The organism is Paenibacillus sp. Negev47 (genome assembly GCF_058313655.1).
The window spans coordinates 3,286,057-3,401,399 of sequence record NZ_CM177754.1; the positions used below are offsets into that span (position 1 = coordinate 3,286,057).

The following is a 115,343-nucleotide window of genomic DNA, read 5'->3' on the forward strand; positions in this document are numbered from 1 at the left end:
TGATATTAAAAAATTGACCTGCAAAGAATGTTGCTGCGGCCCAACCCAGAGAGCCCCACATACGAGATTTTCCATATTCAAAGTCATATTTGCGGCTTACTTTCTCGACATAAGATTCGATGGCTCCGATCCCCGCCAAGAAAGAAATACCCAAGTATAATCCACCTACAATGGCTCCAAGAAATACATTGTATTGAAGTAACGGGCCATAGATAAAGATATAGAAGGGTCCAACAAATAGCAGTAAAACACTAATCAAAAATAGAATATGTTTCTTTAGTCCGATTTTATCTGAGATATAGCCATAAAGCGGTTGCATACATAAAGCGAAGATAGCGTTTACAGTAAAGATAACACCTGTTTCAGCACCATTCAGACTGATTTCTTGCCCCAGCCAAATAGAGAATAATGAATAACTTGCTGACCATGTAAAGAAGAAAAAGAAGAAATAGGCACTTAATTTCCAGTACATGCTCTTTGAATATCTCATTTCGAACGCTCCTCTAAGTTAAACATTTAATGTGAATGAAAGCACTTCCGTACTTGCAAAATTGATTATATGTCAACCGCTTTCATATGTCAACCGGTTGACATGTTGCTAAAAGAAAAAGAGCTCTTCTTTTAATTTAAGAGTAGCTCCGTCGTGTATCCCAGTGATAATAATTGTATTAAGTTGTACTCGCTTCAATAAGTTTTACGGGTAGATACGTTTCTCGCGGGACATCACTGAAACCACTTTCAATCTCTTGGATAAGCAACTCTATCGCAGATTTCGCAATCTCCTGTATGGGTTGCTGAATTGTCGTCAGTTCAGGGAGTAGGTTGCGGGTTGTTTCTGTACCGTCATAACCAATTACGCGAATATCTTCAGGAACACGTTTCCCGCGGTTTCTTGCTTTAGCAATAAAAGATGCAGCCACCATATCGTTACTTGCAAACATTCCATCCACTTCAGGATGTTCATCAAGCAAGCGTTGAATCGGTTCATCGTGATTCTGTTGATGGAAGGGATCATGTACTTCATAAGTAATTGCCTCACGACCATACTTCTCCATCACATCTTCATATGCTTTTCTTCTTAAGCTAGCCGGTGTTTCCAGTTCTACAGGGCCATTGATGTGCAAGATATGCTTACAGCCCTTTTTAATAAGTAGTTCTGACGCCAGCTTTCCACCTAAGTAATTATCCGATCCAACAACGGGGATTGAGTCGGATAGAAAGCGATCGATGGCGATGACAGCAATATTCTTCTGTTCATAGTTTACGATTCCCCGGTTGTGTGTACCAACGATAATTCCATCTACTTGATTTCGCATAAGCATGTCCACATAAGATTCTTCCTTATCGAGCTGATTCAAACTATTACAAAGTAACAGCTTATAGCCTAATGATGCGCAAATATTCTCTATATGAAAAGTTAGTTCTCCAAAGAAAGGGTTGCTTGTTGTTGGAATGATTAAACCTATCAAATTTGTTCGTTTGCTAAATAATGATCTGGCTACATCATTTGGGAAATAATTCAAATGCTGCATTGCTTCATGGACTCGATCCTTTGTTTCTTGACTGATATAGCCACGATTATTAAGTACGCGAGAAACTGTAGTCGGTGAAACTCCAGCTAATTGTGCAACATCGTTAAGTTTAGGTTTCATTGTCTCCTGCCTTCTTTCCATACCATATCTCCGCTTATTAATCATTTTAACACGGTTAATCGTGAAAAAACATGTGTACTGATTCATGGTAAAAGCAGATAATCAATACATAATCTAAATCTATTTAAAACCATGATAAAATGTATTTAATAACAAGTCAGCTGCCGAATTTTTAGCAATATTCCCCTCTACAACCTGTTGCCACGTCAGGAATAAAAGTGAATACAAGACATTAACAATCCAACCTTTGTCTACGTCTTCACGCAAATGTCCCTTTTGCTGCAGCAAACCAATTGCGTTCAATAATGGTTCCCTTAAAATTTGGTCCTCTTCCTCAATTTCTTTGTTGTTATTGACATTAGCATCATGTTTTAGAAAGTATATTTTATCCCCTAACGGGATTAACGCCCCAATTAACTCGGGGATATAAGATTCGTAATTTTGCTCATCCAATCTTATATCTTGCATCGTCTCCGCAACAACTTCAATTGCACGAAATCCTAAGTGAATCATCAGTAGCTCTCTATTCTCAACATAGCGATGCAAAGTCGCAATCCCAATCCCCGCTGATTCGGCAATTTCATGCATCGACGCACTTGGATTCTCAATCAAACATTTTGTTGCTTCATCCAAAATTGTTTTTAAACGCATCTGTTTAATTGAGGAAAGTTCTTTTCTTTTCATTTTTACACCTCGTAGTTAGAATGAAATTTTATTATGTCTCACACGATAATATATGGAGTAAGGTATCCGTCTCTTCCTAATTAAGACTCATGAAAATCAGCTAAATGAAAAACGCCCCTAGAATTTCATCGGATAAACCATGGGTTTATTCCAAAGTCCATTCTAAGGGGGCACTTTATCGAGAAATTTCTCGTTAAAAGATGGCTAAAATTCGTTAAACACTAGATCCAAATCAATGTATTAATTTTCCCAATGAATTTTGTAATTTGGATCAATAGTAGATCCGCTAAACAAACCAATATCAAAACCATTGCTGAAATCGAACCCTTTACTTACATCAAATATTTCCAAGCTATTCTGTATTGCATTTATACGATCTTTGCGATCAGCCTCTAAATAATATAACGCGTCGGTATAATGGTGTTTTTGTAACATTTTAGCTAAGTACATTGCGTCCTCTAAGGCCACGGAGCTTCCATACCCCGTGTTGGGGTTTATGGTATGTGCAGAATCTCCAATAACTACAGCTCGGCCTTTAGACCAACTAGGAATAGGATCAACACAATAAATTTGTTTAGGAATAATATTAAACGATTTCTTGATAATCTCTGACAATGCTCCATGTTCACCATAACGTTTTACCAAATCTGATTTAAGTTCATCAAGATTCCTAAGTTCAAATTCCTCCTTTGGAATTTTCCTCTCTTGATATCCAGATGCTTGCCAAGATAGGTTTAATTCATCCGTTGGATGACTTTTAGAAATTAAGAAATTGGCATTCTCCGAAAAATAAAATAATTCATCCCCACTCATTAGGTTCTGTACCTGTGTACTATCAATATCCTTAAATGATGCAATTCCATATAATGCCCATGATTTAGCATAATGTAATAGATGATTAGGAAACATCTGGTTTCTTACTGTTGAATGTAAACCATCTGCTCCAACTAACAAACTTCCAATTTCCTGTTGACCGTCTTCAAAATAAGCAGTCACACTCGAAGCGTCCTCTGAGAAATGGGTGAGTTTTTTATTATAATGTACTTCAACACCATTAGATTGAGCATGTCTCATCAAAATTTCAACAAGATCGGAACGCTGCATGTAAATGGATCTTCTACTGAAAGTCGAATCCTGCATTAAATTTATTGAGGCTATTTCCGTATTGTCCGTCGTTAAGAGTCTCATCCGATCAGCGGAGTGACTACTGTTTTTGATTTGTTCTTCTATCCCTAATTCTTTCATCACGTGCACGCCACTTTTGTTAATTCGGAAACTAGATCCTTCAATTCGCTTGTAAGGATAGTTTTCGTAAACTGCGCAGTCAATTCCCGCCTTTTTCAAAAAAATGGATAACGAAAGTCCGCTAATTCCAGCGCCCACAATAATGATTTTTTCTTTCATAATCTGTCCTCCTGATATTCATTATTTTTACTTACATGAACTAAACGTCAATTTTTTTTAATGAATAAACTATAGTTTTGTCTGGTTACTCATTCTCTTCAAACTCACATATAGTGGACATCACCTCTTAAATAATATCATTTTATATCTTTTGATAGTATCTTATATCAAATAATATATAAAATCAAATGTACCTATATTTCTTTCAGGAGTTAGGACTCATGGGACACAACGCTCAGCTAAATGAACTGTAGACTGGATATTGTCAGCCACGTTAGTATCATCAGATTTAATTCTTAGTTTTATTATTGATGCACAAAAAACCAAGTACTTGTCTCACAAAGTGATAAGTACTTGGTCTATTTGATAGAATTTTAAAGGTTATGAACCCATCTGTCTGTCAATTAAATAAAGGCAGCCGATTTCAAATTATGTTTCCAAATTCAATCTTTCCCCGTTGGATTCAATCACCTTTTTATACCAGTGGAAACTGTCCTTTTTACTTCTTTTCAGGGTACCACTGCCCTCGTTATCCTTATCTACATATATGAATCCGTAGCGTTTCTCCATTTCGCCAGTTGAGGCACTAACGATGTCGATGCAACCCCAAGCCGTGTAGCCGATAAGATTAACGCCATCGAGGATAGCTTCTCTCATTTGTTCGATATGATCTCGCAGGAAATTGATCCTATACGTATCATGGATAGAGCCATCCTCTTCGATGACATCAACCGCTCCCAGACCATTTTCAACGATCATTATAGGGATTTTATACCGATCGTACACATGATTGAGTACGTAACGAAGTCCAACTGGATCGATTTGCCATCCCCAATCATTTGCCTTCAAATAAGGATTTTTGAATCCACCAAAGACATTCCCTTGGGTCTCATCACCCTCTGGGCGGGTACCCACTACATGAGATTTGTAGTAGCTGAAGCTATAGAAATCAACACAGCCTTGTTTTAGCACCTCTTCGTCTTCTTCTGCCATCTCAATCTGAATATTGTTCTCATTAAAATATCTCTTGGCAAAGTCAGGGTATTCCCCTCTAACTTGCACGTCACTGCTCAGCATATTGTTAATCTGATCCATTCTCAGAGCCTTCAACATATCTTCCGGTTTACATGTACTTCCGTAGCCATGACTATAATTAATCATGCAACCGATTTGGAACGTAGGATTAATCTCATGAGCAAGCTTGACAGCTTTTGCACTTGCTATAAATTGATGATGTAAAGCCTGAAATCTTAATTGCGTACTATCTACAACCGTATTGTTAAATACACCACTATCATCAACTAATAATGCCCCTGCTATATATGCTCCTGCTGGAACGATTAAACTATTGATCTCATTAAATGTAATCCAGTACTTCACGACATCCTTGTAACGGGTGAAAATGGTCTCACAATACCGTACGTAGCAGTCGATCATCTCTCTGGAAGCCCAAGCATTGAACTTCTCAGTTAGCGCAAACGGAGCTTCGTAATGTGAGATCGTAACGATGGGTTCAATATTATACTTTTTCAGTTCACTGAACACCTTGTCGTAAAATTGAAGTCCTGCTTCATTTGGCGTTACATCGTCCCCGTTAGGGAATATTCTGGACCAAGCAATGGACATTCTGAAGCTTCGAAAGCCCATCTCTGCAAACAGACGGATATCTTCTTTGTAATGATGATAAAAGTCTACTGCCTCATGGGAAGGATAGTTTACGCCCTCCTCAATGTGTTTAGTGATTCGTCTTGGAGTAGTATGCGTTCCACCCGTCATCATATCTGCTGTACTTGCCTTTTTACCATCCATGTTCCAGGCACCCTCGTATTGATTCGCCGCTGTTGCGCCGCCCCACATAAAAGAGTCTGGGAATACGGTTGTGTTCTTCATCGGCAATTCCTCCTTATATGATCTTCATTAGTTTTTCACCGATCGTAATCGATGGTTTGTCTATACCAATTACATCTGTAAAGTCATCTGAATTCGTAACAATAATTGGTGTAGTCAGGTCATAACCTTTGGAGGCTATTGCCTCTGTATCGAATTCGATAAGTAAATCCCCAGCTTTTACTTCATCGCCTTCTTGTACATAGACCTTGAAATGTTCACCTTTCAGCTTCACCGTGTTCATGCCGATATGAACGAGGAGCTCAGCGCCATTATTCGAGCTAATACCAATTGCGTGGAAAGTAGGGAATACCGCGGATATTACACCATCGGCTGGTGAAACAAGCTTTCCAACTGTAGGTTCAATGGCGATCCCTTTTCCCATAGCTCCAGTTGCAAAAGCTTCGTCCTTTATTCTCGATAACTCTAGAACTCGACCAGTCATTGGTGCTATGAGCACATGCTCAGAGACGCCAACAACAGGCACATGGTTTGTTGAAGAAGACTTCGCTGTTGCTTGTTGATTCGTTCCATCCTCAGGCACATCTTCAAATCCTAAAATAAGGGTCATTAAGAAGGTGACAACAAAGCTAATGACGAGACCAATTGCTGCATGCATTAGGTTCCATGGATTATCTGTAATAAATGCTGGTAACGTAGCCAAGCCGGCAATGCCTAGAGCAGATCGAGCTACACCGAACAAGCCAACATATATTCCGCCTACAATACCACCAATGACAACAGCGATCAGCGGTTTTTTCAACCGTAGATTTACACCAAACAATGCAGGTTCGCTAATACCTAACAGCGCAGTTACACTTGTAGAGTATGCAACTTGTTTAAATGCCTTATTTTTGGTTCTTAATGCGACCGCGAGCGCAGCTGCACCTTGAGCAATATTGTGTACGAGCATACCTGGGCCAACAATGCCATCGGTTTTTGTCTGAGCATAAGCAGTGAGGACAACGGGTCCCAAACTATAGTGCATTCCCGTCAGAATCAGGAATGGGAATGCCCCGCCAATAATACCAGACACTAACCATCCTGCGTGTGTATTGACATAGGATACAGCAGAAGCAAGGTAGTTACCGGCAATTGCACCCAATGGGCCTAGAACAATTAATGTTAGAGGTGCCATAACAAGTATTACAACTAACGGTTTCAAAATGGATTTGATCACGGAAGGAGAATACTTTTCAGCAAATCGTTCCACATATGACAGGATCCATACAGCTAAAATGATTGGAATAACGGAAGAAGAATACGTTGCTTGTGTAACAGGTAGACCGAAGAACGTAACAGGCTCACCCGCAGACATCAACGCCGAAAAGCTAGGATGTAACAAGATACCCGCAATGGTTAACGCAAAGCCTACATTAGCTTTAAGTTTAACAGCAGCACTCCAGGCGAGTAGCATTGGCAAGAAGTAATAAGCTGCATCTCCGACAAAAGTCATAATTGTATTAAATTGACCGTCAAGGTCAACCAGATTAAAGGTTTTCAAAATGAGAAGAACTGCCTTAATCATGGCGCAACCGATCATTGCGGGTAGAATCGGTGTGAAGATTCCGGCAATCGTGTCCAGAACCGTAGAGACTTTTCCTTTTTTCACAGTTGGAGCATCATTCTTGCTTGTAAAGTTCCCTAGTTGCGCAAGGGCTTTATAGACGTTGTTGACCTCATTACCGATAATGACCTGATACTGGCCTCCACTACTGGCAACGCCCACAACTCCTTGTACGTTTTTCAGTGCTTCGTTGTTTGCAATCGACTCGTCTTTCAAATTAAAGCGCAGCCTGGTAGCACAGTGTGTAACACTTTCAATGTTTTTTTCACCACCAACAAGTTTTAGAATGTCGGTAGCCGTTTGTTCATGTTTCATTTTTTGTTCCCCCTTCAATGTATTTTTTCACAAAAAAAGACCTAGAGTTCTATCGAATATAGATATGCTCTATACACGATGGAACTCTAGGTCTTGCCTGCATCACCAGTAACAATCCTAGTATAGTCATTATGGAGCGATGATGGGTCAATCCCTTTCTTCATCAGTCACCCTTTTGATATGAACAGTTAAATATACCAATTCGTCTTCGGTTAATTCTTTCCCATAGTCTACCCGAATCAACTGCGCAATTCTTAGACTACATTGGTACTCTAACTTATATTTTTCTTTAATAATATGGAGGAAATCGCTATCATTACTTTTCATCACCGTATTGTTAAACAGACGATAGGCAAAAAACTTTAGATGCGTGATCAGTCTGGAGTAGTGAAGGGAGCTTTCATTAAAATGAATTTTGAACTGATAACGAATTATATTTAAGACCTTCTGAATCAATTGCGTGATCTTCATGGTATCTTCCATTTCAGATCCGAGTTCTGCATTGACGATATGAAGCGCAATAAAGCCGGCCTCATCTTCAGGCAACGCAATGTTGAATTCTTGATTAATCATATCCAAAGCCTTCAAAGCCACTCGATACTCATTGGCGTAGAATGCTTTAATTTCAGACAATAACGCATTGTTGAAGTTCATTCCCTGTTTATAGCGTGATACGGCGAAGTTAATATGGTCTGTTAGCGTCAAATATATATTTTCATTCAGCTCTTTATCCAAGGACTGCTTGGCATATTGAATAATACTATCGGACACACGGATGTACTCCATCGGAATCTGCGCGAGCAGGGCATATAATTTGCCAGTTACATTTTTGGACTTCAGGAAAAATTCTTTCTCAATCTTCTCTGTGTCCACATCGTCTCCTTTTTTCTTCTGAAAACCAATACCACTTCCTAGAAGCATCATCTCCTGGCGTCTTTCATTTACAGCGCAGACGACATTATTATTAATAATTCGCGTGATTTTCATACGAATCTCCTTTTAAAATGAAACGTTAACAGAATTTAGCAAATAAAAAAGACCATTAATAGTGCACACATGGTAATTATACTCTACATGTTTGCATATTAATCGGTCTTGCCTGCTGATCAGTAACAATCCTGATTATATTCATTATTTACTTGTACGATTATCTTAGTGGAAGGCGTTAAATTTGTCAATATAGTCATTTGGAGTACTTTCTATAACTGAAAACGATCAATTAAAATTATACGTTAAGCGTGCCGTTAAAATAGCGACTTCCATGGGAATATGTTCTTAACTCTCGACATTTTATTGTTGGATGCTACTCCATCCGCTTACATCACATTGTCCATAATCATTATCACCCACAGCAACCATCGTACCATCCGATTTCAATCCAATCGTGTGGGCACACCCCGCCGAAACAGCTCTAATTTCGTGCCAGCCACTTACATCGCATTGGTGATGTTTATTCGAACCCACAGCAACCATTGTACCGTCAGACTTAAGACCAACGGTATGATAACTCCCCGCTGAAACTGCCACAATATCGCGCCAACTGCTTACATCGCATTCACCATCATTATTTCTTCCCACAGCCACTACCGTGCCATCCGATTTAAGTCCAACCGTATGAAGATACCCCGCCGAAACAGCCAATATGTCGCTCCAGTCGTTTACGCTACATTGGTTATACTTATTGTTACCAACGGCTGTTACCGTTCCGTCTAATTTTAGACCAACTGTATGCCAGTCACCCGTCGTGACCGATACAATATTATGCCAGCTGCTCACGTTACATTCCCCTTCATTATTTCGCCCCACCGCAACCACAGTGCCATCTGATTTAACCCCAACCGTACGGCACCAACCTGCCGAAATGGTTACAATATCGCGCCATTCGCTTACATTACATTGGTCATGCTTATTCCAACCTATAGCAGTTACCGTACCATCAGATTTAAGACCAACGGTATGTGCATTACCGGTGTTCGCAGCCATATGAACATTACCAGCAGCAACTGCGACAATATGGCACCAATCGCTTACCTTACATTGACCGTATTTATGATCACCCACAGCTATTACTGTTCCGTCAGATTTAAGAGCAACGGTATGACGACGACCTGCCGCTATGGTACAGCTACGGAACCGTTTCGTCTCAAACACTGTTTCCTTCGGTGAATTGTAGTCCATATCTTCCTCCTCTCCACAAATTGAAGGCAAATTCACATTTCCTCTACGTTGTTAGATCGCACTGCTACAAAAGAAAGGCGGTATTATTACTTCCCTGCCCAATACGAGCGTCTACGTCATATTGCACTCAAACGGTTGATCCAGGTGTGTACTTTTAGCAATCGTTTCATTTCATGTCGCGATAGTCTAATAGATCCTTCAAATTTGAGATTTTCTGCAGCAGCTTTTCTCCGACATTGGTTTCCCTCACCAGCTTCCGCGCCAGTTCTTTGTCCACCAATCTTTTTAGAGATAACACGTCCGTTCCGCTACATAACACATCTTCTTTTGATTTAAATTTCTTATGGGCGACGAGCTGCATGCCAAAGGAATTATACAACAAGGTATATCCGGCAATGCCCGTTGTGGATTGATAGGCTTTGGAAAAACCGCCGTCAATCACGATCATTTTTCCGTTTGCTTTTACAGGGTTCTCTCCACTAATTTCTTTGACTGGCGTGTGGCCGTTAATGACATGTCCATGATCTGGATTCAAATCAAACTCCTGCAAGATTTTTCGACAGATCTCTTCATTTTCACGTAAATGGTAGTAAGGATTCTTTCTCTCCTTATGTGCTTCTTTATCTTGGATAAAATACCGTTCAAAAGTGGTCATTTCTCTCTTTCCAAAGAGCGAGGAACATTCCCCTGTCCAGATGTACCATACCATATCCGTCGCCAGATCTTCTGTCTCTTCCGGATGCGCAAAGGCGTAACGTAAATAATCTTCAAAAACATCAAGCAATTGACGGCCCGCATATGTCTTGTCTTCAATCTGCATTTCTTCCATTTTTCCTTCTTCATCCAAAGGAATACAGCCGTGGATTAACAAATTCCCGTTGTATTTTAAATAAAGGCTACCCTTTTTCATGAGAAAATTCATATGTCTGGCCATCTTTTCGGAATGCTGAACGGAAAACAACAGCTTTTCCATCACCTGGCGTTCTTCCTCCAGCAATTGTTCAGGCTTCTGCGGATTTACGGTTGCGAAACAGGTGTTTTCCAGCAGGTACGTTTTACCGCAGATGTTGATTTCATTGTTGTCGTAATCAATCTGCTCCAGCAAAAGTCTTTCAGACATATTAAAGTATGGGCGTCTCTTGATAATCGGGATTTCAAGTTTAAACTGGATCATGGCAATGGCTTGGTGAATTTTGGTGATCTGCAGAATTTCCTGCTCCGATACATTATGGCCAGCCTGTAGCTTAGGTCTGAAGGGCGGATTGTCTTCATAATATTTCTCCGCCAGGTTTAGCAGTGGGCGCAGATTGATTCCGTATACATCTTCAATGATGTCCAGATTGTCGTATCTGGCGCAGATCCGGATAATATTCGCAAGGCAGACCAGAGACCCCGCGTAGGCTCCGATCCAGAGGACATCATGGTTACCCCACTGAATGTCTACAGAATGGTAGTTGATTAGCGTATCCATAATTTTATCGGGGTACGGCCCCCGGTCATAGATATCTCCAACCACATGAAGATGGTCAACCACCAAGCGCTGGGTCGTATAAGCCAGGCCGATAATGAGATTGTCCGCCTGGCCCAAGGATATAATTTGCCGATATATTTCCTCGTAATAAGGATCCTTATTGTTGGTCGAATCCGTCTTGTATAGAAGCTCTTCTACAATATATACATATTGCTCCGGCAGAGCTTTACGCAATTTTGAGCGTGTATACTTGGAAGAGGCATAAGAAATAAGCTTAAGCATGTGTTCAATCGTTAGTCTATACCACTGGTTCAAAGCCTGTTTATTGCTCAGTTCCCCTATAACCAACTGTATTTTTTCTTCCGGGTAATAAACCAACGCCGCAAAATCATTGATTTCTTGTTCCGTCCATACCTCCCGGAATAATTCTTTGATTTTCTCTTTGACGGTACCCGAACCGTTTCGTAGTACATGCTGAAAAGCCTGGAACTCCCCATGCAAATCACTGACAAAATGCTCGGTTCCCTTCGGGAGATTGGAGATCGCTTCAAGGTTGATGATCTCTGTTATGATTTTTTCTTCCGTATCATATTTCTCGGCCAATAAATCTAGAAACTGCTCATCCAAAACAGATGTCCCCCTTCAAGGAAGTATGGTGTTGTATAGCCGGGTCCAAAAGCTTTAGACCTATATAAAATTACACTCTATACTTGGCATTGATTATATGGTGATTATCAGCATCGCCTTCCCCCATCATACTCCAGTTCATCTTATATGAACAAATTTCATTGAATGGATTTGAATGAACAATGTCTGTAGTTATTTTAGGAATAAAAAAGCCGCTAATATAGCGACTTTCAATGAGAACATGTTCTTGTTTCTCGACATTTTTTTACTAACTGCTATTTTACACAATGAAAAATAAACGATCTATTCTCAGAATTTGCTTGTTTAAATTCCCAATCACCATATGTTTTAATTTTTGAAAAACCGATTTGTTTCAGCGACTCATCAAGTTCTTCTTGATTTCGAAACCTCAGCTGCATTTTTTCATGAACTAACACTTTTTCTGTTTTGGTATTTTTTACTATTTCATAGAAAGTGTAAATATCTCCCTCAAACCCTTCATATTCTGTATAAATTTCTAAAGGATCTCCGCTTAGTCTATCTTTAGCGAAGTCAGGAGTTTTGTCCTTCTCCCATTCTTCCCATACTTTTACCAAAGGGTTTCTTGTATCAAAAATAAAGTGACCCCCGATTTTTAGGGATCGGAATACGTCTGAGATTACTCGCTTCCAACTGTCATCTGTAAGAAATACCTGTGCAACATTCGCTGTCATAATTACCGCATCATAGGTATTGGTTTGTAAATCCGCACTACCACCTATAATCCAATCTACATTTCCAGAATTATCTTTACTTCGCGCCATTTCAATCGCTTCTTCATTGGGATCTATAGCGGTAATTTTATAACCGCACGGAACAAGATGAGTAGTCCATCTTCCTGTTCCACAGCCCAGGTCAGCTATAGATTCTACTTGTAATCTCTTTAACAATGCAAGGAAAAATTCATCGTCTTTTCCCCAATGGTTAATCTGGTCGTATACTAATGGAATCATAAATAATGTCTCCCCACTTTCGCAGCGTTTTACTGTGCTCAACAGTCAGTTTGATGTCTCATACATAACCTATATGGTTTTATTCTCATTCTTTGATCCAAAAACTTCCCTGGTTGCTTCTATAAAAGATAACATGATTGGTGAAAGCCACTTGTCTTTATGCCACAACATCTGTGTATATACCTGCAAGTCCGGAATTTGCCATGGGAGGACAACAAGTTCTCCGCGTTCAACTTCAGATTCCGCGACGATCTCAGGAAGAAAGGCAATACCGATGCCTGAAATTGCACATTGTTTAATGGCTTCCGCACTTTGAAACTCTAAATATGTAATGCTATCAATTCCCTCTTTCTCAAATGACCGATCAAACATCGTTCGATAGGGACAACCCTTCTCATTTGTCAGGAACACTTCATCATGAAAATCTTCCAATTGCAGCACAGTTCGTTTGGCGAGTGGGTGATCTGGAGCAGCTAACAATCGGAAATGTTCTTCCAGTAAAGGTTCCACGGAAAGTCCACTCGAGCGAATGGGTTCATCCAACATATAAACAATATCCGTAGTTCCCTCAAAGAGCGTTTGCTTGAGCTCTTGATTCGGAACTGAGCGGAAGATTAGACGAACTCCCGGATGCTGCGAACGAAACCGTTGGAAGACAGGTGGGAGCCGGTAGGAGCAAATAACCTCATTTGCACTTATCGTTAAGGTACCACTTAGTTTTTCATTATCATGGACAGCACTACGAGCTTCGTCCATTTTTTCAAGAACGCCTTGGGCGTGTGTTAAAAAGCGTTTACCCGCAGTTGTGAGCGCGAGTTGCTTGCCCAACCGATCAAAGAGGCAAACCCCTAGCTCATCTTCCAATGCTTTAATTTGCATCGTGACGTTGGAAGGAACGTAGCTCAGCGCTTCTGCTGCCCGCGTGAAATTCAATGTTTTTGCAACCGTACAAAACGTATTCAGTTGACGCAATTCCATCCGATGATCCCTCCTTCATCTTTCAATTTTATTGAATACTATCTTGAATTATATTCACTTTTATTGAGAGTATCACAGCTCTATACTGAGTACAAGAGATCACAGTGAACATGTGGTTTTTCATTTTGAAGGGAGCAATTATACGATGGATTATGAAATTTTTAATTTGGGTGATGTACTCTTACAATCAGGAGTGACGTTACCAAACGCTTATCTCGCTTATCAAACTTACGGAAAATTAAATGAACAGAAAGACAATGTTATTGTCTATCCAACGGCTTTTGGAGATCAGCATATTCAGAATGAATGGCTCATTGGCAGCGGGATGGCACTGGATCCAGAGAAATATTTTATTATCGTTCCCAATTTGCTGGGCAATGGACTCTCTTCCTCACCCAGTAACACGCCTCCTCCATTTGATCGGGCTAACTTTCCACAGGTAACCATCTACGACAACGTTCGATTCCAACACCAACTGCTAACCGAAAAATTCGGTATTCAAAAGATTGCTCTCGTCGTCGGGTGGTCGATGGGCGGCATTCAGGCATTTCAATGGGGGACAAGTTACCCGGAGATGGTTGAACGAATCGCACCTTTCGGAGGCATCGCCAAACCTTGGCCACACACATTTGTAGTCCTGGAAGGCGTGAAAGCTTCACTGCTATCTGCAGTCGGCTTCGACTCAAGTAAATTAAACCAACTAAGTTCTACAGACATGCGTGCCGTTGGTCGGGTGTATGCGGGATGGGGACTATCACATGCGTTTTATAGAGAAGAGCTTTACCGTAAGATGGGATTTGACACATTGGAGGATTTTGTAGCTGGTGTCTGGGAAAATAGCTTTATGAATATGGATCCGCATAATGTTCTGGCCATGTTATGGACAGGTCAACATGCTGATATCAGTGCAAACCCCTCCTATAACGGAGACTTTGATAAAGCACTTCAGAGCATAAAAGCACTTGCCTGTATCATGCCGGGAAGCACGGATCTCTTCTGCACAGCGGACGATAATGAATATGAAGCTAAGCGTATACCTAATGCTGTCTTGAAACCAATTCAATCGATCTGGGGCCATTTTGCCGGTCGTGGAATCAACAGTGCCGATAATCAATTGATTGATGACAATCTAAAACACTTGTTGTCACTTAGCACTAATGAATAGATCGTCACTTGCATTGGATGTCTGTCAGGCCTAGCAAGTCCCTGTTCTGCTCTAAGCAGTGCAATTTTCCATTACGATACCGGTACTCTGTCAGTCTCATTTCTATGTCTTTCATCTTTAATTCCACCGGATAACTCACTCTGGTTGCCATTACAAACACACCTCCAAGATGATCTTGAAGGTGTGTTTGATTAATACATATTCCTAATGATTATAACTGCAATTAAGTAAGTACAGTCATCGCCTCTCTTGTGAATGGAACCAGATCATCAGTACGACCTTCTTGAATTTTCTTAACCCATTCAGGGTCGACTAGAAGAGCACGGCCTACAGCAACCAGATCAAACTCATCATTCTGAAGTCGTTGTACCAATCCCTCGATACCGACGTTACTTGCACCTTTACCTTCTGTGAACAGACTTGTAAAGTCACCATCAAGACCAATCGATCCAACAGTGATTGTCGGTTTACCAGTCAGTTTTTTTGTCCAACCAGCAAAATTCAGATCAGATCCTTCGAATTCCGGCTCCCAGAAACGGCGTGTGGAACAGTGGAAGATATCGACTCCAGCTTGAACCAACGGTGTGAGAAGCTGCTCCAGTAATTCCGGTGTTTCAGCCAATTTAGCCTGATAATCATCTGTCTTCCACTGAGATAAACGCAGTACAATAGGGAATTCCGATCCCACTACTTTACGGCAAGCCTCAATTACTTCAACTGCAAAACGTGTGCGAGCCATCATATCTCCACCGTAACGATCCGTACGAGAGTTGGTTTTCTCATACAGGAATTGGTCGATCAGATAGCCGTGTGCTCCATGGATTTCAATACCATCGAACCCAACGCGTTTCGCTTCTGAGGCTGCTTGTGCGAATTCCTGAACGATTGTAGCAATCTCAGCTTCCGAATAATCATTAACATGACCTTTGGCTCCCATATGCCAGATCTGTGGAATAATTCGACCGCCAGCTTCATGTACTTCAGATACAACATGTGCCCAACCATTCATTGCAGCTTCGCCATAAAAGTGCGGCACATTGGCTTGATTGGATGCATCCGGATGATTAATTATTGTCCCTTCTGTCACAATAAGCCCCACTGCGTTCTCTGCTCTGCGGCGATAATAGCCCGCAACATTTGAACCCGGAATACCGTCCGGAGAGAATTGACGCGTCATCGGCGCCATTACGATCCGATTGGATAACTTCAAGTGACCTAACTCTATAGGTTGGAACAATGCTTCTACGGATTGAGAATAATTCATAATAACCTCCACATATTTCGTTTTATATAAATTGACCTAGGAGATGTTAAACAGCAACCAGCCTGGTTAACAGCTAGACGTTATTTCCAAATGAATCAATACACGATTTTTATCGAAAAGCTCCACCTCCTTCAAGGTTTCGTGGTGTATTAATCCGCCTTCAATTATTTTTGACTTCGTAGTCAAGAATTTCACAAAAAAAGATCAAGACATGATCATGCCAAATGAAGTACGCAGAACCGTCTCGATCTGTTCACGGGATGAACCTGATTTCTCCATAACTCTCACACCAAGAATGGTGTTATTTAGATAAGATGCAAGCTCTATACTCGTATACCGGTTGGAAATTAACTGTTGTTTCTGGCCACTACGTATGATCTTCTCTAATACCAGTTGAATCTCTTCTGCCATGAGCTCAGCTTCTCGTGTGACCTGCTCGTCATCTGTTCCGAATTCAAGTGATGCATTCACAATTAGACACCCTTGGCTGCTAGTTTCATCGTCTAAAAGGGAATATCGTAAGGTATCCAGTTTATCAACGGGAGACGAATCCAGGGCTTCAATCTCTTTCAGTTTCGCTATAACCTGTTCACGGTAAAGTGCCAGCGCCTTCAGGAACAACGATCGCTTGTCTTTAAAAACACAGTACAAACTTTGCTTTTTGACTCCTGTAGTACGCGTAAGGTCCTCATAAGAAGTTGCTTTGAAGCCTTGATTCCAGAACACTTCCATAGACTGGTGTAATACACGATCGACATCAAATTCTCTTGGTCTGCTCATGGGATTAATGTATCAGTTATTGACCATGCAGTCAAGAACTGATCATTTTACATCCTGTTTGAAAAATGTTTATGTTTTTATCGTTCGCATACCTGAAGTATACTCACAAAATTCCTCTATCCTGCCCGTTAACGTAATGAAGAAGCCGGTCTAACACAGGCAGCTTCATTTTCGTCGTTTATTCAATTATAATTTCTACGTTAGCGCAATAAAGCATTAACTTTTAATATCTTCTTTAGCCTTTTGTCTATATCTTGTATTCATGTCTTGAACTCTGTTTATATTATAACGTTATCTAAAACGGGAAATTACACTAACCTGCTCCTTAGTTTAACAAAAATTTTTCTCCTTTAAGATATTTCCTAAAATAGTTTTCAATAACTGATGGAAAATTTGCCGCTAAGGATTGTTGTTCATTTGGATTTAGAGAATGGAATGCGAAAGTCCTAATGATTGACCAAATAAAAAATGCTTCTAATAACTCGACATAATTCTCTTCCAGTTGATTTACTTTGCTATACGATGAAATAAATACTTTCCTATTATCAGATGAAAGATGCAAAAATGTTTCAGCCATATCAAATAAATAAAAGCCATAGCCACAATTCGAAAAATCTATAGGTTGAGGAGTATCGTCATAAAATACATAGTTACTCTCATGAAGGTCAGAATGAATAACTCCCCAGTTACTTGGCAAACGTTTATAATTTTGTATCACATTTGCTATTTTATGTGCTGACTCTTCCACATGAACAAACACTTCGCTTGAGATAAGCTCTAAATTTACTAACCGTTTTAATTGATTAAGTGATGAATATAAATGATCAGAATTGTATATTGGTCTATTAAAGCCTTCAGGTGCATTCCACTGCATAGAATGTTTATGTAGAGCCGCCATTAAGAGAGCTAAATTTTCAGTTTCATTACTTGTTGGCTCTCTTTGAAGTACGCTTCCATGAATCCAATGATGGATAGTCACCATGATTGTATTTTCGCTAAGATCAGTTGAGATTTCTGTTACCAGATCATCTTGAAGATTTCTAACAGGTGCAGGTACGACGAGATTTGTATCTTTAACCAAAGCTTCAAGCCAAATAAGCTCTGATGCGATATTCTTTTTTGATTGAATGGAAATTGTTGAGATATGGATTTTGATAAGAAACTTTTGATGATCATCGTTCTGAACTTGAAATGTAACATTATCACTCTTTCCGAGATACACAAGTTTTTCCCAATAGATTGGGTATTGATGTAAAGCTTCTTTCGCCACCTTCGCATAATCTTCTTCAGAAAGCATAGTATCCACTCCAGTTAATGTGATTTTTACTTCACAATTTTACCAAGTGAACTTTATTTTATGGTGATAAAAGTTGATTATAACTAAACTTTACTGACCTGTAGTCGAATAAAGCCACCGATCCTGTTGATCGGCGGTCTCCTTTGGTTTCATGGAACTATTGTTTCCCTTTAGTTCAATCGACCTTCTTCGTTTATGATACTGTCCTCCGTGTTGTCTGTAACAGCAAGTTTTAGAGCCATCCTATGAGGGATGACCCTTTCGCTTTGTTATACAATCGTATACTTAGGACAATCGTTACGTTTTCTTTACTGGTATCAGATCCTACCCTGTGTATGCCATGGCATCCCATTGTACCGATCAAAGCAAAAAAGCCGCTAAATTAGCGACTTCAATAGGACTACGTTCTTGTCTATCGACTAAATATTAATCCAGAAGGCTGTAGATCTGAATGCTCTCCACCTTGGCTTCTTTGATATGAAACGACATCACATCCACATAATTGGATGGCTCGTAACGGAAGTCATCCTCCTCATTAGGGGCTCCATCACCAAGCAGTTTCCCCTCCGGGTAGGCGTCTTTGAGTGTATCCAGACTATCTCCTGCTTTAATGTTTCGCACTGTCGTGTACTTAGGATCTGTGATTTCGATATGAAAGATGGAGTCTTGTTTTCCTTCCGGTATACTGATTGTTTTAATCTCCAGACCAGGATACGTATAGACCTTTTCTGTAAAACCGATTAACGTATCCATGTTGGTTCCATCGTCGGCACTGTACGTATGAGATTTCAGGTTATCCGGTTTGCCCAGCATCTGTTCCATCTGATCTTCGTTCGCTGTATCCGAAATAGCGATGGTGTGCTCATTATAGACAAAAGCAAGCTCCTTCAGAACCACATTGCCTTCCTTCTCCATCGAACCTTCTTTAATAGCTTCAGTACCCTTTTCTTCCGAACTTTCGGAAGCAGGCGTAGGAGAATTGGTTGCTCCTTCGCCTTTGCTTTGTTCATTCGCTGTGTTCTGTCCGGTTGCTGGAGATGTAGCATCACTGGACTGACAGCCTGTTAATGCCACCGTTAGTAGAGCACCTAGTATGATAAAACCTGCAGCTTTCTTGGTTAACTTCATCATGATCCCTCCATAAATGTGTGATTTGTTCTTATGAAGTGATTATAAATAAAACATTTGTTAGTCTTATAACAGAAATGTACCAATCTTGTAACGTTACCTATTTAGGCTTGGGTTTAGATGTAGGTCTACGCACGAGGCAAAACAATCGTAACGGTCGTTCCTTCCCCGATTTGACTTTCCATGTCGATATATCCATTAAACCGCTCTACAATCTCTTTGCATATAGAAAGTCCAAGACCTGAACCGTTCGCTGTACTTGCATTTTTCGCCCGGTAAAAGCGTTCCTGCACTTTCTCCAGCTCATCGCCCGCGATACCGATCCCTTGATCATGTATCCGTATAACTACCTCGCTAGGCGTATGTTCCAACTTCAATTCGATTAGCGATGGACTGCCTGAATATTTGATGGCATTGTCCACAAGGTTGGCGATCGCATGGGACATCAGCATTGGATTCACGTTAGCGTGGATTCTCGTCTGAAGCTTATCCTCCGGTTCCGCTTCCGCCTCCCTGAACCTAATCTCGATTTCTTTATCTTTGGCCTTGGCACCCATACTCATTGCGACTTGCTGAATCAGTTCGTTCATTTCCGTCTTCCGGGCTTCCAGTTCGTTAGAACCAGCCTTGTCGAATCGGGATAGCAACAACAGTTCATTAATCAAGCGCGTCAGCCGATCCGATTCCTGCAGCAGATGAGCATAGATTTTTTGCAGCTCCTTGTTCTCAGTCTCCCCTTCAACCAAGTATTGAGAGAAACCACGAATGGCTGCCAAGGGTGTTTTTAACTCGTGAGATACGTTGGAGACAAATTGTTTCTGGTACTGAATGTAATCATGAAGCTGCCGCCCCATGGAATCCAGCCCATCTGCCAGCATGCCCAGCTCATCCTTCCGGTTTAGATGAACTCTCCGAAACTCCTGTCTAGAGAAACTTTGCGCAGCGCCAAGCAACAGCTTAATCGGCTTGGTTGTGTTGCGGGCAATCCACAGACTGGATAACGTAATCAGCACAATAAATCCGCCTGCACCCGCAAACAGGATATAACGGATTTGATCCATAATCGCATAAAAATAGGAAATGTCCTCCACGAACTCATACACATAAGCGTTTTGGTAGTATTGATCCTGAATGGGAGTGGCAAAATAAAGCAAATGATCTTCCGTTACGGTGTAGGCATAACTGCCGCTCAGGGCTTTCTCAATATTCTTTTCAAAAATAAGAGGTTTGCCATCATTAATGATGATGCCATCCACAGCCAAGCCCAGCAACTGCTTGGAGCTGTCATAGATACGTACTTCCTTGCCTGAAGCTTTCAGCTTCTCTAGAGCAAGTCTGACAATTTCCTTGGTCTGGGGCTCTCCTGAAGATGACCTATGCTGTGCCAACACCTCACGGAAGGACAACTCGGACAGATCCGCCTTCTCCATCATCTGTTTTTCAATGGTAATGAAGCTATAGTAATCGATGGCTTTATTCACCGCAAAAATGATGATACCAAAGGAAAGTATGGAGAAAAATAAATAATTCAGCAGTAACCGGGTTGCATACTTCAGGCCTCGCCACCTCCAAGTTGATAGCCAAATCCATAGATCGTCCTGACATACTTCGGTTCGTCCGCGTTATCCTCCAGTTTCTTCCGTAATCGCATGATGGTCATGTCCACACTGCGACTGTCTCCCATAAAGTCATATCCCCATCCGATCTCCAGCAGCTCATCCCGGGTAAAGATTTTGTCTGGCCTTTTGAGTAACGTTTCCAGAATTTTAAACTCTTTGGCCGTTAAAGACACGGGTACACCGTTTTTCAGCACCCTGCGGCTTTCCAGATCAAATGTCAGCTCTTCATGAATGATGCGTGTAGATTTCACTTCTGTTCCTTCACTTGATTCCTGCTTGCTCTCGTTTCTTCTCAGAATCACCTTGATCCGAGCGAGCAATTCACGATTGTCAAAGGGTTTGGTCATGTAATCTTCCGCCCCTAGCTCTAGTCCCAATACCTTGTCGATCACCTCATTTTTGGCAGAGAGCATGATCACTGGAATGGCACGATTTCCAGTAATCTCCTTACACAAGTCATATCCGGAGCAGTCTGGCAGCATCAGATCAAGTACCACTATATCGGGTTGAAAAGAGTCGAGCAGCTGCAAGCCCGTTTTGCCGTCCTCTGCGGTCTGCACATCGTAGTTTTCTCGCCTTAGCACCAGCTCAATTAAATCTCGAATTGCGATTTCATCATCAATGACTAGGATTTTCTTCAACGGTACACCCCTATCTAGCCTTGTTTTCACCAGCTTCAAACAACTATTAACCCATCTTAGCACAGGCGATTTAGATTCCTCCACCAGCAGGAAGATGAGGTATATTCAAACGAACCCAACATAACTTGTAATAACCCCGAAGAAAGGAGAACAATCCATGGATTTGCTCTGGGTACTCATTGTTGGTGGACTTATTGGCTGGTTAAGCGGCAACTTGATTGGGCGGGACGTACCGGGCGGTGTACTTGGGAACATTATTGCGGGTTTTATCGGTTCCTGGTTAGGAACGGAATTGCTGGGACCAAGGGGTCCGGTGATTGGCGGATTTCATATTATTCCAGCCATTGTTGGCTCGATTATTGCCCTGCTTATCTTCTTCGCGCTGGCACGCGGGGGAGCCTTCCGAAGACGTTAACCAAGAGAGGCGGAAACCGATATCGTCGTTCATTAGGACCGAAAGCATTCATCGATGGAAGATGAACACTTACGGTCCTTTTCTAAAATGTAATGACAATTTTACTTACAGCGTGGTGGGTTTCACTCAAAGCATGTGCATCATAAATACCCTGTCTACTAAACGGGAATGTTGCTCCTTTTTGTAATCATGAACAAAAGCAGCCGGTCCTCTTGACCGACTGCCTCCTTAGTCCACCACTTGATTTTGGATTTTACCTTCTTTCTTTCCATACAACATGTAATATAGAAAAAATGTAGCTAAAACAATTAATCCGAGTATTACATACAAACCACTATATCCTGTAGCTGGAATTATCAAACCGATAATAGATGGGCCAAATCCGTTCCCTAGATCATAAAATATAAAGAACGTCGCAGTTGCTAAGCCAACTCGGTGAGGTTCAGCTAAATTGATGGCTATAGCTTGAGTTACGGAAGAAATATTACCAAATCCCAATGCAACTAATGCTCCTACCAATAACAATGTAAAGCTATTGTTAACTGAGCTTAAAAGAAGCATCCCTACTCCATATATAATAAGAGCCGGATATATGATAATGTTAGCTCCTCTTTTGTCCATTATTCGTCCAGTAAAAGGTCGTGATATTAAGACAAAAAAAGTATATACCATAAAGAAGAAACTTGCTGTGTCTATTAACCCTAACTCCAAAGCATAAATATTTAAATATGAAACTATACCGGAAAAACAAAAAGTCATGAAAAAAATAATAATTGCGATCGGCATTGCTTTTGGCTCAATAAAGTCAGAGATTTTTATTCCCTTTTTATTGTGCTTCTTAATCTTGTATGTTGCGGGAAACTTCAGAAAAAGTGCGATTACTAAACTAAAAATTCCAAGCAATAGACTTAAAGAAAAAATCATATCAAAGTTTGAATTTCGACTCAAAACTAAACCAATAAATGGACCGATTCCTGTGGCCAAGGCCGTACTAATTGCAAAATAACTTATCCCTTCACCTTTTCGTGATGCAGGAAGGCTAAATACAACAACCGTACTCACAATTGTAGATATAATACCCACTGTGATCCCGTTTAAAAGCCGATTTAAGATGAGAAAGTTAACATTGAGATTAACGAAATAAAGCAATGTTGTTAAAATTAATAAAAACAAGCTGGTCATCAAGATTTTTTTGGAAGGTATACGACGTCCTGTAAACAAACGCCCTAATAAAGAACCGATAATAAAAATACCTGCGACGATACCAGCTTGGCCGGTTGATGCATCAAATTCATTAATGGCATAAAGAGTGATCGTCGCGTTTAATAAAAAGAAAATTAATGTCATGATGAAATTGACAGACGAAAGAATAATAAAGTTTTTCGTCCACAGTTTAGGATTCGTGTGGTTCATAACATCCTCCTAAAGAGTGTACGATTCGCCGTCTTCGGGAACTAATAAGCTAGAGGTGAATCCCTTTTCTTCTCCAAAGCTTTTTAGTTCTTTTCTAGATAATGTCCAATGATTAACGGCTTCCATATGGACTGATATAATTTTGGCGTTGGGAGCCGCCTTATGCACCTCGTAAACATCTTCTTTGCCCATTATAAGGGAGCCCCAATCATGGAAACTATTATTTCCAGCGTTCAACACGATAATCTCAGGCGTGTGGGAACTGATTTCATTTTTGACAACTTCATACCATACTGTATCTCCGGCAAGGTACAACGTCTTCTCATTGGCATGTTTGAAGACAACACCACATACCTGTCCCATCATTTTTAATAAATCTTTCCCTCTGCCGTGCTCGCCTTTTGTTTTAATTAACTGAATCCCTTCAAAAAGCGTATCTTCAGTAAGTACTTCTACTTGTTGAAAACCGTCACTTTCAACTTGTTTGGCATCTTCTTCGTTTTGTACAAAAACTTTGATGCCTTTTGGAAGCACTGCTTTGGCTATATCATCGTAGTGATCCAGATGCAAATGAGTCAGAATAACAGCATCGACATCTTTAATGATATCGTAAACGGACATGGGCAAGTTAATTATAGGATTTCTCAAATCCTCTCCGATCCCCGCCGAGAATGGATCATATAGACCCTTGTCCGCGAGAAATGGATCGATTAGGAACTTTTTACCTGCATAATGAACAATGATTGTTGCATTTCGAACGAGTTGGATGTGCATATTTATATATAATTCTCCTTCTGTTTTTTAATTTTGTTTGTTGACAATGATAAGTTTATACTAGATGCAAACTTCAAATACACAGATTAAATAAAGTGTATTGGTCTTTTTACTTTATTTTTTAAAGGAGATGCTTTTGATTTGGATCAAACAGATAAACGAATTATTGAAGAGCTGAGCCAAAATAGTCGAATTACGATGAAAGAATTAGGGGAAAGAGTTCATCTAACTGGACCTGCAGCAGCAGCCCGGGTAGAAAAACTTGAGGATACTGGAGTTATAGAGGGATACAGCATTAAAGTTAATCACGCAAAATTAGGATGTTTTACGTATGCATTTCTAAATATCTATATTAAAGATACACACCATCAACCATTTCTTTCATTTATTCATTCTAAAGAAGATCACATCCTAAATAATTACAAAATAAGCGGTGATGGATGCTATCTGCTTGAATGTAGGTTTCCAAGTAATGAAGCGTTAAACCAATTTTTATTAGAGTTAAACAATTATGCTAACTACAAATTATCCATTGTAATCGATAAAACCTAAACAATAACGACAAAGAAACTGTATTTCTGAGAAGCAAAAAAGGCAGCCGATCATGTTGATCCGCTGCCTCCTTTGGTTTTATTGAGCTATCGTTTCCCGATAGTTAAATTCACATATCATGTGTATGGCCCGATCCACATCAGACGGGTCTCTGCCTTCATATGAATCTAATTAAAGTACAGTCGATAAATGTAGCATTCTCCAATGTCATCCCTATCACCCTATCTCCTTCCTTATCTCAGATTAACAAGAGAATATAGGCAATATATATTATGCTGGCAAGATCAAAACAAACCGACCGGTGTTTCATTACACGACGGTTTGTTTTATTTTATCAACAGCTGGCTTTCCGAAATATAACAAGCTGGACTAGCACATACTAAGGAACAGTTGGCTGAAGCTTACATAATGGAGGTCTCATCATGGTATTTACAATCACAATTATCATCGTTGCACTGTTTGCAATATGGGGAGCCGTCGCTCCTGATCAGCTGGCGGATGTGGCTAATGTTGCCTACAACTTCTCTATTCAGAATTTTGGCTGGTTTTATTTGCTAGCGACACTGTTCTTCCTGATCTTTGCTTTCTATCTGGCGTTCAGCCGATTTGGCGGTATTAGGCTGGGGGATGACGATGATGAGCCGGAATATTCTACGGTTTCCTGGCTGTCCATGCTGTTTAGCGCTGGTATGGGCATTGGGCTGGTTTTCTGGGGAGTTGCTGAACCGCTGTCCCACTATTTATCTGCACCGGAGGGCGCGGTACCCGAAACAACGCAAGCAGCAAGACTTTCAATGCGTTATTCCTTTTTCCACTGGGGGCTGCATCCTTGGGCTATCTATACCGTCATCGGTTTGGCGCTCGCTTACTTCCAGTTCCGGAAAGGGTACAAAGGGCTGATCAGTTCCACCTTTATTCCGCTGATAGGTGAACGTCTTGCTGTAGGCTGGCTTGGTAAGATCATTGATATTCTCGCAGTCATTGCAACGATCTTCGGTGTTGCAACCTCTCTTGGATTGGGTGCGCTTCAGATCGGTGGGGGTCTGAATTACTTATTCGGTATTCCAAACTCGACGATGTCCCAGATTGTCATTATCTCAATTGTAACCGTACTGTTTTTGATCTCTGCAACCTCCGGTCTGGATAAAGGTATTAAGATTCTGAGCAACACCAACCTGGTTATAGCTGTGCTATTGATGGTATTTGTATTGGTGACTGGACCGACTTCTTTTATATTTGACACATTCACGACAACCTTGGGCAGTTACATGCAGAATATTATTAACATGAGTTTGAGACTGACACCGTTCTCAAGAGAAACCTGGATTGGAGCATGGACGTTATTTTACTGGGCATGGTGGATCGCATGGGCTCCCTTTGTTGGCACGTTTATCGCAAGGGTATCCAGAGGAAGAACCATAAAGGAGTTTGTAATTTACGTCATGGTTTTTCCAAGCTTGTTCGGATTTATCTGGTTCTCCGTCTTCGGCGGAACAGGACTTCACCTCGAATTGTTTAATGCCGCCCATTTGGCGGAGGCCGTCAAAGAAGATACAACAACCGCTTTATTCCTTACACTGGAGCAGCTTCCTTTGGGTACGATCATAGCATTCATCGCTACACTCCTGATCATGACCTTCTTTATTACGTCGGCTGATTCGGCTACCTTTGTGCTGGGTATGCTGTCTTCAGATGGCGAGCTGGATCCGAGTACGAGAGTGAAATTAACCTGGGGAATCATGCAGTCCGCCATCGCGGTAGTACTACTGATCAGCGGGGGGCTGAACGGTCTCCAGACGGCCTCCATTGTGGCCGCACTGCCGTTCGCTGTTGTTCTTATTGGTATGTGTTTCTCCCTGCTCAAGGCTCTGCAAGCTGAGGACAGAGAGCGCCGTCAGAAAGAAAAACGGCAGCGCCAAAAACTGAAACGACTGCTGGAGGAACAAGAACACTCGCTGAATGAAATTCCCGGCAGGTAATGTATACTTGATTTCTATAGAGATGGTATCTGTCTTAAGGCAGGTACCTTTTTATATCTTGTTCCTCGGAATAATACCTTAAAACAAACAAAAGCCCGCGTCGTTGCGGGCTTTTGTTTGTTTTAAGGTATTGAGTTTCACAGTCTAAGGATCGAATTAATGATCTGTAGGTGCCTGAGTCATCATATCGTTAACCTGGATTACAAAGGCTCCTTCATACGGGCCCAATGCTTCAAGATGCATCGTATGCGGATTGTCTTTGAGATCTGTCATGAGTTCTGTTTGAACCCCAGGCGGAATGATTTCTAACACTTATTTATACTATGAACGTTCCCCAGTTCCCGGAGGAGTTAATGTACAATGAGGACTGGGCAACTTGATAGCTGTGAAACCTTGTGACTGACACTTCCAAGCATCATTTCTTTTATGCCCCTTAGCCCACGGCTTCCGATAATAATAAGTTGCTGCTCGGTATCCCTTGCATAATTCAATATTTCATGCCCAGGATCTCCCTTAAGCTGAACAGTTTCCGGGTTAATCCCCGCAGACTTTAATTTAGATTTGGCTTGGTGCAACTGTTCCAAACTCGCTTTTTCCATTTCGTTCAGTATGTCTTCCAAAAAATTCTCTGGTACATATGTCATGCCGCTCAACACATAATCCTGACTGACATTAACCAAGGTAACTTGAGTTTGTTTATATTGGGCTATTTCAACGGTTGCATCAAGGAGTTTGTTCGTTATTTCAGATTTATCAATGGCCACCATAATTTTGTCAAACATCGTTATCATCCTTTCCGTGGCAGTTCGTAACCATTTCGACTACCTACAACACGATTACTTGCTGCTCCCATACCAACTAAAAAGAGTAAGACCGAAGCCCCAAGAAGAATGAAAAGTGGCAGGTTCCAACTATTTGTTGCATCATGCAGATATCCTATAAGGGCTGGACCTATTGCGGCAAGAAGATATCCGATCGATTGGGCCATGCCAGATAGTTCCGCTGCTTGATGCGCATTTTCAGTGCGTAACCCGAAAAACATCATGGCTAAACTAAAGGCGAAGCCTCCACCAATTCCGAGTATGACGATCCACAACAGAATGACATTAGAACTTCCGTAAAGAAGTCCGAGCGTCCCAGTCAAAAGCAAAGTGGTTGTGATGACCACTAACAAACGTTGGCTAGACATGCGCCCGGCAATAACAGGGACAATAAAGGTAAATGGAAGCATCGCTAACTGCATGATCGAGAGGTACCATCCAGATTGGTTGGAGTCAATGCCTTGCTGCTTTAAAATTTCAGGCAACCATGCGATCAACACATAGAAAACCATAGACTGTATACCCATAAACAAGGTTACTTGCCAAGCAAGCGGGGATCGCCAAACATTCACATCGTTGCTTGCCATTTGTTGACTCGTCGTGGCTGTTTGTTTCGTTTGATTTCTTAATTGGGGTAACCAACCGAGGATCGATACAAAGCTTAGAATCCCCCATATTCCCAATGCTCCCTGCCATTTTAGCCCTGCGTTCATGGCTAGCGGTACACTGATTCCCGATGCGATTGCTCCACATAAATTCATCGAAATGGAGTAAACTCCTGTCATGGAGCCAATTTTAGTTGGGAAATCCCTTTTGATTATACTTGGCAATAATACATTACATATGGCAATGGCGAATCCAAGAACTGCTGTTCCAATAAACAGATTAACTGCGCCAGATAAAGATCGTATTACAATACCAACTGTCAGAAAGATTAGGGCAATCAAAATGATACGCTCAACCCCATACCTCCGTCCTAATTTTGGTACAAGAGGCGATAATAAAGCAAAGGCAAGCAAGGGTACCGTTGTGATCAGGCCTGCTAATGTATTTGAAATATGAACGTCATCCCTTATAAGACTCACTAAAGGACCGACTGAGGTTAAGGGAGTACGTAAATTAGCTGCAATAATAATAATGCCGAGAATGATCAGCCCTATAGAGGGCGGTACGTTTGTTTGTTTATTCGGCATTCTTCATTTCTCCTTCCTGAATTCTTAAGTAATTATATTTTGCTTCCTGCTGAATAAAAAACTTTGCTTTAACATCCGCGCGAATAATAAAAGTATATTATAATATACTAAAATAAACAATAAATATTTTAAGATATACTAAAACTAATCTAAAAACAAAAATACAACTCTGAATTCCCATCATGGAATTCGGAGTTGTATTTAATAAGTGGACTTTCGACTTTTAGAAACCATATTTTAAAGATATATGGAGCACTGTTTCGCTATTCATATGATTGGTATAAGAGTGAGGATAATCTGCACGAAAACTGATCGTATCATATTGGTTCAATGTGTAAATCTCACCATTGACTTGTATCTCAATGGAACCAGTCATTACTGTCGCAATTTCAGTTGTATTCACATGATGACCTTCAGGGTAATACGAGCTATTTGGCTGTAAGTATGCCCGACACATTTCAATATCGTCGCTTTTAAAGACTGGTTCAATGATCCAGTTTTTTTCATCATTAGAAAACCGCAATCCCTCGCCTGCTCGATACAAACTAACAGGTTTCTCAGATTTGAACAAAGCCAAAAGCGGTAAAGATATTCCTTTTGAAATTTTCCATATCATTGCCAAAGTTGGATTTGTCTCGCCACGTTCGATATTTCCCAGAGTAAGTTTGCTTACGCCCGTTAATTCCGATAAGTCGTCTAAGGTCATGTTTTTTTCTTTTCTGTACTTTTTCAATGCACCGCCGATTTGTAATACAATTTGTTTTGATTCATCGATTTCATTCATTTGATATTCACCTCACCAAGAAACTATATAGCTAGTATATTGTTTATCTAGATTCTTTTCCATACTTCCCTAACGTACTATATTGTCATCAACACCCGTGGGTTCAAAGCAACAACGATGAACCGCGTGCGATGCCACTTTCGTCATTCATTGATGCTACGATAAAGGTACTTGGTACGGATACAGATAAAGTTCTGGTCGAAAAAGCGAAAATGTTTCGAAATAACCCTGGCCCGAACCCGAACGAAGGTGTTTTTGTGACCCACCTTAACGATACGATGAAGTCTGAACCTCCAAAGATTCATTAAATGTGTTGAACCCTTCCTTTACTCTGATTGGTGAGAGCCTCAATCGTTATGCCATAACGTTGAGACTGTAGATTTATTAATTTCCAGGAGCATTGGCGGATCATTCCGTTGTAGCACCCAACCGTTGTTACGTAAATATTAATTGAGTTTAAATTCTGACAGTATCTTTATATAGAATGCAGTTAAGTCATATGAGCATCGAAGCATGTTTTTTGATCCTAATGCAGCAATTAATTCCCAGTACTCCTACAACAATCATTTTCCAAACCTTCCCCTAACAAAATAAGCTGCCCGTTAAGGCAGCCGCTTTTTAGTTCAGCAGAATTGACGTTAGCAATCCACCCACTAACTTCAAAATCAAAATTGCCCTGTAACAAGCATGCGTTCTCTGGTTATAGGAATGAGGGATAACACAACCTCTTGAGCTGCCTCATAATCATTACTGGATAATGCGTGTAGGGTATCCCGATTAATTCCGATCGCACTGTAGTGTTTGATATGCGGAGTTCGCTTGAAGCGGACGATGGAGTACATGTAAAGTTTATCCCGAAACGAGTCAAATGTGTTCAGCATTACGCCATTGTTCAAGGATTCAACGATCTCCCGCATGAAAAGAAAATGATGTTCGGTGTATAAGGCATAGTCATTCCTTTTCTCAGCGGTTCGCTGGACCTCAACATGAGCTGCAAGTGATTCAAGATTTAAGTAGATCTCTCGGTTCGGGTTTTTCATCATTTCGAAACAGTAAAAAAGCATGGATTGAATCTGTTCAATCAGATCAAGAAATTCCTTACCGCCTACATCCTTGACCAATACACCACGATTTTTGAGAGAAGTCACATAACCTTCTGATTCAAGGCGAGCAATGGCATGACGGATTGGTGTACGGCTCATTTGATACTCCTCCGCCAATTCGTTCTCTGAAAGCAGGGTTTCGGGCATTAATTCACCGCAAACCATTCGCTTACGAAGCATCATATATGCTGTATCGACAAGCGATATTTTGTTCATATTATATTCCCTTTCTCTCATTGATGAGGACTTCATTTGAATTTTAACGCGATCTACACATTTCATCCTATATTACCAGTCTTAGGAGAAGTTATGCAACCAGACTGAGGCAAGAAGGAGTCCAACACTGTATCCCAGTGTCTGGACTCCTTTTTTTAAACCAGATATTTGTTTTGAAGAGCTGTCCTTTGCTCGGCACTAATGCCTAGTCCCTCTTTAAGATACTGATCAAAAGAACCGTAGTTTTCGTCGACTGCTTCAAGTGCCGCTTGTATAAAGGCCGCTTTCATCATTTCCGGAATCACTCCCTTAAGTTCAGGCATTTGATCCATGTATTTTTGATAATCCTTGTTGCTTCCGGAGAGGAAGCGCTGCATGAGTCCATCCACCGCGAGATTCGTCAGTTCATAGTCTTCAATAACTACATCTTGCGGCACACCCAAGGTAAGAAGGATCACTGCACATACGACTCCGGTCCGATCTTTGCCGGCTGCACAGTGGAACAAGGAGGTATCCCGCTCTTCTTTTAATAGTTCATTTAGGATAAGTGCACATTTGTCCGTATTTAAGATCATGGCTTTGTAGCCTGCATGCAGATCATGTCCGATCTTCTGCATTTCCTCAGGACTTGCTTCCGCCATAAAGGGAATATTCGTGTTGATCGCATGGCCAATGGCTGGGCTTGGACGGCTAGCTACTTCAAAATCACTGCGCAGATCACAAATCCAGTCAATACCGAGCGCAGTGGCCGTATGCAGGTCCTGCTCACTAAGCTCATGCAGATCAGAAGACCGCAGCAGCATTCCCCATCGAGTTGTACGACCATCTTCTGTGAGATAACCGCCCATATCACGGAAATTAATTACTCCATCGGTGTAAATCATGCGATCGTTAATGGTTGATATCGACCCATTCGTGAACTTCACATGATAATAGTTTCGGCCAGGAGACACCGTTCTCGTAAATACGGTTCCTGCCGGGTCGATCTGTATATCAAGCTGCGTGCTGCTGGATTCAATCAATTCCGGTAGAACAGAATGGTAAACTGCCTCCACCTCCATGTTCTCTTCCATATTCCAGGCTAACGTAATCCCGTTATTATCGCTATACCTGGCCTGAACCTGAGGGCCTTGTTTCAAAAGGGAATTAGATATTGACATTGATATTCCTCCTCAAAGTGATATTCATCGTTATGAATTAGATGAATTAGTTTTGACGTGTTTTTAGCTTCATTTTGTATCGGTTAGCCACAAACTCCACGCTGAATACCATGACGAAAACGACCAATCCGACAAACAAAGCAGCAGCAAAGTTATAGGATTTCATGGCATGAGTCATCTCATATCCAATACCTCCCGCGCCAACCGCGCCGAGAATAGTGGATTCGGCAATACCGCCTTCCAGCTGCAGCACGCACCAGGCAATAAAGGCTGTCTTCACGGTAGGCAAAATACCTTGCATGACAATCTGCAGCCAGCTGGCACCCGTAGACTGCATCGCTTCAAGTACGCCCTTATCGATTTCCTCCAGTGACTGGGCAAATACTTTGACAAGCATGCCTGCGGCAGAAACAGCAATCGCAAGTACTCCGGGAAGCGGTCCAAGACCAACGGACACGATAAAGATAAGGGCCCACACGATTGTGGGAATCGCACGAAGCAAGGAAGCAGCGCTTCGAATGATCCAAGCGACGAACGGATGAGGCGTCAAATTGCTTGCAGCCAAAAAGGAGAGAAAGAACGCTACGACGATCCCCAGCACCGATCCAAGAATGGCAACTTGCAATGATTCTACAGCAGCGAGCAGGACATGGCGCCAAGCCGAGAAATCAGGTGGAAACATGGTTCCCATGTAACCGCTGAGTTTCGTAAAGCCTTGGGCCATCTTAGAATAGTCGAACTGCAGCTGAACGAGACTGAACACAAAAAGCACAGCAATAAGCGGCAGACCGATCACGAACAGTTTGTTTCTTTTCGGCTTGGGTGGCTCTGGTATGGAAGTATACAGCGTAAAAGATGGCTTCGTTTCGTTCATCTGCATACTCATATGATTCGCTCCCTTACGCGATTGGTGATCATTTCCACAATGAGGACGATAACGAGTACAAGCAGAACGGCCATGCTGGCTTCCTGATACTGAAACAATTTCAATTTCGATTGCAAAATAAATCCGAGGCCACCGCCTCCAACCATGCCTACAATCGTAGAAGCACGTACGTTGATTTCGAAGTTGTACAAGCTCCAGCCGATAAACCCAGGTAAAAATTGTGGAAATACAGCTTGGGATAATACTTGAAAATAACTTCCGCCAGTGGCACGAACCGCTTCTACCTGCCCCATATCAATCTCTTCAAGCACCTCGGCAAAGGAACGAGTCAACATCCCGATCGAGATCAAGATCAGCGACATCGTACCAACTACAGCACCAAGTCCAAACGCAGCAACAAGCAGAATCGTCCAGATAATTACCGGAATGTTACGAAACAGTGATGTAGCCGCACGAACAAATACCTGAAGGTAAGGGTGTGGGCTTGTCGTGGCCGCGGCTAAAAAGGATAACATCCCTGCTACAACCGACCCGATGACCATCGCCACCACACTCATATAAAGGGTCTGCATGGCAGGTTCAATGAGCTGGGAAAGTGAAGATAAATCAGGTGGAAGAAAATCAAAAAAGATAAATCGGAAGCTCTCTCCTACCCCTACGAACAAAGCTCCAAATGAAAACTCTGCGCCGATGGAAGACCAGATGATGAGAGCGAACAGCATGATAAAAAAGAATATCGTCTGCGTGCGTTTCATTTTTCGGGCAGATTGCAACTGAGCCGCATTCATGTCAGGCTGTCTCCTTCACTTTGGGATTGGTCTGGTTGTAAATGAGCCGGATTATATCTTCCGTCAGTTCATCAGGTGTCCCGTCAAACACCTTGGACCCTTTATGGATACCGATGATACGGGTTGCGTATTTCTTCGCGATATCTACCTGGTGCAGATTGCACAGGCAGGCAATGCCTTCCTCTTTGCAAATCGTATACAAGTAATGCATAATCGTCTCTGAGGAAGCGGGGTCGAGACTGGCTATGGGTTCATCTGCCAATATCAAGTCCGGCTTTTGAGAAAGTGCACGTGCAATACCCACTCTCTGCTGCTGACCTCCACTGAGTTCATCTGCCCTCTTATACATCTGTTCATGTAAACCAACACGGTGAAGCATAACCTTGGCGGCTTCTGTATCTGCTTTTGAGTAAAGACCCAGTGCCCCTTTCAGCGGATTCATGTAGCCTAATCGTCCATGCAGCACGTTATTAAGAACTGACACGCGGGTGACCAGGTTATATCCCTGAAAGATCATGCCCATATGGCGGCGAAGCTCACGGAGCTTTTTACCCTTGATGCCCATCGTTTCACTGCCTTTAAACTGAATCTTTCCGTTTGTCGGCTCGATCATTCGGTTCAGGCTGCGCAGCAAGGTGCTCTTCCCGGCTCCGCTCGGTCCAATGACGACAACGAACTCTCCAGCATTAATCGTTAGGTTCAAGTTATCAAGAGCTTTTGTTCCGTCGGGATATACCTTGGACAACCCTTCCACCTGCAAAAGTGTCATTTTAATTCCTCCTCCTTTCAAGTTCGAATCCTACTTCTTCAGCAGTTCTTCAGGGGACATATCCAGTGCTTTGGCGACTTCCCGGATTGGATCAAAGTCACTGTCACTGCCTTCTACAAAACGGGCTGCGCCGACACTTTCCAGAAATTTAGGATTTTTCGTATCGTAATCCAGCATAAGATCACGCAACTGTGTAACCAATTCCTCTGGCAAGTCTTGACGATAAAGCAGTGGAGCTCCACCGACGATCGGATCGGATTCGGCAATCACGCGGAAATCGTCCTCTTTAATAAGTCCTGATTCTGCCATCATCGGCACCATGAGACTTGACGTTCCAATCCCATCTGCATTACCGTTTGCCAGTGCAAGCAGTGATTTGTCATGTCCACCGGAGAACGCTACACTGCCGAAAAAGGAATCCAGTTCCTTATTGGAAAGACCAAGCTCTTTCATTAATGTGGCACGTGGGTACAGATTGCCTGATGTTGATGCCGGATCGGCAAACAAAAAATCTTTTCCTTTTAGGTCCTGTACACTTTGATATGGAGAGTCCTTACGAACAAGGATGACCGTATTTGATTGTTGATCACTTTCGGAACGGACAAGCAGTTTGGCATTGGCTCTTTCCGTAGCGATGATGTAACCAAACGGCCCGATCAGTCCAATTTCAATTTTGCCTGCACGCAGGGCTTCGATAACCATGTTATAGTCTTCAGCTACAAAAATTTGTGCAGGAATGCCGGTTGCTTCAGTAATGTCTGTTGCAAGCTGTTCCTGAGAACGGTTCATCTCGCCCTCTTCGCTTGGCATAATACCGATTCGGATTACTTCTGGCATGCCGCCTTCACTTGAGCTTGAACTTGCTGATGCCCCGCATCCAGACAGGATGACAAGCATAAATACAAGCGAGAGGATCAAGCTTTGATAACCTTTACGTTTACTATTTTTCACAATGTATACCCTCCTGAAATTTGGTTGCTTCCATACCGGATTCTCTGGTACACAAGTAGGATACAAGTTGAATGTAAGAAGAATGATTTGGTAAGTTACCGAATTTGTAAAACTTTTAAGGGTATCTGACGTCTCTTGATAATCGAGGGTATCAATTGCCTATTGTGGTTTGAACTACATGTGTATTTTTATTTAAATGTACATCTAATCGGTAATCGGACTATGTTCTTGTCCATTTCGGCAATCGGTACAAGTTCTAGTCCTTGGCTTGGGACAAGAACTTGAACTTGTACCGATAAACTAAAAAAGCCGCTATAATAGCGACTTCAATGGAACCATGTTCTTGTCTCTCGACAGTAGGTGCTCTTCTTAATAATTTCAATCTTACACTTGAGCGTTATTTAGAAAACTAAAATTTCCGGCAGTCATTCTCCTTGATGTAAAGTTTCAACATATGTAATAAACCTTTTAGCTGCTGGGGAAATATGATGATCTTCTCTCCACTTCAATCCGATTTCCCAGTACCAACCTTCATCAATGATTGGGATCCAGACCAATCCATCTAACATCAAACCCAATGTCTTAGGCAATACTGATACACCAAGACCCGACTTTATAAAACCGGCTACAGTGATCAGGTCCTCCGCTTCATAGGCCGAAGCAAGAACAAATCCGGTATGTCGGAACCGGGACATAATCGTCGCTTTTAATCCGCAGTTGTTTTTCAATCCAATAAATGGCTCGCCAGACAGCTCTGCCAAACTAAGAGCGCTACAATCTGCATAACGATGTTGGGAGGGAACAACAATATATAAAGGAACATTTTGAACAGTCTTCCAGTGATGATTATCCAAAGTAGATTCCCTCGATGTAATCATAACATCCGAAAATCCTTGCTCCAGATGTTCATCTATATCCCCTAAGTTCCCTTGTGTCAATTCGAACCGAACTTTGGGATACTCCAATTGATAACTCCGAATTAGGCCAGGGATCAATTCAACACCGAGAATGTTTAGATAAGACAACGTAATCACACCAGTATCCGGATTGGACCACTCTTCTATTTCTCTTAGGCCATCTTCAATATTTTGTAGGGCTCTACCAATCCATTTAGAAAACATGGTACCGTTTCGGTTCAGTTTTATATTTCGTCCATTTCGCTCAAATAAAGGAGCTCCTATTTCGTTTTCAAGCTTGGCAATTGCATGACTTAACGCTGGCTGAGTAATACCAAGTGTTTTGGAAGCTAAGGTCATATGTTCAAGCCGTGCAACGGTCATAAAGTATTCTAATTGTGTAAGTTCCATTAAATTATCCCCTATACATTAATATTATTCATCATTTTCATTATTATAATAAATTGGACGTTATGAAAGTAGCAAGTGTAGTATTAGTTTTAGCTCCTCTCGAAAAACACATCAAGGTTAAGGGACAGAGCGATTCTAAATTAATCATTGAATACCATTACTAGGAGGAATAGATATGAATAAAGAATTTGAGTTCTCTGCATCAGAATTTGAAGGCAAGAAGGTGCTTGTAACCGGAGGAACAAAGGGAATGGGACAAGCCGTTGTAAGAAGGCTTGCAAACGGCGGAGCTACAGTCCTTACTACTGCCCGTTCTCTATCTACTGACTTGATGAATTCGGTCAAATTTGTTCAAGCAGATGTCACCACACCTGAAGGTATACAGCAAGTAATTACAGCAGTAAAAGAGCAACTTGGAGGTATCGATATTATTGTCCATTGCGTAGGTGGATCAACCACACCACCAGGAGGCTCACTTGTATTGAGTGATGAGGATTGGCTTCATGCATTAAATTGGAATTTACTCGCAGCAGTTCGACTTGATCGCGGCTTAATTCCACTTATGTTAGAAAATAATTCAGGCGTTATTCTTCATTTCACTTCCATTCAAAGACGTTTGCCTTTATATGAAACTACACTGGCTTATGCATCGGCAAAAGCCGCTCTGGCTAATTATAGCAAAGGATTATCGAATGAATTTTCTCCTCAGGGAATTCGAATAAATACTTTGTCTCCCGGGTTTATTCAGACAGAAGCAGCTGACGCATTAATTGATCGGATCGCAACGGAAACCGGAAGTCGAGAAAGTGCACTCGAACAACTTATGAGTTCACTCGGAGGTATTCCAATTGGTCGGCCAGGGTTTCCTGAAGAAGTCGCTGAACTGGTTGCATTTTTGGTCTCAGACCGAGCAGCATCCATTACAGGTAGTGAATATGTCATAGATGGAGGAACTATTCCTACAGTCTAATTAGCATTAATAAAGGGAGAGAACAATATGGATCTCAATCATTATCCCTTTTATTACTTTTCTCCAACATGAAACACACCAATTTCAGTTTCACCATCAACATCAAACAGCGGAATATCACGACCATCTGGTGATCTACTGTTCTGTATTGCAATGGCTTCCTCGGGTGATCTCGGTAACTCACCGTCTAAGTCTTTTTTTAGCACATATCCTGCAGTGCCATCCTCACCTATAGCACTGATTAATTCAGGTTCCGTTTCTGGAGAAGTAGCATCTGCGCTTGAACCGTAGGTCTGTCCGTTTTTATTTTTAGGATAGTTCATATTCTTAGGGCTAATATGAAAAGGACCAATTATGTTTTTCCCATAAACATCATACAGTGGGACATCACCAGGTTCACCGAGATAATCTTTTTTCAGCAAGTACCCTTTAATGCCATTCACACTTCCTGCATAGATTAAGTCAGGTAGTATTTCAAAGGAGTTGGACTCTTTAATCGTACCGAATGTCAGTCCATGTTCATTTTCAGAATAGTCGATAGGCGTTATGTGACTTGGATTAATCGTATTTTTAGCACTTGAATTCTGGAATACCATCAGACCGCCTGATACACTAATGATAAAAACCACAAAAAGCGATAATAGGGCGTCCTTAGAGTACATTTTCATAACTGTTCACTCCTCATTCTTTATTAGCTCTTTACTCTATAGCCACACTTCCGTGCTCTTCACATTCTAAACGTTACCAATCCATGGAGAGTTACGGTAATCTAATCGTTAATTAAACAAAAGCGACGATACACTTCAAGAAGTAATCCAATTATGGGGTAATTGCCTTCGATCCCTCGAACTATGGAAGGAACTTCGCGAACTTTGGTACAACACTTTATTGATAAATGGCATGGTCTATTTCGGTTGAGAGACTTAAAACCGGTACTCCACTCCATGAACCGGATCATACAACATTCTTTGGTGGGGACAGCAAGGTACACTGACTGTCCGACACTCAAATGAACAATAATCTTTTCAGCAAAGGTCCCAAGCTCTTGTCCGTAGCTTGGGACAAGAACTGGGTTTCTTAAAACAAAAAAAGCCGCTTTAATAGCGACTTGAATGGAACAATGTTCTTGTCCCGCGACAAGTAGAGTTGCCTTTTGATGGCTTGTACTACCTCGCTTCTAAAAGTACGTAATATTTCGTTCCGATCAACAATATTAACTAAAGCAAATTTTTTTATAACTGTATATTAAATAATGGATGTTTACTAAAAATAGGAAGCCGCCCAAGGGATTGGCTTCCCTATACTATTTTCTACATGATAAGTACTTACCAAAGATACAAATCTTCCCCCTTTAATTTAAAGATAGCTTCAATAAAGTAATAATCTCCATAAATGATGGACTGGTGATGTTCTTTCGCATGATACGCCGCTGATCCATTAATCAGGATGCCGTCACAGTTCTTCGTCCAGTCTGCCCGAGCCTCATCTAATACTTTTAAGAGCTTGATAGCAGCGCTCAGATAAAGATCCTTCTCATGCAGCCCGACAACCTTGGATATTTCAATGAGTCCACATGCAGCAATCGCTGCGGCCGTGGAGTCTTCATATGCGGGTTCTTTTGGCTGCCTAAAGTCAACAGGAATAATTCCGTTTTCCGGAATATTGGCGATAAAATAATGGGCAATGCGCTTTGCCGTATTTAAGTATTCTTCTTTGCCAGTATGAATATAGCTCATCATAAAACCGTAAAGTCCCCACGTCTGACCTCTGGTCCAGGAAGAGCCGTCCTCATATCCTTGTCCGCCATACGTTTTTACGACTCCCCCATTAAATGGGTCAAATTCAACAATATGATTGACGGATCCGTCCGGACGCACAAATGTTTTCATTACTGTATCTGCATGCTTCATGGCAATCTGCATGAAACGAGGATCGCCGGTTTCTTCAGTGGCCCAATAGAGGAGCGGAATATTAAACATACAATCAATAATCGCCCAACCTCGACTATCTTCTTCAGGAAGGTCGTTCCATGCTCGGATAAATTCCCCTACTAGGTTATAGCGACCCGCCAGAAGATTGGCTGCATGTAGCGCCCTTTTTCGGGACTGTGGATTTTGGGTGAGCTTATAGTTTGCGACACTGGTTGGCAGCCACATAAACCCCACATCGTGATGCAATCCGTAATACTGCTGCAGCCCGGCATCCAATTTATCCTCTGAAAGGTTCGCATACCTTTTGTATTTTTCCAGACCCGTTAGATGATACATTTGCCACATCATACCGCCCCAGAACCCATTGGTCCACCAGTTGATTCCGTCAGCGTGCAGCCCGCTTGGATTCTGGACTGATCTGTCATCATGTACTCCATTTATGGTCGTGTAAGGAATTTTATCCTTCGATTTTTCACTCACCCAGTCCATTTTTTCGGTTATGCGTTGAACGACTTCTTGAAGCCAAATATTCGATTTCCCTATGGTTAACATGGCTATTCTCCTGCTTTCCTTATATAGTTTGCTCTTCGTAACCGCTTAGGTTATACGTTTGCTAACGATCTTGCTTCATCCCTGAAAGTCATTTTTATTTACTGCGCTCCTCATAAATCTGTTGTGCCTCATCCAGTTCCGACTGTCCTCCCGAGTTCAGCCACTGTGACCGGAAATCATCAAAGTCTTTGTCCGTGTTGGCTTCACCGGAGATTGCTTTAATATAATATTGAGCCTGTAGTGTGTTCAAAATGGCCTCATATTGGGCTTTGGTCTTCATCACCGTCGACTGCATCAGATCACTAAGGACGGTTACACCTTCCACATTAGTCAACTTTTCTTTGAAAGCCAGTTTTTCAGGAGAATAGTGATGCTTCATCATGGAGCTCACTTTGGCACCGAATGGATTATAGAAACCTGCACCCAGTTCATTCATTAACTCTGTACCTGCCGCTGCTTCCGTAACGACCGCCAATTCACCATCCAGACTATAGGAGTTTCCTTTTTCGCCAAACACTGTCGTCAAGTAGCCTTCCGTATCGGTCGTGACATACTCAAGAATTTGTAAAATTTTAATTCGTTTGGCGTCATCCTTCTCAAGCTGCGCTCCAAACAACAACGGAGGCTGTAAAGCTCCGTTGGCCATCGCATACTTCTTGCCGTCCGGTCCAGAGAATGGAACACCGGGAACAAGTTCAATCCCTTTATCCTTGGAGATCAGGCCAAAGTATCCATCATCATACAGATGGTGCCACATCCCGGTTTCAATGATACCAGTGCGCAGGCTGACAAATTTGGTTTGAATCTCGCTATTGCCATCGGTGATGAATTCGGGATCAATAATGCCCGCCTTATACCATTCATTTAACAGCTTCAACGCATTGCGTGCTTCCTCTGTTATTGCGCCATAAGTTACTTTGCCATTCGCGTCCAGTTTGAACTGATACGGAGCTACTCCGTAAGCTGCGAACACCGTATTGAACAGCTGTGCCTGGGCATCCTTGCCTCGTCCGGTCAAGCCGTACGTATCTTTTTTACCGTTGCCGTCCGGATCATTATTCATGAATTTGTTCAGCACATCCTCCAGCTCGGCAAGATCCTTTGGCGGTTCATTATAGCCAATAGCCTTCAGCCATTGTCCGTTGTAGGCCGGAATAAAACCCGTTGCACCTTCCCCCCATACTTTGGGAACACCCCAGTTCTTGCCGTTGTATGTACCCGGGTCCCAGGCATTTGGATCAACGCTCTCCACATCCGCCGTGTATTTAGGCATGTATTGCTTGATCTCCTCTTGGGATACACTCGCAAGGATACCTTGATCTGCCCATTGCACCACATCGCCTACAGTGCCGTCTACGGAAATAATGTCCGGGATCTGGCCGGAAGCCAGCATGACGTTGAATTGTTCTTTCCAGGTTGCTGTCTCGAAGGAGATATTTTTGAACTTTACATTAAATTTGTCTTCCAGAAACTTCTGTACGTAATTGTTATCGGCTTTAGGGATATTCCAGTTGTTTGCGATTGAAATTTCAATTGGCTTTTCATTAGCTCCATCTGAAGTTTCCCCTGTACTGTTATCAGTAGTCGCACCACCACTGCAACCGCTTATAAGTAATGAAGCCGACATCACTAGGCCCAACATACCGGTATTGAATCTCTTTTTTTTCATCTCTGAATTCCTCCCTTTTGATCTAACTATTCGCATATTTGAATCAAGACGCCCTGAGACAGCTTGAATGAATCCGTGTTATCCTTTGAGCGAGCCTACCATCGTTCCTTTTACGAAGTACTTTTGCAGAAATGGATACACAATAATAATGGGCAGCGCCGTGAACATCAGTGTAGCGGCTTTAATCGGTTCCTGATAACCCAACTCCGAACCCTTAACGTCTGCCGCGAACATGGATAGATTCTCTCCTGTGATGACCACTCGTCTCAGGAACGTCTGAAGCACTTGCTTGGAAGGGTCCTGAATGTATAACACTGCGTCAAACCATGCATTCCAATGCCCTACCGCAGACCATAACGATAAAGTGGCGATAACAGGCATCGATAACGGGAGAATCAGCTGAAACAGAATACGCAGATCGTTCGCCCCGTCTATTTTGGCTGAATCCTCCAGCTCATCAGGTATGTTCTGAAAGAAATTTCGCAGAATCAGCATGGAGAACGTACTAATAAGTCCCGGGATAATGTACACCAGCCGCGAATCCAGTAGCCCAAGCGATTTGATCAGGAAATAGGAAGGGATCATCCCCCCGCTAAAGAACATCGTGAACACAATTAACATCGTATACACATTGCGATGCGGCAAGTATTTGCGGGATAGCGGATATGCCCCAAACGACATGAACAGGATCGAGCAAACGGTCCCCACCACGGTACGAAAAACCGTGTTTCCGAACCCCATCCAGATATCGTGGTTGCCCAGTACCTTCTCCCAGGCAAAAAATGATACCTGCTGTGGATACAGATGGATACCCAATCTCAATGCTTCTGCCGGTGTACTAAACGAAATCGAAAGCATATGGACAAACGGATACAGCATGACAATACACAAGATAATCATGAACGTAATCAAAGAAGCCTGAAAAAGGTTACTGCCCCTGCTATGCTTCACTGCCTTGTCCTCCAATCTGGTTATTCTGTTTAGAAGAGCCCCTGCTGTCCAAACCTTTTAGCCATATAGTTCGTTGCCAGTACCAGCGCAAAAGCAATCACATTCTTGAACAGACCGACCGCTGTCGTCAAGCTGAACTGGAAATTTTGCAAGCCTACCCTGTAAACATAGGTGTCCAGAATATCCGCTACACTATAGGTTGCAGGTGAGTAGAGGTTCAAAATCTGGTCAAAGCCAGCATCCAGTACATTGCCAATGCGCAGAATAAACATCAGTACAATGACCGGCATAATTGTCGGAAGCGTAATACTGAGGGTCTGCCTCCAGCGACTCGCTCCGTCCATCACGGCAGCCTCATACATTTCGGGTTGTACACCTGCAAGCGCGGCTAAATAGATAATCGTGCCCCAGCCGACTTCTTTCCAGATCGCCGAAATGACCAGTGTTGAACGGAAATGATTCGGATCTCCCAGAAAATAGACCGACTCCAAACCCACAAGTTGGAGCAAATAATTGACTACACCGGACGATGGAGATAGCAGTGTGATTAGTATCCCCGAGAGAATGACCCAGGAGAAAAAATGCGGTAGATAAGTCAGCGACTGCGCTACCCTTTTGAAGGCACCTGACCGGATCTCATTAATAAGCAGCGCGAGTACAATCGGCGCCGGGAAGCCAAACAAAATATGCAAAAAACTGATGACGATCGTATTCTTCAGAATCATCAAAAAATCAGGAGATTGAAAGAACAAAAACTCGAAATGCTTGAAGCCCACCCACGGACTTCCCCAGATTCCATCCATAATCCTGAAATCTTTGAAGGCCAGTTGAATACCGTACATTGGGCCGTAAGCAAAGACCCCGTACCAGATCATGACCGGAACAAGCAGCAGAAACAGATATCTGCACTTCTTGTATTCCCTCCATGTTGCTGCCCATTTTGACGGCTGTCCATTAAATGTATTTTTTTTGCCGTCCACTTCCGGATTGTGCACCGGGTTCATGACAACTGCTCCTTTCCAACAATCCAAAATTCCTCAAGCCACACTTCAATCTTAGAATTATGTAAGCGCTTTTTCTATTGCAAGTTCATTCGATTCCTTATAAATTCTTTCACGTTTTCTTATAAAATCTATAGAATTCATAAAAATGACCGCTGCTTGGGTAACATTCGTTAGATGCTCCAAACAACAGTCATATGCACATTACTTCTACATCCATACTTGCTCGTGCTATTCCTTATCCAGAGATATTGAATCTAGCGCTGCTAGCTGTGAATTCCGATACTGTACAGGCGTTACGCCGTAACGTGATTTGAATTTGCTGTGAAAATACTGAGGATTCCGGTATCCGACTTGCGTTGCAATAACCGACACTGAGAGACGTGGCTGATCACGCAGCAGATCCGCAGCTTTTTCCAGCCGCAACCGAGTTACATATTCCGTAAAAGATTCTTTGGTCCCTTCACTGAAAAGTGTAGAAATATAAGCAGGGGCGAGTGAAACCTCCTTCGAGAGGATCTGCAGGGATAACTCTTCATGCAGGTGATCTGCAATATACACCTTCAACGTGCGAATCACATCCATATGTGCATGGTTACCGGCATACTTTAAATGTTCCGTAATCTGCATGCAGAGTCTACGTATCCCTTCAACAGTATCGATCAGCGTATCCTTTTTCAATTCATCAAAGATATTGGAATGCGGCAGAAAGTGCTGTAACTTCAACTCAAGAACCGATTGATACAACTGCATCATTAATTGAAGCACCGCTAGCTCCGCAGTCTCGATCTGCAAATGTCCATTCTGAAGAACCTCCAGAAAGTGGTTAATGAACTCAGCAACTGCTTCCTGATCCCCTGCCTGTAGTGCATTTTTGAAATGATCGTATTGAAACAGATATGGCGCCGTACTCATCTCGAGCACCCTGGAATACGCAACAATTGAATATTTTCCATATAAAAAATGATATCTGCTTGCTTGCTTGGCCATCTGATAAGAATCAGCGAGCGCTTCTGGGTGGTCTACAATACTCCCAACAGCCGCCCCAAATTGTAAACCAAGCCCGGTAGAATGCTGAGCTTCCCGCAAATCGGCCATAATGAGGTTCTCCGCTTTCTCTTCATCAAAAGGAATATAATAAATCATAGCTGCCTCGTTCTCATTCAAGGGAACAACGACGCTATGTAAAGAACGTTTCATCTGTTCATAACGCATCTTCAGGTTTGCACTGCCTTCCTCCAGAATTTGAAGATAGACGGCGCAATAACGGTACCCCTGTTGAATGAACTGCTCGGCTTCAACCTCCAGACTTACACCAAGCAAGAGGTTTTTCAAATCATTTTTTCTGGCTTGGGTTTCGAGATTTACGATCTTTTCCTCCATCAGATGAAAGGTGCTTCCGATAAAAGCATACTCATTACCCAACGACGTGACTGAACTTGAAGTGTGTAGACCTTTAATCTGCATCATCAGCTTCTTTACAGGAATGTACAGTTGCTTGGAGAAAAAGAACGACAACAGTAACCCAAATAGCACAACTACACCGCAACTAATCAGAAGACTGTTTTTTAACTGTTCGGATGACAAAACAAACGAATTCATTGGACGATACATCGCATAAGTCCAATCTTGTTGCGAGTTCGCGGACTCCAGGTAAGACAAAACAGCCTTGCCTTCAGTTCCTTCAATAATCTGTTCTCCACTTCGGGGGTTGTGAATGGTATCTTGCAACAAACTACCGAGAGCCTCATTATACTCGCCAGTATGCAAAAGCTCTTTGCCTAAAGGGTCGAAAATATAGAGCTGGTCCGCCGGGGAACTCAGGATTCGGGAAGCTGCAGTCTGAAGAAATTCCACTCCTACATCCATGTAGAAATAACCCATGGTTGGTACTCCAGGTGTCTCATATGGCAGTTTAATCACATAGGTCATCACCTGGCTTCCATCTGCCAATGTCCGAAGAAGCCATTCCTTAGGCTTCACTTCATTCAGCTTTAGAATGAAACCAGCATCTTCAGAAGTTGTACTCTTCATATGAAAGTTGCTGGCATCCACAACATAATGATGGGCCGGGAAATACACCGTGACATTGGTTAGTCCTTCATTCTCAATCCTGTAGAATTCCAGTTCTTGCCGGAAGGATGCAATTCGGCTCAGATTTCCTTCCCAGCTCTTCGTTAGCAACAAATTCAGATTGAAGTTATTCTGAATAAACCGAATGGAAAGTGCTTTATTTTGTAGGTTGTCTTCATATTTCTTTAATATGGTCTGCTCGATATAATCCTTGGCGGAAATCAGTCGGTTTTTATTGTCTTTGGCAATTTCATCCTCCATCATTCCATTGGCCTGGGTATACCAATACCCACCCATGATACTGATCAGAACTACGGACAAAACGGTGTATGACAATATAAATTTGATGAAAATGGTTTTTCTGTATCCCGGCATTTCGTCCATCCCCTTTAGCTTCGCTCAGCGTGAACTATCCCGTCCAGACAATAATGTATGCGCTATCATAAATGAGGTTATCAATAGGTATTCATATTGCTTAAGCTACCAAAATCATCCTCTATAATCCAGTGTAAAATCTTTAACTACATTCTAATTTCTTTAAATCCGGCTGTGCACCTGTCTAATCCAGTACAAAACAATGCAAAAAATTGTCCCGAAGCCTCCTTGTTAAGAGGCTTCGGGACATTGTACGCTTGCTTTCGTTCAGACAAGCCGATTCATTAAGATGGTCTCTGATTATCCCCCCCCCAGTATTGCTCCACAATTGAAGTTTAGCCAGCAAAGCGGGCCAATCAGATGCAGGAATGTTGGAAAGTAATCGAATCCGGGCTGACTACCTTGGAATCGATGCTGCAATATCATATTGTCCGTACAATTCCACTTCAGCCACATTCCCGTTCCAAGCAGCGCTGTTGTAAATTCTCAGGTAGCGGTAAGCATCATTATCGATTATGTCGTCCTCACCAATGTAAGTCCATTTGCCTTCTACTGTTCCTGTGATGGCTGGAATTAAGTTCGTCCAGCTGTTATTGTCGTTCGAACTTTGCAGGACCACTCCATTCATTCTTGCGGGATAGGAGGCTCTGGGCATCAGCATAATATCGCTCAGCGCTACTGATACATCCGGTCCAAAGTCCACGGTATAGTAGGCTCCCGCACCAGTGGCCAGATCCCCGTAAGTGCCCGTATTGCCATCGAACAAACTCTCTATAACATTGCAGGATTTCACAAACTTCGTCCATTACAAAATCATTCAATTTTTTAAGATATCTTTCAAATCATCAAGGCAGCGTAATCATTTAAATGCTTCACACAAGAATATCTCCTGCCAACAACATAATGAAGAAGCCTGATCCACATGGATCAGGCTTCTTCATTATGTTTCTGGTAGTCACCCTATTTCCATATCACCTGGAATTTTGTTTTCTTTCTTAGTCACTTCCACAACCACAGGCTTCTGCGGGTGTTCGAACGGGTACATTTTTTATGTTTGCCCATCTTAATCAATGTACGATCAGAGCACTCGTACTATTTAACTTCTCTAACAGTGATAATCCTGATGCGGGAAGCGCTTTTTCACACATTTATGGATCATTTTCATAAAGTTCATACAATACCTGTTTATGGTCTACTACAATTTTCGGCGACGATCATACATATTTACTAGCATTGTTTAATCCTCAATCCATAGTTAAGTATCGTTCCCTGACCTTTTCTTATGAAAAATCTTTTTTATATTGGACGGCTAGGTAAATACCACCAGCTAAAAATGCCAGTGTATATTTGAACAAGAAAAAGATGGTCCACATATCGTCTTTAGGAAAAATCATGTCACATAGAATAATTGCCAACAGCATATGTGAACCGCTTTTCAAAAAGATTTTATTTGTCCGTTCGTCGTCTTGCCCAATCTTCTTATAAAATACATAGGCGAAAATCGCACTACCCATAATCAGTAAAAAACCAACTCCAATGAGAATATTCCAATTTCCTGTGGATTGTTCAGCCCAGGACTTTAAAGGGGAAAAAATTGCGTTGTGGATATCTGAGATAGACTTAGTTATCATTTTAATCATTTCCTTTCACATAAGTAAAAATATCGTTTACATCAACACTAAAAAATTCGGCAATTCGAAAAGCTAACAGCAGAGTCGGAACATAATTTCCTTTTTCCATCACGAAGATGGTTTGTTTGGAAACCCCGACTTTCTCTGCTAATTCTTGCTGAGACATTCTGGCAAGTACACGATATTCATAGACCTTATTTGATATCGAATCACCAAAATCTTTCTTCATGACAACCACCTCTTGAATTAGATTATAAATTCGATTGTTATAAAAGTAAAGTAAACTTATATAAAAGAAATAAATTATTTTACTTATGGTTAGATTACTTTGATCTAAAAGAGCCAGAATATTGAGAGGACTTCACGAAATCCATGATTCCGTCAGGTCCACATATCGATTCGGAAAAAGTCTGGTTTAAAGTAGTGCCTAAATCATTGTGTTATCCTGCCCGTTAGCTGAATATAAACAGCCGATCACGTTGATGGGCTACCTTCGATTTGCTCGCGATTCTAACGGCTCATCTACCGTATTCTACTCCACGTTACACGTTGACTATTTGCTTCAATGATTTTATAATGAATAAAAATTCATTCATTAAAGGAGCGGCCAAAATGCCCCGAACACCTGAACAATACGAGGCCATGCGCCTTGCAACCCGCACCAAAATCCAGACAGCGGCGATGCGGCTGTTCGTTCGTCAAGGATACGGCTCCACCAATGTGCAGCATATTGCCGATCAGGCAGGCATTAGCACCGGTCTGCTGTACCGCCATTACAAAACAAAGGATCAGCTATTCGAGGAACTGGTGCAGTTCGCCATGACCGGACTTGAGACGCTGATCGCGAAATTTCAGACCTGTGATGAGCCTGCTGAGGAACTTGCACGGTTCGCGAACGAGGTGTATCTCGATCTCTCTTCCGGCGATGACTTGGGACACCTCTTATTGTTGATGTCACAATCCTTCTTCTCCACGAAGACGGATGGTCGGAAAGAAGCTCTCAAGCAGATCAATACCGATCTACTGCAAGCAACTGCCGAGCTCATCGTCCAAGGACAGCGGCAGGGCAAGCTACGTGAAGGGAACGCTTTTGAGATGGCGCAATATTTCTTTTCCTCCATTCAGGGACTGGCGATGATGAAGGTGATGCTGGAGGAAAAATTCACGATGCCGTCGAGATCGCTCTTGACCTTAGTATTCGTAAAGGAAGGTGAAACGTTATGAAGTACTCGGGCGCATTTGAGGTTGTCCGCGCAGACCGCGCGGGTGTAGAGGTCAGAAACCAGATGGCGGAGATTTTCGCTGACGGCTTCTCGCAGTGGCTCACGTATTTCTCTAAAGACCGAGATGTCATCGCAAAGGCGTTCGCCCATATGTTCGTGCTAGATCAATTTTATGTGGCTCTTGATGGCGATCGGGTGACGGCCTTCGGCGCATGCACGGACTGTCAGAGCTTCTCCCTAGAACTTCAGAGCGCACCGCTCCGCCGACATCTGGGTTGGTTCAAGGGTTCGATGGCCGCACTCATTCTGAAGAGGGAGTTCCAAAAGCCGTTTGTTGACCCGCCGGCTGAAACGGGCTCAGTCGAGTTTATCTGTACTGCCTTATCCTTCCGCGGCCAAGGAGCGGCTTCGGCAGTTATTACACATATGCTAGTTCATTTGCCGTACCGTAACTATCTCATAGAAGAGGTTGCCGATACCAATGTCCCGGCCATCCGATTGTATGAGAAGCTGGGGTTCACGGAGTACAAACGCAAGTCGCTATCTCCCAGGCAGGCCCGCATATCTGGTATTAATCACATGGTCTCGTTGTGTTTGGAGAAGGCCTAAGCCACAACAAGCCTGAACAACTTGCGCTGATAACATTACGGAACGGCATTCCCCCATGATTCGAGGACTTGATCGAGCGCTTCGCCGAACATACCGTCGTAATCCGGATTATGGATCCCGTCGGGGCTCAGTACGTTCAGTCGTATTCCTGTACCTTTCAAATCCATGATCCAGCACCTGAACTTAAAGTGTTAAGGATTCAACGCCATCACGCATTCGTTATATGACTTCCCCATTCGCCCTTTGGTTGCAACCAGCTAACGCTTCTATCCACAATTAATTCGCCCAGTGCTTCTTCATAATTCTTACGATATGGCTTAATGAATTCTTCCGCTAGCCAGCTATCTCTCGTGCCCTGCCATGTTTCATAAATGATCAAGTCATCCGTCTGATCCAGATCGTCCGAAACAATGGCACTAATGAATGCCTTCTCGGATGACATCTCTTCAATCAGGGAAGATAGCTCCTTGCGGAATTCTTCTTTTTTTCCTGGTTTAGCTTTGAATCGAATATTCAGTTGGACTTGTTGATTGGACATGTGGACTCCTCCTATAAGAGTTTCATATTTTTGCAGTGATTTCCGTTACAGCATTTATCATAACGCTGAATGAATAATTCGACAGTAATCTACATTACGCGAGAAGCATACAGTCGAAAGGAAATTCATGCGGGACATGAAACTTGTGCCCAATGAAAACGTTTCAACTTCACCGAACATGCCGCCTTCGCTTAGGATGCAGACCGTATGTTGTTTGCCGTCCGTAGTTGGAAACCCGCTTGCCCAATCCGTTATCATGAGAAGTGTCTTTTTTCGTGGAATATATCTAGTCTGCTCTTTTAACAAACACCCGGATTATCATCATCAGTATGGCAATATGAAAAATAAATCCTACACTAAAATAAGTCAATGCAGCAAATGATTCACCCGATATTCCTGTCATAAAAACCATTGCTGGCCAATAGGTAGGGATCCAAATGCCTACCCATTGCCATGGATGTGGCACAAAGAAAATAACAATAGGGCCAGCAATAAATAAAAGCGCACCTATCTTGTATAAAGCTAATCCCTCTACTTTATTGGCAGAGTAAGCCGCCACCAGCAGTGCAAACCATGGCGCTTCTATGGCCAATAACAATAGCATAAGCAAAATCTCCACACGGAACTCGGTTAGTCCTGAGCATATTATAAACATCACGGTCAGCACGGCACTTAAGATTGAAGGCAAAGTTAATCTGTAAGACAGATAACCTCTTTTCATAAGCGGGGTTACTGCAAAATAGGAGATGAGGTTTTCATCTCGTTCATCCAACATTAATAATCCAGTCATCATACCTAATAGCATGGGGATGGTTACAACCAGAAGAACTGCAGTAAAGTCTCTGAACTCGTTTAAATCGAAAGAGTAACTTGCCTGCAGCCATTGAGCTACCATTGGAAATCCAAACCGAGTGAGTAAGATTAAGATCACTGGGCCCAAAAAGCCAACCAGTAGTACCGGATCCGTTCCTGCGTGACGGATATCGTTCATCAAAAGTACTCGGTACCGATTCACTTTCCAGCTCCCCTTTCCCCAATTTCTCCTAAAACATACTTCTTATAAGAAAGTTTAGCCCAGCTATAGATCGCATAATTCCAAATAATCAAAACAAAAAAAGCATAAAGAATCTCTTGCATTGACAAAGGAGAGAATGCGGATCCTAAAAGAAGTAATGTACCCTCCGTTGGGAGAATCTGAAATAGCCAAGTATTCCATACATCAAAAAAAGCAAGCAAAGGAAGCAATAATGGCAACGCATAGACTTGAGACATCAGGATAAAACCGTTAATCGTCTGGTATCGAACGACAACCCCGATCGATAATAACGTCATCAGACTCGAAGTTAACACCACACCCGCTGAAAACAAAAAAGGGGATTCCGGAACTCCAGTTGATGTAGTATGAATCACCCACGCCGCGATCAGAGATAAAACAGATAATGAAGCTACTTTGGCGAATAAATAATCACGAATATGGATAGGTGTAACAAAAAGGGGATCGTGAACTCCCTGATCTCGCTCTAGAAGCAAGATCCCTCCAGCAAAAATCAATCCCAATGCACTCGGATCGCTAAAAGTTAACACAATGACGGTTTTTTCCAAGTACTCATCAGGGACAAAGTTCAGCAATGTCCAATAACAGGCACACACAAAGGCATACACGATATAAAATCCATGGCGCCACTGGAATCTGATATCAAAAGTAAAGGCAGAAATGAATCTCATACGAGCTCTCTCCCTGTAACTTCAATAAATATTTGCTCCAGTGAAGCCTCTTGGGAATGAATCGTCTCAATTGAATAATTTCGTATAAGACTTAAAAATATTTCATTATCCCCTAGTCCCTGCTGGGGAAAAGCTGCGCTAATTAATTCCCCTTCTTGACGATATTCAACCCTGATTCTTTTTTGTCCCTTACGCAGTTTAAGTTCCCGAGGGGAATCGATAAGTTTGATTTGTCCATCCACGATAAAAGCTACACGATCACATAATTCCTCTGCTGCTTGCATGTTGTGTGTTGTTATTAGAACCGTTTTACCTTCTTCTTTTTTCTCCAGAATGAGATCCTTCATCTGTTTGGCATTGACCGGATCCAAACCTGAGGTCGGTTCATCCAGGAAGAGAATATCAGGGTCATTCAAAAGTGCACGGCAAAAATTCAAACGCATCTTCATCCCTTTTGATAGTTGAGACACCCTCAGATTAGCTGCTTGATCCAAACCCACTTGCTCCAATAACCCTTTCGGGTCCTCTGTTCGCCCAGCATAAAGTGACCGGAAGAGTTTTAAATTTTCCAACACAGAAAACTTGGAGTAAAAGTTTGGAAATTCAAAGGCGACTCCAATTCGTTCATAGTAGTCAGGTCTGATATCCTTGATCTCTATATCCATCACCTTAACACTGCCTTGATACCCTTTCAGAACACCTATCAATATTTTTTGCGTTGTACTTTTTCCAGCTCCTGATGGACCAAGAAAACCAAAGATCTCACCCTTAGGAATATGGAAATCCATACTATGAATTGCAGGCTCTGTTTGTCCCGGATACGTAAATTTAAGGTTCCGTACATCAATCACACCCAATCATCCTCCCCGTCTTTCAACAATGGTTCAATGTACTTACAATTTCGCAACACTCCATCGATCGATAGATCCACAACTAAAATATGAAGATGGCCATGGGATCAGTCTTTCATAAAAACACATCATCTCCTTTTGAGAATTTACGTTAGTATTAAGCCAAAAAAAGACAAAAGGAGCCCGCTGTGTGCAGGCTCCTCCATTTACAACCATTTTCAGTTTATCCATTAAAGTGTTGATGTAAATTTAACACGTGTTAGATAATTTTGGCAACAAAATTTTAGATGGCATCACTTAATATTTCCGCTGCCTCTCCAATTATCTGTCTCTACCGTCCCTATAGGTAAACAAAAAGAATCGTCAGCATTACTGCAACGATCCTTCTGTCAGTACGTTAGTAAACAGCAGCGAGAATAACGGCTGCAGTTATTTTACATTTCTTTTGTGCCAAAGTTTCAAGTATACCGTTATCTCAATCTTGTACCTAAGAAGCAATAACCTTAATATTCTCTACCTTATAGCCATTAAGAGCATCTCGTCGAAACGTCATTTGAACTGTTTCTGGTTGTTCTCCTTTCATTACCGTCATCTCCAAAATAAACTTTAGTTCTGGGATGTCCGAACCTTGGATCGGCAACACATGGGTATTCGCGAACAAAAAGTTGTCGTGGTACTTTTGACGAAGAGTGCTCATTATTTGAGGATGCAGTTCGATTATCAATGCCTGCTGAATCAACGAACATTGATTAGTGTCTGCTATTGGCTGAGATTCTTTGCCCGAAGCTGGAGTTTCGATTAACGAAATTAACCCTAGCGCTAAAACGAATGTCACAATAAACTTTATCAAATGTAAACACCTCCTAGTTGGGATATTCTACTTTTCCCATTTCTCTGTAATTCAGCCCTCCTTTCAAAAGGAATCAATCGGACTGAAAAACCTACAAAGCACCATGCCGCTGTTGTGATGGCTCCGAATGCTTTGGCTGAGGCAATAATAGCAAGGCCATTAATACAAGCATAAAGGGAGGAAATCAACAAAGTGATTAAACGGGTCTTGAATGCAAAACCAATTTCTGCATCGGCAGCACGATTGTCCATCATTTCTGGATTGATCTTCGTGGTTATTCTTGGAAGCCTTCACTTTTTGGAGACGGAATTCGACCCGACGGCAGATTGCGATTGCGAATAGCGCCATACAGCATGGGAATGGTAATCAGAAGGCTGATGATAACCGGAACTACAGACCCCTCAAGTCCAAAGTCACCTCCAGTGAGAAGTGAAGGACCGGTCACTTTCACAATAAACAGACCGTCTGAACTGTGTCCAGAAACAGGGATCCCAAGCAAACCTTCAAGTGCATTCCAGGAAAAATGTAGTCCCATGGCAAACCACAGGTTTCGTCGCCACATAAATGCGGCTCCAAGCAGAAGACCTGCTTCTAAAGTTATGGCGAATGCGCTCCATAATGTTGCTCCTGTATTCCCAAGATGGGCTATTCCAAAGAATAGAGAAGTCACAGCGAGTGCGGTCCAGTTTCCCAGCAATTTATGTATGGCTTGAAACATTAGTCCACGAAAGATAAGTTCCTCGACAATGGCTGCGCCTAAAGCAGCTTCAATTGAAGCGATTAGAACAGTAACCGTATCCGCCTCGTTCACCCATTGAAAGGAGTAACCTCCCAAGGAAACTATAATAATAGTGGATAAGGCAATTAACATAGCCCCGGTTAGTGCTCCCATAACAGCTTCAACCCCTGCACCCTTTCTGGATAACTCAGGAATGGACCGACGGGCCAAATATTTCATGGTGAGTATATAGACCATGATGGCGAGAAAGCCCAACGTTAGTGTCAACAGCAGAGAAAGCACGTCCGGTGCTTGCTCTGCTAGCGGTCGGATGGACGCATCCACAAGAATTATGCCGATAGCCCCCGCAATCATCCAGATGATTGGAAAGCGCCAAAACACACTCCATTTGCTTATTTTCTCACCCATCTGTGAATGTTCTTTGTGTGCAGATCTTTTCTTCATGTCTTGAGTCAGCTCCTCTATAATTTGATGATAGTTATGAGTATGGGCTGAAAAAGTCATAAAGTGACAGTGCGCTTTTGTCATGATAAAGTCATATACCCCTAAGAAGCCGGAACTATATAAGTTACCGGCTTCTTAGGGGGCTTGTCTTAGTAATTCATGATTCCCGACTCTCTGGCTTTACGGGCTGCCTCTTGTCTTCCCTTAACATTAAGTTTTGAGTAGATCGTTGAAATGTAATTCTTGATCGTTCCTTCACTAAGAAACAAAGCCTCTGCAATATTTCAATTTCACGGCTACTAAGCCCGTATTCATTATTTTTAATAGCGGATCCCGTATATAGGCATTCGCTCTTTGATCTGAGCTGTTGCGTCAACGCCATTCATGACGGGCATATTGATATCCATCAATACCATATCGGGCAGAAACTGATGGCAGCCCTGAACTGCTTCTCCCCATTTTTAGCTAATCCAACGATTCCAATATCTTCTTCCATGGACAGCACGATATGTAGGCTCTCCAAAATTAATTCCTGATCATCTGCAAGTAATACTTTAATTTTCCCCATGCAGCCCCACTCCTTTCAGGGGAATTTCACATCTGACTTCGGTGATCGTTTCATCTCCTACCTCTGATGATACAAACAGGCTGCCCCCCAGCCGCTCAACTCGATGTTTCATCGTAGTCAACCCGAAGCCATATTTCAATTTGTCAATCGGTTTCCCATTATTTCGAACAACCAGGTGCAAAACGGATTCGGAAAATTGAAGCTCCAAATCCAGTTGAGACGCTTTTCCATGTTTTAGTGCGTTCGTAATAGACTCCTGGATGACTCGCAGAATCGCCTGTCGTACTTCAAAATGCGTGTGCTGCTCTGTTCCTAGTACTTTTAACGTTAGGAGAATTCCTGTATGTTCCCGAAAATTGGCCACATGGGCCTCAATCTGCCGTACAAGATTCGACTCCGCTTCTTCTCCAATCTCATGGACAATACTTCTCATTTCGTCCAGATTTTGTTCAGCCAGTGCTCTTAAGCGAATTAACCGTTCCTTGACCTCGGCAGGCTTACGATCCATAAGAGCGATGGAAGCATCAAGACTCATAATGATTGAGATGAAGGAATGCCCCAGGGTATCATGAAGTTCCTTGGACATACGATTGCGTTCTTCAAGCAGAGTCATTTTCTCAATTTCAGCAGCGTAGTGGGTTAACAGCTTATTTTGCTGCTCTACTTCGACCACAAGTTCATTTTTTTGGTAATACGCTTTGGCCACGAAGCTGGCCCATATGCCGATGAAGCAGAATAATACATTATCTGTCCCGCTACTAAAGGCTTGTTCCCAAGGTAACTTTAAATAAGACTGGAAGATAAAAGGGATGAATAGAATTGCGGGAATGACCCAGAATGTCTTCTTGATCAATAAGTACCCCATTGTTAGACTCGGCAGCAGATAGTCTGCTTTGGAAGTCAGCTCCGGATGGATAACAGAGTTCACATAATAAGAACTACCCAGCATTAGCTCCGCGATACAAAACCAGACCTTGTTCATGCGCCGTTGAGGAAACCAGAAGATCATTGGAACGATAAGTGCTGCCATTAGCCAAATGACGTTTAACCATGTTCGGTTCGACATGTCACTCTCTGTAAACAGCCGTGATGACAGCAAAATGTAATGGTATAAACGAAGAGCAAAAATACCCCAATCCATAAAAGATAATATCTTTCTCATGTCATCATCCTATACTGTTTTTCAGTAAGAACATCAGTAGCTCTGAATCTAGTGTATCACTTTTTGTTAGTTTGTTTACTAATAATTACATTCTTCAATTTTCAAATCATCAGCAGCATCTATATTCACTGACTCATACAGTTCATGGAAATACCAGATAAGCCCGAAATAAAATGATGATCATGTATCCGATGATTATCATTGAGATACGACAAGAACATATATACTTCAAACAAAAAAGCCGCATCGAATGCGACTTTCAAAGTATTCATATTCTTGTCTTCTGACAGGTCCACATGTGGCGTGTACACCACTGATTCAGGCTACTATCTGCTTAGTTTCGATGAAAGTCATATTCAGGTGAATGTACAACTTGATGTTGAAGGACGATTCATAGAGAAATTTGAGGAAGGAGCAAGGAGCAAGGAGTTAGTCTTCGATGATTGCCTGATAGACCATGGTCCAGAAGTCGTGGATAAGATGTGCAGAATCCGGGGTGGACATCCCGACCTGAGTGAGCATAATTCCTGTGAGTTGTTTGTCCGGGTCGGCATAAGCCGAGGTTCCGGTTCCGCCGTCCCAGCCGAACTGACCGATGGATGCATAGTCGCCGCGGTAGGTGCGTACCGCCATCCCGAAGCCCCAGCCTCCGTGCTGCCCTTGACCATGTGACAAATGGACGTTGTTTTTTGCCAAGTCCTCTCGGAATGCTTGTTGCTTGGGCGTAAGACGGTTAGTTGTCATCAGCTGGATGGCGGGCCGGGACAGGATCCGTTCGGTCCCATGTATTCCTTGGTTCAGCAGCATCTGTAAATACGCGTGATAGTCGTCAACCGTTGAGAGCAGCCCACCGCCGCCTGCTTGGAACATGGGAGGTTTATTGTAGCGTCCGCCTGCTGCCTCGTCCCATACGATGAACTCACCAGTCTGGGGATCGGGGATGTAGGCGGGAGGCAGCCGGTCAATTTTGCTCTCGGGCACGTAGAAGCCAGTGTCCTTCATCCCTAGGGGATCAAGGATACGTTCGCGCAGGAATGTCTCGAATGTCTGACCCGTGACCCTGGCAACGAGTACGCCGAGAACTTCGTTACTCATGTGGTATTGCCACCGCTCACCGGGCTGGTAGCAGAGCGGGAGTGTTCCCAGACGACGCATCCACTCATCGGGCTCTGGCATCTCCTGCCCTGGCGTGTCATATAACCCATTCTCGAAGATCGCGCTTATGATCGGAGAGCCCATTAACGTCATATCCACTCCGAGCCCGAACGTGGAGGTCAACAAGTCCCGGACAGTAACTGGTCGCCGTGCCGGCCCGGTTTCGTCCAGTGGGCCATCTGGTCGTTTAAGCACCTGTCGGTTGGCGAGTTCAGGCAGCCATGGATCTACTGGGTCGTCGAGATGCAGTTTGCACTCGTCGAGCAGCACCATCACCGGAGCAACCGTAACGATCTTGGACGTGGATGCCATCCGGAAGATCGTGTCCCGGAGCATCGGCGCGCCATCGTCATGGCGCATCGTGCCGATCGCCTCGACGTGCGTCTCTCCGTTCCGGCTGATTAGGGCGACGAAACCAGGAATCTTCCCGGACTCGACATGTCCTGACAGCACGTCGTGCATTCTTTGCAGGCCTGTTTCGGAGAAGCCTCTGTTGCTTTGTTCCATCTTCGTTTTCATTTCGTTTCCCTCACTTTCCTTTATCAAAAAAAACATTATCTTCTATCTGATACTTTCCGTTGTCGATAGATGAGTCTTCTCAGGAAAGCATCGACAGGGCCGCTCCATCCCCGTTTTTCTAGCCAGACAGCGAGGCAGACACTTGAGAACCAGATCAACACTGCAATTGCAAACACTCCAGCACCATTAAGCACACCTCCCAATCCAAGGGCGACTGGCGAGAGCAAGAGGACAAGCAGCGCTTCCTGGTAAATGTAAAACGTAAGTGATCGTTTGCCAACTGACGCAAGCGCATCCGTCATCCTCGGGGCCGTACGACGGGCTGATATGCTGAACAACGCAATAAGAGCCGTATATCCTAATCCGCCTGCAATGCCGGTGATGATATGGACGATTACAAACCAACTAATTAATTCAGGTTTCGGATTCCACATATTTGCACCAGTCAAAGCATAAGGAAGTGCTCCGATCAGCGATATACCAATTCCTCCAATTGTCATTCGTTTCAACTGGGGACGGAAGCGCTCAGGATTATCCAGCCACCGTTTATGGGCAGACCATACTCCTAAGGTGATAATTAGCAGCATCGGATAGAGCAGCAAATTAATCAGAATCATAATCGGAAATGCAATTATATGCTCCGAGACTAGAAGTAGGTAAGTGTGGGAAGGAGTTAACCCGATGTCCAGTTCTTCTCCCGTCAAAATCGGATATACCGCTACCCAGGCAGTCGGAATAATAGCCATGTATACTGCGCCAATTACGATCATAGCCCTACGCTGCATCCACACCGGCTTAAACAGCATCCATCCGAGAACAAGACCGGAAATGCCATATACGGCGAGGATGTCTGCTCCTCCAATTATGACAAGATGTATAAACCCAAAAACGATCAATAACCATGAACGACGACGCAACAAGCGCTTCACTTCCATTATAGGTACGCCTTTATCCAGTTGGCGTGTTACCATAGAAGCCAGCCCGTAACCGAACAATGCTGCGAACATCGGATAAGCACGGTTATCCACGAACAACAGGCCAACCAAATTCACGAAGTCTTCAAGCCAATGCTCTCCAAGTGGACGGGTCAGCGTAAACGTCTGCGCTGTAAACAAATATATTGGAGCGTGAGCAATGACGATGAGCAGCAACATAAATCCGCGTCCTAAATCAGGGGCAAGCGATCTTTCCTTATTTGATATTGGGTTTAGACCCGGCAGTCTGCTCTTTCCTCCCTTTTTCAAAACAACCAAGCACCTCACTTTTTAAATTATTATTGATTGACTCAATCAGTCAACAATATGGTAAATTGGGTGCCAATTTTTGTCAACAAAAAAATTCCTTTTTGCTTTCCAAGAGTGAGGAAAGCAAAAAGGCTAAGTTCGTTTACAAACAGGATATGTAGATTGGCGGGGAGCATATTGGAGTGTAGATAGCAGTAGATTCACTTCACTAGCGGATTCTTTTATTTTTGAATAACTCTGAGCAGCATTCGTATATTCCAGTCCAAATTTTGATGAAGCCAGCCCACATCGTCAGCGATCAATCCCGACAATATCGTCAGATAGAGATTGGCAAGCATCTCAGGTTCTTCTTTAACGATTTCATCGCGAGTCTGCCCTTCAATAAGGATGGGTACTAGCAACAATACATATTTCTCACTCGTCTGGCTGATCAGTTTCCTTGTCTCTTCATCAAGTTCAGGATATTTCATACAGCTTTGAATCATTCGAAATACGTCATGACTTCCTGCTGTGATGGCTGACCGGGTGAAGTGTTCTATTTTCTCCAACGGTTTCGCTGACGAAGATCGAACCTCCTCGATCAAATGCTCAGCGCCTTCCATTGCCCAGAGCAGACTTTTTGTAAGTAATTCTTCTTTGGACGCGAAATAGTGGTACATAAGACCGTGGCTTAAATCAGCAGCCTTGGCGATCATGCCCATCTTCGTGCCCTCTATCCCATACTCCGCAAACACCCTTAGCGCTGCTTTTAAAATTTGATTCTTACGTGCTTCCCGAATATGTTTGGATTGCTCTTCCTTGTATCGTGCCATTATTTGAGACCTCTTTTTTGGATACAGTATAGCACATTCAAAATGGCTAGACAGCCCCTGATTAGGTCCCCGATCTCCCAAACACGACTAAATGGACATTCGTATCCTTCGAGCTTAAGGGAAAATGATGCTGTCATCTTTCTCATTCAACTCCTCTCATATTTTCCAACAAGCTATTTGACGCAGGCAACTTCGTTCGCTGTGTTATATGACTCATTGCCCGCTGGGCAATTTCCAAGTTCAATCCCTATGCTTGCTACAAAAAATAAAGACATTGAAGGCTACTTAGCCTTTCAATGTCTTATTGCAATTATACGAATCTCTCTATCTTGTATCTGAGAACATATTTGGCTTTTGATGATATAACTGTATTGCTCCCTCGTTCTTCTCTAGCTCAGTGAGAGCTGCAGACTGAACTTGAAACGGTTCTTGCACGGACACATACCAACGATTTCGATTTGAAAAATCCACTAAGCTGAGATAATGTCCGTGGCCAGCTCCAGTATCGATTCCCACTTTCCCATTACCTATCCAGATTTCCCAAGGTGGCACCTCGAACCGAAACGTGGAAGTATGACCGAAAACAACGGTATAGTTTGGATCAGCCGGGCTCGTAAAGAAAGGCTCTCGTATTTCGGTCAAATCCTCAGGCTTTTGAGCTCTCATAGGAACTCCTGGACGTACTCCGGCATGGACGAATAAGAAGCCATCGCTTAAGAAATACAACGGTAAACCCTCCAAAAAATCGCGATAATGTTCAATTGAAGTTTGATTTTCGGTATTAAGACTCGGCATAGAGGCCAGCCATTTCCGTTCATTGTTACCTTGCAGAGCGATTGCTCCATTCAAGGTTAATTCGTGTACGAGTTGCAGCGTTCCCCAAGAGTCAGGCCCTTTATTGACATAATCCCCAAGCAAGATCAATTGGTCCTGATCGGGACGATAACCCGCAGTATTCAGTAATTGTTTAAGAAGATGTCCGTACCCGTGAACGTCGGACACGGCAAGCAGTCTACCCATGACCAGGTTCTTCGCCTCCTGGAAAGATCATGGTTTGCTTGGGTGATAATCGAATCCAGCACTCCGAACCGGGTTCGAGAGGTTCATTGCTGAATCCATGGACACTTTGGTTATCTTGGGTTTGCATGATGACTCTCCAATGAATACCTTCGAAAATGGATTGTTTCACTATTACCTGAATTTGATTCGTCGTCTCTTCTTCTCGCTCCAAAGAAATGATTAATTGTTGAGGGTGAGCCATAACAATGGCTTGTCCCCCTCTCGTTGCACGTTCCATCATTTGTCCGATGATAACCTGTTCTCCGATATGCACAGCAGAACCGTCCATCGTAAAGACAGCGCTCAGACGATTGTGATACCCCATCAGCTGGGCGACCCAAGGTGTCTTTGGGTGGTTGAAAAGTTGATGGGGTTCTGCGAACTGATCGATTCCCCCTGCCCGAAGCACCATGATTCGATCAGCCAGAGTGAAGGCTTCAAGCATATCGTGCGTAACATAAAGCACAGTTGTATCCAAATTGGATAAGAGGCTCGCCAACTCGCTGCGCATTTCAGTTCGAAGCTTGACGTCCAGATTGGACAGAGGTTCGTCCATCAGCAAAATGGAAGGTTCGGTGGCAAGCGCTCGAGCCATCCCAATCCGTTGCTGCTGACCACCAGAACATTCGGTAGGCAATCGATCCAGCAGTCCCTCCAATTGCAGCATCGATTGTAAATGATCCAATCGCTGCTTTCTTACCGATGAGTCCGTTCGGGACCTCTTCATACCATACTCAATGTTCTGTTGCACAGTCATGTGCGGCCATAACGCATAATCTTGGAATACCATATTAACGGGTCTCTTCTCTGGTGGCGTGAACTGTTTCTTGCCATCTACCGGTTGGCCGACCATTTCAATGACGCCGCCGTCGATTCTCAGCAATCCGGCGATCAGCTGCAGCAAGGTAGATTTCCCGCAGCCAGATGGACCAAGGATGCATATGCGTTCACCTTGGTTCATCTCAAACGATAGAGGTCTTAGAACTTCTTGCTTATCAAAAGACTTGTGAACCCCTTCAAGCTTAAGAATTGGTTTCATATTGCGAACCTCCATATGTCATGCGGTGGTTTGTGGCTGGACGGATCGCTACACTCTTCTGTAAGCGCCGATCGTTCCAACGAAATACAGATTCACCTGCAATCTGGATGAGAATAATGATGAATAATAGAATTGAACCACTCAAGATTGTTGCTGCTGTTGCATAACCATATCTACCAAACTCAAAAGCCTGATCAATAACGAGAGGCATCAGGACATAGTTTGCAGGCTGTAACATTGAAGCCAGAGCGAGGTCAAACACGCTTGTGCCGAAAGCCGCCAATACGGCGAGAAGCAATGAACGGCGCGTCAAAGGCAACACGATATGTACCATTCGGCCAATCGTTCCCGCACCTTGCACCGCTGCCGCGTTTAGTACCGAAGAAGAAATGGTGCCGAACGAACCCAACTGAACACGAACAGCGTAAGGAATTGCTCCGGCTATGACCGCAATCACGAGTAAGGCAGGCGTTCCATACAGATGAAGGTTGACATACTCCAGCCATTTTTGATTCCAGACGAAAATGTAGCCGATCCCCATAACGATTCCCGGCACGGCAAGAGATACGATGGAAAATAGCTGCAGTCCGCCTTTCATCGGAAACTGTGTAAACGTAAGCACATATGCCACAATAAAGCCAATGATCATGCTGATCACTGCCGCAATCGCAGCAATGGATAATGAATGGATCATGCCATCCAAAAAATTCAGTCGAGTATGATCTGGCACGCTTGAGGAAAACAAAGAGGCATAATGACTTAACGTAAGATTCTGCAAAGCGAAGCCATCGCCCATCTTTTTCATCACTGAAACGCAAACACTACTACCGACGGGAATACCAATGCTGATGGTTAGAAACAAGATCGTAATCAAGTTTAATAGATAGGTTTTTTGAGGTTTAACTTTTATCGTTTTTCTGGCCCTGGAATTAAGGAAGTCAAATCTTGACTTGCGCAGGCTAATCATGAGCACGAACATGGCCAGACCCAGTAAAATAACGAGATAGAATGCAAGTACACCCGCCATATCAAACCGAACCGGTGATTGATAGATGGCGGAGTAAATTGAATACGTTAATGTCGGAAAACGATACACGGTGGACAATGCTGCAGGCAAACCGAAGTCTCCAACGGTATCAATAAAAACCAATGTGGCTCCAGCAACGATGGAAGGTGCCGAAAGTGGTAATTCTACGGTCCGCCACACCGTCCAAGGACGCGCGCCGTTCAAGCGGGCAGCATACCCGTATTGGCTGACATTCCACTCGGCTGAAGCTAGCACCGTCAGATAGGCTAAAGGAAATTTGCTTAAAGCCATGATGAACATAAGTCCCATAGGTTGAAACAAGAGAGGTGTCACCCACCCCATACTGAGCGAACGGCTTGCGATCCCGTCTGCTCCGGCGAACAATATCCAGCCTTGTGCCAGCATAAACGATGGCATAATCAGCAGAAGCCACACACCGGCGTCCAACAAACGTCCTGCTGCATAATTCCACCTTGCTCTCACCATGGCGAGACAGGTACCAAACAGGGTCCCTAACAGTGCTGTTCCCACGCCTAGCCACATGGAGTTCATCAAGGATTGGCGCCACAAAGGACGATTAAAAATCTCGCCAAGCAACCCCAGTCCTTGGAAACGGATTTCTCCGAAAAATAATCCTGGTAGAAAAGCGTTAAGCAAAACGGCGAGTAACGGCAAGAAGATCACAATGAACAAAATAAGTGCAATGCCAACTCCCCAACGAGTTCCTGGATTTCTCATTGGATTTGTCCTAATTTACGTTCTGGTCGGCAAACCAGGTCTTGATGTCCACTTCGTGCTCAGCGGACCATTCGGCTGGAGGAAGCAGGAATGTTGGATTGGGCTCACGGTCTTTGCGCGACTCTACCCCTTGTACCAGCGGTGTGAAGAAACTGTCAGAAGAGTCCAGCGAAACGAGCATTTGCTGCGTTTCCGGTTGAAGCATAAATTCGATAAATGCTTTGGATGCCGCAGGATTTTTAGTGTATTTGCTGATTGCAGCCACCCGTAGACTACCAGGAGCCCCCTCTTCCGGCCAGATGAGATTCACTGGCTCGCCGGATTGCTTTAGATCATATGCGTTACTCTCTTGTAAAGCGGCAATATCAATCTCACCGGAAACTAATGCACTTCCTAATGGGCCGTTCTTGGGATAAACTCTCAATCCCTTATTCATCATTTGTCCATACTTTTGTTCGGCCTCAGGAATGCTCCAATGATAAAAAAGTGAGGAAACGAGCGGGTATGCGGGAGCGGCCACTGCTGGGTCGGCTTGTCCGGCTGTACCTTCATAATTGAAAAATTCCTCCCATGTCTTTGGTGCTTGTGCCTCAGTCAGACGATTGGTGTTGTAGGCAATGACGGCTGATGCATGAATGGTAACTGGAGTGTAAGCATGATCCTCAGGAACGAGCGATTCTCCATACTCACTGAGGTTATCCATATTTCCAGGTGTCCAATCCGTCATGAGGAACCCTCTGTCAGCCAGATTTCGAATGGAACCATGTCCGTCCATCATGACAACATCCCACTGAGGATTACCTTGTTCTGCTTCAATTTTGGCTAACGCCTCTCCCCCGCCATAATGGACTGCTTCAATTTTGTAGCCCGTTTGCTTTTCAAATTCGGGAGCTACGATATCGACAAAATCATTGCCATACAAATAGATCGTTTTCCCAGTATCTTCATTGGAAGAATTCAGATTCGCTGTCTCTTGAAATGAGGAGACGTTAGTTTCTGCACCTCCTGCAGAAGCATTTCCATTCGTACCCGTTCCTCCACCACATCCAGCAATCATCAGCACCAACGCAAGACTTAATCCACTTAATCGCTTTTTCCAAACGTTATTCATGTTTTTCCCCCTAAGATATTATTTAAGATCTACTATCTATCCTAAAGGAGTTGTTGGAGATTCATATTATGTTAAAGTTAAAGTTGTTTTAAATGATATTAATCAATTGTATGATATGATAGATATTATCTATGTTGAGGGTATAAGGAGTGTATATACATGAATTTGCAACAGTTGAAAGTGTTCGTGCATGTCGTTAACTTGCAAAAACTGTATTTGGTTGCAGAGAAGCTAAATATTACACAACCTACGGTGACATTTCATCTAAACAAGCTACAAGAGGACGCTGGGATGGCGTTGTTCCATACCAAAACCTATCATGTCATTAAACTGACTGAAGCCGGCAAATCCTTGTACCACTACGCCAAGCAAATTGTGGCTTTGGATGACGAAATGCGCCGAACGCTGGAGAATCACAAAGGGACAGCGGCCGAACACTTAAGAATTGGAAGCACACATACGCCTGCTACCTATATCCTCCCTGATTTGTTGTCAGTATTCAGACAAGAGCATGATATTTATTTAAGCCTCGACGTTAAACCAGCTGCTCAAATCGTAGAGAAAATAAAACTTTATGACCTGGATGTCGGTGTCATTTCACATACGGAACCGGATGATCCCGACTTGATTTATGAACCCTTGATGAAAGATGACCTCATCATCATCTTCCACCCGGAACACGTTCTTGCTGCCAAATCCAAGGTTGAACCGCACGACTTGCAAAGTCTTCCACTGATTGCCCACGAAGAAGGGTCAAGCAGCCGGACAATCATTAACGAATGGGCTATCGAAAATGGTGTTCGGTTTACAGAAATTATGCAAGTTTCGGGATCGGAAGCATTGAAATCAATGATTCGCCAAAATATGGGGATCGGAATGGTTTCACAAGCTTCCATTATTCAAGAACTTGCCAAAGGGGAAATCATGTCTTGTGCCCTTCCGAATTGGAGTCCGATCAGAACGATTTATGCGGTGAGGCATCGTAACAAACTACTTACGCCTTGGCTTCGTCTCTTCTGGAACATGCTCATTGACCGTTTTTCCTCGGAGATTAAATAATATGAGCGGGAGAGTAAATCATCTGTTATGCCCTGTGAAAACGTTCATCAATAGAAAACAGTCGCAGAATACCGACGGTCATGTCGGTATCCTGCGACTGTTTGGTGAGCATTAGTTCATTTGTATTCCTCGTCTGCCGAGGGTCCATAGAGGCCCGGCACCGGAATATCGAGAAGCCGCAAATAAACCCCGAGCTGCGCCCGGTGGTGGATCATGTGGCTTAATCCGAAGCTGCGAAACGCGATCGCGCGCGGTTGACACAGGATGATATGGTCGCCGTTCCGCAAGGTCCAGTGCTCGCCGAGCGTTTTCTCGTCGCATTCGGCTAACAGCTTATCAAGCTTGACGACGTTCGCGTCGAATTCTGCCAGCACATCTGCGCGTCTCTTCAAAGCTTCCCGCCGAAGCGGTACCGTCGAAAGATCGAATTCCGGGTAAAGAAAAATTGCGACTTGCCAGTTCAGCAGGTTAATCAGGTGCGTGGCCAGCCCGCCCAACGTCATCGATTTCACGTGCGGCTTCCACGTCAAATACTCCTCGGGCAAGCGCTCTAGAATGCGACGAGTATTGGCCAGTTCTTGCATGGCGTCTCCGACGATCAGTTGTTTCACCAAGCTTCCCTCTCCTCACTTATATAAATGTATTCTATTCAATACTAGCATATATTGTAAGTTTTCTCTTTAACATTGTAATCGAACAAATCACTACAAAATAATACTCAAAATAATCACAGATTAATTATGCCCACCAGCTCCATAAATTGTGAAAGAACCAAAATATAAGAGGATATTAAATATTATAAGGAGGATACATATGAAGAAACGATGGAAAGTGAGCCTGGTCCTTGCAGCTGGACTGCTCATTCCTACAACTGTCTGGGCAGCAGGGAAACAGATACTGCCCAGTTGTCTCCGCAAATTATGATGCTCTTGGAGGGTCGAGTTATCGGGACGCCATCAGATGCGCCAATCTCCTATAATGGAAAAACGTATGTACCACTCCGGCTGGTCGGTGAGTCACTTGGTTACGAAGTCAAGTGGAATGGAGCAAACCAAACGATCTCCATTACAAATCCGGAAAAAGATTTCCTCTTGTTAAAAATGATGCAGTAGAAATTCTGACATCAGAGGGGAAATATGACTTTGTTACTTCCGTGGATAGCAAGTCCTTCCTTGGCGGCATAAATCTGGACTTCACCTTAGCGTTAAAATGAAACGTGAAGACGTTATCAAGCAAATGAGCGAAGACTACTATTACCGTATCAAGATTAAATAATAGAACGATGCATAATCATACGGATACTGGCTTTGGCTATTGCACCTTAGAAACCTAATAGTCCACAAACAGAACTTTTACAACAGTAAGCAGCCCAATTGCTATCCTCATCATATCGGTCTCACGTCTTTTGGCTGCGGTCATCAGCGAAGCGCCTGGGATTATCGGGAACGCCCATTTCTGGCCACTTTTGCAGCACATGAGTATTACATCTTGGGCAATATCTTCAGCGACACCAATATCACGCCCCATTCTAATCAAACGGAAAACGGCCTCCTCCACCTTTCGGACGGAAATGGCCATTATGCCTTTGAGTAGTTATTTCATAAACAAGGCACTGAATATAACGACATCCTGCAAGAAATGAATCGTCAGCGCCCAGAAGAATCCTTTCGTTTCTAACATCGATTTGGCTAAGAACCATCCGATAAAAGCAGCCATCAATACACCCGGTATCCCGCCTGGATTTCCAAAATAATGAACCACACCAAAGATCGCCGCTGCTAATCCTTGCGCTACATACGGGGAGAATCCATATCTGCTAACAACGGCAACAAACGAAAACCGAAAGATGACTTCTTCTGAAAAAGCATTCATAAGCGCAAAAACAAGGATGAGTATTACCCCAGGATATAACTCTAGGCTGACGCTTCCTCCATAAACCACTTGGAAGTAGATGACGACAGCTGTAACCAACGTAATCACGATCGCAAAGTTTACACCTAAGTTTTTCCACGTCTCCGTTTCTTTTGGTTTAATGCCAATCCACGCTTCAGGCCGAATCTTCCCATCTCGCTTTTTAAGGTTTAAATACGCAAGCCCATCTTTACCTGCCATCCCATATACAATGCCAATCACGATAACAGCCAATAACAATACCGTGATTTGATAACTAATCTCTAGATTATACACATTGCTCTGGAATATCTTTAGTCCGAGGGGCGGACTGCTTCTAATCCACAGCAGGAGTGGGGCACAAGCGACCACTACGATCGTGATTAACAGAATGGGAACGATGTTGAACCGTCGTTTATGACTCATTTTCATGCCCCCCGTTTGGGTGATTTAATGTTATCAACGCATGTTGACACCATTCGATGGTCATTCGAAGATATCGCTCACCATAGTCTAGGGTCAACAACCAGAGCTGTACCTGTTTGCTTTCCCTATCCGGAACACTGTCTTTAATTCCTGCAAGCATCGTCATTAACTGCTTACTCGCTACTAATTCTTCTTCGAGAAAAGTAACTAATTGAGGGAAATGGCGTTCATCGGAGATAAAGACTTTCATAAGCAATTCGTTCCTCATCACAGATTCCTCAGGCGGTACTGTTAACCATGAATCAAGTTGGTCACATCCCTGTTCCGTAATGCCGTAGACGATTTTACGTCTTCCCGTCTCTGCTTCTTCCACAACCGACACAGAGCCATCTAGCTCCAGTTGTTTGATGCTCTTATGAATATGTCCATAGGATTCGTTCCAGAATAGGCCGATACTTTCCTTCGAAAACTTAACAAGCTCATAAGCGCTCATGGGCTTAATACGAAGTAAACCGAGTATGGCAAAATGGGTAGTATTAATTCTTTTCATACGCCTCTCCTCGCATCGGATGTATCTTTAAGATATATCTGTTTAGCATAATACTCCAATACCCTAAAGATTACAATCCATTGCAGAAAATAATATCCCGCTCTGAATGATTCACAGCACATTAAAAAATGTGGAGTCCTCTTTTGCCGTCAACAAGTGTAAGATAATATTTAAACTTGAATCCACTCTGAAGTAGCCAATCATGCTCCAGCTTTTTCATGTAAAGGGGTTTGAGCAGGTCACGGTTCAGGAATTATGTCACAGACAATCCTGATCATAGGTGGCGGAATTGCAGGCCTATGCGCCGCGATCACCTTATAGCAAAGTAAAAGTATACGAAAGAAATACCGCGCCACCTGTTGCTGGCGCGGGTATCATTATCGCCCCGAATGCTTTGCAGGCGCTAAAGCCATACCGTATTTCCGACGAGATCATCCGCCAAGGTAATCCAAGCGACGGCTTCCATATATTATCGGATCGAGGCCGATGCCTTCGCATACATGGCAATTATCAGGGAGCATTCTCAGATAACGATGCCAGACGCAGTGAGAGAATCGGACAAATATCAAATCAATCCTGGAAAATCGGAAAAATGGCGAAATCGGAAAGTTTCCCATTCACTAGTGTCAGAAATCGACTACTGAAGCATGCCCCTAAAAGGATCTATCGTAATCAAGCACAGCGCTCGTTCTCATCCAACACCTTACAGATAAAACCGCTTAGCGTTCGTAGCCGTTCTATCTCGGCTTCCATCTTGGAAACAGACTGTATAAGCAAACGATGCATGTTCCGGCGTCCCTTCATCTTTCCAATTCCGGATGGCTTGGACGGACAACCCCACCTTTCGGAGGAGCAAAATATGTGCAAGCTGATACATCTCATCCAGGCTATACATCCGATATTGATTCTCATCGATGTAGGATGGGGGCAATATTCCTTTTTCTTCGAAATAACGAATTTGATGGACGGATACGCCCATCAGTTTCGCTAACTCGCTAATGGTGATTTCTTTTTTCATCGGCTTTCCCCCAGTCACCTTGAATTCCAATTAAGCATATACCTTAGGGCAGACCTAAGGTCAAGTCTTCAGAGTAAAAAACAAAATAGAACTAGTAAGTCCACGTTGAGTTATACTCTTGTCCTTGATAAAGGATAAGTACTTACAATAAATCAAAAAAGCCGCTATAATAGCGACTCTCATTGGTCTATTATTCTTCTTCATAAACTACGACGGTTTTACTTTCTTCTTCCCATTGGACGTTTGCATCCAATGCCTCACTTATAAAACGTACGGGTACATAAGTAATGCCTTTTGTAATGGTGGCTGGCGCATCCAAAGAGACGTCTTTGCCATTAACTTTTGCAGTCTTACTGTCAACTACAAGTTTAATACTTACCCCATCCTTCTCGACAGTGATAGATCGTTCTTCGGGATTCCATGCCACTTCGGCTTTCAAAGACTCAGCTATGGCGCGAAAAGGAACAAATGTGTTGCCTTTTTTGACAAAAGGTTCGGAGTCAGAAGCTTCCCCGTTCACATACAGCTTCACCCCATTCTTTTTCCCCGCCTTTTTATTGAGCTTTCCCATTGTTTTGTACAGGTCCAGATTTTTAAAATTGGCTTTGATGGCTTCTTCCTGCAAATACACCGCGTCAGTCACACTACCGTTTTTTTCGAGCATTTCTGCTGCAGTTTCCAACGCCTTGTCCTTTTCAAGGATGGCTTCAAGTTCTTTGATTTGTTCGTCTGTCAGCTCAGTCGCATATTTTGTAAGCAAAATATCGGCTAGTACAGCACCTGCCGGTTTATCTTCCACATGTTGAATGGCATTTAGCAAACCTTTGTATCCTTTAGAGCCTTTTTTCTTGGATTCGGTTGAATCGGTTGTATTGTTGGTTGTATTATCTGTCTCCGAAGTTGAGGAACCCTTAACTTTGTCATCTTCCGTGCTGACCGCTTCAGAAGACTCGACTTCTTCGGTCTTTTTCTCCTCAATTGGAGTTTCTTTTTCTTTGGGTACTTTTGACGATACCTCTTTACCCGATTGTCCGGGTGGATTGTTTCCCGGTTTGGCTGAGGTTGTGCCTGCGGCGGTGGCAAGCATTAGCGCCAGACTGGTTAGCAAGATGACTGTTTTTTTCATTGACGATTCCTCCTGAAGTAAAAAATATATGCTCTTTCTTTATCGGAAGAACGGATATATTCTGATAGAGATTTTGCGATAGATTTTCAATGATTTAAGATGCATGATCCCGACGATACAAGAGCTTTAGATCGTGTTCTTTGGCTGATTGTGATTGCGAACAGCGCCATACAGCATGGGAATGGTAATCAGAAGGCTGATGATAACTGGAACTACAGACCCCTCAAGTCCAAAGTCACCTCCAGTGAGAAGTGAAGGACCGGTCACTTTCACAATAAACAGACCGTCTGAACTGTGTCCAGAAACAGGGATCCCAAGCAAACCTTCAAGTGCATTCCAGGAAAAATGTAGTCCCATGGCAAACCACAGATTTCGTCGCCACATAAATGCGGCTCCAAGCAGAACACCTGCTTCTAAAGTTATGGCGAATGCGCTCCATAATGTTGCTCCTGTATTCCCAAGATGGGCTATTCCAAAGAATAGAGAAGTCACAGCGAGTGCGGTCCAGTTTCCCAGCAATTTATGTATGGCTTGAAACATTAGTCCACGAAAGATAAGTTCCTCGACAATGGCTGCGCCTAAAGCAGCTTCAATTGAAGCGATTAGAACAGTAACCGTATCCGCCTCATTCACCCATTGAAAGGAGTAACCTCCCAAGGAAACTATAATAATAGTGGATAAGGCAATAAACATAGCCCCGGTTAGTGCTCCCATAACAGCTTCAACCCCTGCTCCCTTTCTGGATAACTCAGGAATGGACCGACGGGCCAAATATTTCATGGTGAGTATATAGACCATGATGGCGAGAAAGCCCAACGTTAGTGTCAACAGCAGAGAAAGCACGTCCGGTGCTTGCTCTGCTAGCGGTCGGATGGACGCATCCACAAGAATTATGCCGATAGCCCCCGCAATCATCCAGATGATTGGAAAGCGCCAAAATACACTCCATTTGCTTAATTTCTCACCCATCTGCGAATGTTCTTTGTGTGCAGATCTTTTTCTCATGTCTTGAGTCAGCTCCTCTATAATTTGATGATAGTTATGAGTATGGGCTGAAAAAGTCATAAAGTGACAGTGTACTTTTGTCATGATAAAGTCATGTGACTATACCCCTAAGAAGCCTAATCATATACAGATAAAAATGCCCCCATCATTCTCATAAATGATGGGGGCATTCTCTTATCCTAAACTACTAAACCGCTAAATCAGCAGTTTTTATGGAAACTTCCCTAATGGTATTAATATAGCTTCGGTAGCTTATCCAATGTTATGGCATAGTCACAGTGATATGCGCTGCGCAGCTCCTCTTTTGTCGTAAACTTCTCCGTTTTACCAAAAGCCTGAGACCATGTCATAAACCACAGCCACGGGATGCGCGAGGTGGACAAGCTTCTGACACTCGGAATCGGACCAATTTCCCCGATAGCAGCAAGTTTTGGAACTCTTGTTACACTAACTAGTTCTTCATATTCCTTACGTAAATCAGTATGTTGGTGAGCCGGAGGATACATATCTCTGGAAATAATGTCAACCACGTCATCCCCAACATAACCTTCGACTAACGGTGAGTTCCATACCCATATTAAATTCGTTAGATTATGATATTTCGTGTACCGCTCATACATGATACGATATAACTCTTTCGCAATGGCCGGACCTTGGCTACCCCACCAGAACCAGGTTCCTTCCGCTTCATGAAATGGTCTCCACAAGATCGGAATGCGTTTGTCGCAAAACTCGCGGAGGATTTCAGCCATATGATCCATATCGGACAGCAGAGCTTGGTATTCTTTTGTCCCTTCTGTAATCGCTTTACTCACGTTAAAATCTGTATGCTCCGTGTAGAAGCTTTTATCCCGTCCGCCAAGCGGTGAAAACCAATGCCATGTAAATGTAAGCAATCCTCTGCTTTTCTGCGTCCACTCCCAAGCTTTTTGCAGCGTGTCCTGATTTTCAGTAACTTCCAGCAAACACTCTTCGCCACTATCTTCATAATTAATGTTTGGAGAATACCCCAGAAGCTCGAATCCGCATAGTGCTGGCCACTTCCCTGTTACTTGATGAATGTAGTTCAATTCTTCTTGCGCCATGGTTTGTGTGTGCTGTCCCGTAATGATGCCATTCCCTTGAATCTCGTGGAAATAGTTGAGAACAGAACGTACTTCTTCCGATGCATTAGGATTGCAAGGTATCGATTTCATCTTATCCTGCCTTTCTGTTTATTCTCAATTGAACGGTTATTGACCACTCCACAGTTTAACGCGGTCTTTCACATATTGACCAAAAGCCTCTTCCATTTCTTCCACTCCAGCCTTTTCCAATTCAGCCATGTACTCATCCCAGACTTTATCGAAATTTTCCGGTTTGGCCATTACCGCTTCAGGAATCCGTTTCCATGTAATGTCCTTCATTTTGGCCATTAATATTGTCGCCTGGCTATCGCTTGGCAAAGCAATATTGTAAACCGCCCCGGCTTTTCTTTCAGGAAACTCTTCTTCTTTCGGGAAAAGATCTCTCCAGTGCTCGACTTTGTAAGCAGCCAACGCTTCTTTTTCGGGTTCACTGTAGGTAGCCGTTAAAAGGTCACTGTTCGTTTTCGTAAAATAATTGCCTGTAGAGTCCTCAATTCCATCACCATAATGAACGGATAGGTTCCAATACAGGCCGAGACCCGATTCCTTCATGTAAGCACTACCCTCGTTGTCCATCTTTTCTTGAACTTCCTTCGGTACGGTTCTTTTTCCATTCTCTACAACGTAATCTTGTCCCTCGATCCCCCAGTTCATCAGAATCTGTCCTTCTTCCGAAGCCAGGTAATCTAAAAATTTGATTGCAGCTACGGGATCTTTGCACTCGCTGGAAATTGCGATCCCATATCCTCCGTCAAACCCAGCGGACCAGAAATTTGTATCCTTATACTTTTCAGACAACGTTACTGGATAATGGCCATAAGTCTGGTCAAATTTCCTTGCTGCTTTCAATGCCTGTTGAGCATCACCATAGTCCCATGCAGGGTCGATCAGGCCAAGCACACGCCCAGATGAAACCTTGGATTTGAATTGATCCGTCTTTTGGACAAAGCTTTCCTTATCCAATAAACCTATATCGTTCATATGGTTCAACCAGCGGAAATATTCCCTTTCCTCTGTACGGCGGAAATGATAGGTTACATCAAATGTTTCTTGGTCCACATAGTATTCTCCATCATCAGGTGCACCTGTCGTAAAGAATCCCATGTTTGTCACCTGATACATATGCCAGTCATCCGCATTAATGGTTAGTCCGACATTTTTGTTACCGTTTTCATCTGTTGGGTGTTTAGCCAAATAGTCTGTAAGGACCCTTTCATAGTCCTTTATCGTACGAATTTCAGGATAACCAGCTTCTTTTACAACACGATGCTGAAGTTGGAAGCCGCCGTCGGCTTTGAATTTACGTTCATCGATAGCAGACCAAGTCGGAATGGCATAAATGGCTTGATCCTCCAAACTATATTTGGCACGAACAATCTTATCGCCAAGCATCTTTTTAATATTTGGGGCATGTTCTTCAATCAGGTCCGTCAAGTCAAGAACTGCACCTACATCCACTAGCTTGCCAAGATCTGCCTTAGCTGCTATGAGATCGGGAACTTCACCGGTGGCAGCCATGATCGATACCTTTTGCACAGGGTCCCCTACTGCGAATTCAGCATCCAAAACAACGCCTGTTTTCTCTGTGATGACTTTTCCTATACGGTCATTCATATTGTTCCAGTTAGGACTTCCATCCTCTGAAAAATAAGTAAGCGTGATAGGATTTGAGCCATCTTTACTTGCAGATTCCCCGCCACTACTTCCACTGCAGGCTGCGAGCTGACTGAGCAACAGACCAGCTGAAAGTAGTGTTACTGCTGTTTTTCGGGTTCGCTTTTTCATAAAACAAACACTCCCCATGATTCAGATAATTTAAGGATACAAAGTCATTTACGGTTAAGTGTCTCATCAGCTTTTGACAGCACCCAGTGTCATCCCTTTAACAAAGTACTTCTGCAAGAATGGGTACACAATGAGAATAGGCACAGTTGCGATGATGGTAATCGCCATTTTTACAGCGTCAGGAGACACTTGTGACATCAATTGCGACATGTTTTCCCCACGTATATTGTTAGAGTTTGTGGTGGTACTCTGAAGCACTTTCATAAGCTCATACTGCAAGGTCGTCAGGGAGTCATTCGAACCATTATAAAGGTACGTATCAAACCAAGAATTCCATTGCCCGACAGCAAGGAACAAGGCTACGGTTGCAAGCGCAGGCTTGGTGAGCGGTAGTATGACACGCCAGTAAATGGTGAAATCATTTGCCCCATCGAGCTTGGCCGATTCTTGCAGAGCATAAGGAATTCCATCAATGAACGAACGTATGATGAATATATTGAAGGCGCTTACGAGTCCTGGCAAAATATAAACTGCAAACGTATTGATCAGATCCAGATTCTTTATCAAGATAAAACCAGGAATCAAACCGCCTGACACATACATTGTGATCGCCAGAAATACGGAAACAAACCGCCTTCCCTGAAATTCTCTACGAGCAAGTGTATAAGCAACCATTGAACCGCTTACAAGACCTGCCAGTGTTCCTATAACAGTTCGAAGCACCGATATTTTGAATCCCGTGATCAGCCCCTCATAACTAAAGATGAGCTTATAATTTTCAAGAGTGAATTGTCTAGGGAAAATTGATATACCGCCTCGAACAGTATCTACGGAATCGTTGAATGAAATGGCGAGCACATTCAAAAATGGATATAGCGTCGCTATAGTAACGATTCCAATGAAAACATAAACAAAGGTGTCAAATATCAAGTCTTGGGGAGATTTTGCACCGATCTTCGGTCGTTTGGGTGTGACGGAAGAAGTTGTCGGCTCGGATGCTTCCATGTCTGTTCCTCCTCTTTACATAATGCTTTCGTTAGCGAATTTTTTAAAGAGTCCATTCACGACGAACAGCAAAATCACGCTGATGACCGAATTGAAGATACTAATAGCGGTACCGAAAGAATATCTCCCCATTGATAAACCGTAGTTCAATGCGTATAGATCCAACACTTCGGAATAATCGCTAACCATGTGATTGCCGAGCAAGAATTGCTTTTCAAATCCGATTCCAACAAGGTGGCCAATCGACATAATAAACAGTACGATGATTGTTGGCCTGATGCCAGGGAGTGTAATATGCCATATTTGTCTCAAGCGACTGGCACCGTCGACCCTTGCTGCCTCATACAGTTCAGGTCCAATCCCCGAAATGGCCGCCAAATAGATAATGGCGTTCCAACCTGTCTCCTTCCATACATCGGCTCCGGTCACTATTCCCCAGAACAGTTGACCCTTGGCCATAAATTGTATCGGTTGGTCAATCAAATTCAGCCCCATAAGCAAGTCGTTTATCGCGCCTCCGTCGGTTGACAGCATTTTGATGACAATCCCCGCGGCCACGACCCAAGACACGAAGTGAGGCAGGTAAGAAACAGTCTGCACGAAACGCTTCATAAACTGAACCCGTACCTCGTTTAGAACCACTGCGAACAATACAGGAAACACGAACCCAGCCACAAGCCCCATAAGGCTCATTGCCAGCGTATTTCTTAGCACCAAATAGAAATGCTCATCCTGAAACAGTGCTTGGAAATGGTCAAATCCAACCCATTTTTGATCGAAAAACCCTTTGCCTGGTCTATAGTTTTGAAATGCCATCGTCCATCCCCACAGAGGCAAATACTGAAATACAAACACCCAGATCACAAACGGAAATGACATCATGTACAGATATTTCTGATTCTTAAAGACTTTCCACTTTTGTGAATTTTTGTGTTTGCGTGTGCGGAACCTTCTCTCTTCTGTTATCGCTTTCATTTCATCCCCCCCTTTCCTCTCCCATCATAAAACGATTATTATTTTGGCGACATATCGGAGATTTAGTAGAATTTCATTCGAAAATCTTTACTATTTTCAGAAAAATCAATTTTGTTTTCATAAGTTGGTATAATAAAAATCCCCTGCAGTAAAAATGCAGAGAATTTTTATAATTGAATCATTGAAAGTTAACGTTTAGAGAATACTTTTGGCTTCGCCATATTTATTGAGTAGCGCTTAACTTGAACCATACACTGGTATAATCTCCTGTAAGAGGAGGGATAATCAGGCCTGCTTGCATTAAACGATCCCCACCAAAAGTTCCCGTGTGTCCACTCTCTCCACTCACCTCATAAGTTAACGAATGATCCAATCCTTTGAGCTGAAGTACATCAGCAGCAGGATTGGGCTTGGCTAAAACTCGAAAGTAAAATACGATAGCTTCGGATCGATTGTCCGAAACGAACATCCAAGCAGTTTCATTACCTTGAAAAGGGCTCCGAAGTCTAAACAAATTACCTTTTTGGATGAGAGATCGATGTTCTTTGTACATGGCAACCTGTTTTTTTACCTGGTTTTTTTCGGCATCGGTGAATTTGGTCAGATCAAGTTCATAGCCAAAGTTCCCCGACATCGCAACGTCTCCTCTGAATTTAAGCGAGGTTTCGCGGTGGACTTGATGGTTCGGCACGGCAGAGATATGAGCTCCGATGGTACTGACGGGATAAACCAAACTGGTCCCATATTGTATTTTTAAGCGTTCCACGGCATCCGTGTTGTCACTTGTCCAAGTCTGCGGCATATAGTAGAGCATTCCGGGATCAAACCGACCTCCGCCGCTGGAACAACTTTCGAATAAAATTTCCGGAAATGCAGTCGTCAGTTTATTTAAAAGTTCATAGAGTCCAAGCACGTAACGATGTGCAACCTCCTGTTGATTCTCCGGTAAAGCCGTTGCGGAACCAATTTCGGTCAACGCGCGGTTCATGTCCCATTTTACGTAAGAAACAGGTACGTTGGTAAAGATTTCAGCCAGTGCATCATATAAATAATCACGGACTTCCGGCCGTGAAAGGTCCAATACCAATTGCCAGCGGGCTTCCGTCCGGCGACGGTCTTCAACGTGTAGGCACCAGTCGGGGTGCTTCCGGTACAGATCACTGTCGGGTGAAATCATTTCAGGTTCAAACCACAATCCGAATTGCAAGCCTTGGCGTTCAATCCGTTCCGCCAAATCACGCAAACCGTTAGGAAGCTTTCGACGATCTTCAACCCAATCCCCGAGGGAACTGTTGTCGCTGTCACGTTTGCCAAACCAGCCGTCATCAAGCACCAACAGTTCAATCCCCAGTTGAGAGCCTACCTCGGCAATCGCTTCAATCTTTTCTGCAGTGAAATTAAAATAAGTTGCCTCCCAATTGTTCACGAGAATCGGTCGCTCCTTGTCCCTATGCACGCCGCGGCATAAACGATTTCGGTAGAGTCGATGATAGATTCGGGACATGCCTCCGATCCCTCCATTTGAATATACCAATACAGCCTCAGGGGTTTGGAAGGATTCGCCGGGAGGAAGCATCCAACCAAAATCAAACGGATTCAATCCAATGCCCAAACGAACGACTCCAAAAGCATCCACTTCAGCTTCAGCATGAAAATTACCACTATACACCAGATTTACTGCAAAGACCTCCCCGTGATCCTCATCGGCTCCCGGGCTAACGACAGCCGCAAAAGGATTGTGTTGATGACTGCTCATTCCTCGTCTGCTCCCAAGACTAGTACCTCCTGGTCCCAGGGGCCTGCGTTGAAGATGCGCCTCTCGTGCCCAATGACCCGCGAGGTATAATAATTCATAATTGCTCTTACCGTACAAATCAACATTGGCACTAAGCGCACGTAAAAGTTTGATCGTGCTTTCACCAGTGTTCTTAAAGTGAACTGACCTGGTAATAGCCCCATCCCTGAAGATGCAATATTTTAGAAGAACGGTCATTCCTGCATATGCATCCTCCAGTTCCAGCTCCAGGGTATCTGCTTCATGGTCCGTTTCCGTATACACATAAGGCAACCCTTCAAGTGCTGGTTTACCTGCCTTTGTTGAGTACCCTTTATAGCGAAGCTCTGTAATCCGGCTTCCGTCTTCGAGTAGAACTTGATAGGCAGGCGACCTGAAGTCGCCTGTTCCGTATTGCGGATATTCATGAGGCATGGAGCCAGGCTCCATTTTTTCCAGACCTGGTACAAGTTTTTCCAGATTACCTTTCTCGGACAAACGTTGCCCCCAATATACTAATATTGGAAAGCCGTCTACGATTTGAATAACATAACTGGTTACATGGGATTGCAGATGAAAAATATGCTGTGACTCGTTAATATAAATTGCCATTACAGTATTCACTCCTGTTAAACTAGATTGTTTCAGCTCAATAAATAAAATGTATTCTATTTCGATTTAGGGACTGCCGTACAATCCTTCGGGAAGTTCATCTAGCGTGATTACGTTGTCATGATTGTATACCTTTTTCAAATATGCCTTTGTATTCGTTTTTCCGTCGCGCAGATAATCGCCTGTCCAGGTATTGAAAAAGCTCCAATGTGCACCGTAAGTCTGCAGCAGATCAGGATCTGGAATAGGCCCGTTTTCTGCAAGCGCTACAAGCTTTTTGTGCTTGCCCAGAATCAAGAGTTCATCAAACTTGGCAATGTTCGGGCTGTGATCACCCGCTGGATTGTAAACGTCGACACTCACGATGTCGACCATATCATCACCCGGGTACCACTCCTCCTTCACAGAGTTCCAAACCCAAATGAGATTGTTTAATTGATGGTGATGGGTCAAACGTTGGTACATTAGTCTATATAATTTTTTGGCAGGTTCAGGACCTTTGGCTCCCCACCAAAACCAGCCGCCCTCCGCTTCGTGCAGTGGTCTCCAAAGTACGGGAATGTTATGATCTTGTAATCGCTTCAACTGAACAGCGATGGCATCAATGTCTCGAATTAAAAGATTGTAATCTTCCGATTCCGGATGATTCAGGGCATATTCTACATCGAATGTCGTGAACTCGGTATTAAAACCTCGCCACCATTCGCGGCCCGGTTCGTTGCCGCCTATTCCTTTCGGCGCATTCCAATGCCAGCTTAATGATACTATTCCTCCACGTTCGTACCATTCAATCATCTTCTCAACCTCGTTTGAGGTGCTTCCGTTTTCAACACGGGATGGAGAATAATCCATCAAATCACTGGAAACCAGCGCGGGGGATTTTCCTGTCTGCTTGTAGATCCACTTCGCATCCTCTATTGTTTGCTGCCCTGAAATTATCTTCTTTCCATACTGGCTGGTCATGAATTCCAAGAGTGCTTTCGTTTGCAGAGTTGCTTTAGAGTTACTTACGGTATTCCCCTCTATCTTCTGTCTGGATACGTAGGGATCTATCCGTTCGAACTTGATATACTCAATACCATAGTATCCCCACCCCCGTAAGATTTGGATGGAGTTGCTGCCGCGGTTCAGAAGTACTTTTGTCATCTTTTTTTCAGCTTGGACCTTCCCTTGGTTTGGAGCCTTGAGCGTCAATTCACCAGCACCTGAACCATTCACTAGTATAGAGGTCGTTTTATCTCCATTCCCTTCAGGAATGTAGTATCCCAAGCTCAACTCATACAGGCCATTTTCCGGTGCTTCAACCTTGAATGTAGCGCTTCCGTTCTCTGCTTTAGTTTCATGATCCTCTTCGAAAAAATAAGAAATGTAACCTTTACCATCATATGACTTGTCCACAGCTTTGGCAGTTGTCTTGTCCCGTTTCTCAATCCCGTATCCTTCAAGCTGAGCATCTTTAAATGTTACTATTAATGCTTGTGTTTGATCGGGAAAAGGTTTAGGATCAACAACAAATCCTGGTACCGTAATGGCTGCTTCCACCCTGGAATGAGTGAAACTCGACATGATAATACTCAAAAAGAAAATGGCCGATCCTAACATTAAATATGTGTTATTCGTTGCCCTCATTTTATTGCCTCCACTTCGTACAATGCATTCCTGTTATCGCTTTCAATTGTTATGGTCCCTCCTTTCGTATCAACTATATTTGCTAAGGAGGCTCTCGGACATATCACAAATTTCGAATCCTTTCATTCTAAAATCCTTTGTATTTTCAGAAAATCACATCTCTTTTCATGTAGAGATTAGAAAACTCCCCTACTGTTCGTTAACTTCCGTTAGTAGAGGAGCTTTGATTATGGTTATTCTTTTTTTTGATAAAAAGAAGGTGACTCCCCTTCTAGCTTCTTGAATTTGGTGTAGAAATAATTGACGTTTGAATATCCTACCCTTTCAGCCACTTCGTAAACCTTCATATCCTGAGCCAGTAATTCTTTCGCTTTATGAATCCGTATCCGATCAAGATAGGCGTTGAAATATTCCCCCGTGTAACTTTTGAATAGTTGGCCCAGATAGGAACTACTGTAATTAAACAATACGGCAAGCATTTCTAACCTTAAGTTCTCCCCATAGTGCCGATCTATATAATCCAGCAATCGCTTCATTTCATTGTCCTTACTATTATAATCTGCGCATCGGGCGAGCCTCTCCATAACAACAGAAATACGGTCAACGAGATCCTGAATATATCGGGAATGATATACTTCAGCAAGGAATTGGGCCGGGTCTTCTGGATAATCGCTCAAAGACCAGACACGGGAATGAATTTTCCGAACCGTTTCATTCGCGAGGTAGAAGAAACGGTCACGGATCTCTTTTTCTTCAGCCTGATCTGCTACTTGTTGTAATGCTATTTCGTTTAAAAAAGATGAAATCGCACTTGCATGCCCAACATCTACCAGATAATGCAACCTGAAAGCTTCTTCCTCCTTACTTGATAGAGATAATACGGAAGTCTGAACGATTTCTTTTTGAAAGGTTTCCGGAGTTTCCTCAGTTAGCAGCCTCCCTCTATCATAAAAGAAACTGCGCTCCAGAAAGGATCGTGCAGTTCTGAAAGAATGAATGATTTCTTCTAGAGACCGAACAGGTTGGCCTATCGCTACGTCCATTTCAAATCGAAGTTCTCCTGATAATAGCTGGAGATTCTTGTGAAGTTCAGTCCATCCCAATTCGCCGACAGGAGAATCACCAAGCAACAGGACAATGTATGGAGCAAAATATAAAACGATCCCTTTACGCTCCGAAGCATACGTTCTACTGAGTACCTCCTTGAAGTTATGAATCTGTTCGCTTTCTTCTTGATGTGAACCTGAAAACCCAATCAAAAGGATTTGAAATGTTTTCCAAATCACCTCAAATGAGTCGGACCATTCAATGAAAAGGGAATCCTCCGAAGCGTGTCTTTCAGATAGTAAAGAGTAAAGTATCCATTCTGGCGTTTTTGTCTTTTGTAACATGCTCTTTTCCTGCATTTTTGAGAGCTGTTTATGAATCTTTTGAAGCGATGCTGAGAGTTCTTCCTTGTTTACAGGTTTGAGCAGGTATGCTTCGACACCGAATTGAAGAGCTTGGCGCGCATACTCAAAATCGGCGTAACCACTGAGTATAATGACATGACTGATCCAGCCACGGTGACGGATCTGCTGAAGGAGTTCCAGTCCGTCCATGCCCGGCATACGTATATCAACCAACAATACGTCGGGAATCGTTTCTTCGAATATTCGAAGCGCCTCATTTCCACCAGCTGCCGTTCCAGTCACTTCAAACCCCAATTCCCTCCAAGGTATTAACGTTTGCAGCCCCAAACGTAGTTTCGGTTCATCATCAACAATGATCACTGAGAACATGAGGTTCCCCTCCCTCCTTCGGAATACAAAATCTGATGCAGGTGCCTTTGCCCTCTGTGCTTTCAATTGAAAGCCTTGAACCTATACCGTAGGTAAGTTCTAATCGGTCGTTCACGTTACGAAGACCAATACGATTCCCAGATTCATCGGAGTTCATTAACTGTTTTTTTAACTCATTCATTTTCACTGGCGGAATACCCGCACCATCATCATGGATTTCTACAAATAACATCCCTTGATCGTTAAGCTTCGTTCGAACAGTGATCAACGTGGGACCTTCTTTCCGATCTAACCCATGGAGTATCGAGTTCTCGACCAAAGGTTGAATGATAAGTGGGGGAATTTCAATGTGTTTGGTTGCTGGGTCGATTTCCATAATGTATTGAAGTCTGTCTTCATATCGGAATTTTTGAAGTTCCAAGTAACACCGAACCATATTTAACTCATCTGAAAGTGGGATCTGGCGACTACCGACCTCTAAACTATTTCGGATCAACATGCTAAGTTGCCATACGGCTTGGGCCAAGCCCTCTTCCCCACGAAGATGTGCTTCCATTCTAATGGACTCAAGTGTATTAAACAGGAAGTGGGGATTGACCTGGCTCGCTAACATCTTAAATTTGATGTCATTTTGTTTTTGTAGTAGTAACTGTTTCTGCTGGTTACTTTCTTGCACCTCCAACATTAGTTCACTGATTCGATGAACCAGATCATTGAATTGTCTGGAAAGTTGTCCGATCTCATCTTTTCCGTCGAGGTCAAGATAAGTATCCCAGGACACCGTGCCTACTCGGGACATGTGTTTACTAAGTCGAAGTAATCTTCTAGCAATAAATGATGCCGAAACATAAACAAGCAAAACGGCTATGATTAGACATCCACCTATAACAAAAGTAGCCAACCGAATGATAGCGTTTGCATCATGCAGAATGTCAGACACCGTAAATACGGAAATGATACGTAGCCCATTCCAGCTATTCTGTGGGGTTATGTTTGCTATGACCACCTTCGAATTTTCCCCATCCATGACAGCTTCATAGCTGCCCTCTGTTTGAGACAACATATTGCTCCCAGCATGCACAGAGGCAAGGTTTTTACCGTAAAGATTTGGCCGGTTGGCTGCCACAATATTGTTGTTGTCATCCACGATCATCGTTGAAAAAGTCTCTTGGGATAGAATAGAGTTTAGCAAATCAGAATTCACATTAATCACCAAAACACTTTCATTTTTCAACTCATCAAGATTGATTTTTCGGACCAGACTTAGATAATGTTTATGATCACGCTCATCCTGAATATAGTCCCAACCTGCGAGCCCTTTTTGACTCAAGGCGGATCTATACCACTCGGACTGTTTCGTTTGGTCGTCTGGCTGCATAAATTCCCAGTTATTGAGCATTGTTGGATTGGATGTATATAACCGAATTGATTTTATTTCTTTATATAGCCGCATATAATCCCGAATGTCAGTATATTGACGATAGGTTTGGATAACTTCGTTATAACTTTCATAGTTGCGGCTTGCTATTGTCTTCATTCGGTTATCATTTGAGAGTTGATAGGAAATATCAATAGCTACATTGATAACTTCCTCTGTCCTTTTTTGGACACGCTCTACGTTATTGGTTGCTTGTTCAAAGGCGTTCGTGATCATTACTTCTCTCAGTTTGCTTGTTAGATAGATACCACTTACTAAAAGCGGGAGTACAGCCACGGTTATAAAAATCAATGATAGCTTACTTTTAAGTCTTATGTCATTTAGTATTCGGATAAAGCGCATAGCACGGTCCTCTTTCCTAAAGTTAGTTCTGTCCACTTCATTAATACTTACCAAAACCATCCTCACACGTGATATCCGATTTAAGAATTTCGTACAGATTTTGTTTGGAATTCTCTAATTTATTTTGTGCTTCTTCAATTTCTGATATTTTCGCTTGGATAATGCTTGCTTGATCATTACTTGAAAATCCATGTTTAGAGATCATAGATTGGATCTCTTGGATCGTAAAACCAACTGCTAAACATTGTTTGACCACTTCCAGATGCTGAATAATGCTCTGCGCGTATACCCGATAGTTATTTTGATCTCTCAGCACATGTTCATCCGTGATAATACCTATCTTCTCATAGTACCGGATAGTGGATATCGGAAGGTTTACCCTGTTCGCCACTTCACTAATTTTCATATGACAACACCCTCATTTCTTTCTCTTGCTATAAAGTATACTTCATAGTTTACAATCCTCATAGTGAGACGGAATGAAATATATCCATAACCAACTCTCACCAATATTAGATATGAGGAGAGAAATCGATATGAATACAATTACCGGCCAATTCAACAAAACAAATGATTTTGATACCATCGTCTTGGAGCGACATTCCATTAAAGCCTACGACCCTGAAGTAAAGATCAGCCGCGAGGAAATGACTGAAATACTGGCGAAAGCTTCACGTGCCCCTTCGGCGATTAACATGCAACCGTGGCGTTTTCTTGTCATCGACAGTGCTGAAGGCAAAGAGAAGCTTGCACCACTGGCCTCTTTTAACCAGACACAGGCACTAACGTCTTCGGCTGTCATTGCCGTATTTTACGATGCTAACAACGTTGAATATATGGAAGAGATCTTCAGTAAATCAGTGGAACTTGGGTACATGCCCCAAGACATCATGGATATGCAGATGCAGCAGGTAAAACCTTATTATGCAAACATCAACGCATCCGAACTACGTGATATGAACCTCATTGATTCAGGCCTCATATCCATGCAACTCATGCTCGTTGCCCGTGCCCATGGCTATGATACGAACCCTATGGCCGGCTATGACAAAGGCAAGATCGCTGAAGCTTTCGGCCTGAATAAAGAACGCTTCCAGCCCGTGATGTTAATCTCCATAGGCAAAGCAGCCAAAGATGGCTATCCTTCCTATCGTCTCCCGGTTGAAACAATTACGACCTGGGCATAACCAACAGCAAACCTCAAAACAAACATGACAATGCAGAAGGCTATTCATGAGCATAATCCTGCTACCAGTCAAATTCTTTCATAAGAATAGCCTTACAATGATTTGGATAGGAATTTCAACTATAATGATGTGTTTATAATAAAAAGGGTCCTGATGACTTTTGTCATCAGGACCCTTTTTTACATAACTTAAATGTTTGTCAGGTGATAAAATCTTTGGAACTAACTCTGTTGGTTTTATTGGGTTTTCAGATGCACGTGATGGATATGTCCGTGCATACTAGCAACCCTTGGCTATCCCAACTATAGGAGGCAGATTCAATGACAACGTTTCTTGACAAATCCCTAAAAACTAATTTTTCTACCAACTCCTCCTGATCCCGTAGGCGTTTGCTTAAAAAAAAAATTGAGTCTTCCATCGTCTCCACATAAGTCCCTCTTGTGCCCTTGTTACCAATTGTTCGATTTCACGGATAATTTCTGCCGGAAGCGATTCAAATATCTTTATTTGTGGCAAAAATGATGTTATGTTTTCCATCGCCTCATGATGTAACATTCTGCCCCTCCTTTCAATGTTATGAACGACAACCTCTCCACTCTCCGCAATGATGGTTCTTCGTGTAATAGTGGAGTGTTACATTCATCATAAACGACCACAATTCCCTCTTCTGTAATCCAGATTACAAAGCTTTTCGCTTAAAATTCATAGTCGAATAAGAACCTATATCCCTACAAGTATTCACGAAAATTTGATTTTAGTTTGCTGCATTACTTGAAAATAAGCCATAGTTTGAAAGAGTATGTCTGAATAAAACAAGAGGGGAGTGCATACTCATGCACTCCCTGGTTCTAGCTTATTTAATTAACTTATTTACAGTTATCATCAGTTCATCCAAAACTTTGTGATCGCCTTCTGAAATTCGTTCAATGACACAGCTTTTCATATGATGTTCCAAAAGCTGCTTTCCTACTCCATTCAACGCAGATTGAATGGAGGCAATTTGATGCAACACGTCATCACAATACGTATCCTTCTCAATCATTCCTTTTACTCCACGCACTTGCCCTTCAATCCGATTCAACCGGCTAATTAATTTTCGCTTCGTACTCTCAGAATGATGACTTTTCCGCTTGTTTGAAGATGTATGGTCACATGAGGCGGCCTCAAGTATCGTATCATCCATGTAGATCAACTCCTTTATTACACCTTACCATCCCCCCCTACCCTATGTAAAGGAAGCAAGAAATATCAAGTCTTCTAGCAAATCCGGATCTGGTACTGTTAATAACGCCGGTCAAAAGTTGACCGGAGTCATCAGAGTTACTTTACTAACTCACTGATTTCGTTAAGATTTTCGGCAAAGCCTACAAATACCTTATCTCCAATTACAATGGTTGGAACAACCTGTTTGCCAGTCAAGTTCCAGACTTCCTCAGCGTACTTGGCATCTTCTTCACAATTGTAATCCGTATAGGGAAGCTCACGCTCTCTAAAGTAACGTTTAGCATAATTACAATCGCTACAGGTTGGGATTGAATAAATCTGAATGGATTCCGTCATGCCCAATTACTCTCCCTTGTAGTTCAATATATATTACGCTCCGACGTTATATCCTTTTTTACGGATCGCTTCTTCAATTTCAGCGATTTGAACTTTAGATTCGTCAAATCGAACTTCTACTGTTCCTTGTTCAAAATTAACGTGGCCTTCAGCGCCAATAGCGCTAATTGCACCTTCAATTTTAGATACACAAGAACGGCAAGACATACCTTGAATTTTTACGGTAGCTTCTTTCACTGTTTTCACCTCCTTTCAAGCGTCATCGCCTTCAAGTTCTCCAGTGTCATTCGATTTACGAATTTGCTGAATTTTTCTTTGCCTTTCGCATGCATCTTATAATAATCAATAATTGCGGTAACGAAGGGAATAAGCTGATCCTCCGTTAGTCCGGAACTTAGCAGCGTGGCGAAGGAGGTTTTAAGCCCCTTCGACTCGCCACCAACATAAACATCGAACTTATCGCGCATCTTTACGACCCCAATATCCTTAATCAACGGTTCACTAGTGCCTAAGGGGCATCCTGCATATCCTATCTTGATTGGTGTAGGCGTATCGATACCGGAAATGGCCTGATTTAAATTTTTGGCTGTCTCCATGCCTGCTTCTTCTGCACCTCTGCAAAAATTGCAAGCGATCAGACTTTTGGTTACAAATCCTGCAGGATTTATTTCAAGTCCGTGATCCTCAAGTTCATTTTTGATCTGATCTCGTTGTTCAATCGATACTTCTGCGTAGAGTTGCTTAAAGGGTGTCATTTCCACTTTTGAATCTGGACCAATAATCTCACCAATGTTAACTAGTTGCTCCGGAGTGAATAAGCTTCCACCAAGTTGGATTGCTGGACTAATCGCTATTTTAATTTTATCTTCCATGCTCATACCTCTCTACTCACTTTACATCTACTACGAAAGGTACTGTAAAGACTTCCCCATCATGTTGGAATTGACCCCAGATTTTATAGATTCCGCTATGCGGGAAGGAGGTCATAAATTCCGCTTTTGGACCTGTTGCCTTTTCCTCTGTTGGATGAACATGCAGATATTGCTCTGCATCCTCAGAAAGGATAACAACATGACCTACAGCACCGAGGTATTGTTCCAGGTTATTGATCGCTTCGTTCGTTTTCGCATCCATGATATTAAAGGTCAAATTCACATCTTCGTTGGCCTTTTTGGTACTCAATGAAAGCTCGATTTTTTTACCATCCACTTCTTTTACAAGGTTGGAATCCGCTTGAACAGGCTCTTGGGCTTTTTCTGGACCCCCAACGTTCACCCATTCACTGGGTGTAGTACTCGCTCCACCTTTTGGAACAAAGTCGGCAAGGATTTTGTATTCTCCACCGGCTGGAAATGAAGTTTCAATCGCAAACTTTCCATTGCCTTTATAATCAGGATGAATGTGATTAAAATAAGAAAGATCTTTACTCACCACGATAAGGTGCATTAGTTTTTCGTGACCCATTTCAAATTCATTAACCGGATTTTCATCGGCGTCCGTGATTTGGATTGTCAGATGCGAATTTTCGTTGGCCTTCACATCTGATGCAAAGGAGAACGAGGCTTTAAGGGTACTTGCTGTTGAATCAGCATGAGGCCCTGCATGATCATGACTCGCACTTTCATTTTCAGAATTCATTTCAGTATGATTCATACCACCATGTCCATCTGTATGTGCACTTTCTTTAGGGGTTCCGCAAGCAGACAACACACCGAAAGCTAAAACACCGGTTAACATTAGCATGATTTTTTTACTCCTCATCATCATTATTTTCGCTCCTATTCTAGTACCTTGATTAGTGACGTACTTTTACGCGTTGCAATCGAAGGGCGTTGAGAACGACGGATACCGAACTCAAGGCCATCGCTGCGCCTGCAACCCATGGGGCTAACAGACCGATAGCAGCAATAGGAATGCCTAAGGTGTTGTAACCAAGCGCCCAGAACAAGTTTTGCTTAATGTTGTTCATGGTTTTACGACTCATATAGATTGCATCAGGAATACTGGATAGATCGCCGCGCATGAGTGTTACATCAGCGGCTTCCATCGCCACATCTGTCCCCGTACCAATCGCCATACCAATATCTGCAGTTGCCAAAGCCGGTGCATCGTTGATACCATCGCCAACCATGGCCACTTTTTTACCTTGAGATTGTAGTTTTTTCACTTCTTCCGCTTTTCCTTCAGGCAAGACCTCTGCACGAACATGGTCAATACCTACTTGAGCAGCGATGGCTTTCGCCGTACGCTCATTGTCTCCTGTAATCATAATGACCTGAATGCCCATTTCTTTCAGACGGCTCACTGCAGCTTTCGAAGTTTCTTTAATCGTGTCCGCTACAGCGACCATACCTGCATACTGGCCATCAATGGCAACCAACATCGCGGTTTTGCCCACTTCTTCCAAACGTGACATCGAATGATAAGCGGCTTTTGCATCGATGTTAACCTTTTCCATCAGTCGACGTGTACCCACGAGCAGTTGTTTACCTTCAACCGTTGCTTGGATTCCGAAGCCCGGAATTGCTTCAAAGGATTGAGTTCCTGGTAGTTCGATATTTCGTTCTTGGATGCCAACAACGATGGCTTCCGCAAGTGGATGCTCAGAATTTTTCTCCGCAGCACCAACAAGTTTCAGGAATTCATTTTCATTGCCAAGAGCGACGACATCAGTCAATTCAGGTTTACCTTTTGTAACAGTACCGGTTTTATCCAGAATGATCGCATCAATTTTATGTGTCTGCTCCAGATGTTCCCCGCCTTTGAACAACACTCCCAGCTCAGCCGAACGACCAGACCCCGCCATAATGGATGTTGGTGTTGCAAGTCCAAGTGCACAAGGACAAGCGATAACAAGAATCGCAATTGCTTTTTCCAACGAACCTGCAAAATCGCCTGGTGTAACCCAGAAGTACCAAATCAAGAAAGCAACTATTGCAATACCTACAACGATCGGGACGAATATACCCGAGATCACATCGGCTACCCGTTGAATTGGTGCTTTTGATCCTTGAGCTTCTTCAACAACCTTAATAATTTGTGCAAGAGCAGTTTCTTTACCTACTTTGGTTGCTTTGACCCGAAGAATACCATTTTTATTAATCGTAGCTCCAATCACAGCATCTCCGGCTTTTTTCTCTACTGGAAGGCTTTCACCCGTAAGCATGGATTCATCTACGGATGACATCCCTTCCAGCACCTCTCCGTCTACAGGTACTTTATCTCCTGGGCGAATAAGGACAACATCTCCTACAATGACTTCATCCACTGGAATGGTAAGCTCTTTGCCATCCCGGACCACTAATGCCGTCTTCGCCTGCAGACTCATCAGTGATTTAATAGCCTCAGATGTTCGACCTTTCGCAAGTGATTCAAACAATTTACCCATAAGAACCAGGGTAATAAGGACTGCACTCGTTTCATAATACAGGGATGGACCGTGATGCATGCCGTCAGCCATACTTGACCATTGAATGGTCAAATATAAACTATAGAAGTACGCTGCAGAGGTACCAAGTGATACCAACACATCCATGTTGGCACTCCCGTTCCGGAGAGCCTTATACGCACCCACATAGAACTGTCTACCAATATAAAATTGTACTGGTGTAGCCAGGATTAGTTGGAACCACGGATTCATAAACAATTCCGGTACATAGATCCATGTAGTGAACGAGAAGTGACCTACCATAGTCCACAACAGCGGCAAGGAAAGAATCGCCGAAATCAGTAATTTCCGTTTTTGATTACTCAGTTCTTTAGCACGGTGGTCACTTGCACCATTACTGGTACCGTCTTGCTTGGCGATCGCCGTATAACCGAGTTTTTTCACCTTGTTTTTCATGTCTTCGATGGAAACTTCACCAGGGGAAAATTCAACTCGGGCAGTTTCCATGGCGAAGTTTACTGAAGCGTTAGTCACGCCGGGCAGCTTGTTCAGGCCTTTTTCAATTTTGTTCGCACACGCTGCACAGGTCATGCCTTCAAGATTGAATTGCGCAACCTCTGAAACGGAACCATATCCAAGTTTTTTGATTTTTTCCTCAAGTTCTTTCATTTCCACTTTCGTGGGATCATACGTTACACTTGCTTTTTCCAAAGCGAAGTTAACATTCGCTGATGTGACCCCGTCCATTTTGCCGAGGCCTTTTTCGATTTTGTTTGCACAAGCTGCACAGGTCATACCTGTAATTTGTATACTCGACTGTTTCGTCTGAGCCGCTGCTGTTGCCACAATAACTCACTCCCCTCATCGTCCATTACTTACGCTACTTCGTAGCCTTGTTCTTCAATAACTTCTTTAATTTGCTCCAAGGAGACTTGATTTTCATCATACGTTGCTTCAACCGAATCATCACTGAGGTTCACCTTGCCACTCACTCCGATTTCTTTCAGAGCACCTTCGATGGAGTTTACACAATGTTGGCAGCTCATACCTTGTACGTTCAATACAATGTTTTTCATCTTATTTCGTCCCTTCTTGTGGGTGATTTTTGGTTTAGTTTGACCTAAACGATGGGCTATACTCTCGAGGCCAGTTTTTCAGGTCTCATCGAGCTCTTGTACAACACTATACCCCCCTACCCTATTTTAGTCAACATATTTTTATACCCCCATACCCTATATGAACTATATCTCTCGTTAGCTCAATGAATTTTTGGGGAGAAGAACGGATTAGTTATACGCTGTTCGTAATCGGACCATGTTCTTGTCCTTCGCTCGGGATACGAACTTATACAGCTAACATAAAAAAGCCGCTAAAATAGCGACTCCAATGGGAATATTCTTGTCCCTCGACATTTAAATAAGAGATAACGTATTTCCTTAATCACCACCCTTTACTTCATCAACGGTCGGAATTAATTCATACAAGGTACGAACATCACAACCGATGGAATCGGCGATTGATATGGCAATTTTGAGTGGCATCACTCTTTTGTTTTCAATAAAGTCTAGAATTCGTTCCGGTTTAATAAGTAAGTCTTTTGCCAGCCATTCTGCTGACTTTCCGTATTCCATCAATCGTTCATTCAATAAGCAACGTCCTAGTTTAAATTTCAAGAAGCGATGACCTCCCACGTAACAAGAGCCTATTTTTGCAAAAGGTTTAGCAGATAAGCTTTTAAATCAACAATACGTAAATATTTAGGCTTTTGATCTGTACCACTGATTATCAAGGGGACAAGGGATTCCATTTTACGAATCGAACCGTGACCGCCTCCTCCCTTGTGCGTTGGTGAGCTACCACCAGTAAATTCATATCCTGGTTTTGCCGTAACAACCAAAAAATCGCCTTGATGTGAACGGAGCGCACTTGACAATCGTTTCAAAACATCCGGATACTGATCGTAACTCAATGAGTGTTTAGCCATATTTAAGCTTAAATCCAACACCTCTTCATCCTGTTCGACCGTCCATGATTGGTTGTATGGATCAGTCAGGTTGCCTCCTGCTTTAAATTTGATCTGTTTGGCTGTTGCTGCTTGAATGGCATAATTCCATTCCTTTTCTTTCCAGGAGATAAAATCGATGCGTGGATCTTTCATTAAAAGGTTTGCCGTATCTCTCAGGGAACGATCCACTTTCAATGAATATACATAGGCCATCGTTTCATTGACGGCAAGAATGATCTCAGTCTCCTTCGATACAGCTTCACCAGGACGTAAAACTTTGGCATCTCCAAGCAAGGAGGGCAGATCAATGACCGGATTCTGTTCTGCAGGCAGAATACGGGTCATTCCGCTGTCGCCTGCAATGATAAAGCTGGCATGATGCAAGGCTTTTTCCGGAGAACCGAATGAGTCCAAAACAGATTGAAGTTGTTGATCCAACTCTTTGACTCCATGAAGGCCCATAGGGCCGTCTTTATGCAACTCCCGGTCTAAATCCGGCAAATAGACAAACAAAAAATCCGGCAGTTTATTGGATTGAACCAAATATTTTACAGCTTCAATAGCAAAATCATTATTGATACCCATCCGATTTGTTAGGCCATCCGGCATGTTTTTAATACCTTGAAACGGATTAGACAATGCACCCAGAGACAGGAAGTCCGGACCTTTAACATTGATTTCTTTTGGTAAGGAAGTAGCAGCTTGCATCCAATCAGGTATTGACAACTTATGAGTGGACGCCCCTCTGTAAACCAGGCCGTTAATCGAACCAGACTTTAAACCTTGCCGTGCCAAGTCCTCATAAATCGTGGGCAATTCCCTGTTCAAATGACTTTCATTCAAATGGAATAATGCATCAGTCATAACCGGACTAACTCCGAGTTTTAGCACTTCCATGGGTCCGGTTCCGTAATTGATCATTTTCTTATTGTCCGCAGAATACCAAGTTAGACCAGGGATACGGTGATTGTCCGAATACGCACCTGTAAGCAACGAGCTGTCGATCGTGACGGACATTGTGGGAAAAGAACTGACCAAATTTTTATAATATTGCCCGTGTTCGATCAGGAATTTTAATGCGGGAAGCTCCTGCTTACTAATTCCTTGGTCGATCGCCTGATACATCAAAGAGTCCACCAACAGGAAGATGACTTTCTTCGCATTTTCACCATTCGTGGAGTTTATACGCATCAAGTCCTGTTCTTTAGGTTTCGAGTTCTGGCAACCGATGAGCATGATTATTAGTAAAATCGAAGCTAACATCTGTTTCCCTTTTTTCCTCATACAGTCACCTCATTTATGTAAATTGTGCATTACTTGCAGTTATTCAAGGTAAGCTGACTCTACTCCACAAATCTACCATTGGATCCTCACCGGTAGTAAGGTTTAATACAATCTTTGGTTCATTTAGGTTTAACATACCCAGCAATCATGCTTTCTATTATGAAGAATGTGTAGAGCAGTGCTAAATGACGTGCCCGTTAGTTGAACAAAGACAGCCGATCATGTTGGTCGGCTGTCTCCTTGCTTTTTTCATGTTAAATTAGTCAAAATTACTTGTAAGGTTTAACAGAACGAAATACAGCGTTATTCAGAGACTTTAATTACAATCTTACCGAAAGCTCCACGTCCCAAGTGCTCATAAGCTTTAATGGCTTCATTAAAGGAATAAACCGTGTCGATCACTGGATTAGTATTTAATTCATTAAATGCCTTATTCATGTCATCAAAAGATTTACGATGTCCTACATAGATTCCCTGTACGCGAGCTTGTTTCGCTAACAAAGAGAACAAATTCACTTCTGCTGTCATGCTCTCAAGGAATCCTACAATATAAATATGACCTTGCTGAGCTACCGCATCAATAGAGCGATTAATGCTGCTCCCGCCAACAACTTCAATAATATGTTGTGCACCTTCACCGTTCGTAAGTTTTAACACTTCTTTCTCCCAATCCGGTGTTTTCACATAGTTAATAATTTTTTTAGCTCCAAGTTTACGTACACGTTCGCCTTTCTCATCACTGCTTGTTGTAACAATGACTTTAGCTCCTAGTGCGGAAGCCATTTGGATCGCGAAAATAGATACACCACCGGTCCCCTGAACTAGAACCGTGTCGCCCGCTTTAATCTTTCCATACTCCACTAAAGAAAACCAAACTGTCAGGGCTGCAATAGGAAGTGTAGAAGCTTCTTCGTCCGTCATATTTGATGGGGACATTACCGCTGCATCCTCATCCAAAAGCATATATTCAGCAAGTCCACCGTTGTTTGGTCCGCCAATAGCAGTGGGAGCATAGTCTTGACTTGGTGCACCATCAATCCATTTGGTATATAGATGAGATACAACTCTGTCGCCGTCTTTAAATCGAGTTACGTCAGTTCCTACGCTTACCACAACCCCAGCAGCATCAGACACGGGTACAAATGGCTTACTCATCAAGTCAGGTAAGTAATCACCGTCCATGATTGATTTATCACGGAAATTTAGCGAGACTGCTTTCACTTTAACTAAAATTTGTTTGGGGCCTGGCGTCGGAATTTCTAAGTCAACCAATTTTAAATTTTCGAGACCAACACCTTGTTTTTGCCATGCTTTCATCATTTTTTATCTTTCCTCTCTAATCTTTAGTATTGTTTTTAAGAACAAAAATTACATGATTTATACCAATTGATTTTAGCTCTTCTAAGTATTTCACCCCCTTTCAAAATGTATATACATTTAAATATTGCAAAACATCAATATGTTAATTTAAAAAAATGTACACTTTGCAAATTGTCAAAATGTACTCCGAAGAAATACTGAATTCCTCAGAATTCAGTTTTCTTTTAGGTATTCTTTTTTAAGAATAAACCAATTTGATCAATAGCATCTTCATTTCTTTTGTAATACGTCCACTTTCCTAAACGAGTGGCACTAATTAAACCGGCTCGCTGCAACATCGACAGATATTGAGAGGCTGTAGATTGATTCATCTTTAATTTTTTTGTTATTTGACTTACGCAAACCCCCACATCAACTAAATCAATCCCTTCTTGGGGAGAAAAATTAGCTTTAGGATCTTTCAGCCAATCTAATATCTGAAGACGTGCTTCGTTAGACAATGCTTTGAAGACTTCAATTTGTTCCATGTAGCTTATTATATAGTCATATTGTAAATTGTCAATATGTTGTTGTGTACCAAGTGGAATTATTCACCTTAGCGACATGTTGTTGAATGTTTTGTTGGGCTTTGTAATCCCTAACGTTTTAGGATACTGGATATTAAGGAAAAACAGAAATTAATCCTATTCTGTTCCCCTCTGGGCATTGCAGTTTCTGCTGTGCTAAACAAGATCGGTTTCAATTACTTCTGGCACCCCCTTCCGGAATTCAATAACCATACATGACGAGAGTTTTCTCTGGTCCAAACGAAAGAGCCACAGTATGCGTGGCTCTTGTCTTTATTAATATTATTGTCTGGCACTATTCAGAAAGTGTCGGTGTACCTGGCGCCTCATCTGCAGGCACCTCAGGAGCAACGGAATGCCGTTCGAACTTCACTGCGTCAACCCTCGTATAGATCATATCTGCAGGAAGCGTTGGCGGATCTACTGTTGTTGGAGTCTCCCTGGTTAAACGAACATACTCGCTGCCGTCTCCCGTAAAGTCAAACGTCCCTAGATCAACCCAACCCGATGAGCCGACCGTTGCATCGATATAGGTGACCTCGGTACCCGTCTTATGCTTCACTTCCACTTTGACATGATTATCGTTCGCCGTCGTATGGACGAGCTTGTAGATCGAGACCGTATATTTCCCCTCTGGAAACTGACCTTTCCACGATGCTGATGATCCTTGAACTGTAGTGTAACGGGACTTAACCCCAATTTTGTATCCGGCTAAATTGCTTTGGCTCCAAGACCCTTCTGTTGTGTATAACCCGGTTGTATTTGTACTGTCCACGATAACCGTTAGGTCCTTAATCGTTATGTTCAAAGGCGGGGTTGTTAAGGTCACTCCGTCAATCGTGACAGTAGCCCATACCTCAATGTGATCTGTTTCCCCATCGAGATGTAGAAGAGTCAACACCCCGCTGCTGTCCACTTCAGCCAGATCCGTTCGATCTACGAAATACTGCACATTGGCCTGGGTTAGATCACCGATCAAACCGTTATCCAAATAGCCGGTTACGCTCAGTTGTGCGGTTTGAGTCATCTGCAGCTCGTTTCGATCGGACAGGATCACGGCAGACTCCAATTGCGGTATCCTGTTCGGGTCCACCCACATAATCGCATCGGCAATGACCCTGGACTTGTTGGTCTTGTTGGTTAGTTCCACGTACCCGCTATCGCCTGCAGCAAAAGGATAATCCCCCAGGTGCACCCAAGTTCCATTCGCCGTTGTCTCATCAACAGTAACCGTCTCGGAGCCCCCGCTATAATAAACGGTAAATGAGGCATTTGTTGCCCAATTTTCACTCGCAGCGGTTATTTGCGGAAGCTTGTAATACACACTGTAAGTGACACTTTCCGGCAGCTCAGGCCGCCATCTCATTTTGCTTGTCGCTGTGCCAGCCGTCGACTTCGCATATACATAATTATCATAGTAATAGTCGTTCGCCGTCGTATCCCTTATCCAGACACCTTCTGTTTCCGCCTCCGTATTATCCACAATGATAGATGAACCATCCTGCCCATCGGGTTGGACTGGCGTTTCCGTTACCTGATCAGGCAGATAGAGTGTCCGCTTGCGGGTCTGCTTCCCCTCCGATTCCACGTAATAAGTGAAAGTTTGGGATAAATCGTTTACCCGTATCGACCATTCCATCGGATAGATCGTATCTGGGATGGTTGTATACGTAGCCCCACCATCCAGGGAATAATGGATTGTCGCTGGTTTCGTCGTTTTGGCCTGCACATAAGCATCGTAGGCCGTTTCGTCGGGCTTGACGATCAGCATGCCTTTAACCGCATCGATTGGACTGTGGATATCGAAGAAATAGCTTGCATCCGATGTGTCCGCAGTTCTGACCTGGTGCAGCGGCACATCAATGTTGAGTCCTTCTACAATGATGGCGGTTATTCCCTTGCTTGAAACCGTGGCTTGAATGATTCCGTCACTCATTACCGCTTGTTCTGGGGTGCCATTATCGCGGATGATCGTTACGGTATAATCCTGTGCCGGGTTGAACCCAATGATTTGTTCATTCAGTTCAATCGGAGTCTGCACTTCTTCTGACGATGCGTTGCTTAGCCCGATGTAGAATTTATCCCCGCTCTCAGCTGTTATCCAGTTCAATTGAGGATGGTTGGTCTGAATAATCCCCTTGGGCATCCAGAGCCAAACGTCCGAATTCCCATAAAATTGACCTGGTTTATTCCCATAAAGATGATATTTGAACCATAAAAAATTCGTTTCAAATACAGAAGGAAATGTAATACTCCCGTTCGATCTCAACGATTGTTCACTGATCAAATAATCCATCGTTTGCCCGAGTTGCCCCGGTATATGGTGATAGTAGATGGATGTAGCCCCGCTTGGGCCTTCCAGAGGGAAATCCGGTTCAAGTTGGCTAACAGCAAAGCCCTTATAGTAATAACCTGGATAGCTGGAATATCGACCAATAACCGCATTATGAGCAATATCCTGCAGCAGTTTATCCCCAGTATAAAGCGACAATCTCAGCATGAATGGAGCTTCCTGAGCATTCATCCGATAATAACCGGTTGTACTTCCTGCTTCAAACGTCAATCCGCTCGGTGAAACAAGCCAACGATCCGCTGGTACGCCTCCGGGTACATCTTCCGGGAGCTTGATCCGAGGATATTGAAATTTACCGCTTTCCGGCCAATGGAACGACTCCGCGTAATTGTATGTCTCAGGCTGCGGAATCGTAACGTTTCCTTCAGGAACTGGACGAGCAACGAACATGGTTGCATACCGTTTGGCTTCCTTATAGGCAGCATTCAAATATTTGGGATCCTGAGTTTCTTCGTAAAGCTCCAAGATTTCCATCCACAGCTTGCTATAATAATAAATGAACTCATTTTTACTCACATCGACGGATTCTGGCGTATCGATATGCTGCGTGATATAGCTGTCGGCTGCATCCTTCGCAGCCTGTAAATACTGCGCATCTCCTGTCATGCGATACATCATCAAGGGCTGAATGACAGGACCCCGGTCTTTCTGGTCAGGATCACGCACGAGGTACTCTTCCTGTGCCAGCGCCCCAATTCCTGCCGAAGTGCCCATCATCTGATTGACCGCGGCTACGCTTGAAACATCGAACGGAAGAGTAGCCATTTTCCATAATGAAGGCACGCCATATACTTTTTTCTGCGTTGGCGACCAACCGATACCATTTCGCGATACGCCATACTGGACGGACGGCAATGCTCTCGTATCATATAGCTGGTCATCGCCGGTCAAATAGTAAGCCCCCAAAAGAACCGCATTTGAGCTTGTTCGAACGCTATCCTCGTTTTCGATATCAATAAAGCCCTTGGCACGGCTCCACCACCCGCTGGGTGATGGGACATAATTAACGGAGTCGTCCCCTTGCGGCTCAACCTTAAGCAAATCGATCATGTTGAACATCGCGTCAGTAAGCGACTGATCGGACACATTTTCCCGGTATGCCGAATAATCGTATTCATTGCGAAGAATATCCGCGTAGGACTCATACAGATTGCTTTTTTGTGCGATTAGCCCCATATGAAATTGATACGTGCTTTCTGCGGTCATTTGCGAATAAGTCCCTAATTGAGGCGCATACAGGATTGCCTGCACGCTGCCTTCGTTGTTGACAAGGCTCATGCCAAGCCGTTGTTTCGTAACGCCTCCCGTCGGTTCGAATTCAACCGGAAGCTCTTGTGAAGATACAAATAACCCATACGTCAAAGGATTCCCTGAACCATCATTCTTCTCAACCAGACTCATCGGAGCGCTCAGTTCCCTCAGGCTTGTTGATTCTACGGTACCTACCATCTTGGCATGCGACCTGAATCCATTTAACACTTCATTGATGCCGGAGACTGCCTCTGTTGTGAATGACTGATATCCAATCACATAGTTGCCGTCGCAGCGAGGCGTAAAAGCAAAGGAAACATCTGGTTTATCGCCTGCCATGGACCAGTTCACTTCAAAATCGTAATCACTCTCATTCGAGGAATCCGTTAATACCGCCGTGTGGCTGTCGGGAAAAGTGATCCCGTCAAATGTAATCCAGCGTTTGTTCATCGTATCGTAGTAATTGGTTCGGCTCCCCGCATTCCCATCCAATAAAACCCATTGCTCCTCAAGTCTTTCCGCCACAGTATTTATCGGCATCCAGTTTCCGGTGTCCGTGTTCTTGTAGAACATGTCACGAACGATGGATTTTCCCCCATCCCATGCTGCTTCATAGAAGGTTGCCTTATAGTTATCATTTTCGATGCTGCCTTTTTCCGTGTAACTGAGATTGGATAATGTGCGGCTCCGCAGCGGGGGCAACGGCGGTGCCTGCTGCCGGATATTTCCTTCGAACTTGACTGCATCGGCCCGAGTAATAATTGTACCCGTCGTAGGTTGCGTTCGAGTCAGCCTGACAAATTCGCTATCATCACCACTGAACTCATACTCCCCCAAGTCAACCCATCCGACCGATGGACCTGACGAAGGTCTAAGGTCCATAAACTTCACATCCGTAATCCCGTTATGAACAATCTCAATCTTCACATTACTATCTGCTTTATCCGCCCAATCCAGCTTATAGAACGATATTCTCGCCGTCCCTGCTTCCAGGCGTGGATTCCATGTGATGCTTCTATTTACGGCGTCTGTATATTTGGAGCTGGAATTATTGTAACCCTTCACTCCCGCACTTGTGCTCCAATAAGGAGCGGAAAATCCGTTATTAGCGTTGCCGGAATCAACCGTGACGACATTATCAATTGTGAGGCTTCCATCATCAATGATGATCGTCTGATGTGGCTCTTTCTGTCTTATATTCCCTTCGAACTTGACCGCATCAGCACGCGTAAGGATCGTGTTCGTCGTACTGGTAGACCGAGTCAATCGAACGAATTCTTCACCAACTCCGGAAAAATAGTACTCTCCCAAATCAACCCATCCCGCTGGATCACCAGATGAAGGTCTTAGATCCATAAAGACTACATCCGTCGTTCCATTATGAACAATTTCGATTTTTACATTACTATCTGCCTTATCCGCCCAATCCAGCTTGTAGAATGAAATTTTCGCCGTTCCTGCTTCCAAGCGTGGATTCCATGTTATCGTTCTGCCCACTGTACTCGTATATTTGGAGCTCGAATGATCATACCCCTTCACCCCTGTGCTCGTGGTCCAATTCGGAGCCGAATATCCGTTGTTCTCGTTACCCTCATCAGGTGTCACAACATCATTAATCCTGATGCTCCCGTCATCGATAATAATCGTCTGATAAGGTAAGGTCTCCGCATAAGCGGCCCTTATTCCGATCAGGCTGAAAGGAATTACGATCGTCAACATGAAAACGATGAAGAAAAACAGCTTCCTTTTGACCATACAATTCACAGCCTCTCCTTTTAATGATAACGCTCCCAAAAATGATATTGCCCTTTGCTTGAATGAGCGTAAAGAAGCAATTAGCCCCAGCCTTATTCTTCTAGCTAATCTCGCTTCGTCGTTTGTATCATAGCATGTCATATCACCGTGAATTTTCTTTCATTTTAAGCGTTTCTTATAAGATTTTAAGTAAAAAGAAACCTAAATCCTCATTGATTGCTCCATTGCAGTCAGATAGGATATAGGCCTCTCAAGAGGGCACAACACATCAATTTATAATGGCGGTTGTACCAATAACAACTTACCAAGCTGAATGACCGTTTGATCATACCAAGCTGGATGCAGTCGAACATGCTCCATACTTCGTTCATTGCTGACCGCCTCAAAAACAGCCGCTTTGTCTGTCTTCTCGTGATCGATTTCGAAGCGAACGGTATGTTTCCCATTGGGTAGCTCCGGCAAGAAAACATACTGATTTCGATTATGATCGTTATAGGATGTAAATCGATCGATAAGAAAGGATTCCCCTCCATCCACCGATACCTTCAGTCTGCCTGAATCCGGCCCCCCGATATCGAATAACCCGATGTGGGTTCCCTCGAACTCCACAGTGATCGCCTCTCCGGGATCAACTGCTCGCCATAGACCGGGGAACAACCAATCGTATTGGCGCGCTATAGCAAAATCATCGGGTATCATGTAAGACCAACCTGACGAAAAAACAGTAAGACGATCCAGCGGCAGCATGGTCGCATACTCCCAAGGATTGGCCGTGACCAAAGGGTCCTCTGGCAAGTGATGTTCGACTTTTCCCACAAGATCTCGAAGTTCGCTCATTTTCTCAAACGACCGGGTGATTGTATCCGTGTAGATCTGGTGCCCTTCGGGAATAGTGGGATGGATCGAATCATGCGTAAAAATAACAGCTCCGGGAATGGACACGTCTGCCCTTGAGGTGAAAATGAGCTTTCCATCCGAAACCAATTGACTGACCGCTACGCCCAGATGAATCGAAGGAATGCCGTAATAGTCGGCGACTTCCTCTTGCATAAGAGCGCCCTTCTGGTATTCGCCGGATTGAAATAAGGCCACATCCCGCTCCTTAACCGTATATACGAACAGGATATCGGTAAACCGGCTGCGCTTGCGGATCTGTCGGACAATGCCTTCGATCCGCGCCTTGGATTCGGGAACTCCGCCATCGTTTCCAACAAATTCAACAAACACGAGATCAGGCTGATGACGCAGTACATCGGTCTCCACTCGGGCGCAGCCGAGGTCCGATCCTGTCCCATCAATGCCTGCATTCACAGTGCGGATATCGGCATTGGGATATTGCCCTCTTAGCCGATCCGCCGTCATGACCCTATATCCTTCAGAACGCGTATTACTGCCGCCAAAATAAACGATGGTCACGGTTTTTCCATTTTCCAACTTTTGAATGACATTAGGCAGCCCTCTTCGAGGAAAGAATTCCTTCATCGCGACTTCACCTGACCTCACTTAGCATTTTTAGGAGCATATAATTTTACAGCAAACACTTCAAAATAAGGCGAACCATAGGTTGCATAAAAATCAAACCGGATTCGGGTTACACCTTTTGCATGCACCTGATGTTTATTCAACGAAAGATAATTCCCACGGATATTAATTTTACTCTCGGTTCCGTCTTCCATGGTTAAGGTCACATCATAGTCTTGGATAAGTGGCTCGATCGGATCGTCGAAATGCTCCAAGTTCAGCTGCGAATTAAAAACAAGATGGAGTTCATCCAGATTTTTGGGGCTTGCAAAACCAAATTCTAACCATTCCTGTCCTTCCGTACGTTCAGAAATCCAACCGTTCGGCAGACCATAGGGTCTGGAGAAGCCGTTGACGACATTCGTGGGATTATACATATCCTGGGATGGTATCAGATCCTTGAAGCAAATGCTCTTATTGAATCGCTTCAGCCTGGACGGCTCCTCCGGTCTATAATAAAAGCTGACCGCTCCTGTCATTTTCTCGTCATTGGTGTGGACAGCAAGGCTCGCCGTACCTTCCAATACGATGTAGATTTTGTCGTCAGCCGGCTTCTTGCAGCTGAGGTCCAATGTAATCCAGTCATCGTGACCCGCTGAGATAAGCAAGCGGTAGTCTTTCAGTTCGCTGGTCGGAATATAGTTTTCCTTCCGATCCCCGCCACACAGCTTCACTTGCAACGTTTCCGATTGCTTGGATTTATTTTTAATTTTGATCTGTACGCTTTCAGCCACGGATGTCTGAATCGGCAAGACCAAACATAACGCTTGGTCAAGGGAAATCTCTTCGGTTGGTTGAAGATTATCATAGCTTCGCTGAGACGAGCCACGTATCGTTAATCCGTCAGCGAAATATGGATCCAACCGCTCTTGAAGCCCTACAATCGTTTGCCCATCTCGAAGCAACTGCGCTTGAAGCTCACCCATATGGGATTTGACTATGGCCGCAGGGTCTGTCTCGTATTTTGCGCATAATGCAGCTGCTGTCCCTACCGCCTGCCCCATACAACCACAGGTTGCCATAACCCTTGTAGACCCGAAAGCCACATGGGTGGCGCTTATATTGCGGCCAGCGAACATGAGATTAGGAATATTTCGTGAAAATAAGCTGCGGAAAGGGATATTATATAATCCCGGCACGAAATTCCACGCGGTAGCCGGCCCCTCGTCGTAGATGCCTTTATTCGCATGCAGATCCATATACCAGCCACCGACAGATACAGCATCTTCGAAATGAGGCTTTGCTGTGAGATCGTTCTGAGACAGCATGTGCTCCCCTATGAACCGCCTCGACTCCCGCTTTCCCGGAATCGGGCATACATAATCCAAGATAAGATTGTCTACATCGTCAAACTCGCCGCTATTTTTGATATAATCCCATATCCCGTACACCAATTTCCGCAGTTCCAACGCGATGTCTTCATTATTTTTGATAATATCCATATGTCCGCCGTATTCCAGCCACCACAATCCGCCAAGCCCGTTGATTTTCCTTGGAAAAGACCGATGGTTTAATCCTTTTCGGATACTATCGAAAAAGTGCAACTTGGTAATATCATACGCAAAGCCAGGCCTTTTGTAAGGAACGGAATAGTCTACGTCACGGGCTTGAAACAGAATTGTATCGCCCATGGTGTAATGATCTGCCACTTCAGGAGCCAACACCTCCTGATATTCATGCTTTGCCTCTCTCCCCCATCGGAAGTGAGCGCCTGCTTGATATCCCACAATTCCGTCACCGGAGCAATCGATGTAGGTGAAGCTTTCAAAACGAAATTTTCTTTCGGATGCCAATTGAAGGCCCTCCACCCATTGAATCCTGCCGTTCTCCATGCCCGTTTCATGCACGCATGTATTCAGGAATAGAGAAATGTTGGGTTCATCATAAACCATGTCGAGCAAGACCGTATCCGAAAGCGAAAGCATAAGCTTCTTATTGTATAACGGATTATAATGAAAGATCTTCAGCTTGAGTTCTTCTATCAACCCGCCCTCGCGAGCATAATAGGATGGACTGTTTCCGAGATATGCCGACCCGTTGATATGAACCCTGACCTCGCTGCTCGCATTTCCCCCAAGTACCGGCCGATCATTAATAAGTGAAACCTGCAGTCCTTGGCGTGCGGCGGCAAGGGCTGCACATATCCCGGCAATACCTCCGCCTACGACGGTTACATCTGCTTTTATAAGCTCCATTTGGATAACCTCCATGATTAGATGCTTCTATCATGGTAATGGTTTTAGGCCATTTTTATTTACAGAATTTCGCGAAAAAATGATATATTTTTTGCATCCTTATCTGGATTCGTACCGCGTCATTTTTATCCGGTATTGCTTAGGTGTATCCCCCGTATATTCTTTAAATAGTTTGCAAAAGTAACCTTCATTGACGATGCCTACTTCCTCGCACAATTCCAATAAAGAATAATCCCGTACATTTAACAGGTCGAGAGCAAGGTGGATTTTTTTACGATTGATATAGCTAATCACGCCTTCGTTCATTGTTTTTTTGAATAAGCTGCTAAAATACGATGGTGCTAAATTCACTTCCTCGGCAATAGCCTCCAGCGTTAAACGCTGTTTCAGGTTTTTCTCTATAAAATGCATGGCACTCATGATTTCTGCACGATGTAATAGTTGGCCCGCGTGTATATATTCGAATGTAAAGTCGCCAATATAGGCGAGTTGCTCCTGAAATGCCATAAATTCCATGGGGAATTCAGCTGCTTCCATGTACAGCTTGTTCCCCGATTTAAACTTCACGGTAATGTCTCTGTACAAGTCTCTAATCATTGGTACCATGATGGACTTGTGAATTTTGTGGTCTGTAACAAATTGATTCAGAGCGGCGAGTGCATTCTCCAATTCTTCTTTGGTAATCTTCCTGTTCACCCATATCAGAAAATCAGCCAGTTTCTGCTGAAATTCTACTTTTTTGTCATTGTGGTATTGGAACCGATGCATGGGTGTTTTTACGACTTTATCAGTATGATAATAGAAATCCTCACTCACATTTTTAGCTTCTGTGTACGCTTGTTTGATTGATTCCCAGCCTCGGTGTGGACTTCCAAAAGCGACGGATACCCTTAGGTTCAAATATTGATGCAAATAAGAGACGATCTGCCCTCCCAAGGATTGGCAAGCATATTCCGTTTCCATATCACTGCGGTTATTATCCCAGGATAGGAAACCAATAAAACGATGATCGGACAGATCCGCAGCTACGCCACTACCATCATTCATCACGGTTTCCTCGATAATATTGGTAATCGCATATTTCAAAATGTTTTGATCAGCGGCTGCATATTCGTTCCGGAAACTTTCATACGTATTCATCTCAACGATGAAGCAGCAATAGTTGGCTTGGAAGAAATGAAACTGCATGCGATTGGCAAAATCAGATGCTCGATGAGAAGGAATTTCACCTCTGATCAGTTCGTTAAAAAATTGCTTGCGCACTCTATATTTATTTTCAAGCACGGATATGTTTAACAATTGAAATTCCGCTTCTTTTTTCTCTAACTCATTTAAAATTCCGGCTGCCTTATCCAAAGCCCGATCCAAATCCGCTTCCCTCAGCGGAACCTTTACGATGTACTCTAATACGTTGGCATGAATAGCTCGCTGGGCGTATTCAAAGGATGAGTAGGCGGTCAGAAGTATGTATTGGGTATGGGGGAGATCCGCCTTGAGCTGCTCAATCATGGAGATTCCATCCATTCGCGGCATGACGATATCGGATATGACGATATCCGGTTTAAGTTTTAAAATCTCTTCGATCCCATTCAGCCCATTATTCGCTTTTCCCACTAGAACAAATCGCTTATCCCTATGAGAGAGCTCATTAAAAAATAAATCCAGTCTTTGGATGATCAGGTCTTCATCGTCAACAATGAAGCAGGTATATTCTCTCACCACTATGCATCTCCTTTTTGCAATTCTGCCGGGAATAAGGCGCGCACACGGGTTATTTCCTTAGGGATGCTGATGATGTGGAGCCCGAATTGATCTCCGTAGTGAAGTCTTATTCGACCATGAATATTATTTAGCCCGATTCTTTTCCTTTTTACTTCCATTTCACTCGGCTCTGATTTTAAAATAGACTTTATTTTATCAGCTGGTATTCCCTCGCCTTGATCAACAACTTCTATGATAACGATACTGTCCTCTCTGTACGCATGAATCGTAATAGGGCCCTCAATTCCCCCTCCGTTATAACCATGGAAGATACTATTCTCCACAAGAGGTTGCAGCAGCATTCGAAAAACCGGAAAATCCATTAATCCTGATTCGATATGTTCAATCAAGTTGAAGTTTCGGTTATACCGAATGTTCTGGATCTCGATATAGTCGGCTACATTTCGTAATTCCTGGCGCAGGGAAACCTTCTCTGAGGCGTCGTTTATCCCGTATTCCAACAATGAAATGAGCGACCCGATCACGACATCTACTTTCTCTATTTGTCCGAGACGTATGACATTACTGATCGAACCAAGCGTGTTATACAGAAAATGAGGGTTAATTTGAGACTGCAGCACTTGGATCTCCAACTTCCGCTCAAGTTCGTTATGAAGTTCAGCTCGCCGAATCAGCTCTACAATCTGCTGCAGCATACGATCGAAAGCTCGTGAAAGATCTCCAAACTCATCGTTTCGGTTAATGGTTATTGTTGTTGTGAGGTTACCTTGTTCCACTCGTTTCATTTTTGTTTTGAGCGCATAGAGCGGATTTCTGATATATTTGGCAATAAAAAAAGAAATGAATAAACTTAAGATAAGACCTGCGCCCAGAAGTTCGATATAATAGGTTTCCAATCTGGACAAAGCTGCTTTCAAACGTGATTCATCGTTGATCGAGATTAGGGTCCAGTTAAATTTCTCCGTTGGCTTTTTCAAAAGGGAGATCGGAATGCCATCCTTGGTATGCAGTTGAAGGCTTGTTTCTGTCGTATCCAGAATATGTTCTGCAGATGTCTCCCCTATCGAAAACGTATGATCTTGAATATTTAGTAGTCTTTTATTATCAGAAAATCCAGCAATAATCTTACCCGACGCGTTGATCAGAGCCAGATTCATTTGTTCTTGTTTATTAATCTTGAACAAGGTTTCTTCGATGGCATTTAGATCCAAATCAACCGCAATGGCCATAGGAAACGGAGCGCTGTTCAGATATCGAACCATTGTAACTGTCCAGCCGGAATACTTGGATTTGTAAGGATCACTAACAAAGGTAGTTCTTCTGTTCTTGTCAGCTGCATCAAACAAAGGTTCTCTTTCAGATAAAGGTTCATCGAATATTCGGGTAGGTGTACTTCCGCCCAGAATGGATAAATCGCTTTTGATCAAATAAATATTACTGACGTAATTACTGTTGAGTTCATACAGCTCTCTTAATTGCTTTTTAATCACTTCTGCATTATCAATATTGGCTTTCACCGATGTTTCGACCGAGAAGAGGATCGTTTGGAAGGCGGAAAAGTTAACGGTGAAATACTGGTCTACCTTGTCTAGTATTTGATTGGTGTAATAAATATCATTGGTTCTTATTTCCTTTTGTACATAGCGATACGATAATTGGCTTATCAAGATAATGCAGCTTAATACAAATGCAAACACGATGAAAAATAATTTTAAAGGTAAGCCGATTCTTCTTCGCATCGATCATCTTCCTTTTTAGTTCCATTTTAAACTAAGAATAGCATAGGATAATAAAGAGAGGGGCTACGTATAGCCACTCTCTTCGTATATTTTACTTGATAAGTCCGGCTTCTTTAAATTGCTTGATTGCTGTATCCTTATACTTTGCCATGTCAAACTTGGTATCCAACGTGTGGAGGAAATTGTCCCAGTTGGAAAGAGGATCTTTGCCCGTCATGAATTTAACTAAGCTTTCATTAATGAAACGTGAACGGTCAGCATCCAAGGTATCGCTCGGGTCTGGAGTCAATAAATTTCCGGGCAACGTTGGCCCCACATATTTCTGATTGTTTTTGAAAGCTTCAGCTGTCTTCGGATTCTGGAAGCTGAAGTACTCAGCATCATCACCACGGCGCGGCATTCTATAATGATCGACCCATAGGTACTTTTCCTTCATTTCCTTCGATAATTCCGAGGTTTTATTTTTGATCTTGCCGTCTACCATATCCCAATGAATCCCTTTGATTCCGTATGCAAAATTCGGATAGGCTTCTTCATCCGTAAAGAGATAATTCAGCATGGACAAGATCCGAATGATTTTGTCCTTATCTGCTTTCGCGGATATGGCCCATGAATTGCCTTGGAACGATTTCCTTTCTACAATTTGGTCACCGTACGGACCTTTCATCGGAGGAATGACGATCCATTCCGGCACTTCGCCACTAATTTCTTTCATTTTCTGCTGATAATCCGGTTCCAGCCTACGGGCATCTCTGATCATGAAGCCAACTTTACCCTTAAACATCTTTTGATCCAACAAATCAGGCGAATTCATCGTCACCCAGTCTGGGTCAACCACTTTGGCTGTCATCATTTTATTAATGTAAGCAAGCGCCTCTTTCATTTTGGGATCGATAAATAGAAATACCGGTTCATTATCTTTCACTTCAATGGCCGAAGGAGGATTAACACCAAACATCCACATCAAGCTATCGAAGCCGTAGGTTTGCAGATTACCTTCCTTGTTCATACCGCCGATGAATCCGTACGTATCGTTTTTGCCATTACCATCCGGATCTTTTTCTGTAAAGGCTTTCATAACTTCGAACAACTCATCCGGTGTCGTTGGTACCTCCATATTCAGCTTTTTCAGCCAATCATTCCGAATGAAGAAGCTTCTACTGATACCGTTTACATTATCATAACCTGGAACTCCGATCATTTTTCCTTGATAGGACATCGCCTCCCAGGAGTCGTTGCCAAACCGTTTCTGCAATTCAGGGAATTGATCCAGATACGGTGTCAAATCCGCTAGAACACCTTGATCAAAATATTGTGCGAGATCAGCCCGGCTCTTTAAGAAGATCAAATCTGGAATATCGCCGCCTGCTATGAGCGTATTCAGTTTGGTTGTTGCTTGCCCTGCTTGAGGAATCATCATATCCAAGTCGATATTCATCTCTTCTTCCAAGATTTGGCGTTGAACATCTTCATCACGTGGAGGTACCGGAGCAGCAGCATTGAACGTACCTTGGTTAAACATTGAGATTTTCATTTTGGTTGCAAACTGGCTGGACTGACCTTGCGAATTACCCGAAACTGTCGATGTAACTTCTTCATTTCCCCCACAACCTGACAATAGCGTTCCCAGTCCAAAGATTGCCGACAAAATAGCAAATGAAATCTTCTTATGCTGCATATTGACCTCTCCTTTGCTTGTATATTATCACGGTTTCCCCGTAATAAGTTAGATAGTTTGGAACACGGTTTAACCTTTAACTGATCCCAGGAGCACACCTTTGGTGAAATGCTTTTGCAAAAATGGATAAACGATCAAAATCGGGACCGTAGTCACAACAACTGTAGCCATTTGCACAGCGAACGTACTGACAGCTCCGGAATTGGCGAGCGAATCAGCGCTTTGAGTTGCGACGTTAAGCAGGATGTTGCGCAAAATAACTTGAAGTGGCATGTAGTTGGAGTCATTGATATAAACAATGGCATCGAAATAACTGTTCCAATGCCCGACTGCGTAAAATAAGGAGATTGTAGAAATTACAGGCAAAGAAAGGGGCAAAATGATCCGCCATAACGTCTGAAGCTCACTTGCACCATCTACTCTCGCTGATTCCTCGATTTCACCAGGCAATTGCTCGAAAAACCCTTTAATAATCACCAGATTAAATGCACTAATAAGATTTGGAATAATCAGTACCCACGGGCTGTTCAGCAATCCCAGAGAGCGGATTAATAAATAAGTCGGAATCAATCCCCCACTGAACATCATGGTAAACACAATGAATAGTAAAAACGGACTGCGTCCCGGCAAATATTTTTTGGATAGCGGATATGCCGCGATTACTGTAAAAAACACATTTAACGCAGTGCCTACAATCGTTCGAAACAACGTAATTTTATACGCCTGCCAAATCCCATGAGAAATGAATACTTCTTTATAGGCCAGAAAGGTAAAGGATTCTGGTATAATGACAATCCCTCTTCTTAACACTTCCGATTCTGGCGTTACTGAGACAGCAACCACATACAGAAAAGGGAGTACGCACAGCAGAGATAAAAAAATAAGAATAATATAAACGACGGTTTGCCAGACTTTTTCCCCGATTGTCACATGGATCATTTTAAAAACCACCTCACCAAATTTGCCCATCGAATTTTTTGGCAAGCTTATTTGCAGCCAAAACTAAAGCAAATCCGATGACAGCTTTAAACAACCCTACAGCAGTAGCCAAGCCAATCTTGAGACGCTCCAACCCTTCACGGTATACCCATGTGTCGATAATGTCGATCTTTTCCTGGTTAAAGGTGTTGGCAAACATGAATATTTGGTCAAAGCCTGCATCCAGAATATGGCTTAGTTTGAGGATCAGCATCAGAATAATAACGCCTCGAATACCGGGTAAAGTGATATGCCAGAGTTGTCTCCATTTGGAAGCGCCATCCATTCGAGCCGCTTCATACAAGCTTGGATCAATTCCTGCTAATGCGGCAAGGTACAATATCGCTCCCCATCCAATATCCTTCCATACTTCAGATAAAATGATCAGCAATCTGCCCCAGGCAGGCTCCGTTAGAAACGAGATGGGTTCAACACCAATGTCCTTTAAAATCATGTTAAAGAGACCATCCCCTGGCGCTAGTAATGCCACCATAATTCCATAAACAATGACCCAGGACAGAAAATGAGGCAAATAAGTGATCGTTTGAACGATTTTCTTAAACCATTGGGTATAAACTTCGTTGAGGAGTAAAGCAAGTACGATGGGAGCGGAGAAACCGAACAATAGCTTATATAGTGAGATAACAATCGTATTTCTCATGATGTCCCAGAAATAAACGCCGTTCATAAAATCCGTAAAATTTTTGAATCCCACCCATGGGCTATCCCATAGTCCCAAAGCCAGGTTGTAGTTTTTAAAAGCAATCATGATTCCCGCCATAGGAATGTATTTGAATACGGCAAAGTATATTAAGGCCGGTAATAAGAGAGCATACATCACTTTATACTTTTGTATCGTCCTTATCCATGACTTCCGCTTTTTGGAGAGGGGAATGGCGTCCGCTGTCAATTTCGCTTGCATATCATCACCTCATCTTTATTTGTATTTGTATAATAGCACCCCTCAATCTGATAAATTTCTGAAATTTCAAGGATTTCTTATAAGATCTTTAGTAGGTGGGTATGGATAGTCACAGTAAATCCAAATCGTCTTAATTATCCGTTATTTAGCGGTCATTTTTATTAGCATTCTTACTTAACATTCGCTCATGAAACAAGTTTTCTATGCATGTTACATATTTTATTCTCTAAAAGGCCACCTTATCTGCGAAGGAGAGGTGTACCTATATTGACGGATTTAAGTTGCGCTTCACAAGATGCTTCCTCTTCATCTGAAGGTAAGGAGAAGGGGCAGTTAAAATGGTGGCAGCTATCCCTGCTTGGCATTGGTTGTACGATTGGTACCGGATACTTTCTTGGTTCGGGAATAGGCATCAAGCAGACCGGACCTTCAATGGTGCTGTCCTTTCTGATCGCAGCGCTCGGTACCTATATTGTGTTTCATTTCCTGGCAAAAATGACTACTGCAGATCCTCAGGAAGGTTCGTTCTGTTATTATGCCGGTAAAGCTTTCGGCCGTTGGGCCCGTTTTGGTTGCGGGTGGAATTATTGGAGCACCAAAATTTTAATTATGGGAAGCCAGTTGACAGCCTTGTCCATTCTCTCTCGATTTTGGTTTCCAAATGTTCCGCTCTGGATTTTCGCGGCTGGTTATGCCTTGTTGTCCATTTTTGTTGTCTTACTTGGGACACAGTGGTTTGACAAAATTGAGAATGTTCTCGCTGTGGTTAAAACGGCAGCCATCGTCATGTTTATTCTGCTGGCTGCAGCTGCACTCTTCGGCTGGATTCATGGGGGAAGCAATGAACGGCCTGGCATGCCAAGTTCAGCAGTTGAACTGTTCCCCGGAAAGTTCCCTTCTTTTTGGTCCTCTCTTCTCTATGCGTTTTACGCATATGGGGGTGTAGAGACTATTGGGCTCATGTCCATTCAGTTACAGGATAAAAAGGATGCCCCCAAAGCTGGAAAGGTCATGCTGACAGGCCTTTCAATCCTTTACATGTTATCGATCGGCATGGCCGTATTCATGGTGCACTATACCAAGATGAATGAAAAGGAGAGCCCATTTGTCACGGCTCTATCGTCGTATCATTTGGCTTTCTTTCCCCATGTATTCAATGGGGCTATCATCTTGGCAGGCTTTTCAGCCATGAGTGCTTCGTTATTTGCTGTAGTGAACCTTTTGGTGACCATGTCCAAGGATGGAGACGCGCCTAAGCTATTCAAGGTCAAGTTAAAATTCAAACAACTCCCCCTACCTTCGCTTGCACTTGCTGCGGTTGGACTATGCGCCTCCATTGTGACAGCCCTGTTGCTTCCAGGGAAGATATATGAATACATCACTACCGCAGCAGGGATTTTACAGATGTATAACTGGTCCTTTATCATTATTGCGGCGTTCAAAATACTTCGAATCCGTACCCGGGATGTGATACTTGGCATATCAGGATTGATTCTATTATTGGGCGCCGTTAGCGGGACGCTAGTGAAACCGGACATCCGAGTGGGTTTTTTCGTAAGTCTAATCATGATTTTTGTCATTGCTCTGGTCACTTGGGTCATGACAAGATGGTGGAAAAAACACAAGGTCTCCACGTTGCAATAAAAAGAGGATATCCTTAATAGGATATCCTCTCCTGTTCAATGGACTATAACAGAGGAATATTGCCCTCCTCGCATTCCCGCCACGTTCTAGGGTTCCACACTGAGGCCTGCACCTCACCAACATGGGCTTTTCGCAGCAGAAACATACACAGTCTGGACTGACCAATCCCTCCTCCAATCGTGAAAGGTAGTTCACCATTTAAGACAGATTGATGAAATTCAAGAGCAGCCCGTTCATTCGCTTGACTGAGGCCCAATTGCTTTTCAAGTGCAGCCGCATCGACACGGATTCCCATGGATGAGACTTCCAAAGCCTGCTCCAGCACAGGATACCATAATAAAATATCTCCGTTTAAAGTCCAATCATCATAGTCCGGGGAGCGACCGTCATGAACACTTCCTGAATTCAGCAATCCACCTACCTGCATGATAAAAACAGCACCGTGTTGGTGAGCGATCTCATTTTCACGCTCTTTTGGGGTGAGATCCGGATATTGGTTTTCTAACTCTTGAGTCGTAATAAAGAAAATCTGATTCGGTAGAATGGGTTCAAGGCATGTGTATTGAGTACAGAGTTCCTGCTCTGTGTCTTGAATCGAACGATAGATCTTGCGTACCTCTTCCTTCAGAGTCGCCAGGGTACGCCTATCTTCAGCAATAACCTTTTCCCAGTCCCATTGATCCACATAGATGGAATGCAGATTATCCATCATCTCATCCCGTCTGATTGCATTCATATCGGTGTATAATCCTTCGCCCACCTGAAATCCATATGTCTTCAGAGCCATCCGTTTCCACTTGGCCAGTGATTGAACAACTTCAATCTGCTCCTCTTCCATATCCAATGCATCGAAAGAAACTATACGCTCTACTCCGTTCAGATTATCATTAATTCCTGTACCTTCCTGCAACAGAACCGGCGAGGGTACCTGTATCAGATTTAAATGCTGCTCCAAGCGTTCCTGAAATTTCTTTTTTGAAAAATGAATGGCCTCGGCAGTTTCCCTTAGATTCAGCATCGGTTTGTACTTGGTTGGCACAACAATCGTTCGCAGCATTATAGTACATCGTCCCTTCAGTTTGATTATCATGCAGTTCCCTGCATAACTGATGAGAGCAGTCTATGTGCCTATCATTGCTCTGTCGCGTTGTCCCACTCCGGAATTGCTGCATTTGGGTATACGCCCATCCTTCTAAGAGAGCAACGCACGCAGCCCTTGAAGAGCAAAATAAACTCCGAACCCAACCAAAGACAAACCGGATACAACCGATATGATTGAGAGACTTTTTTGATTGAGATAACGCCGCATTCCTGTGGTTAGACCCGCCACCAGCAAATCCCAGAGCGTCAGTCCAATAAAGATCATGCTGCTGTAAATCAGCAAATGACTTGTCCCGAATGACACTG

At 43.1% G+C, this 115,343-nt stretch carries 104 protein-coding genes and 4 pseudogenes (2 of these 108 only partly in view); 13 read left to right on the plus strand and 95 right to left on the minus strand.

The genetic code is table 11. The annotated features are described in order from the left end of the window. From AC4G47_RS14715 to AC4G47_RS14765, 11 genes are all read right to left on the minus strand, one after another. On the minus strand, positions 1–490 hold the beginning of the coding sequence (locus AC4G47_RS14715) for an MFS transporter (protein ID WP_491106536.1). It extends 746 nt beyond the left edge of the window; only the first 490 of its 1,236 coding nucleotides appear in the window; it begins with the start codon at positions 488–490; its stop codon lies off the left edge, out of view. A gap of 178 nt (positions 491–668) precedes the next feature. Further along, positions 669–1,652 (minus strand): LacI family DNA-binding transcriptional regulator, encoded by a 984-nt coding sequence (locus AC4G47_RS14720; protein WP_491106537.1) that lies wholly within the window; start codon positions 1,650–1,652, stop codon positions 669–671. A 120-nt stretch (positions 1,653–1,772) separates the two neighbouring features. Beyond that, positions 1,773–2,336, minus strand: a complete 564-nt coding sequence (locus tag AC4G47_RS14725) for a TetR/AcrR family transcriptional regulator (RefSeq protein ID WP_491106538.1) — start codon at positions 2,334–2,336, stop codon at positions 1,773–1,775. 240 nt (positions 2,337–2,576) lie between these two features. Then, positions 2,577–3,740, minus strand: a complete 1,164-nt coding sequence (locus AC4G47_RS14730) for an FAD-dependent oxidoreductase (protein ID WP_491106539.1) — start codon at positions 3,738–3,740, stop codon at positions 2,577–2,579. 429 nt (positions 3,741–4,169) lie between these two features. After that, on the minus strand, positions 4,170–5,630 hold the full coding sequence (locus AC4G47_RS14735) for a glycoside hydrolase family 1 protein (protein WP_491106540.1): 1,461 nt from the start codon (positions 5,628–5,630) through the stop codon (positions 4,170–4,172). A 13-nt stretch (positions 5,631–5,643) separates the two neighbouring features. Continuing rightward, positions 5,644–7,509, minus strand: coding sequence for a beta-glucoside-specific PTS transporter subunit IIABC (locus tag AC4G47_RS14740; RefSeq protein ID WP_491106541.1), 1,866 nt, complete (start codon positions 7,507–7,509; stop codon positions 5,644–5,646). 147 nt (positions 7,510–7,656) lie between these two features. After that, the gene (gene licT / locus AC4G47_RS14745) at positions 7,657–8,496 is read right to left on the minus strand and encodes a BglG family transcription antiterminator LicT (protein ID WP_491106542.1); all 840 of its coding nucleotides are present in this window, start codon (positions 8,494–8,496) and stop codon (positions 7,657–7,659) included. Positions 8,497–8,799: 303 nt separating this feature from the next. Further along, positions 8,800–9,687: an RCC1 domain-containing protein gene (locus AC4G47_RS14750; RefSeq protein ID WP_491106543.1), complete on the minus strand. Its 888-nt coding sequence runs from the start codon at positions 9,685–9,687 to the stop codon at positions 8,800–8,802. Positions 9,688–9,853: 166 nt separating this feature from the next. Further along, positions 9,854–11,785: a fructose-1,6-bisphosphatase gene (locus tag AC4G47_RS14755; RefSeq protein ID WP_491106544.1), complete on the minus strand. Its 1,932-nt coding sequence runs from the start codon at positions 11,783–11,785 to the stop codon at positions 9,854–9,856. A gap of 275 nt (positions 11,786–12,060) precedes the next feature. After that, positions 12,061–12,777: a class I SAM-dependent methyltransferase gene (locus AC4G47_RS14760; RefSeq protein ID WP_336758183.1), complete on the minus strand. Its 717-nt coding sequence runs from the start codon at positions 12,775–12,777 to the stop codon at positions 12,061–12,063. Positions 12,778–12,846: 69 nt separating this feature from the next. Continuing rightward, positions 12,847–13,755, minus strand: coding sequence for a LysR family transcriptional regulator (locus tag AC4G47_RS14765; protein WP_491106545.1), 909 nt, complete (start codon positions 13,753–13,755; stop codon positions 12,847–12,849). A gap of 145 nt (positions 13,756–13,900) precedes the next feature. On the opposite strand from AC4G47_RS14765, the gene AC4G47_RS14770 reads away from it, so the two are divergent. Continuing rightward, positions 13,901–14,920 (plus strand): alpha/beta fold hydrolase, encoded by a 1,020-nt coding sequence (locus AC4G47_RS14770; protein ID WP_336758179.1) that lies wholly within the window; start codon positions 13,901–13,903, stop codon positions 14,918–14,920. A gap of 223 nt (positions 14,921–15,143) precedes the next feature. Here AC4G47_RS14770 and AC4G47_RS14775 read toward each other — a convergent pair whose 3' ends face one another. The 6 genes from AC4G47_RS14775 to AC4G47_RS14800 form a co-directional block, all read right to left on the minus strand. Beyond that, positions 15,144–16,184: an NADH:flavin oxidoreductase gene (locus AC4G47_RS14775; protein WP_491106546.1), complete on the minus strand. Its 1,041-nt coding sequence runs from the start codon at positions 16,182–16,184 to the stop codon at positions 15,144–15,146. A gap of 204 nt (positions 16,185–16,388) precedes the next feature. After that, the gene (locus AC4G47_RS14780; RefSeq protein ID WP_491106547.1) at positions 16,389–16,964 is read right to left on the minus strand and encodes a TetR/AcrR family transcriptional regulator; all 576 of its coding nucleotides are present in this window, start codon (positions 16,962–16,964) and stop codon (positions 16,389–16,391) included. Between the two features lie 325 nt (positions 16,965–17,289). Further along, entirely contained in the window at positions 17,290–18,261 is a 972-nt protein-coding gene (locus AC4G47_RS14785) for a phosphotransferase enzyme family protein (RefSeq protein WP_491106548.1), read from the minus strand. A 426-nt stretch (positions 18,262–18,687) separates the two neighbouring features. Continuing rightward, positions 18,688–19,392 carry a hypothetical protein gene (locus tag AC4G47_RS14790; RefSeq protein WP_491106549.1) on the minus strand — a complete coding sequence of 235 codons (705 nt, stop codon included), beginning with the start codon at positions 19,390–19,392 and terminating at the stop codon, positions 18,688–18,690. 125 nt (positions 19,393–19,517) lie between these two features. Then, entirely contained in the window at positions 19,518–20,870 is a 1,353-nt protein-coding gene (locus AC4G47_RS14795) for a sensor histidine kinase (protein ID WP_491106550.1), read from the minus strand. A 71-nt stretch (positions 20,871–20,941) separates the two neighbouring features. Next, entirely contained in the window at positions 20,942–21,649 is a 708-nt protein-coding gene (locus tag AC4G47_RS14800; RefSeq protein ID WP_491106551.1) for a response regulator transcription factor, read from the minus strand. A gap of 157 nt (positions 21,650–21,806) precedes the next feature. Between AC4G47_RS14800 and AC4G47_RS14805 the strand changes: the two genes are divergently transcribed. Then, positions 21,807–22,064: a GlsB/YeaQ/YmgE family stress response membrane protein gene (locus AC4G47_RS14805; RefSeq protein WP_024630063.1), complete on the plus strand. Its 258-nt coding sequence runs from the start codon at positions 21,807–21,809 to the stop codon at positions 22,062–22,064. A gap of 82 nt (positions 22,065–22,146) precedes the next feature. Here the strand turns inward: AC4G47_RS14805 and AC4G47_RS14810 are convergent. The 3 genes and pseudogenes from AC4G47_RS14810 to AC4G47_RS14820 form a co-directional block, all read right to left on the minus strand. Beyond that, a pseudogene (locus AC4G47_RS14810) lies at positions 22,147–22,242 on the minus strand (NADP-dependent oxidoreductase); the annotation flags it as partial. Positions 22,243–22,292: 50 nt separating this feature from the next. Continuing rightward, positions 22,293–23,477 carry an MFS transporter gene (locus AC4G47_RS14815; protein ID WP_336758158.1) on the minus strand — a complete coding sequence of 395 codons (1,185 nt, stop codon included), beginning with the start codon at positions 23,475–23,477 and terminating at the stop codon, positions 22,293–22,295. Positions 23,478–23,486: 9 nt separating this feature from the next. Beyond that, a complete protein-coding gene (locus tag AC4G47_RS14820; RefSeq protein WP_336758156.1) occupies positions 23,487–24,251 on the minus strand; it encodes an MBL fold metallo-hydrolase in 765 nt (254 codons plus the stop codon). Between the two features lie 141 nt (positions 24,252–24,392). Here AC4G47_RS14820 and AC4G47_RS14825 point away from each other — a divergent pair, with 141 nt between their 5' ends. Continuing rightward, complete coding sequence (locus AC4G47_RS14825; protein ID WP_491106552.1) at positions 24,393–24,803, plus strand: Lrp/AsnC family transcriptional regulator; 411 nt, start codon at positions 24,393–24,395, stop codon at positions 24,801–24,803. Between the two features lie 422 nt (positions 24,804–25,225). Then, positions 25,226–26,782 (plus strand): glycine betaine uptake BCCT transporter, encoded by a 1,557-nt coding sequence (locus tag AC4G47_RS14830; RefSeq protein WP_491106553.1) that lies wholly within the window; start codon positions 25,226–25,228, stop codon positions 26,780–26,782. Between the two features lie 350 nt (positions 26,783–27,132). On the opposite strand, the gene AC4G47_RS14835 is transcribed toward AC4G47_RS14830, so the two are convergent. From AC4G47_RS14835 to AC4G47_RS14845, 3 genes are all read right to left on the minus strand, one after another. Continuing rightward, the gene (locus AC4G47_RS14835) at positions 27,133–27,564 is read right to left on the minus strand and encodes a universal stress protein (protein ID WP_336758152.1); all 432 of its coding nucleotides are present in this window, start codon (positions 27,562–27,564) and stop codon (positions 27,133–27,135) included. Positions 27,565–27,569: 5 nt separating this feature from the next. Continuing rightward, positions 27,570–28,796 carry a CynX/NimT family MFS transporter gene (locus AC4G47_RS14840; protein WP_491106554.1) on the minus strand — a complete coding sequence of 409 codons (1,227 nt, stop codon included), beginning with the start codon at positions 28,794–28,796 and terminating at the stop codon, positions 27,570–27,572. A 223-nt stretch (positions 28,797–29,019) separates the two neighbouring features. Then, positions 29,020–29,580, minus strand: coding sequence for a helix-turn-helix domain-containing protein (locus AC4G47_RS14845; RefSeq protein ID WP_458127105.1), 561 nt, complete (start codon positions 29,578–29,580; stop codon positions 29,020–29,022). Positions 29,581–29,675: 95 nt separating this feature from the next. Here AC4G47_RS14845 and AC4G47_RS14850 point away from each other — a divergent pair. Continuing rightward, a pseudogene (locus tag AC4G47_RS14850) lies at positions 29,676–29,888 on the plus strand (short-chain dehydrogenase); the annotation flags it as partial. Positions 29,889–30,245: 357 nt separating this feature from the next. Here the strand turns inward: AC4G47_RS14850 and AC4G47_RS14855 are convergent. The 7 genes from AC4G47_RS14855 to AC4G47_RS14885 form a co-directional block, all read right to left on the minus strand. After that, positions 30,246–30,899: a GntR family transcriptional regulator gene (locus AC4G47_RS14855; protein WP_458127104.1), complete on the minus strand. Its 654-nt coding sequence runs from the start codon at positions 30,897–30,899 to the stop codon at positions 30,246–30,248. A 155-nt stretch (positions 30,900–31,054) separates the two neighbouring features. Next, complete coding sequence (locus AC4G47_RS14860) at positions 31,055–32,059, minus strand: tyrosine-protein phosphatase (protein ID WP_491106555.1); 1,005 nt, start codon at positions 32,057–32,059, stop codon at positions 31,055–31,057. A gap of 46 nt (positions 32,060–32,105) precedes the next feature. Continuing rightward, positions 32,106–32,945 carry a phosphonate ABC transporter, permease protein PhnE gene (gene phnE / locus AC4G47_RS14865; RefSeq protein ID WP_491106556.1) on the minus strand — a complete coding sequence of 280 codons (840 nt, stop codon included), beginning with the start codon at positions 32,943–32,945 and terminating at the stop codon, positions 32,106–32,108. Further along, a complete protein-coding gene (phnE, locus tag AC4G47_RS14870; RefSeq protein ID WP_491106557.1) occupies positions 32,942–33,733 on the minus strand; it encodes a phosphonate ABC transporter, permease protein PhnE in 792 nt (263 codons plus the stop codon). The genes phnE (AC4G47_RS14865) and phnE (AC4G47_RS14870) overlap by 4 nt, the downstream gene beginning before the upstream one ends. A gap of 1 nt (position 33,734) precedes the next feature. Continuing rightward, positions 33,735–34,502: a phosphonate ABC transporter ATP-binding protein gene (gene phnC, locus AC4G47_RS14875; protein ID WP_491106558.1), complete on the minus strand. Its 768-nt coding sequence runs from the start codon at positions 34,500–34,502 to the stop codon at positions 33,735–33,737. Positions 34,503–34,532: 30 nt separating this feature from the next. After that, a complete protein-coding gene (locus AC4G47_RS14880; protein WP_458127099.1) occupies positions 34,533–35,453 on the minus strand; it encodes a phosphate/phosphite/phosphonate ABC transporter substrate-binding protein in 921 nt (306 codons plus the stop codon). A gap of 425 nt (positions 35,454–35,878) precedes the next feature. Next, complete coding sequence (locus tag AC4G47_RS14885) at positions 35,879–36,760, minus strand: LysR family transcriptional regulator (protein ID WP_491106559.1); 882 nt, start codon at positions 36,758–36,760, stop codon at positions 35,879–35,881. 175 nt (positions 36,761–36,935) lie between these two features. On the opposite strand from AC4G47_RS14885, the gene AC4G47_RS14890 reads away from it, so the two are divergent. Continuing rightward, positions 36,936–37,730, plus strand: a complete 795-nt coding sequence (locus AC4G47_RS14890; RefSeq protein ID WP_491106560.1) for an SDR family oxidoreductase — start codon at positions 36,936–36,938, stop codon at positions 37,728–37,730. Between the two features lie 53 nt (positions 37,731–37,783). On the opposite strand, the gene AC4G47_RS14895 is transcribed toward AC4G47_RS14890, so the two are convergent. From AC4G47_RS14895 to AC4G47_RS14935, 9 genes are all read right to left on the minus strand, one after another. After that, complete coding sequence (locus AC4G47_RS14895) at positions 37,784–38,398, minus strand: hypothetical protein (RefSeq protein WP_458127093.1); 615 nt, start codon at positions 38,396–38,398, stop codon at positions 37,784–37,786. A 657-nt stretch (positions 38,399–39,055) separates the two neighbouring features. After that, a complete protein-coding gene (locus AC4G47_RS14900) occupies positions 39,056–40,213 on the minus strand; it encodes a glycoside hydrolase family 88 protein (RefSeq protein WP_491106561.1) in 1,158 nt (385 codons plus the stop codon). A 94-nt stretch (positions 40,214–40,307) separates the two neighbouring features. Beyond that, positions 40,308–41,882 carry an extracellular solute-binding protein gene (locus tag AC4G47_RS14905; protein ID WP_491106562.1) on the minus strand — a complete coding sequence of 525 codons (1,575 nt, stop codon included), beginning with the start codon at positions 41,880–41,882 and terminating at the stop codon, positions 40,308–40,310. A gap of 78 nt (positions 41,883–41,960) precedes the next feature. After that, a complete protein-coding gene (locus AC4G47_RS14910; protein ID WP_491106563.1) occupies positions 41,961–42,833 on the minus strand; it encodes a carbohydrate ABC transporter permease in 873 nt (290 codons plus the stop codon). 29 nt (positions 42,834–42,862) lie between these two features. Continuing rightward, a complete protein-coding gene (locus AC4G47_RS14915; RefSeq protein ID WP_491106564.1) occupies positions 42,863–43,837 on the minus strand; it encodes an ABC transporter permease in 975 nt (324 codons plus the stop codon). 228 nt (positions 43,838–44,065) lie between these two features. Then, positions 44,066–46,282 carry a helix-turn-helix domain-containing protein gene (locus tag AC4G47_RS14920; RefSeq protein WP_491106565.1) on the minus strand — a complete coding sequence of 739 codons (2,217 nt, stop codon included), beginning with the start codon at positions 46,280–46,282 and terminating at the stop codon, positions 44,066–44,068. A gap of 397 nt (positions 46,283–46,679) precedes the next feature. Then, positions 46,680–47,075, minus strand: coding sequence for a discoidin/SUN/FTP domain-containing protein (locus AC4G47_RS14925; protein ID WP_491106566.1), 396 nt, complete (start codon positions 47,073–47,075; stop codon positions 46,680–46,682). A gap of 487 nt (positions 47,076–47,562) precedes the next feature. After that, positions 47,563–47,913, minus strand: coding sequence for a DUF2178 domain-containing protein (locus AC4G47_RS14930; protein ID WP_491106567.1), 351 nt, complete (start codon positions 47,911–47,913; stop codon positions 47,563–47,565). A gap of 1 nt (position 47,914) precedes the next feature. Then, complete coding sequence (locus tag AC4G47_RS14935; RefSeq protein WP_458127091.1) at positions 47,915–48,142, minus strand: helix-turn-helix transcriptional regulator; 228 nt, start codon at positions 48,140–48,142, stop codon at positions 47,915–47,917. A 383-nt stretch (positions 48,143–48,525) separates the two neighbouring features. Between AC4G47_RS14935 and AC4G47_RS14940 the strand changes: the two genes are divergently transcribed. Both AC4G47_RS14940 and AC4G47_RS14945 read left to right on the plus strand, forming a co-directional pair. Further along, positions 48,526–49,137, plus strand: a complete 612-nt coding sequence (locus AC4G47_RS14940; RefSeq protein ID WP_491106568.1) for a TetR/AcrR family transcriptional regulator — start codon at positions 48,526–48,528, stop codon at positions 49,135–49,137. Next, positions 49,134–49,745 (plus strand): GNAT family N-acetyltransferase, encoded by a 612-nt coding sequence (locus AC4G47_RS14945; RefSeq protein ID WP_491106569.1) that lies wholly within the window; start codon positions 49,134–49,136, stop codon positions 49,743–49,745. The genes AC4G47_RS14940 and AC4G47_RS14945 overlap by 4 nt, the downstream gene beginning before the upstream one ends. 208 nt (positions 49,746–49,953) lie before the next feature. Here AC4G47_RS14945 and AC4G47_RS14950 read toward each other — a convergent pair whose 3' ends face one another. From AC4G47_RS14950 to AC4G47_RS15035, 18 genes are all read right to left on the minus strand, one after another. Continuing rightward, positions 49,954–50,283: a putative quinol monooxygenase gene (locus AC4G47_RS14950; protein ID WP_491106570.1), complete on the minus strand. Its 330-nt coding sequence runs from the start codon at positions 50,281–50,283 to the stop codon at positions 49,954–49,956. Between the two features lie 286 nt (positions 50,284–50,569). Further along, entirely contained in the window at positions 50,570–51,298 is a 729-nt protein-coding gene (locus AC4G47_RS14955; protein WP_458127086.1) for an Rv2686c family ABC transporter permease subunit, read from the minus strand. Beyond that, a complete protein-coding gene (locus tag AC4G47_RS14960) occupies positions 51,295–52,008 on the minus strand; it encodes a fluoroquinolone export ABC transporter permease subunit (protein WP_458127085.1) in 714 nt (237 codons plus the stop codon). Before AC4G47_RS14960 ends, AC4G47_RS14955 begins: the two co-directional genes overlap by 4 nt. Beyond that, a complete protein-coding gene (locus AC4G47_RS14965) occupies positions 52,005–52,859 on the minus strand; it encodes an ABC transporter ATP-binding protein (RefSeq protein WP_458127084.1) in 855 nt (284 codons plus the stop codon). Before AC4G47_RS14965 ends, AC4G47_RS14960 begins: the two co-directional genes overlap by 4 nt. 487 nt (positions 52,860–53,346) lie before the next feature. Continuing rightward, positions 53,347–53,709: a hypothetical protein gene (locus tag AC4G47_RS14970; protein ID WP_491106571.1), complete on the minus strand. Its 363-nt coding sequence runs from the start codon at positions 53,707–53,709 to the stop codon at positions 53,347–53,349. After that, positions 53,706–53,963: a hypothetical protein gene (locus AC4G47_RS14975; RefSeq protein WP_491106572.1), complete on the minus strand. Its 258-nt coding sequence runs from the start codon at positions 53,961–53,963 to the stop codon at positions 53,706–53,708. Before AC4G47_RS14975 ends, AC4G47_RS14970 begins: the two co-directional genes overlap by 4 nt. 20 nt (positions 53,964–53,983) lie before the next feature. Next, positions 53,984–54,892, minus strand: a complete 909-nt coding sequence (locus AC4G47_RS14980) for a CPBP family intramembrane glutamic endopeptidase (RefSeq protein WP_491106573.1) — start codon at positions 54,890–54,892, stop codon at positions 53,984–53,986. Positions 54,893–55,041: 149 nt separating this feature from the next. Then, a complete protein-coding gene (locus tag AC4G47_RS14985) occupies positions 55,042–55,161 on the minus strand; it encodes a response regulator transcription factor (RefSeq protein WP_458127082.1) in 120 nt (39 codons plus the stop codon). Positions 55,162–55,212: 51 nt separating this feature from the next. After that, a complete protein-coding gene (locus AC4G47_RS14990; protein WP_491106574.1) occupies positions 55,213–55,308 on the minus strand; it encodes a hypothetical protein in 96 nt (31 codons plus the stop codon). Further along, on the minus strand, positions 55,299–55,460 hold the full coding sequence (locus AC4G47_RS14995) for a hypothetical protein (RefSeq protein ID WP_491106575.1): 162 nt from the start codon (positions 55,458–55,460) through the stop codon (positions 55,299–55,301). The genes AC4G47_RS14990 and AC4G47_RS14995 overlap by 10 nt, the downstream gene beginning before the upstream one ends. Continuing rightward, complete coding sequence (locus AC4G47_RS15000) at positions 55,447–56,622, minus strand: sensor histidine kinase (protein ID WP_491106576.1); 1,176 nt, start codon at positions 56,620–56,622, stop codon at positions 55,447–55,449. Before AC4G47_RS15000 ends, AC4G47_RS14995 begins: the two co-directional genes overlap by 14 nt. 429 nt (positions 56,623–57,051) lie before the next feature. Next, on the minus strand, positions 57,052–58,284 hold the full coding sequence (locus tag AC4G47_RS15005) for a serine hydrolase domain-containing protein (protein WP_491106713.1): 1,233 nt from the start codon (positions 58,282–58,284) through the stop codon (positions 57,052–57,054). Between the two features lie 47 nt (positions 58,285–58,331). Then, a complete protein-coding gene (locus AC4G47_RS15010; RefSeq protein ID WP_491106577.1) occupies positions 58,332–59,450 on the minus strand; it encodes a DUF418 domain-containing protein in 1,119 nt (372 codons plus the stop codon). A gap of 311 nt (positions 59,451–59,761) precedes the next feature. Continuing rightward, positions 59,762–60,352 carry a TetR/AcrR family transcriptional regulator gene (locus AC4G47_RS15015; protein ID WP_491106578.1) on the minus strand — a complete coding sequence of 197 codons (591 nt, stop codon included), beginning with the start codon at positions 60,350–60,352 and terminating at the stop codon, positions 59,762–59,764. Between the two features lie 324 nt (positions 60,353–60,676). Then, positions 60,677–61,372, minus strand: a complete 696-nt coding sequence (locus AC4G47_RS15020) for a metallophosphoesterase (protein WP_491106579.1) — start codon at positions 61,370–61,372, stop codon at positions 60,677–60,679. Then, the gene (locus tag AC4G47_RS15025) at positions 61,365–62,450 is read right to left on the minus strand and encodes an ABC transporter ATP-binding protein (RefSeq protein ID WP_491106580.1); all 1,086 of its coding nucleotides are present in this window, start codon (positions 62,448–62,450) and stop codon (positions 61,365–61,367) included. Before AC4G47_RS15025 ends, AC4G47_RS15020 begins: the two co-directional genes overlap by 8 nt. Continuing rightward, complete coding sequence (locus AC4G47_RS15030) at positions 62,434–64,215, minus strand: ABC transporter permease (RefSeq protein WP_491106581.1); 1,782 nt, start codon at positions 64,213–64,215, stop codon at positions 62,434–62,436. The genes AC4G47_RS15025 and AC4G47_RS15030 overlap by 17 nt, the downstream gene beginning before the upstream one ends. Positions 64,216–64,225: 10 nt before the next feature. Beyond that, positions 64,226–65,326, minus strand: coding sequence for an ABC transporter substrate-binding protein (locus tag AC4G47_RS15035; protein ID WP_491106582.1), 1,101 nt, complete (start codon positions 65,324–65,326; stop codon positions 64,226–64,228). A gap of 159 nt (positions 65,327–65,485) precedes the next feature. On the opposite strand from AC4G47_RS15035, the gene AC4G47_RS15040 reads away from it, so the two are divergent. Further along, the gene (locus tag AC4G47_RS15040) at positions 65,486–66,385 is read left to right on the plus strand and encodes a LysR family transcriptional regulator (protein WP_491106583.1); all 900 of its coding nucleotides are present in this window, start codon (positions 65,486–65,488) and stop codon (positions 66,383–66,385) included. Positions 66,386–66,501: 116 nt separating this feature from the next. On the opposite strand, the gene AC4G47_RS15045 is transcribed toward AC4G47_RS15040, so the two are convergent. After that, positions 66,502–66,999 (minus strand): DinB family protein, encoded by a 498-nt coding sequence (locus AC4G47_RS15045; protein ID WP_491106584.1) that lies wholly within the window; start codon positions 66,997–66,999, stop codon positions 66,502–66,504. Positions 67,000–67,209: 210 nt separating this feature from the next. Here AC4G47_RS15045 and AC4G47_RS15050 point away from each other — a divergent pair, with 210 nt between their 5' ends. Further along, a complete protein-coding gene (locus AC4G47_RS15050; RefSeq protein ID WP_491106585.1) occupies positions 67,210–67,497 on the plus strand; it encodes a copper amine oxidase N-terminal domain-containing protein in 288 nt (95 codons plus the stop codon). A gap of 217 nt (positions 67,498–67,714) precedes the next feature. Here AC4G47_RS15050 and AC4G47_RS15055 read toward each other — a convergent pair whose 3' ends face one another. The 3 genes from AC4G47_RS15055 to AC4G47_RS15065 are packed head-to-tail and all read right to left on the minus strand — an operon-like array spanning position 67,715 to position 69,251. After that, the gene (locus tag AC4G47_RS15055; RefSeq protein ID WP_491106586.1) at positions 67,715–67,921 is read right to left on the minus strand and encodes a hypothetical protein; all 207 of its coding nucleotides are present in this window, start codon (positions 67,919–67,921) and stop codon (positions 67,715–67,717) included. A 57-nt stretch (positions 67,922–67,978) separates the two neighbouring features. Next, a complete protein-coding gene (locus AC4G47_RS15060) occupies positions 67,979–68,701 on the minus strand; it encodes a CPBP family intramembrane glutamic endopeptidase (protein WP_491106587.1) in 723 nt (240 codons plus the stop codon). Beyond that, positions 68,691–69,251: a PadR family transcriptional regulator gene (locus AC4G47_RS15065; RefSeq protein ID WP_491106588.1), complete on the minus strand. Its 561-nt coding sequence runs from the start codon at positions 69,249–69,251 to the stop codon at positions 68,691–68,693. Before AC4G47_RS15065 ends, AC4G47_RS15060 begins: the two co-directional genes overlap by 11 nt. 255 nt (positions 69,252–69,506) lie before the next feature. Here AC4G47_RS15065 and AC4G47_RS15070 point away from each other — a divergent pair. Beyond that, a pseudogene (locus tag AC4G47_RS15070) lies at positions 69,507–69,735 on the plus strand (FAD-dependent monooxygenase); the annotation flags it as partial. A gap of 350 nt (positions 69,736–70,085) precedes the next feature. Here AC4G47_RS15070 and AC4G47_RS15075 read toward each other — a convergent pair. The 12 genes and pseudogenes from AC4G47_RS15075 to AC4G47_RS15130 form a co-directional block, all read right to left on the minus strand. Then, a pseudogene (locus AC4G47_RS15075) lies at positions 70,086–70,269 on the minus strand (helix-turn-helix domain-containing protein); the annotation flags it as partial. A 190-nt stretch (positions 70,270–70,459) separates the two neighbouring features. Further along, positions 70,460–71,395 carry a copper amine oxidase N-terminal domain-containing protein gene (locus tag AC4G47_RS15080; protein WP_491106589.1) on the minus strand — a complete coding sequence of 312 codons (936 nt, stop codon included), beginning with the start codon at positions 71,393–71,395 and terminating at the stop codon, positions 70,460–70,462. Between the two features lie 126 nt (positions 71,396–71,521). After that, positions 71,522–72,400 (minus strand): CPBP family intramembrane glutamic endopeptidase, encoded by an 879-nt coding sequence (locus AC4G47_RS15085; protein ID WP_491106590.1) that lies wholly within the window; start codon positions 72,398–72,400, stop codon positions 71,522–71,524. A gap of 233 nt (positions 72,401–72,633) precedes the next feature. Continuing rightward, positions 72,634–73,596 carry a glycosyl hydrolase gene (locus AC4G47_RS15090; protein ID WP_491106591.1) on the minus strand — a complete coding sequence of 321 codons (963 nt, stop codon included), beginning with the start codon at positions 73,594–73,596 and terminating at the stop codon, positions 72,634–72,636. A gap of 36 nt (positions 73,597–73,632) precedes the next feature. Beyond that, on the minus strand, positions 73,633–75,312 hold the full coding sequence (locus AC4G47_RS15095) for an ABC transporter substrate-binding protein (RefSeq protein WP_491106592.1): 1,680 nt from the start codon (positions 75,310–75,312) through the stop codon (positions 73,633–73,635). 66 nt (positions 75,313–75,378) lie between these two features. Further along, positions 75,379–76,317, minus strand: a complete 939-nt coding sequence (locus AC4G47_RS15100) for a carbohydrate ABC transporter permease (RefSeq protein WP_458127063.1) — start codon at positions 76,315–76,317, stop codon at positions 75,379–75,381. Between the two features lie 15 nt (positions 76,318–76,332). After that, positions 76,333–77,292 carry an ABC transporter permease gene (locus tag AC4G47_RS15105; protein WP_458127062.1) on the minus strand — a complete coding sequence of 320 codons (960 nt, stop codon included), beginning with the start codon at positions 77,290–77,292 and terminating at the stop codon, positions 76,333–76,335. Between the two features lie 223 nt (positions 77,293–77,515). Next, a complete protein-coding gene (locus AC4G47_RS15110; protein ID WP_491106593.1) occupies positions 77,516–79,678 on the minus strand; it encodes an alpha-galactosidase in 2,163 nt (720 codons plus the stop codon). A 66-nt stretch (positions 79,679–79,744) separates the two neighbouring features. Next, positions 79,745–81,307: a glycosyl hydrolase gene (locus AC4G47_RS15115; protein WP_491106594.1), complete on the minus strand. Its 1,563-nt coding sequence runs from the start codon at positions 81,305–81,307 to the stop codon at positions 79,745–79,747. A gap of 233 nt (positions 81,308–81,540) precedes the next feature. Further along, a complete protein-coding gene (locus tag AC4G47_RS15120; protein ID WP_491106595.1) occupies positions 81,541–83,079 on the minus strand; it encodes a response regulator in 1,539 nt (512 codons plus the stop codon). Continuing rightward, positions 83,066–84,868: a sensor histidine kinase gene (locus AC4G47_RS15125; protein WP_491106596.1), complete on the minus strand. Its 1,803-nt coding sequence runs from the start codon at positions 84,866–84,868 to the stop codon at positions 83,066–83,068. The genes AC4G47_RS15120 and AC4G47_RS15125 overlap by 14 nt, the downstream gene beginning before the upstream one ends. Before the next feature lie 40 nt (positions 84,869–84,908). Then, complete coding sequence (locus tag AC4G47_RS15130; protein WP_458127057.1) at positions 84,909–85,274, minus strand: MerR family transcriptional regulator; 366 nt, start codon at positions 85,272–85,274, stop codon at positions 84,909–84,911. Between the two features lie 130 nt (positions 85,275–85,404). On the opposite strand from AC4G47_RS15130, the gene AC4G47_RS15135 reads away from it, so the two are divergent. Further along, positions 85,405–86,055 (plus strand): nitroreductase family protein, encoded by a 651-nt coding sequence (locus AC4G47_RS15135; RefSeq protein WP_491106597.1) that lies wholly within the window; start codon positions 85,405–85,407, stop codon positions 86,053–86,055. Between the two features lie 393 nt (positions 86,056–86,448). Here the strand turns inward: AC4G47_RS15135 and AC4G47_RS15140 are convergent, their stop codons facing one another. The 20 genes from AC4G47_RS15140 to AC4G47_RS15235 form a co-directional block, all read right to left on the minus strand. Further along, on the minus strand, positions 86,449–86,610 hold the full coding sequence (locus AC4G47_RS15140; protein ID WP_491106598.1) for a hypothetical protein: 162 nt from the start codon (positions 86,608–86,610) through the stop codon (positions 86,449–86,451). Between the two features lie 298 nt (positions 86,611–86,908). Continuing rightward, the gene (locus AC4G47_RS15145) at positions 86,909–87,238 is read right to left on the minus strand and encodes a metal-sensitive transcriptional regulator (protein WP_458127055.1); all 330 of its coding nucleotides are present in this window, start codon (positions 87,236–87,238) and stop codon (positions 86,909–86,911) included. 137 nt (positions 87,239–87,375) lie between these two features. After that, positions 87,376–87,615 (minus strand): glutaredoxin family protein, encoded by a 240-nt coding sequence (locus AC4G47_RS15150; protein ID WP_491106599.1) that lies wholly within the window; start codon positions 87,613–87,615, stop codon positions 87,376–87,378. Between the two features lie 33 nt (positions 87,616–87,648). After that, positions 87,649–87,852: a heavy-metal-associated domain-containing protein gene (locus tag AC4G47_RS15155; RefSeq protein ID WP_458127053.1), complete on the minus strand. Its 204-nt coding sequence runs from the start codon at positions 87,850–87,852 to the stop codon at positions 87,649–87,651. Positions 87,853–87,857: 5 nt separating this feature from the next. Beyond that, the gene (locus AC4G47_RS15160) at positions 87,858–88,487 is read right to left on the minus strand and encodes a nitrite reductase (protein ID WP_491106600.1); all 630 of its coding nucleotides are present in this window, start codon (positions 88,485–88,487) and stop codon (positions 87,858–87,860) included. A gap of 16 nt (positions 88,488–88,503) precedes the next feature. After that, a complete protein-coding gene (locus AC4G47_RS15165) occupies positions 88,504–89,382 on the minus strand; it encodes a DUF8832 domain-containing protein (protein WP_491106601.1) in 879 nt (292 codons plus the stop codon). Positions 89,383–89,410: 28 nt separating this feature from the next. Continuing rightward, positions 89,411–91,849, minus strand: a complete 2,439-nt coding sequence (locus AC4G47_RS15170) for a heavy metal translocating P-type ATPase (protein ID WP_491106602.1) — start codon at positions 91,847–91,849, stop codon at positions 89,411–89,413. A 29-nt stretch (positions 91,850–91,878) separates the two neighbouring features. After that, on the minus strand, positions 91,879–92,079 hold the full coding sequence (locus AC4G47_RS15175; RefSeq protein ID WP_047843207.1) for a cation transporter: 201 nt from the start codon (positions 92,077–92,079) through the stop codon (positions 91,879–91,881). 360 nt (positions 92,080–92,439) lie between these two features. Beyond that, entirely contained in the window at positions 92,440–92,676 is a 237-nt protein-coding gene (locus AC4G47_RS15180) for an XRE family transcriptional regulator (RefSeq protein ID WP_491106603.1), read from the minus strand. Between the two features lie 29 nt (positions 92,677–92,705). After that, positions 92,706–94,292 (minus strand): alkaline phosphatase family protein, encoded by a 1,587-nt coding sequence (locus AC4G47_RS15185; RefSeq protein WP_491106604.1) that lies wholly within the window; start codon positions 94,290–94,292, stop codon positions 92,706–92,708. 303 nt (positions 94,293–94,595) lie between these two features. Further along, positions 94,596–95,612, minus strand: a complete 1,017-nt coding sequence (locus AC4G47_RS15190) for a zinc-dependent alcohol dehydrogenase family protein (RefSeq protein WP_491106605.1) — start codon at positions 95,610–95,612, stop codon at positions 94,596–94,598. A gap of 224 nt (positions 95,613–95,836) precedes the next feature. Continuing rightward, positions 95,837–96,139, minus strand: coding sequence for an ArsR/SmtB family transcription factor (locus tag AC4G47_RS15195; protein ID WP_145325419.1), 303 nt, complete (start codon positions 96,137–96,139; stop codon positions 95,837–95,839). Positions 96,140–96,473: 334 nt separating this feature from the next. Further along, a complete protein-coding gene (locus AC4G47_RS15200) occupies positions 96,474–101,537 on the minus strand; it encodes a golvesin C-terminal-like domain-containing protein (protein ID WP_491106606.1) in 5,064 nt (1,687 codons plus the stop codon). Positions 101,538–101,810: 273 nt separating this feature from the next. After that, the gene (locus AC4G47_RS15205) at positions 101,811–103,019 is read right to left on the minus strand and encodes an SGNH/GDSL hydrolase family protein (RefSeq protein WP_491106607.1); all 1,209 of its coding nucleotides are present in this window, start codon (positions 103,017–103,019) and stop codon (positions 101,811–101,813) included. A gap of 17 nt (positions 103,020–103,036) precedes the next feature. After that, entirely contained in the window at positions 103,037–105,253 is a 2,217-nt protein-coding gene (locus AC4G47_RS15210; protein ID WP_491106608.1) for an FAD-dependent oxidoreductase, read from the minus strand. 99 nt (positions 105,254–105,352) lie between these two features. Beyond that, positions 105,353–106,972 (minus strand): response regulator, encoded by a 1,620-nt coding sequence (locus AC4G47_RS15215; RefSeq protein WP_491106609.1) that lies wholly within the window; start codon positions 106,970–106,972, stop codon positions 105,353–105,355. A gap of 2 nt (positions 106,973–106,974) precedes the next feature. Next, complete coding sequence (locus AC4G47_RS15220) at positions 106,975–108,714, minus strand: sensor histidine kinase (protein WP_491106610.1); 1,740 nt, start codon at positions 108,712–108,714, stop codon at positions 106,975–106,977. 91 nt (positions 108,715–108,805) lie between these two features. Continuing rightward, positions 108,806–110,392 (minus strand): extracellular solute-binding protein, encoded by a 1,587-nt coding sequence (locus AC4G47_RS15225; protein ID WP_491101641.1) that lies wholly within the window; start codon positions 110,390–110,392, stop codon positions 108,806–108,808. A 69-nt stretch (positions 110,393–110,461) separates the two neighbouring features. Then, the gene (locus tag AC4G47_RS15230; protein ID WP_491101642.1) at positions 110,462–111,331 is read right to left on the minus strand and encodes a carbohydrate ABC transporter permease; all 870 of its coding nucleotides are present in this window, start codon (positions 111,329–111,331) and stop codon (positions 110,462–110,464) included. A 13-nt stretch (positions 111,332–111,344) separates the two neighbouring features. Continuing rightward, a complete protein-coding gene (locus AC4G47_RS15235; RefSeq protein ID WP_491101644.1) occupies positions 111,345–112,292 on the minus strand; it encodes an ABC transporter permease in 948 nt (315 codons plus the stop codon). 267 nt (positions 112,293–112,559) lie between these two features. On the opposite strand from AC4G47_RS15235, the gene AC4G47_RS15240 reads away from it, so the two are divergent. Beyond that, positions 112,560–113,936 carry an amino acid permease gene (locus tag AC4G47_RS15240; protein WP_491101645.1) on the plus strand — a complete coding sequence of 459 codons (1,377 nt, stop codon included), beginning with the start codon at positions 112,560–112,562 and terminating at the stop codon, positions 113,934–113,936. A 43-nt stretch (positions 113,937–113,979) separates the two neighbouring features. On the opposite strand, the gene asnA is transcribed toward AC4G47_RS15240, so the two are convergent. Further along, positions 113,980–114,993, minus strand: a complete 1,014-nt coding sequence (gene asnA, locus AC4G47_RS15245; protein ID WP_491101647.1) for an aspartate--ammonia ligase — start codon at positions 114,991–114,993, stop codon at positions 113,980–113,982. Positions 114,994–115,128: 135 nt separating this feature from the next. After that, on the minus strand, positions 115,129–115,343 hold the 3' portion of the coding sequence (locus AC4G47_RS15250; RefSeq protein ID WP_458127046.1) for a LysE family transporter. Its footprint extends 421 nt past the window's final position; the window shows 215 of its 636 coding nt (coding positions 422–636); the start codon falls outside the window, past its right edge; its stop codon occupies positions 115,129–115,131.

What these genes read in the sequence shown, in the direction of transcription:
- AC4G47_RS14720 (WP_491106537.1), bottom strand. Translation starts at nt 1,652, where the DNA reads ATGAAACCTAAACTTAACGATGTTGCACAATTAGCTGGAGTTTCACCG.
- AC4G47_RS14725 (WP_491106538.1), bottom strand. Translation starts at nt 2,336, where the DNA reads ATGAAAAGAAAAGAACTTTCCTCAATTAAACAGATGCGTTTAAAAACA.
- AC4G47_RS14730 (WP_491106539.1), bottom strand. Translation starts at nt 3,740, where the DNA reads ATGAAAGAAAAAATCATTATTGTGGGCGCTGGAATTAGCGGACTTTCG.
- AC4G47_RS14735 (WP_491106540.1), bottom strand. Translation starts at nt 5,630, where the DNA reads ATGAAGAACACAACCGTATTCCCAGACTCTTTTATGTGGGGCGGCGCA.
- AC4G47_RS14740 (WP_491106541.1), bottom strand. Translation starts at nt 7,509, where the DNA reads ATGAAACATGAACAAACGGCTACCGACATTCTAAAACTTGTTGGTGGT.
- licT (WP_491106542.1), bottom strand. Translation starts at nt 8,496, where the DNA reads ATGAAAATCACGCGAATTATTAATAATAATGTCGTCTGCGCTGTAAAT.
- AC4G47_RS14750 (WP_491106543.1), bottom strand. Translation starts at nt 9,687, where the DNA reads ATGGACTACAATTCACCGAAGGAAACAGTGTTTGAGACGAAACGGTTC.
- AC4G47_RS14760 (WP_336758183.1), bottom strand. Translation starts at nt 12,777, where the DNA reads ATGATTCCATTAGTATACGACCAGATTAACCATTGGGGAAAAGACGAT.
- AC4G47_RS14765 (WP_491106545.1), bottom strand. Translation starts at nt 13,755, where the DNA reads ATGGAATTGCGTCAACTGAATACGTTTTGTACGGTTGCAAAAACATTG.
- AC4G47_RS14770 (WP_336758179.1), top strand. Translation starts at nt 13,901, where the DNA reads ATGGATTATGAAATTTTTAATTTGGGTGATGTACTCTTACAATCAGGA.
- AC4G47_RS14775 (WP_491106546.1), bottom strand. Translation starts at nt 16,184, where the DNA reads ATGAATTATTCTCAATCCGTAGAAGCATTGTTCCAACCTATAGAGTTA.
- AC4G47_RS14780 (WP_491106547.1), bottom strand. Translation starts at nt 16,964, where the DNA reads ATGAGCAGACCAAGAGAATTTGATGTCGATCGTGTATTACACCAGTCT.
- AC4G47_RS14785 (WP_491106548.1), bottom strand. Translation starts at nt 18,261, where the DNA reads ATGCTTTCTGAAGAAGATTATGCGAAGGTGGCGAAAGAAGCTTTACAT.
- AC4G47_RS14790 (WP_491106549.1), bottom strand. Translation starts at nt 19,392, where the DNA reads ATGATGAAGTTAACCAAGAAAGCTGCAGGTTTTATCATACTAGGTGCT.
- AC4G47_RS14805 (WP_024630063.1), top strand. Translation starts at nt 21,807, where the DNA reads ATGGATTTGCTCTGGGTACTCATTGTTGGTGGACTTATTGGCTGGTTA.
- AC4G47_RS14815 (WP_336758158.1), bottom strand. Translation starts at nt 23,477, where the DNA reads ATGAACCACACGAATCCTAAACTGTGGACGAAAAACTTTATTATTCTT.
- AC4G47_RS14820 (WP_336758156.1), bottom strand. Translation starts at nt 24,251, where the DNA reads ATGCACATCCAACTCGTTCGAAATGCAACAATCATTGTTCATTATGCA.
- AC4G47_RS14830 (WP_491106553.1), top strand. Translation starts at nt 25,226, where the DNA reads ATGGTATTTACAATCACAATTATCATCGTTGCACTGTTTGCAATATGG.
- AC4G47_RS14835 (WP_336758152.1), bottom strand. Translation starts at nt 27,564, where the DNA reads ATGTTTGACAAAATTATGGTGGCCATTGATAAATCTGAAATAACGAAC.
- AC4G47_RS14840 (WP_491106554.1), bottom strand. Translation starts at nt 28,796, where the DNA reads ATGCCGAATAAACAAACAAACGTACCGCCCTCTATAGGGCTGATCATT.
- AC4G47_RS14845 (WP_458127105.1), bottom strand. Translation starts at nt 29,580, where the DNA reads ATGAATGAAATCGATGAATCAAAACAAATTGTATTACAAATCGGCGGT.
- AC4G47_RS14855 (WP_458127104.1), bottom strand. Translation starts at nt 30,899, where the DNA reads ATGAACAAAATATCGCTTGTCGATACAGCATATATGATGCTTCGTAAG.
- AC4G47_RS14860 (WP_491106555.1), bottom strand. Translation starts at nt 32,059, where the DNA reads ATGTCAATATCTAATTCCCTTTTGAAACAAGGCCCTCAGGTTCAGGCC.
- phnE (WP_491106556.1), bottom strand. Translation starts at nt 32,945, where the DNA reads ATGAGTATGCAGATGAACGAAACGAAGCCATCTTTTACGCTGTATACT.
- phnE (WP_491106557.1), bottom strand. Translation starts at nt 33,733, where the DNA reads ATGAATGCGGCTCAGTTGCAATCTGCCCGAAAAATGAAACGCACGCAG.
- phnC (WP_491106558.1), bottom strand. Translation starts at nt 34,502, where the DNA reads ATGACACTTTTGCAGGTGGAAGGGTTGTCCAAGGTATATCCCGACGGA.
- AC4G47_RS14885 (WP_491106559.1), bottom strand. Translation starts at nt 36,760, where the DNA reads ATGGAACTTACACAATTAGAATACTTTATGACCGTTGCACGGCTTGAA.
- AC4G47_RS14890 (WP_491106560.1), top strand. Translation starts at nt 36,936, where the DNA reads ATGAATAAAGAATTTGAGTTCTCTGCATCAGAATTTGAAGGCAAGAAG.
- AC4G47_RS14895 (WP_458127093.1), bottom strand. Translation starts at nt 38,398, where the DNA reads ATGAAAATGTACTCTAAGGACGCCCTATTATCGCTTTTTGTGGTTTTT.
- AC4G47_RS14900 (WP_491106561.1), bottom strand. Translation starts at nt 40,213, where the DNA reads ATGTTAACCATAGGGAAATCGAATATTTGGCTTCAAGAAGTCGTTCAA.
- AC4G47_RS14905 (WP_491106562.1), bottom strand. Translation starts at nt 41,882, where the DNA reads ATGAAAAAAAAGAGATTCAATACCGGTATGTTGGGCCTAGTGATGTCG.
- AC4G47_RS14915 (WP_491106564.1), bottom strand. Translation starts at nt 43,837, where the DNA reads ATGAACCCGGTGCACAATCCGGAAGTGGACGGCAAAAAAAATACATTT.
- AC4G47_RS14920 (WP_491106565.1), bottom strand. Translation starts at nt 46,282, where the DNA reads ATGCCGGGATACAGAAAAACCATTTTCATCAAATTTATATTGTCATAC.
- AC4G47_RS14930 (WP_491106567.1), bottom strand. Translation starts at nt 47,913, where the DNA reads ATGATAACTAAGTCTATCTCAGATATCCACAACGCAATTTTTTCCCCT.
- AC4G47_RS14935 (WP_458127091.1), bottom strand. Translation starts at nt 48,142, where the DNA reads ATGAAGAAAGATTTTGGTGATTCGATATCAAATAAGGTCTATGAATAT.
- AC4G47_RS14940 (WP_491106568.1), top strand. Translation starts at nt 48,526, where the DNA reads ATGCCCCGAACACCTGAACAATACGAGGCCATGCGCCTTGCAACCCGC.
- AC4G47_RS14945 (WP_491106569.1), top strand. Translation starts at nt 49,134, where the DNA reads ATGAAGTACTCGGGCGCATTTGAGGTTGTCCGCGCAGACCGCGCGGGT.
- AC4G47_RS14950 (WP_491106570.1), bottom strand. Translation starts at nt 50,283, where the DNA reads ATGTCCAATCAACAAGTCCAACTGAATATTCGATTCAAAGCTAAACCA.
- AC4G47_RS14960 (WP_458127085.1), bottom strand. Translation starts at nt 52,008, where the DNA reads ATGAGATTCATTTCTGCCTTTACTTTTGATATCAGATTCCAGTGGCGC.
- AC4G47_RS14975 (WP_491106572.1), bottom strand. Translation starts at nt 53,963, where the DNA reads ATGATGGACAATCGTGCTGCCGATGCAGAAATTGGTTTTGCATTCAAG.
- AC4G47_RS14980 (WP_491106573.1), bottom strand. Translation starts at nt 54,892, where the DNA reads ATGAAGAAAAGATCTGCACACAAAGAACATTCACAGATGGGTGAGAAA.
- AC4G47_RS14990 (WP_491106574.1), bottom strand. Translation starts at nt 55,308, where the DNA reads ATGGTATTGATGGATATCAATATGCCCGTCATGAATGGCGTTGACGCA.
- AC4G47_RS14995 (WP_491106575.1), bottom strand. Translation starts at nt 55,460, where the DNA reads ATGGGGAAAATTAAAGTATTACTTGCAGATGATCAGGAATTAATTTTG.
- AC4G47_RS15000 (WP_491106576.1), bottom strand. Translation starts at nt 56,622, where the DNA reads ATGAGAAAGATATTATCTTTTATGGATTGGGGTATTTTTGCTCTTCGT.
- AC4G47_RS15005 (WP_491106713.1), bottom strand. Translation starts at nt 58,284, where the DNA reads ATGGAACAAAGCAACAGAGGCTTCTCCGAAACAGGCCTGCAAAGAATG.
- AC4G47_RS15010 (WP_491106577.1), bottom strand. Translation starts at nt 59,450, where the DNA reads ATGTTGCTGCTCATCGTCATTGCTCACGCTCCAATATATTTGTTTACA.
- AC4G47_RS15015 (WP_491106578.1), bottom strand. Translation starts at nt 60,352, where the DNA reads ATGGCACGATACAAGGAAGAGCAATCCAAACATATTCGGGAAGCACGT.
- AC4G47_RS15020 (WP_491106579.1), bottom strand. Translation starts at nt 61,372, where the DNA reads ATGGGTAGACTGCTTGCCGTGTCCGACGTTCACGGGTACGGACATCTT.
- AC4G47_RS15025 (WP_491106580.1), bottom strand. Translation starts at nt 62,450, where the DNA reads ATGAAACCAATTCTTAAGCTTGAAGGGGTTCACAAGTCTTTTGATAAG.
- AC4G47_RS15030 (WP_491106581.1), bottom strand. Translation starts at nt 64,215, where the DNA reads ATGAGAAATCCAGGAACTCGTTGGGGAGTTGGCATTGCACTTATTTTG.
- AC4G47_RS15035 (WP_491106582.1), bottom strand. Translation starts at nt 65,326, where the DNA reads ATGAATAACGTTTGGAAAAAGCGATTAAGTGGATTAAGTCTTGCGTTG.
- AC4G47_RS15040 (WP_491106583.1), top strand. Translation starts at nt 65,486, where the DNA reads ATGAATTTGCAACAGTTGAAAGTGTTCGTGCATGTCGTTAACTTGCAA.
- AC4G47_RS15050 (WP_491106585.1), top strand. Translation starts at nt 67,210, where the DNA reads ATGGAAAGTGAGCCTGGTCCTTGCAGCTGGACTGCTCATTCCTACAAC.
- AC4G47_RS15060 (WP_491106587.1), bottom strand. Translation starts at nt 68,701, where the DNA reads ATGAGTCATAAACGACGGTTCAACATCGTTCCCATTCTGTTAATCACG.
- AC4G47_RS15065 (WP_491106588.1), bottom strand. Translation starts at nt 69,251, where the DNA reads ATGAAAAGAATTAATACTACCCATTTTGCCATACTCGGTTTACTTCGT.
- AC4G47_RS15080 (WP_491106589.1), bottom strand. Translation starts at nt 71,395, where the DNA reads ATGAAAAAAACAGTCATCTTGCTAACCAGTCTGGCGCTAATGCTTGCC.
- AC4G47_RS15085 (WP_491106590.1), bottom strand. Translation starts at nt 72,400, where the DNA reads ATGAGAAAAAGATCTGCACACAAAGAACATTCGCAGATGGGTGAGAAA.
- AC4G47_RS15090 (WP_491106591.1), bottom strand. Translation starts at nt 73,596, where the DNA reads ATGAAATCGATACCTTGCAATCCTAATGCATCGGAAGAAGTACGTTCT.
- AC4G47_RS15095 (WP_491106592.1), bottom strand. Translation starts at nt 75,312, where the DNA reads ATGAAAAAGCGAACCCGAAAAACAGCAGTAACACTACTTTCAGCTGGT.
- AC4G47_RS15100 (WP_458127063.1), bottom strand. Translation starts at nt 76,317, where the DNA reads ATGGAAGCATCCGAGCCGACAACTTCTTCCGTCACACCCAAACGACCG.
- AC4G47_RS15105 (WP_458127062.1), bottom strand. Translation starts at nt 77,292, where the DNA reads ATGAAAGCGATAACAGAAGAGAGAAGGTTCCGCACACGCAAACACAAA.
- AC4G47_RS15110 (WP_491106593.1), bottom strand. Translation starts at nt 79,678, where the DNA reads ATGGCAATTTATATTAACGAGTCACAGCATATTTTTCATCTGCAATCC.
- AC4G47_RS15115 (WP_491106594.1), bottom strand. Translation starts at nt 81,307, where the DNA reads ATGAGGGCAACGAATAACACATATTTAATGTTAGGATCGGCCATTTTC.
- AC4G47_RS15125 (WP_491106596.1), bottom strand. Translation starts at nt 84,868, where the DNA reads ATGCGCTTTATCCGAATACTAAATGACATAAGACTTAAAAGTAAGCTA.
- AC4G47_RS15130 (WP_458127057.1), bottom strand. Translation starts at nt 85,274, where the DNA reads ATGAAAATTAGTGAAGTGGCGAACAGGGTAAACCTTCCGATATCCACT.
- AC4G47_RS15135 (WP_491106597.1), top strand. Translation starts at nt 85,405, where the DNA reads ATGAATACAATTACCGGCCAATTCAACAAAACAAATGATTTTGATACC.
- AC4G47_RS15140 (WP_491106598.1), bottom strand. Translation starts at nt 86,610, where the DNA reads ATGTTACATCATGAGGCGATGGAAAACATAACATCATTTTTGCCACAA.
- AC4G47_RS15145 (WP_458127055.1), bottom strand. Translation starts at nt 87,238, where the DNA reads ATGGATGATACGATACTTGAGGCCGCCTCATGTGACCATACATCTTCA.
- AC4G47_RS15150 (WP_491106599.1), bottom strand. Translation starts at nt 87,615, where the DNA reads ATGACGGAATCCATTCAGATTTATTCAATCCCAACCTGTAGCGATTGT.
- AC4G47_RS15160 (WP_491106600.1), bottom strand. Translation starts at nt 88,487, where the DNA reads ATGGAAGATAAAATTAAAATAGCGATTAGTCCAGCAATCCAACTTGGT.
- AC4G47_RS15165 (WP_491106601.1), bottom strand. Translation starts at nt 89,382, where the DNA reads ATGATGATGAGGAGTAAAAAAATCATGCTAATGTTAACCGGTGTTTTA.
- AC4G47_RS15175 (WP_047843207.1), bottom strand. Translation starts at nt 92,079, where the DNA reads ATGAAAAACATTGTATTGAACGTACAAGGTATGAGCTGCCAACATTGT.
- AC4G47_RS15185 (WP_491106604.1), bottom strand. Translation starts at nt 94,292, where the DNA reads ATGAGGAAAAAAGGGAAACAGATGTTAGCTTCGATTTTACTAATAATC.
- AC4G47_RS15190 (WP_491106605.1), bottom strand. Translation starts at nt 95,612, where the DNA reads ATGATGAAAGCATGGCAAAAACAAGGTGTTGGTCTCGAAAATTTAAAA.
- AC4G47_RS15195 (WP_145325419.1), bottom strand. Translation starts at nt 96,139, where the DNA reads ATGGAACAAATTGAAGTCTTCAAAGCATTGTCTAACGAAGCACGTCTT.
- AC4G47_RS15200 (WP_491106606.1), bottom strand. Translation starts at nt 101,537, where the DNA reads ATGGTCAAAAGGAAGCTGTTTTTCTTCATCGTTTTCATGTTGACGATC.
- AC4G47_RS15205 (WP_491106607.1), bottom strand. Translation starts at nt 103,019, where the DNA reads ATGAAGGAATTCTTTCCTCGAAGAGGGCTGCCTAATGTCATTCAAAAG.
- AC4G47_RS15210 (WP_491106608.1), bottom strand. Translation starts at nt 105,253, where the DNA reads ATGGAGCTTATAAAAGCAGATGTAACCGTCGTAGGCGGAGGTATTGCC.
- AC4G47_RS15220 (WP_491106610.1), bottom strand. Translation starts at nt 108,714, where the DNA reads ATGCGAAGAAGAATCGGCTTACCTTTAAAATTATTTTTCATCGTGTTT.
- AC4G47_RS15225 (WP_491101641.1), bottom strand. Translation starts at nt 110,392, where the DNA reads ATGCAGCATAAGAAGATTTCATTTGCTATTTTGTCGGCAATCTTTGGA.
- AC4G47_RS15230 (WP_491101642.1), bottom strand. Translation starts at nt 111,331, where the DNA reads ATGATCCATGTGACAATCGGGGAAAAAGTCTGGCAAACCGTCGTTTAT.
- AC4G47_RS15235 (WP_491101644.1), bottom strand. Translation starts at nt 112,292, where the DNA reads ATGCAAGCGAAATTGACAGCGGACGCCATTCCCCTCTCCAAAAAGCGG.
- asnA (WP_491101647.1), bottom strand. Translation starts at nt 114,993, where the DNA reads ATGCTGCGAACGATTGTTGTGCCAACCAAGTACAAACCGATGCTGAAT.